At 71.0% G+C, this 86,352-nt stretch carries 70 protein-coding genes; 45 read left to right on the top strand and 25 right to left on the bottom strand.

Going from position 1 to position 86,352, the window contains the following annotated elements; translation table 11 throughout:
* Nucleotides 1-55: 55 nt before the first annotated feature.
* On the bottom strand, nt 56-1,288 hold the full coding sequence (gene glgC / locus ACQ0O7_RS40250; RefSeq protein ID WP_430790836.1) for a glucose-1-phosphate adenylyltransferase: 1,233 nt from the start codon (nt 1,286-1,288) through the stop codon (nt 56-58).
* 87 nt (nt 1,289-1,375) lie between these two features.
* Nucleotides 1,376-3,949: a putative bifunctional diguanylate cyclase/phosphodiesterase gene (locus ACQ0O7_RS40255; protein WP_430790838.1), complete on the bottom strand. Its 2,574-nt coding sequence runs from the start codon at nt 3,947-3,949 to the stop codon at nt 1,376-1,378.
* A 78-nt stretch (nt 3,950-4,027) separates the two neighbouring features.
* On the opposite strand from ACQ0O7_RS40255, the gene glgA reads away from it, so the two are divergent.
* The 3 genes from glgA to ACQ0O7_RS40270 are packed head-to-tail and all read left to right on the top strand — an operon-like array spanning nt 4,028 to nt 7,579.
* Nucleotides 4,028-5,212 (top strand): glycogen synthase, encoded by a 1,185-nt coding sequence (gene glgA / locus ACQ0O7_RS40260; protein WP_430790840.1) that lies wholly within the window; start codon nt 4,028-4,030, stop codon nt 5,210-5,212.
* The gene (locus ACQ0O7_RS40265; RefSeq protein ID WP_430790842.1) at nt 5,209-6,825 is read left to right on the top strand and encodes a glycoside hydrolase family 10 protein; all 1,617 of its coding nucleotides are present in this window, start codon (nt 5,209-5,211) and stop codon (nt 6,823-6,825) included. The genes glgA and ACQ0O7_RS40265 overlap by 4 nt, the downstream gene beginning before the upstream one ends.
* A gap of 46 nt (nt 6,826-6,871) precedes the next feature.
* Nucleotides 6,872-7,579 carry a hypothetical protein gene (locus ACQ0O7_RS40270; RefSeq protein WP_430790844.1) on the top strand — a complete coding sequence of 236 codons (708 nt, stop codon included), beginning with the start codon at nt 6,872-6,874 and terminating at the stop codon, nt 7,577-7,579.
* On the opposite strand, the gene ACQ0O7_RS40275 is transcribed toward ACQ0O7_RS40270, so the two are convergent.
* Nucleotides 7,569-9,191 (bottom strand): ABC-F family ATP-binding cassette domain-containing protein, encoded by a 1,623-nt coding sequence (locus ACQ0O7_RS40275; RefSeq protein WP_430790846.1) that lies wholly within the window; start codon nt 9,189-9,191, stop codon nt 7,569-7,571. The two genes, ACQ0O7_RS40270 and ACQ0O7_RS40275, sit on opposite strands and share 11 nt — an antisense overlap.
* 55 nt (nt 9,192-9,246) lie before the next feature.
* Here ACQ0O7_RS40275 and ACQ0O7_RS40280 point away from each other — a divergent pair, with 55 nt between their 5' ends.
* On the top strand, nt 9,247-11,016 hold the full coding sequence (locus ACQ0O7_RS40280) for a Xaa-Pro dipeptidyl-peptidase (RefSeq protein ID WP_430790848.1): 1,770 nt from the start codon (nt 9,247-9,249) through the stop codon (nt 11,014-11,016).
* Here the strand turns inward: ACQ0O7_RS40280 and ACQ0O7_RS40285 are convergent.
* Nucleotides 11,009-11,824: a PhzF family phenazine biosynthesis protein gene (locus ACQ0O7_RS40285; protein ID WP_430790850.1), complete on the bottom strand. Its 816-nt coding sequence runs from the start codon at nt 11,822-11,824 to the stop codon at nt 11,009-11,011. The two genes, ACQ0O7_RS40280 and ACQ0O7_RS40285, sit on opposite strands and share 8 nt — an antisense overlap.
* 67 nt (nt 11,825-11,891) lie before the next feature.
* Here ACQ0O7_RS40285 and ACQ0O7_RS40290 point away from each other — a divergent pair, with 67 nt between their 5' ends.
* From ACQ0O7_RS40290 to ACQ0O7_RS40350, 13 genes are all read left to right on the top strand, one after another.
* Nucleotides 11,892-13,328 carry a sigma 54-interacting transcriptional regulator gene (locus ACQ0O7_RS40290; protein ID WP_430790852.1) on the top strand — a complete coding sequence of 479 codons (1,437 nt, stop codon included), beginning with the start codon at nt 11,892-11,894 and terminating at the stop codon, nt 13,326-13,328.
* Nucleotides 13,329-13,452: 124 nt separating this feature from the next.
* Nucleotides 13,453-15,402: a VWA domain-containing protein gene (locus ACQ0O7_RS40295; RefSeq protein ID WP_430790854.1), complete on the top strand. Its 1,950-nt coding sequence runs from the start codon at nt 13,453-13,455 to the stop codon at nt 15,400-15,402.
* Between the two features lie 189 nt (nt 15,403-15,591).
* Nucleotides 15,592-16,194 (top strand): CDP-alcohol phosphatidyltransferase family protein, encoded by a 603-nt coding sequence (locus tag ACQ0O7_RS40300; protein ID WP_430790856.1) that lies wholly within the window; start codon nt 15,592-15,594, stop codon nt 16,192-16,194.
* The gene (locus tag ACQ0O7_RS40305; RefSeq protein ID WP_430790858.1) at nt 16,191-17,141 is read left to right on the top strand and encodes a DUF881 domain-containing protein; all 951 of its coding nucleotides are present in this window, start codon (nt 16,191-16,193) and stop codon (nt 17,139-17,141) included. Before ACQ0O7_RS40300 ends, ACQ0O7_RS40305 begins: the two co-directional genes overlap by 4 nt.
* The gene (locus tag ACQ0O7_RS40310) at nt 17,138-17,470 is read left to right on the top strand and encodes a small basic family protein (RefSeq protein ID WP_430790860.1); all 333 of its coding nucleotides are present in this window, start codon (nt 17,138-17,140) and stop codon (nt 17,468-17,470) included. Before ACQ0O7_RS40305 ends, ACQ0O7_RS40310 begins: the two co-directional genes overlap by 4 nt.
* A 7-nt stretch (nt 17,471-17,477) precedes the next feature.
* Complete coding sequence (locus ACQ0O7_RS40315) at nt 17,478-18,686, top strand: DUF881 domain-containing protein (RefSeq protein ID WP_430790862.1); 1,209 nt, start codon at nt 17,478-17,480, stop codon at nt 18,684-18,686.
* Nucleotides 18,687-18,701: 15 nt separating this feature from the next.
* The gene (gcvH, locus tag ACQ0O7_RS40320) at nt 18,702-19,082 is read left to right on the top strand and encodes a glycine cleavage system protein GcvH (RefSeq protein ID WP_430790864.1); all 381 of its coding nucleotides are present in this window, start codon (nt 18,702-18,704) and stop codon (nt 19,080-19,082) included.
* A gap of 208 nt (nt 19,083-19,290) precedes the next feature.
* Complete coding sequence (odhI, locus tag ACQ0O7_RS40325; RefSeq protein WP_430790866.1) at nt 19,291-19,740, top strand: oxoglutarate dehydrogenase inhibitor Odhl; 450 nt, start codon at nt 19,291-19,293, stop codon at nt 19,738-19,740.
* Nucleotides 19,741-19,808: 68 nt separating this feature from the next.
* Complete coding sequence (gene ftsR, locus ACQ0O7_RS40330) at nt 19,809-20,474, top strand: transcriptional regulator FtsR (RefSeq protein ID WP_430790868.1); 666 nt, start codon at nt 19,809-19,811, stop codon at nt 20,472-20,474.
* A gap of 123 nt (nt 20,475-20,597) precedes the next feature.
* On the top strand, nt 20,598-21,062 hold the full coding sequence (locus ACQ0O7_RS40335) for a bifunctional nuclease family protein (RefSeq protein WP_430790870.1): 465 nt from the start codon (nt 20,598-20,600) through the stop codon (nt 21,060-21,062).
* Between the two features lie 162 nt (nt 21,063-21,224).
* Complete coding sequence (locus ACQ0O7_RS40340) at nt 21,225-21,779, top strand: MerR family transcriptional regulator (RefSeq protein ID WP_430790872.1); 555 nt, start codon at nt 21,225-21,227, stop codon at nt 21,777-21,779.
* A gap of 39 nt (nt 21,780-21,818) precedes the next feature.
* Nucleotides 21,819-24,074: an ATP-binding cassette domain-containing protein gene (locus ACQ0O7_RS40345; protein ID WP_430790874.1), complete on the top strand. Its 2,256-nt coding sequence runs from the start codon at nt 21,819-21,821 to the stop codon at nt 24,072-24,074.
* Nucleotides 24,075-24,131: 57 nt separating this feature from the next.
* Nucleotides 24,132-25,262, top strand: coding sequence for a pyridoxal phosphate-dependent aminotransferase (locus tag ACQ0O7_RS40350; RefSeq protein WP_430790970.1), 1,131 nt, complete (start codon nt 24,132-24,134; stop codon nt 25,260-25,262).
* On the opposite strand, the gene ACQ0O7_RS40355 is transcribed toward ACQ0O7_RS40350, so the two are convergent.
* Complete coding sequence (locus tag ACQ0O7_RS40355) at nt 25,224-26,009, bottom strand: alpha/beta fold hydrolase (RefSeq protein WP_430790876.1); 786 nt, start codon at nt 26,007-26,009, stop codon at nt 25,224-25,226. The two genes, ACQ0O7_RS40350 and ACQ0O7_RS40355, sit on opposite strands and share 39 nt — an antisense overlap.
* An 86-nt stretch (nt 26,010-26,095) precedes the next feature.
* Between ACQ0O7_RS40355 and ACQ0O7_RS40360 the strand changes: the two genes are divergently transcribed.
* The gene (locus ACQ0O7_RS40360) at nt 26,096-27,061 is read left to right on the top strand and encodes a sigma-70 family RNA polymerase sigma factor (protein WP_430790878.1); all 966 of its coding nucleotides are present in this window, start codon (nt 26,096-26,098) and stop codon (nt 27,059-27,061) included.
* Between the two features lie 549 nt (nt 27,062-27,610).
* On the opposite strand, the gene ACQ0O7_RS40365 is transcribed toward ACQ0O7_RS40360, so the two are convergent.
* The gene (locus ACQ0O7_RS40365; RefSeq protein WP_430790880.1) at nt 27,611-27,895 is read right to left on the bottom strand and encodes an STAS domain-containing protein; all 285 of its coding nucleotides are present in this window, start codon (nt 27,893-27,895) and stop codon (nt 27,611-27,613) included.
* Nucleotides 27,896-27,983: 88 nt separating this feature from the next.
* On the opposite strand from ACQ0O7_RS40365, the gene ACQ0O7_RS40370 reads away from it, so the two are divergent.
* A complete protein-coding gene (locus ACQ0O7_RS40370; protein ID WP_430790882.1) occupies nt 27,984-28,445 on the top strand; it encodes a group II truncated hemoglobin in 462 nt (153 codons plus the stop codon).
* Nucleotides 28,446-28,568: 123 nt separating this feature from the next.
* On the opposite strand, the gene ACQ0O7_RS40375 is transcribed toward ACQ0O7_RS40370, so the two are convergent.
* Nucleotides 28,569-29,192 carry a hypothetical protein gene (locus tag ACQ0O7_RS40375; protein ID WP_430790884.1) on the bottom strand — a complete coding sequence of 208 codons (624 nt, stop codon included), beginning with the start codon at nt 29,190-29,192 and terminating at the stop codon, nt 28,569-28,571.
* 7 nt (nt 29,193-29,199) lie between these two features.
* The gene (asnB, locus tag ACQ0O7_RS40380) at nt 29,200-31,122 is read right to left on the bottom strand and encodes an asparagine synthase (glutamine-hydrolyzing) (RefSeq protein WP_430790886.1); all 1,923 of its coding nucleotides are present in this window, start codon (nt 31,120-31,122) and stop codon (nt 29,200-29,202) included.
* Nucleotides 31,123-31,278: 156 nt separating this feature from the next.
* Here asnB and ACQ0O7_RS40385 point away from each other — a divergent pair, with 156 nt between their 5' ends.
* Nucleotides 31,279-31,983: a response regulator transcription factor gene (locus tag ACQ0O7_RS40385; protein ID WP_430790888.1), complete on the top strand. Its 705-nt coding sequence runs from the start codon at nt 31,279-31,281 to the stop codon at nt 31,981-31,983.
* The gene (locus tag ACQ0O7_RS40390; RefSeq protein ID WP_430790890.1) at nt 31,980-33,800 is read left to right on the top strand and encodes a sensor histidine kinase; all 1,821 of its coding nucleotides are present in this window, start codon (nt 31,980-31,982) and stop codon (nt 33,798-33,800) included. The genes ACQ0O7_RS40385 and ACQ0O7_RS40390 overlap by 4 nt, the downstream gene beginning before the upstream one ends.
* A 293-nt stretch (nt 33,801-34,093) precedes the next feature.
* Here the strand turns inward: ACQ0O7_RS40390 and ACQ0O7_RS40395 are convergent, their stop codons facing one another.
* Together ACQ0O7_RS40395 and ACQ0O7_RS40400 are read right to left on the bottom strand one after the other, a co-directional pair.
* Complete coding sequence (locus ACQ0O7_RS40395) at nt 34,094-37,033, bottom strand: DEAD/DEAH box helicase (RefSeq protein ID WP_430790892.1); 2,940 nt, start codon at nt 37,031-37,033, stop codon at nt 34,094-34,096.
* A 2-nt stretch (nt 37,034-37,035) separates the two neighbouring features.
* Nucleotides 37,036-39,525: a DEAD/DEAH box helicase gene (locus ACQ0O7_RS40400; RefSeq protein WP_430790894.1), complete on the bottom strand. Its 2,490-nt coding sequence runs from the start codon at nt 39,523-39,525 to the stop codon at nt 37,036-37,038.
* 193 nt (nt 39,526-39,718) lie between these two features.
* On the opposite strand from ACQ0O7_RS40400, the gene ACQ0O7_RS40405 reads away from it, so the two are divergent.
* Entirely contained in the window at nt 39,719-40,312 is a 594-nt protein-coding gene (locus ACQ0O7_RS40405) for a DUF1707 SHOCT-like domain-containing protein (RefSeq protein WP_430790896.1), read from the top strand.
* Nucleotides 40,313-40,334: 22 nt separating this feature from the next.
* Here the strand turns inward: ACQ0O7_RS40405 and ACQ0O7_RS40410 are convergent, their stop codons facing one another.
* Nucleotides 40,335-41,150 (bottom strand): hypothetical protein, encoded by an 816-nt coding sequence (locus ACQ0O7_RS40410; protein ID WP_430790898.1) that lies wholly within the window; start codon nt 41,148-41,150, stop codon nt 40,335-40,337.
* Between the two features lie 160 nt (nt 41,151-41,310).
* Between ACQ0O7_RS40410 and ACQ0O7_RS40415 the strand changes: the two genes are divergently transcribed.
* On the top strand, nt 41,311-42,273 hold the full coding sequence (locus tag ACQ0O7_RS40415; protein ID WP_430790900.1) for an Acg family FMN-binding oxidoreductase: 963 nt from the start codon (nt 41,311-41,313) through the stop codon (nt 42,271-42,273).
* 47 nt (nt 42,274-42,320) lie between these two features.
* Here the strand turns inward: ACQ0O7_RS40415 and ACQ0O7_RS40420 are convergent, their stop codons facing one another.
* Nucleotides 42,321-42,905: a DoxX family membrane protein gene (locus tag ACQ0O7_RS40420; RefSeq protein WP_430790902.1), complete on the bottom strand. Its 585-nt coding sequence runs from the start codon at nt 42,903-42,905 to the stop codon at nt 42,321-42,323.
* A gap of 220 nt (nt 42,906-43,125) precedes the next feature.
* Between ACQ0O7_RS40420 and ACQ0O7_RS40425 the strand changes: the two genes are divergently transcribed.
* Entirely contained in the window at nt 43,126-43,257 is a 132-nt protein-coding gene (locus ACQ0O7_RS40425) for a hypothetical protein (RefSeq protein ID WP_430790904.1), read from the top strand.
* A gap of 243 nt (nt 43,258-43,500) precedes the next feature.
* Here ACQ0O7_RS40425 and ACQ0O7_RS40430 read toward each other — a convergent pair whose 3' ends face one another.
* The gene (locus ACQ0O7_RS40430) at nt 43,501-43,956 is read right to left on the bottom strand and encodes a universal stress protein (protein ID WP_430790906.1); all 456 of its coding nucleotides are present in this window, start codon (nt 43,954-43,956) and stop codon (nt 43,501-43,503) included.
* A 260-nt stretch (nt 43,957-44,216) separates the two neighbouring features.
* A complete protein-coding gene (locus tag ACQ0O7_RS40435) occupies nt 44,217-45,083 on the bottom strand; it encodes a universal stress protein (protein ID WP_430790908.1) in 867 nt (288 codons plus the stop codon).
* 250 nt (nt 45,084-45,333) lie between these two features.
* On the opposite strand from ACQ0O7_RS40435, the gene ACQ0O7_RS40440 reads away from it, so the two are divergent.
* The 3 genes from ACQ0O7_RS40440 to ACQ0O7_RS40450 all read left to right on the top strand — a co-directional run bounded on the left by ACQ0O7_RS40440 (nt 45,334) and on the right by ACQ0O7_RS40450 (nt 46,876).
* Nucleotides 45,334-45,624 (top strand): hypothetical protein, encoded by a 291-nt coding sequence (locus tag ACQ0O7_RS40440; protein WP_430790910.1) that lies wholly within the window; start codon nt 45,334-45,336, stop codon nt 45,622-45,624.
* Between the two features lie 98 nt (nt 45,625-45,722).
* Nucleotides 45,723-46,295: a histidine phosphatase family protein gene (locus tag ACQ0O7_RS40445; RefSeq protein ID WP_430790912.1), complete on the top strand. Its 573-nt coding sequence runs from the start codon at nt 45,723-45,725 to the stop codon at nt 46,293-46,295.
* A gap of 53 nt (nt 46,296-46,348) precedes the next feature.
* Nucleotides 46,349-46,876 carry a hypothetical protein gene (locus ACQ0O7_RS40450; RefSeq protein ID WP_430790914.1) on the top strand — a complete coding sequence of 176 codons (528 nt, stop codon included), beginning with the start codon at nt 46,349-46,351 and terminating at the stop codon, nt 46,874-46,876.
* On the opposite strand, the gene ACQ0O7_RS40455 is transcribed toward ACQ0O7_RS40450, so the two are convergent.
* Together ACQ0O7_RS40455 and ACQ0O7_RS40460 are read right to left on the bottom strand one after the other, a co-directional pair.
* On the bottom strand, nt 46,837-47,541 hold the full coding sequence (locus ACQ0O7_RS40455; RefSeq protein WP_430790916.1) for a hypothetical protein: 705 nt from the start codon (nt 47,539-47,541) through the stop codon (nt 46,837-46,839). The genes ACQ0O7_RS40450 and ACQ0O7_RS40455 overlap by 40 nt on opposite strands.
* Before the next feature lie 157 nt (nt 47,542-47,698).
* Nucleotides 47,699-50,710 carry a LuxR C-terminal-related transcriptional regulator gene (locus ACQ0O7_RS40460; RefSeq protein WP_430790918.1) on the bottom strand — a complete coding sequence of 1,004 codons (3,012 nt, stop codon included), beginning with the start codon at nt 50,708-50,710 and terminating at the stop codon, nt 47,699-47,701.
* A gap of 192 nt (nt 50,711-50,902) precedes the next feature.
* Here ACQ0O7_RS40460 and ACQ0O7_RS40465 point away from each other — a divergent pair, with 192 nt between their 5' ends.
* The gene (locus tag ACQ0O7_RS40465) at nt 50,903-51,835 is read left to right on the top strand and encodes an alpha/beta hydrolase family protein (protein WP_430790920.1); all 933 of its coding nucleotides are present in this window, start codon (nt 50,903-50,905) and stop codon (nt 51,833-51,835) included.
* 136 nt (nt 51,836-51,971) lie between these two features.
* The gene (locus ACQ0O7_RS40470) at nt 51,972-53,258 is read left to right on the top strand and encodes a hypothetical protein (protein WP_430790922.1); all 1,287 of its coding nucleotides are present in this window, start codon (nt 51,972-51,974) and stop codon (nt 53,256-53,258) included.
* A 200-nt stretch (nt 53,259-53,458) separates the two neighbouring features.
* On the opposite strand, the gene ACQ0O7_RS40475 is transcribed toward ACQ0O7_RS40470, so the two are convergent.
* Nucleotides 53,459-54,685: an MFS transporter gene (locus ACQ0O7_RS40475; RefSeq protein ID WP_430790924.1), complete on the bottom strand. Its 1,227-nt coding sequence runs from the start codon at nt 54,683-54,685 to the stop codon at nt 53,459-53,461.
* A gap of 130 nt (nt 54,686-54,815) precedes the next feature.
* The gene (locus ACQ0O7_RS40480; protein ID WP_430790926.1) at nt 54,816-56,078 is read right to left on the bottom strand and encodes an MFS transporter; all 1,263 of its coding nucleotides are present in this window, start codon (nt 56,076-56,078) and stop codon (nt 54,816-54,818) included.
* 73 nt (nt 56,079-56,151) lie between these two features.
* Between ACQ0O7_RS40480 and ACQ0O7_RS40485 the strand changes: the two genes are divergently transcribed.
* Complete coding sequence (locus ACQ0O7_RS40485; RefSeq protein WP_430790928.1) at nt 56,152-57,153, top strand: LacI family DNA-binding transcriptional regulator; 1,002 nt, start codon at nt 56,152-56,154, stop codon at nt 57,151-57,153.
* A 124-nt stretch (nt 57,154-57,277) separates the two neighbouring features.
* Here the strand turns inward: ACQ0O7_RS40485 and ACQ0O7_RS40490 are convergent, their stop codons facing one another.
* Nucleotides 57,278-57,943, bottom strand: a complete 666-nt coding sequence (locus ACQ0O7_RS40490) for a hypothetical protein (RefSeq protein ID WP_430790930.1) — start codon at nt 57,941-57,943, stop codon at nt 57,278-57,280.
* A gap of 161 nt (nt 57,944-58,104) precedes the next feature.
* Here ACQ0O7_RS40490 and ACQ0O7_RS40495 point away from each other — a divergent pair, with 161 nt between their 5' ends.
* The 8 genes from ACQ0O7_RS40495 (at nt 58,105) to ACQ0O7_RS40530 (ending at nt 65,522) form a co-directional block, all read left to right on the top strand.
* Nucleotides 58,105-59,295, top strand: a complete 1,191-nt coding sequence (locus ACQ0O7_RS40495; RefSeq protein WP_430790932.1) for an efflux RND transporter periplasmic adaptor subunit — start codon at nt 58,105-58,107, stop codon at nt 59,293-59,295.
* A 76-nt stretch (nt 59,296-59,371) separates the two neighbouring features.
* Nucleotides 59,372-60,079, top strand: a complete 708-nt coding sequence (locus ACQ0O7_RS40500) for a response regulator transcription factor (RefSeq protein WP_430790934.1) — start codon at nt 59,372-59,374, stop codon at nt 60,077-60,079.
* A complete protein-coding gene (locus ACQ0O7_RS40505) occupies nt 60,076-61,479 on the top strand; it encodes a sensor histidine kinase (protein ID WP_430790936.1) in 1,404 nt (467 codons plus the stop codon). The genes ACQ0O7_RS40500 and ACQ0O7_RS40505 overlap by 4 nt, the downstream gene beginning before the upstream one ends.
* A gap of 66 nt (nt 61,480-61,545) precedes the next feature.
* Nucleotides 61,546-62,685, top strand: coding sequence for an efflux RND transporter periplasmic adaptor subunit (locus ACQ0O7_RS40510; RefSeq protein WP_430790938.1), 1,140 nt, complete (start codon nt 61,546-61,548; stop codon nt 62,683-62,685).
* Nucleotides 62,682-63,407: an ABC transporter ATP-binding protein gene (locus tag ACQ0O7_RS40515; RefSeq protein WP_430790940.1), complete on the top strand. Its 726-nt coding sequence runs from the start codon at nt 62,682-62,684 to the stop codon at nt 63,405-63,407. Before ACQ0O7_RS40510 ends, ACQ0O7_RS40515 begins: the two co-directional genes overlap by 4 nt.
* A complete protein-coding gene (locus ACQ0O7_RS40520) occupies nt 63,404-64,606 on the top strand; it encodes an ABC transporter permease (protein ID WP_430790942.1) in 1,203 nt (400 codons plus the stop codon). Before ACQ0O7_RS40515 ends, ACQ0O7_RS40520 begins: the two co-directional genes overlap by 4 nt.
* 7 nt (nt 64,607-64,613) lie before the next feature.
* Complete coding sequence (locus ACQ0O7_RS40525) at nt 64,614-65,093, top strand: hypothetical protein (protein ID WP_430790944.1); 480 nt, start codon at nt 64,614-64,616, stop codon at nt 65,091-65,093.
* Between the two features lie 192 nt (nt 65,094-65,285).
* Nucleotides 65,286-65,522 carry a hypothetical protein gene (locus ACQ0O7_RS40530; RefSeq protein WP_430790946.1) on the top strand — a complete coding sequence of 79 codons (237 nt, stop codon included), beginning with the start codon at nt 65,286-65,288 and terminating at the stop codon, nt 65,520-65,522.
* Between the two features lie 337 nt (nt 65,523-65,859).
* Here ACQ0O7_RS40530 and ACQ0O7_RS40535 read toward each other — a convergent pair whose 3' ends face one another.
* The gene (locus tag ACQ0O7_RS40535; protein WP_430790948.1) at nt 65,860-67,026 is read right to left on the bottom strand and encodes a dipeptidase; all 1,167 of its coding nucleotides are present in this window, start codon (nt 67,024-67,026) and stop codon (nt 65,860-65,862) included.
* A gap of 170 nt (nt 67,027-67,196) precedes the next feature.
* Between ACQ0O7_RS40535 and ACQ0O7_RS40540 the strand changes: the two genes are divergently transcribed.
* Nucleotides 67,197-68,240 carry a glycoside hydrolase family 26 protein gene (locus ACQ0O7_RS40540; protein WP_430790950.1) on the top strand — a complete coding sequence of 348 codons (1,044 nt, stop codon included), beginning with the start codon at nt 67,197-67,199 and terminating at the stop codon, nt 68,238-68,240.
* Between the two features lie 740 nt (nt 68,241-68,980).
* On the opposite strand, the gene ACQ0O7_RS40545 is transcribed toward ACQ0O7_RS40540, so the two are convergent.
* Nucleotides 68,981-71,668 carry a DUF6493 family protein gene (locus ACQ0O7_RS40545; protein ID WP_430790952.1) on the bottom strand — a complete coding sequence of 896 codons (2,688 nt, stop codon included), beginning with the start codon at nt 71,666-71,668 and terminating at the stop codon, nt 68,981-68,983.
* On the bottom strand, nt 71,665-72,999 hold the full coding sequence (locus ACQ0O7_RS40550) for an SWIM zinc finger family protein (RefSeq protein ID WP_430790954.1): 1,335 nt from the start codon (nt 72,997-72,999) through the stop codon (nt 71,665-71,667). The genes ACQ0O7_RS40545 and ACQ0O7_RS40550 overlap by 4 nt, the downstream gene beginning before the upstream one ends.
* 236 nt (nt 73,000-73,235) lie before the next feature.
* Here ACQ0O7_RS40550 and pgi point away from each other — a divergent pair, with 236 nt between their 5' ends.
* From pgi to ACQ0O7_RS40575, 5 genes are all read left to right on the top strand, one after another.
* Complete coding sequence (gene pgi, locus ACQ0O7_RS40555; protein ID WP_430790956.1) at nt 73,236-74,867, top strand: glucose-6-phosphate isomerase; 1,632 nt, start codon at nt 73,236-73,238, stop codon at nt 74,865-74,867.
* Between the two features lie 63 nt (nt 74,868-74,930).
* Nucleotides 74,931-75,968 (top strand): winged helix DNA-binding domain-containing protein, encoded by a 1,038-nt coding sequence (locus ACQ0O7_RS40560; RefSeq protein WP_430790972.1) that lies wholly within the window; start codon nt 74,931-74,933, stop codon nt 75,966-75,968.
* A gap of 32 nt (nt 75,969-76,000) precedes the next feature.
* Complete coding sequence (locus tag ACQ0O7_RS40565) at nt 76,001-77,287, top strand: carbohydrate-binding protein (protein ID WP_430790958.1); 1,287 nt, start codon at nt 76,001-76,003, stop codon at nt 77,285-77,287.
* A gap of 262 nt (nt 77,288-77,549) precedes the next feature.
* Complete coding sequence (locus tag ACQ0O7_RS40570) at nt 77,550-78,029, top strand: hypothetical protein (protein WP_430790960.1); 480 nt, start codon at nt 77,550-77,552, stop codon at nt 78,027-78,029.
* Nucleotides 78,030-78,145: 116 nt separating this feature from the next.
* Nucleotides 78,146-79,393, top strand: coding sequence for a GAF domain-containing protein (locus ACQ0O7_RS40575; RefSeq protein WP_430790974.1), 1,248 nt, complete (start codon nt 78,146-78,148; stop codon nt 79,391-79,393).
* A 90-nt stretch (nt 79,394-79,483) separates the two neighbouring features.
* On the opposite strand, the gene ACQ0O7_RS40580 is transcribed toward ACQ0O7_RS40575, so the two are convergent.
* Nucleotides 79,484-80,635, bottom strand: a complete 1,152-nt coding sequence (locus ACQ0O7_RS40580) for an acyltransferase family protein (protein WP_430790962.1) — start codon at nt 80,633-80,635, stop codon at nt 79,484-79,486.
* A 26-nt stretch (nt 80,636-80,661) separates the two neighbouring features.
* Between ACQ0O7_RS40580 and ACQ0O7_RS40585 the strand changes: the two genes are divergently transcribed.
* A complete protein-coding gene (locus ACQ0O7_RS40585; RefSeq protein ID WP_430790964.1) occupies nt 80,662-81,696 on the top strand; it encodes an alpha/beta hydrolase in 1,035 nt (344 codons plus the stop codon).
* On the opposite strand, the gene ACQ0O7_RS40590 is transcribed toward ACQ0O7_RS40585, so the two are convergent.
* Together ACQ0O7_RS40590 and ACQ0O7_RS40595 are read right to left on the bottom strand one after the other, a co-directional pair.
* The gene (locus ACQ0O7_RS40590; protein ID WP_430790966.1) at nt 81,677-82,450 is read right to left on the bottom strand and encodes a hypothetical protein; all 774 of its coding nucleotides are present in this window, start codon (nt 82,448-82,450) and stop codon (nt 81,677-81,679) included. The two genes, ACQ0O7_RS40585 and ACQ0O7_RS40590, sit on opposite strands and share 20 nt — an antisense overlap.
* Nucleotides 82,429-85,914 (bottom strand): ATP-binding cassette domain-containing protein, encoded by a 3,486-nt coding sequence (locus ACQ0O7_RS40595; protein ID WP_430790968.1) that lies wholly within the window; start codon nt 85,912-85,914, stop codon nt 82,429-82,431. The genes ACQ0O7_RS40590 and ACQ0O7_RS40595 overlap by 22 nt, the downstream gene beginning before the upstream one ends.
* Nucleotides 85,915-86,352: the final 438 nt, after the last annotated feature.

The raw sequence follows: 86,352 nt of genomic DNA on the forward strand, positions 1-86,352 counted from the left end.
CAGACCGCTCCGGCGGGACAGACCGCTCCGGCCGGGTAGGCGGCCCCGGCCGGAGCTAGAGCTCTACCTTCTGGCCCTTGCCGATCACCACTACGCCGTTGTCGCTCACCGTGTACAGCTTTCGGTCTCGGTCCAGGTCGACGCCGATCTGGGCGCCCTCGGGGATCACCACGTTCTTGTCGATGATGGCGTTTCTGATTACCGCCCGGCGGCCCACCGAGACGCCCTCCATGATGACCGCGCCGTCCACGTGGGCCCAGGAGTTGACCCGGACGTTGGGGGAGATCACCGAGCGTTCCACCAGGGCGCCGGAGACCACCACGCCCGGGGAGATCATCGAGTCGATGGCGCGGCCCTGGCGGTCGTCGTACCCGTGGACGAACTTGGCGGGCGGCCACGAACCGTAGTTGGTGAAGATGGGCCAGTCGTGGTTGTACAGGTTGAAGATGGGCAGGGTGGCGATCAGGTCCATGTGGGCCTCGTAGAACGAGTCCAGCGTGCCCACGTCCCGCCAGTATCCGCGGTCCCGGTCCGTGGAGCCGGGCACGTCGTTGTCGCGGAAGTCGTAGACGTTGGCCTCGCCGCGCTCCACCAGCATCGGGATGATGTTGCCGCCCATGTCGTGCTTGCTGTCCGGGTTCTGCGCGTCGGCCGACACCGCCTCGCACAGGGCCCGGGTGGTGAAGACGTAGTTGCCCATCGACGCGTACACCTCGTCGGGGGAGTCGGGCAGGCCCACCGCGTCCTTCGGCTTCTCGCGGAACGCCTTGATCTTCTTGCCGTCGGGGCCGACGTCGATGACACCGAACTGGTCGGCCTGCGAGAGCGGCTGGCGGATGCCGGCCACGGTCACCGCGGCGCCCGAGGCGATGTGGTCGTTGACCATCTGCTTCGGGTCCATGCGGTAGATGTGGTCGGCGCCGAACACGATGACGTAGTCCGGGGACTCGTCGTTGATCAGGTTGAGGCTCTGGTAGATCGCATCGGCGGAGCCGGCGAACCAGCGCGGGCCCAGACGCTGCTGGGCGGGGACCGGGGTGACGTAGTTGCCGAGCAGTGTCGACATCCGCCACGTCTTGGAGATGTGCCGGTCGAGGGAGTGCGACTTGTACTGCGTCAAGACGACGATCTTGAGGTAACCGGCGTTCGCCAGGTTCGACAGCACGAAATCGATCATGCGATAAATGCCGCCGAAGGGCACGCCGGGTTTGGCCCGGTCCGCCGTCAACGGCATCAGGCGCTTGCCTTCCCCACCAGCCAGAACGATCGCAAGCACCTTGACAGCCATGGGGAGGACGCTAATATTCCGGCCGCCCCCGCGCCACCCGAAAGGGCGGTTCGAAATATCTTGCTGCCGTTGCAATCGTCTTGCCGGTCAGGCGGCCGCGCGAATCGCCGCCTTCCGCAATAGTACGTCGATCGCCTCCGGCGCCGACGGGCGGCCGAAATGATAGCCCTGTACGAGCGGGCAGTGCAGATCCCGCAGCAGCTCCGCCTGCCCGGCCGTCTCCACTCCCTCGGCGACCGCGAGCAGCTGCTGACCGCGGGCCAGTTCCAGGATCGCCCTGGTCAGGCTCACGTCCTGGGGCCGTGGAGGGTCCTGGTGGCGGCGGATGAAGGACTGATCGATCTTGAGGATGTCGACCGGCAGGGTGTGCAGGTAGGCCAGTGACGAGTACCCGGTGCCGAAGTCGTCGATGGCGATCCGGATGCCGTGCGCGCGCAGTTCACCAAGCACCGAGGTGTCCGCGGCGTCGACGAGCACCGATTCGGTGATCTCCAGCACCAGACCGGCGGCGGGCAGCCCGGAGTCGGCCAGGATGCCGAGCACGGTGCTGGTGAAGCCGGGGTCGCGCAGCTGGTGGGTGGAGACGTTGACGGTCAGGTAGAGGCCGTGCTCGTGATGCCAGACCGCGGCCTGCCGGCACGCCGACCCCAGGGCCCGGGCGCCGATCGCCCCGATCAGGCCGGTCTGCTCGGCCACCGGGATGAACACGGCCGGCGGGATCAGCTCGTCGCCGCGCCGCCAGCGCATCAGCGCCTCCACCCCGGCGATCCGGCCGGTCTCGGTGTCCACCACCGGCTGGTAGTGCATGAACAGGCCACCGTCGGTGAGCGCCTGCCGCAGTCCGGCGGCGATCCGGGCGCGTTCGGACTGTTCGGCCCGCAGCGACTCGTCGAACCGGGCGATCCCGCCGCCGGCCTGTTTGGCGGCCCGCAGCGCCAGGTCGGCGTCACTGAGCGCGGTGTCGCTGCCGGGTGCCCCGCCGGCGATCCCGGCCCGCGCGGTCAGCGGGATGAGCCGCTCGTCCACCACGAAGGGTGACGCCCCGATCGCCTCGACGATCCGTCGGGCCAACTGATCCGCCCCACTAAAAGACGATAAAGACGAAAAATCAGGCGATTGTGTACGGGTGGGAGAGGCCGAACCGGAGAGGGGGAAGGAGCCGGCGGAAGAGGACAGCAACGGGGCGGCGGGAGCGGCGAAAGGAGTGGCGGAAGTGGGAGGCATGGAGGAGGCGGTGGCGGAAGAGGACAGCAACGGGGCGGCGGGAGCGGCGAAAGGAGTGCTGGAGGCGGGGGAGGCGGTGGCGGACGAGGAGGGGAAGGGGGCGCCGAGAGAAGTGGAAGTGGGAGGGGCGGTGGTGGACGAGGAGGGGACGGGAGCGCCGAGAGAAGTGGAAGTGGGAGGGGCGGTGGTGGACGAGGAGGCTGAGAAGGGGGAGGAGGCGGATGGGGAAGCGGGGCCGTGGTCGGTGAGGAGGAAGACGAATTCGTCGCCGCCGATGCGTGCCACCAGTTCCACCTCGGGGGCGAACAGCAGCAGCCGCCCCGCCACCTGCCGCAGCACCGCGTCGCCGACCCCGTGCCCGTACGTGTCGTTGACCTCCTTGAACCCGTCCAGCGCGCACAGGATCAGCCCGTACGGCCGATCCCCGGCGACCGCCCGCCCCAGATGCTCGGTGAGCAGGTCCCGGTTGGCCAGCCCGGTGAGCGCGTCGTGCCCGGCCCGGTGCGCCAGCCGCTTCTGCAGCACCCGCTGTTCGTCGAGGGCGGCGCGGGCCTCCCGGGCGCGGCGTTCGGCGAGCCGGGCCAGCATCACGATCCGCAGCAGCAGGAGCGCGCACAGTCCGGACGTGAGCAGCGCCGGCACCACCACGACGGTGCTGGGGTCGGCGAACGCGGGCAGCAGCGGGGCGGCGACCGCCGCGGTGTACATGGCGATCAGCGCGGTCCGCCCGTGGCGGGCGTCGCCGGCCCGGAACCGTCCGGCGTCCGGGTGCACGGAGGCCGCGGCGAGCAGCACCCACCAGAACTGGATGAGCAGGTAGCTGACGCCTCCGGGCCGGAACGCGGCGGTGCCTTCCGCGCCGGTGGCCGCGTAGTACAGGTGGGCGGCGAGCAGCAGGACACCGCCGGCGGCGAGCATCCGGGCCGGGCCGCGGCGCTGGTCGGCGAGGTTGCGCAGCACGGTGACCAGCAGGGCCAGGTCGATGACCGCGTACAGGGTGGCGACGCCGTGGTCGACCTGCAGGTAGCCGGGGTCGCCCAGGTAGGGCAGCACGATGAACGACCAGGCCAGCATCGCCAGCCCGAGCACCACCGCACCGGCTTCGGCCGCCGATCCGGGCCGCCGGAGCCGGCCGAACTGGTAGGCCCCGGCCGCGAACAGCGAGTACTGCACGGCCAGTGACAGCCCGTTGGTGGTGGTGGTCGGTTCCGCGCCGGACAGGGCCCAGCCGGCGGCGACGGCCAGCCCGGCGGCGGCGGACGTGAAGAGCAGCCACCAGCTGCACCGGTGCCGGACCGCGGCGCGCTGGAGCAGCAGCACCCCGGCCGCCTGGAGCAGCAGCCAGACGACGGTGCTGTCCAGCGCGTGGGCGGCGAGCACGGCCAGTCCGCCACCCGCGAGGGTGTACTGCCAGGCCGGGATGCGGGGGATCTGCACGTCCGCCATGGTCGCCCGGGCCGGGTTGCGGCACGGTTGCGCCGGAGGTCGAATCGAGGGGCAGGCTAAGCTTCCCGGGTGTTGCGTGCAGATCTCATCTCCCGTGAGTACCCGCCCGAGGTCTACGGCGGCGCCGGGGTCCACCTCGAATACCTGGCCCGTGACCTGCGCGCGCTCGCCGACGTGCGGGTGCACTGTTTCGGCGCGCCGCGCGACGAGCCGGGGGTGACGGCCTACCCGGAGCCGGCCGAGCTGGCCGGCGCGAACGCGGCGCTGCGCACGATGGGGGTGAACCTGGCGATCGCCCAGGGCTGCGAGGGCGCCGACGTGGTGCACAGCCATACCTGGTACGCGAATTTCGCCGGTCACACCGCGAAACTGCTGCACGGTGTCCCGCACGTGCTGACCACGCACAGCCTGGAGCCGCTGCGCCCGTGGAAGGCCGAGCAGCTGGGCGGTGGTTACGCGCTCTCGTCGTTCTGTGAGAAGACGGCGATCGAGGCGGCCGACGCGATCATCGCGGTGTCCGGCGGGATGCGGCGGGACGTGCTCAAGGCGTACCCGTCGGTGGATCCGGACCGGGTGCACGTGGTCTACAACGGCATCGACACCGAGCTGTACAAGCCGGATCGCGGCACCGACGTGGTGGACCGGCTGGGCATCGACCGGAACCGTCCGAGTGTGGTCTTCGTCGGGCGGATCACCCGGCAGAAGGGTCTGCCGTACCTGGTGCGGGCCTGTCAGGATCTTCCGGCCGACGCGCAGATCGTCCTGCTGGCCGGCGCGCCGGACACTCCGGAGATCGCCGCCGAGGTGGCCGGGCTGGTCGCCGAGCTGCAGCAGACCAGAAGCGGTGTGATCTGGGTGCAGGAGATGCTGCCGAAGCAGCAGGTGATCCAGGTCCTGACGCACGCCACGGTCTTCGTCTGCCCGTCGATCTACGAGCCGATGGGCATCGTCAACCTGGAGGCGATGGCCTGCGAGACCGCTGTGGTGGCCACCGCGACCGGCGGTATCCCCGAGGTGGTGGCGGACGGCGACACCGGCCTGCTGGTGCCGATCCGGCAGCTGGAGGACGGCACCGGCACCCCGGTGGACCCGGACGGGTTCGTCGCCGATCTGGCCGCCACGCTGACCCGGCTGCTGAACGATCCGCAGCTGGCCGAGCGGATGGGTAAGGCCGGCCGGCGCCGCGCGGTGGAGAGGTTCAGCTGGTCGCGGATCGCCGAGGACACTCTCGAGATCTACCGGACGGTGCTGTGATCTCTCTCCGCCGGCCGCCGGTGTGGGCGGCGCTCCTGCTCTGTGCCGGGTTGTTCACGGTGGCCGTGCTCGGGCTGGGCCTGGTCCGGGCCGCGTTCCACGACGAGCCGGAGCCGGCCGCGGGTGAGCGCCTGGTGGTGGCGGACGCGCCGGCCCCGAGCGAGGACGGCGTCTGCGGGACGGTGCCGGTGAAGGCGGCCCGTGAGCTGCGCGGCATGTGGCTCACCACGGTCTACAACATCGACTGGCCGAGCCGGCCGGGGCTGGCGGAGGCGCAGGTCAAGTCGGAGTACCTGAAGTGGCTGGACCTGGCGGTCGCGCAGCGCCACAACGCGATCTTCGTACACGTACGGCCGAGTGGTGACGCTTTCTGGAAGTCCGATTACGCGCCGTGGTCGAACTGGCTGACCGGGAAGTTCGACGACACCGATCCGGGCTGGGACCCGATGCGGTTCATGGTGGACGAGGCGCACGCGCGCAACCTGGAGTTCCACGCCTGGTTCAACCCGTACCGCGGCACCCAGCCGGCTCCGTCCGGCACCGGCACCGACCTGTCCAAGCTGGTGAAGGATCACCCGCTGCTGCAGCACCCGGACTGGCGGATCGCCTACCCGACCGGTAAGACCGGCCGGCTCTACTTCGATCCGGGTGTGCCCGAGGCGCGCAAGTTCGTCGAGGACGCGATGCTGGAGGCGGTGGAGAAGTACGACGTGGACGGTGTGCACTTCGACGACTTCTTCTACCCGTACCCGGAGAAGGGTGAGGATTTCCCGGACGACGCCTCGTTCAAGAAGTACGGCAAGGGGAAGTCGAAGGCCGACTGGCGCCGGGAGAACGTGAACACCCTGGTCCGCGAGATGCAGACCCGGATCGCCGAGATGAAGCCGTGGGTGAAGTTCGGGATCAGCCCGTTCGGCATCTGGCGCAACGGCGGGCAGGGTTCGGACACCGCCGGCCTGGAGAGCTACAGCGCGATCTACGCCGACACCCGTAAATGGGTGCGCGAGGGCTGGCTCGACTACATCGTCCCCCAGCTGTACTGGACGATCGGGTTCGACAAGGCCGACTACGCCAAGACGCTGCCGTGGTGGACCGAGACGGTGAAGGGCACCGGCGTGCAGTTGTGGATCGGGATGGCCGACTACCGGGTCGGGGAGAAGGGCGACTGGAGCGATCCGGGGCAGCTCGACCGGCAGATGGCTCTCAACGACAAGTTCGGTGTGCAGGGCCAGGTGCACTTCAGCGCCAAGCAGCTGCGGCAGAACCGGCTCGGCGCGGTGAGCCGCTACGTGGGCAAGCACTACGCCTCACCGGCGCTGCTGCCGCGGATGGCCCGGTTGCCGTCGGCGCCGCCGGCGGCGCCGCGGATCACCGGGGCGCAGCGCGCGGGGTCCGGGGCGGTCACGCTGACCACCGCGGCTCCGGGCGGCGGCGCCAGCTGGGCTCTTTACCGTACGGGTGACGGCGCGGCGGCCCTGGTGGCGACCGGCCGGGCGGGGAGCGCGGTAGTCGATCCGAAGGCGCCGGCGGGTCCGGCCACCTACTGCCTGAGTGGTCTGGACCGGTCCGGTAACGAGGGGCCGTTGAGCAGCCCGTTCACGATTGCCGGATAGTTACCGTTTGGCCCGAATCGTGCCGGTTGCGGCGTTAGCGTGAGCCATGCCTGGAATCCTCGGCCTCACGGCCACGCTGACGCTCTCCGCCGTCCTCGCGCTGCCGTCCGCCGGCCACGCGACCCCGGACGCCGATCCGATCCGCTCCCTCCGAGAGTTGATCTCCGCTCCGGCGGCCGGGGAGAAACCGGGCCCGGACAGCAGCAAACTGACCGAGGCTCTCCTCAGCGGCGCCGACGACCTCCCGGCCGGCTTCACCCCGCAACTGGACGCCATCGACGACCTGTTCGCCCGGATCCCGGCCGAGATCGCCACCTGTGGCCGCACCTCCGGCGTGCAGAACGGCACCGTCTACCGCGAGTTCGTCCGCGGCCCCAAGGACGAGGAACTACTCGTCGAGACGCTGTCCGCGCCGGGCCCGAAGAAGGCCCGCGCCGCGGTCGCCGCGGTCCGGACGGCGTTGCCGAAGTGCGCGTCGTTCGTCCGGCCGCCGGGTGAACTGCCGATGGAGCTGAAGTTCAGCGTCTCCCCATACGACACCGCCCCCGCGCTGGGTGACTCGTCGGCGGCGGTCGCCTTCGTGATGGACGTGCCGGAGATGAGCCTCACCGTGCACGGCCGGCTGCTGACCGCGGCGGTCCGCGGCGCCACCGTCACCCTGGTGCTGATGACCGAGGACGAGCCGAAGGCCGCCGACCTGGAGGCCGCCGCGCGCGGTGCGGTGGCGAAGGCGGCCTCGGTCCTCAGCCGGTGACCCGGCCGCCGGCCACCTCCAGCCGCCGGTTCGTCGCCACCGCCGCCAGCATCCGGCGGTCGTGGGTGACCAGCAGCAGCGTGCCGGTGTAGGACGACAGCGCCGACTCCAGCTGCTCGATCGCCGGCAGGTCCAGATGGTTGGTCGGCTCGTCGAGCACCAGCAGGTTCACCCCGCGGGCCTGGAGCAGGGCCAGGGCCGCGCGGGTGCGCTCGCCGGGGGAGAGGGTGCCGGCCGGCCGCAGCACGTGGCCGGACTTCAGGCCGAACTTCGCCAGCAGCGTACGCACGTCGGCATCGCTCCAGTCCGGGACCGCCGCGCCGAACGCCCGGGACAGCGGCTCGTCGCCGAGGAACAGCCCGCGCGCCTGGTCCACCTCGCCGACCACCACCCCCGGGCCGAGATGCTGGGAGCCGTCGTCGACGGGCAGCCGGCCGAGCAGCGCGGCCAGCAGCGTCGACTTGCCGGAACCGTTGGCGCCGGTGATCGCCACCCGGTCGGCCCAGTCGATCTGCAGCGTCACCGGCCCGAGCGTGAACGAGCCGCGCCGCACCACCGCGTCGCGCAGGGTGGCCACCACGGCGCCGGCCCGGGGCGCGGTGGCGATCTCCATCCGCAGCTCCCACTCCTTGCGCGGCTCCTCGACCACCTCCAGGCGCTCGATCATCCGCTCGGTCTGCCGGGCCTTGGCCGCCTGCTTCTCGCTGCTCTCGCCCCGCATCGACTTGGCGATCTTGTCGTTGTCCGGGGCCTTGCGGCGGGCGTTGCGCACCCCCTTGTCCATCCAGGCGCGTTGCATCCGGGCGCGTTCGAGCAGGTCGTCCTTCTTGTCGGAGTACTCCTCGTACTGCTCGCGGGCGTGCCGGCGAGCCCGCTCCCGCTCCTCCAGATACGACCCGTAGCCGCCACCGAACAGCTTGACCTGCTGTTGGGCCAGATCAAGTTCAAGGACCTCGGTCACCGTACGGGTGAGGAACTCCCGGTCGTGACTGACCAGCACCACCCCGGCGCGCAAGCCGGCCGTGAACGCCTCCAGCCGGGCCAGCCCGTCCAGGTCCAGGTCGTTGGTCGGCTCGTCGAGCAGGTAGATGTCGTACCGGCTGAGCAGCAGCGACGCCATCCCGGCGCGGGCCGCCTGGCCACCGGAGAGCGCGGTCATCGGCAGGTCGAGGTCGAAACCCAGGTCGGCCTCGGCGATCCGCTCGTCCAGGTCGGCGCCGCCCAGGTCGAGCCAGCGGTCCAGGGCCGCGGCGTACCGGTCGTCGGCACCGGGCGCGCCGCCGGCCAGCTCCTCGGCGGCCTGATCCATCGCGGTCTGCGCGGCGGTCACCCCGGTGCGGCGGCCGAGGAAGTCGCGCACGGTCTCGTCCGCACGCCGCTCCCGTTCCTGCGGCAGGTAGCCGACGTTGGCGGTGGGCGGGCTCAGTGTGACGCTCCCGGCCTCGGTGGGGATCAGCCCCGCGAGGGTGCGCAACAGGGTCGTCTTGCCCGCGCCGTTGACGCCGACCAGGCCGATCACGTCGCCGGGCGCGACGACCAGATCCAGTTCGCTGAAGAGGGTGCGGTCCCCGTGTCCCGCCGCGAGTTGCCGGGCGATCAGTGTGGCGCTCATCAGGGCAGAGTCTAGGCGCACCCCTGATATCGACGTTTGGCGATACGGTGTGCGGATGCGACTGCTGGCCAGGAGCCTCAGCCTCCTCCTCGTACTCGCCGGTTCCGCGGTGATCACCGCGACACCGGCTGCCGCAGCGACCGGGACCCAGCCGGTCCACGACTACGCGAGCGCCATCCGTGAGCGGGTCTGGGTGCAGACCCCGGTGGACAGCGACTCCGACGGCAAGCCCGACCGGGTCGCGGTGCGGATCATCCGGCCGGACACCAGCGCCCGGGTGCCGGTCGTCTTCCAGGCGAGCCCGTACTACGCGGGCCTCAACGACATCCCCAACCACGACGACGTGGACCGGGACGGATCGTTGAAGAAATCGCTGTCCGCGTCCCGGGCCGAGACCATCACCTTCGCCGGATACCTGGACAACTACTTCGTACCGCGCGGCTATGCGGTGATCTTCGCGGACAGCCTCGGCTCCGGCGGCTCGGACGGCTGCCCCACCTCCGGCGGCCGCAACGAGACCCTCGGCATGAAAGCCGTCGTCGACTGGCTGAACGGGCGCGCGCCCGGCTTCGACCCGTCCGGCGCCCCGGTCACCGCGGGCTGGTCGACCGGGCGTACCGGCATGATCGGCGTCTCCTACAACGGCACCCTGCCGAACGCGGTCGCCGCCACCGGAGTCCGCGGCCTGGAGACGATCGTGCCGATCGCGGCGATCTCCAGCTGGTACGGCTACTACCGCGCGAACGGTGGCGTGGTCGCGCCCGGCGGCTTCCAGGGCGAGGACACCGACATCCTCGCCAAAGCGGTGCTGACCAGGGCGAACCCGGAGGTCTGCGCCGATGTGACGGCACATCTGGAACAGGCGCAGGACCGGGAGACCGGCGACTACAACCGGTTCTGGGCCGAACGGGACTATCTGCGCGACGCCCACCAGGTGAAGGCCAGTGTGCTGCTGGTGCACGGCCTGCACGACTTCAACGTCCGCACCGGGCAGGCCGGGCAGTGGTGGGAAGCGCTGGCCCGCAACGGGGTGCCCCGCAAGATCTGGCTGCACCAGGCCGCGCACACCGACCCGTTCCACATCCGCCGCGCCGAGTGGCTGAGCACGCTGCACCGGTGGTTCGACAAGTGGCTGTACCGGATCGACACCGGCATCACCCGGGAGCCGATCGCCGACGTCGAAGTGGCCCCGAACCAGTGGGTGACCTCGGCGAACTGGCCGCTGCCGAAATCCCGTACCGAGGTGCTGAAGATCGGCTCCGGCACCTTCACCGACGACACCTCGCGGACCGCGGCGAGCCTGGCCGCCGCCCCGGACAGCCTCGACGCGAACCGGCTCGTCCAGCTCAGCGCGCCACTCACCCGGGACGTGCGGCTGTCCGGCACCCCACGGGTCACCGTCCGGGCCGCGATCGACGGCCCCTCGCCCTACCTGACCGCGCTGCTCGTCGACTACGGCACCGCCGAACGGTTCGCCGGCACCCGGACCCTCCCCGAACAGGACTGCGTCGGGCCCGGCGTCGACGGCGACCCCGGATGCTTCGCCAGACGGCAGTACGTCACCGCCACCACCGACTACGAGATCGTCACCCGAGGCTGGACCGACGTGCGCAACCGCTTCTCCCCGGCGGTCACCACCCCGATCAGACCCGGGACCGGGTACGGGTTCCGCTGGGATCTGCAGAGCACCGACCACGTGTTCAAGGCCGGGCACCGGATCGGTGTCGTGCTGATCGCCACCGACCGGGACCACACGCTGCGCTACCCCTCCGGAACCGTCGTCGACGTCCGCCCCGGCTCCTCGCTGGAACTGCGGCTCAACTGATCGGCACGGCCGGGCCGCTCACCCGGACCCCCTTGATCGCCGGATCGAGGCGGACCGTGATGCGGCTCGGCCGGCCCTGATCGTCACCCTGCCGCAGCGTCAGTGTGGCCTCGGCCGGGACCAGCCCCAGCTCCCGCAGATAGCCGCCGAACGCCGCGGCCGCCGCACCCGTCGCCGGATCCTCGTAGACGCCACCCACCGGAAACGGATCCCGCACATCGAACGTCTCCGGGCCGTCACGGAACACCAGCTGGATCGTGGTCCACTCACGCTCGGTCATCAGCGCCGTCAACGCCGGCACGTCGTAGTCCAGATCCGCCAGGCGCTCCCGGCTGGTCACCGCGACGATCGGGTGGTACGCCCCACCGAACGCCACCCGGGGCGGCAGCTCCGGGTCCAGCGCGTCCGCCGGCCAGCGCAGCGCCGCCAGCAGAGCCGCCAGATCGGCCGCCGGCAGCTCACTGACATGCGGATCCACGCTCGTCAGAGTGGCCACCCCGGAGTCGTCCACGGTCACCGGCACCTCACCCGCGTTCGTCACGAACAGGTGCTCGCCCGGACCCAGCGCCACCGCCGCCGCCACCGTCGCGTGCCCACAGAACGGCACCTCGGCCAGCGGGCTGAAGTAACGCACCCGGAACCGGCCACCGTCACGCGACGTCACGAACGCCGTCTCCGAGTAGCCTACCTCCGCGGCGATCGCCTGCATCCGCGCGTCGTCCAGTCCCGCCGCGTCCAGCACCACACCCGCCGGATTGCCGCCGGACGGATCCAGCGTGAAGGCCGCGTACCGCGAAATCTCCGTCATGCCGCCGAGCGTGCCGCGCCCCGCCCACCGGCGGCCAGAGCCAATCCGGCGCGGTTGGTCTGTGTGAATGTCATATCCGCGGAGTAGCGTTCCGACGGTGACAGAGGCGCCCGACGCGATCGACATGCCCCGCACCGTGGGCGAACTGCGAGCCAGCGGCCACGAGTTCCGCACCGTCAAGGAGGAGCTGCGCGACAACCTCCTCGCCCGGATGCGCTCCGGCGAGCCGCGATTCCCCGGCATCGTCGGCTACGACGACACCGTGCTGCCCGAGGTCGAGCGGGCCCTGCTCGCCGGCCACGACATGGTGCTGCTCGGCGAGCGCGGCCAGGGCAAGACCCGGCTCATCCGGGCCCTGGGCGGGCTGCTCGACGAGTGGACCCCGGTGATCGCCGGCTCCGAGCTGCACGAACACCCCTACCATCCGCTCACCCCGGCGTCCCGCCGTCTCGCCGCCGAGACCGGCGACCGGCTGCCGGTGGCGTGGCTGCACCGCTCCGAACGCTACGGGGAGAAACTCGCCACCCCCGACACCAGCGTCGGCGACCTGATCGGCGACGTCGACCCGATCAAAGTCGCCGAGGGCCGCGCCCTCGGCGACCCGGAGACCATCCACTTCGGCCTGGTGCCGCGCACCAACCGGGGCATCTTCGCCGTCAACGAGCTGCCCGACCTGGCCGAGCGCATCCAGGTCTCGCTGCTCAACGTGCTGGAGGAACGCGACATCCAGGTCCGCGGCTACCAACTGCGGCTGCCGCTCGACATCCTGCTCGTCGCGTCCGCCAACCCGGAGGACTACACCAACCGGGGCCGGATCATCACCCCGCTCAAGGACCGGTTCGGCGCCGAGATCCGCACCCACTACCCGGTCGACCTGGAGCTGGAGACCGCCCTGATCCGGCAGGAGGCGGCCCTGGTCGCCGCACTGCCCGAGCACCTGGTGGAGGTGCTGGCCCGCTACACCCGCGCGGTCCGGGAGTCCCCGTCGGTGGACGCCCGCTCCGGGGTGTCCGCCCGGTTCGCGATCGCCGCCGCCGAGACCGTCGCCGCGTCCGCGCTGCGCCGGGCCGGCCTGCGCGGCGAACCCGAGGCCGTCGCCCGGATCGGCGACACCGTCTCGGTGACGTCCACCCTGCGCGGCAAGGTGGAGTTCGAGAGCGGCGAGGAGGGCCGGGAGACCGAGATCCTCGGCCACCTGCTGCGGGTCGCCACCGCCGAGACGTTCCGCGCCCACCTGGCCGGCCTGGACCTGTCCGGCTTCACCGCCCTGGTCGCCGAGGGCGCCATCATCGAAACCGGCGACCTGGTCAGCGCCGACGAGCTGCTGTCCCAGATCGGCCCGGTCCCCGGCCTGGCCAAGGTCCTGGACCGCCTGGGCTTCGGTGACGCCCCCAGCCCACCCCAGGCCGCCGCCGGCATCGAATTCGTCCTGGAGGGCCTGCACCTGACCCGCCGCCTGGCAAAGGAACTGACAGACGACGGCCGAACCCTCTACGGCTCATGACCCTCCCCACGCCCCGCCCGGCGCCGCCCACGTCCTCGCGGGCGGCCACCGGCCCGGGCCGGGCGGGCGGTCGCGGGCGCGGATGGACTTCAGCGGGCGGTTCGGTGGGAGCGGGAGGTGCCGGGTGAGTGGGAACGTCTTTCGGTATGGGGCCTGGCGGGACGGGCCCGATCCGCTGGCGCCGCCGTACGACGTGCGGGCCGCCGTGGACGCGATGGGGGAGCGGGTGCTCCGCGGGGACAGTCTGCGGGATGCCCTGCGCGATCTGATCCGGCGCGGGCCGCGGGACGGGCGTGGGCTCGACGCGCTGCGGGAGCGGGCCCGGCGGCTGCGTAAGGACGCGCTGCGGCGGGGCAACCTGGACGGGGCGGTGACCCGGGCCCGGCAGATGTTGGACCAGGCGCTGGCCGCCGAACGGGACGCGCTGGCCGGGCGGGACGACGACGGGGCACGGTTCAGCGAGGCGGTGCTGGACGGGCTGCCCCGCTCGGTGTCGCAGGCGGTCGCCGAACTGTCCGGATACCAGTGGGCGTCGGACGAGGCGCGGCGGATCTACCAGCAGATCCTGGACGGGCTCCGGCAGGAGGTGGTGGAGCAGCGGTTCGCCGGGATGAGACAGGCGCTGCGGCAGGGTGACATGGCCGGTGTGCAGGAGATGCTCGGCGACCTCAACGACCTGCTCGGGCGGCATGCCCGGGGTGAGGACACCGATGACGCCTTCCGGGAGTTCATGGCCCGGCACGGGCGGTTCTTCCCGGACGGCCCGCGCAACGTGGACGAGCTGATCGACTCGCTGGCCCGGCAGGCCGCGGCGGCCGAGCGGCTGATGCGGTCGCTGAGCCCGCAGCAGCGGGCCGAACTGCAGGGGCTGATGGACCAGGCGCTCGGGGACGGGCCGTTGCGTGGGCAGCTCGCCGAACTCACCGACAACCTGCGGTCGTTGCGTCCCAACCTGAACTGGGGCCGGGGCGAGCGGATGCGCGGGCCCGCCGATCTGGGGTACGGCGACGCCGCCGAGGCGCTCGGTGAGATCGCCGACCTGGACGAGCTGATCGACCAGCTGGGTCAGGAGCATCCGGGCGCGACCCTGGACGACGTGGACGTGGAGGCTGTCGAACGGCAGCTCGGCCGGGGTGCCGCCGACGACCTGCGCCGGCTGCGGGAGCTGGAGCGGGAGCTGCGACGGCAGGGCTGGGTGCGGCGCGACGCGGGCGGGCTGACGCTGTCCCCGAAGGCGCTGCGCCGGCTGGGACAGAGCGCCCTGTCCGCGATCTTCCACGATGTCGCCGGGAGACGCGGCGAGCACGACATGCGTGACGCGGGTGCCGCCGGTGATCTGATCGGCTCGTCCCGGCGCTGGGAGTTCGGCGACGACCAGCCGATCGACGTGGTGCGCACGATCGGCAACGCGGTTCGGCGGAGTGCGGCGGGCCGGGCCGTTTCGTTACCCGTACGGCTGGCTCCGGAAGATTTCGAGATCGCCGAGACGGAGCGGCGGGCGTCGGCGGCGGTGGCGCTCTGCGTCGACCTGTCGTATTCGATGTACGCCGACGGGCGCTGGGGGCCGATGAAGGAGACCGCCCTGGCCCTGTCGCATCTGGTGGCCACCAAGTATCCGCAGGACGCGCTGCAGATCATCGGTTTCGGCCTGCACGCCCAGAATCTCAGTCAGGGCGAGCTGGCCGCGATCGAGCCGACCATGGAGAAGGGCACCAACCTGCAGCACGCCCTGAAGCTGGCGGGCCGGCACCTGCGCCGCCATCCGGGCGCCGAACCGGTGATCCTGGTGGTGACCGACGGCGAGCCGACAGCGCATCTGGAGGACGGCGGCGAGGCGGTCTTCTGGTGGCCGCCGCTGGCCGAGACGGTCAGTGCCACCGTGCACGAGGTGGACCTGCTGACCAGGTACGGGGCCACCCTCAACGTGTTCATGCTGGGCGAGGATCCGGGGTTGCGGCGGTTCGTCGGCGGGGTGGCGAAACGCAACGGCGGGCGGGTGTTCAGCCCGGACGCGGCGGAGCTGGGCCGCTACGTGATCGACGATTATGTACGGGCCAGGCGGGGCCGCCGCTGACCGCCGCACCGATGGGGGCTAGCCTCCTAGGATGCACTAGGGAGTGTGGCTGCTGTGACTGCGCGTCAGATGGGGCGACGCGGCTGGTTATAGTTGCTCGGCGAGCGACCGCGGACATCAGCACACAGCCGGCCCCGGTCCACGCACGAGCCGGGCGGGGGCCTCGGCCGAGGGGGAGAGGAAGTCGCGATGTCGCAGCAGCCTGCGCCGTCCATCGAATCCTCCAACCGGATCTGGACCCTTCCCAACGCCATCAGCTTCATCCGCCTGCTCGGCGTCCCGCTCTTCCTCTGGCTGCTGCTCGGTGTCGAGCAGGACGTGGCCGCGGTGATCGTGCTCGCGATCGGCGGCTCCACCGACTGGGTGGACGGCTACATCGCCCGCCGGATGAACTCGGTGAGCCGCCTCGGTGAGCTGCTGGACCCGTTCGCTGACCGGCTGTACATCGTGGCCACCCTGATCGGGTTCACCGTGCGCGAGGTGGTCCCGCTGTGGCTCACCGGCGCGCTGCTGGCCCGCGAGGCGGTGCTCGGAGTGGTGCTGCTGGTGCTGCGGCGCAAGGGCTACGGCCCGCCGCCGGTGCACTACGTCGGCAAGACCGGCACGTTCCTGCTGCTCGCCGCGTTCCCGATCATCCTGCTGGCGAAGGCGGTGCCGTCCATCGACGCGTTCGCCGAGCCGATCGGCTGGGGCCTGGCCTGGTGGGCGCTCGGGCTGTACTGGTGTGCCTGCTTCCTCTACATCGTCCAGGCGTACCGGGTGCTCCGGGCCGACCGCGAGGAGACGTCGTGACCGGTCCGGTGCGGCCGGCGGTGGACGGCCTCGCCGGGGTCGGGACGGTGCAGGACCCGCCGGACCCGGACGGCAAGACCAAAGGCAAGCGGACGTACGGGCCGGACTTCCTGACCGCCCTCTTCCAGAACCCGCTCGACCCGGGATACGCGGACGCCGCGGCCCGTCGGGCGGCCGAGGGCCCGCGCACCGGCGGGCGGCGGGTGCTGGCCGGCGCCTCGGCCGCGCTGACGTGCGCGGTGATCGGTGTCCTGCTGGCGGTGGCGTACCTGCAGACGGTCGCCGAGGAGCCGGCCCGGACACAGGCGCGGGCCACCCTGATCACCCAGGTGCAGAACCGGCGGGCCGAGACCGAGAAGCTGCAACGGCGGGCCGACGTGCTGGCCGACGAGGTGGCGGCGCTGCGGGAGAGCGAGCTGGGCGGTGCGGCGGTGGCCCAGCTGCGCGACCTGGAGGCGGTCACCGGGGTGGCCCGGGTGCGCGGTTCGGGTGCCCGGGTGACGCTGGTGGACGGTCCGACGTCGGTGAACGCGGTGACCGGCGAGCGGCGGACCGAGGCGCGGGTCAAGGACACCGATCTCCAGCTGGCGGCGAACGCGCTGTGGGAGGCGGGCGCCGAAGCCATCATGATCAACGGCCAGCGGCTGACCGCCACCTCGCGGATCCGGCAGGCCGGTGAGGCGATCCTGGTCGACATCCGGCCGGTGGCGTCGCCGTACCAGATCGTCGCGATCGGGCCCGCCGATCTCGCCGACGACTTCCGCAAGGGTTACGCGGGACAGTTCTTCGACATGCTGTCGGCGCGGTTCGGGATCTCGTTCGAGGCGGTACGGGCCAAGGACGTGACCCTGGAGGCGGCGACCGACTTCAAGCTGCGGTCCGCCGAGCCGAGCCTCGCCCCGTCGGCGCCGGAACCGGAAACCTCTGTGACGGAAGGCGGCAAATGATCGCCGTACTCGCCCTGCTCGCCGGTGTCCTGCTGGGCATCGTGTTCGAACCGGCCGTGCCGCCCGAGCTGGTGCCGTACCTGCCGATCGCGGTGGTCGCGGCGCTGGACGCGGTGTTCGGCGGGGTGCGGGCCAAGCTGGACGGGATCTTCGACGACAAGCAGTTCGTGGTGTCGTTCATCTCCAACGTGCTGGTGTCCGCCCTGATCGTGTATGTCGGGGACCAGCTCGGGGTGGGCAATCAGCTGTCGACGGGTGTCGTCGTCGTGCTCGGTGTGCGGATCTTCGGTAATGTCGCGGCCATTCGACGGCACCTGTTCAGGGCGTAGGTAATCGATGACTGACGACACCGGCCGGGGCACGGGCGACGACGAGAGGCCGGCGCCCACGACGGGCGGCCACACCGGCGAGCACCGGATGGTCCCGGGCATCGGCCACACGGGTGAGCATCGGATGGTGCCGGGCATCGGGCACACCGGTGAGCATCGGATGGTCCCGGGCATCGGGCACACCGGGGAGCACCGGATGGTGCCGGGTGTGGGCCACACCGGGGAGCACCGGATCCTGGCGGAGGACGACGAGCCGACTGTGCCGATGGCGGGTGCTTCGGTGGGCGTACCGCAAGGTGGGGGTGATCCGCCGAAGGCGGACGAGACGAACAGCACGTCACCCGATCCGTCGATTTCCGTCACCCCCTCCAAAAGTGATCTTGATCGCCCGGGGAGCCCGGGGAGCCCGGGAAGTCCGGGGGACGCGGGGAGCCCGGGGGACGCGGGGGACGCCGAGGGGCCGGGCACGGAGAGTGCCGCCACGTCGGGGACGAGTCCGAGAAATCCGGCGGGCGAGGCCGGGGCGACACGACGCCGGCCCGCCCCGGCCGGCACCCTGATCTGGGTCCTGCTGGCCCTGCTCGGCTTCACCCTGGTCGTCCAGCTGCGCAGCAACGACGCCGACGACGGCCTGTCCGCGGCCCGCCAGGAGGACCTGGTCCGGATCCTGAGCGATCTGGAGGCCCAGGACAGCCGCCTGCTGGCCGAGATCCAGGCGCTGGAGCAGAGCAAGCAGCAGCTCAACTCGGGTGTCGCCGGCCGGGAGGCGGCGCGGGCCGAGGCCGAGCGCCGCAGCCAGGAGCTGGGCCTGCTGGCGGGCACGGTTCCGGGTCGCGGCCCGGGTCTGGACGTGACGATGCGCGACGTCCGGGCGTCGGACGTGCTGAACGCGGTGCAGGAGCTGCGCGGCGCCGGCGGCGAGGTGATGCAGCTGACCGGTGGGAACGGTGCCGCGGTCCGGGTGGTCGCGTCGAGCTTCTTCGTGGATGCTTCGGGTGGCGGCATCATCGCCGACGGCGAACAACTGACCGGGCCGTTCCATCTTCTGGTGATCGGCCCGGCGGAGACGATGAGTACGGCGCTGCAGATCCCGGGCGGGGTGGTGGCGTCGGCGAAGAACGACGGCGGTAGCGTGACCATGGACTCGCGTTCCACGGTCGAAGTGACGGTGGTCCGCAAGGCTGCGGCCTTGCGATACGCGCGTCCGGTTTCGTGATTAACGGAGGAAGCGTTGATTCCTGAGGATCTGCGGTATACCGCGGAGCACGAGTGGGTCGCCGGTGACGGCAGTGGGCCTGTGCGGGTGGGCATCACCCATTTCGCGCAGGACGCGCTGGGTGACATCGTCTACGTGCAGCTGCCCGACGAGGGCACGGTGGTGCAGGCGGGTGACTCGCTCGGCGAGATCGAGTCGACCAAGAGCGTCTCGGAGATCTACGCACCGATCGCCGGCACGGTGGTGGCGAAGAACGCCACTCTCACGGACGAGCCGGAGATCATCAACGGTGAGCCGTACGCGGCCGGCTGGCTGGTCGAGATCGCTCCGGAGGATCCGGCGTCGGTGTCGGCTCTGCTGGACGCCGCGGCGTACCGGGCGCTGACCGAAAGCTGACCCGGTGGGCATTTCCATGCCCGTCCATTCGTTCTTCCGCGAGTCCGGTTGCTCTGCGATATTGGCGCTGACTAGGCTCGCGGAGCACACGAAGAACTGTTATTCCTTTGAAACCGATAGTCGTGCGTCGGGCCGAATGGCCTCGGCGGGGCTGCAACGTCGCCGCCCGTGCCGGGAGGCGACGACCAACTGATCCGTGAGGTGGTCCATGACGCGCCCAGACGACGAGTTCCCCCCGCTCGACGTCACGTCCACGCTGAACCTTGGCGCCCTTGACGAGGTGCTGGAGGGACCCGAGACGGACGTGGTTCCGAGCCGGATGGCCGGCTCGCTCCCCCCGGGGATGGCTCTGCTGGTGGTGCGCCGCGGCCCGAACGCCGGGGCCCGCTTCCTCCTCGATCACGACGTGACGACCAGTGGCCGGCACCCGGACAGTGACATCTTCCTGGACGACGTGACGGTGTCGCGCCGCCACGCCGAGTTCCACCGGGACAGTGGTGTCTTCACCGTCCGCGACGTCGGCTCGCTCAACGGTACGTATGTGAACCGCGAAAGGGTTGAAGCCGCGACCCTCAGCAATGGTGACGAGGTCCAGATCGGCAAGTTCCGTCTGGTGTTCATCGCCGGTCCGCGGCCGGAGGGCGAGGGCCGGGCGTGACGGCGTCGGGGGCGGCAGCGCGTGATCCGGGGGCCTCGCGCCCTCAGGACGGGCGTGATGGTGCGCTGATGAGCATCGGGGAGGTGCTGGCCCATCTGCGCACCGAGTTCCCCGACACCACGATCTCCAAGTTGCGGTTCCTGGAGGCGGAGGGTCTGGTCGACCCGCAACGTACCGCTTCCGGGTACCGGAAGTATTCGTGGAACGACGTGGCCCGGCTGCGTTTCGTGCTGACCGCGCAGCGGGATCAGTACCTTCCGCTGCGTGTCATCCGGGAGCAGCTGGACCGGATGGAGAAGGAGCCGGTGGTTCCGCAGCGGCCCACGCTGGTGGCGGTGGGCACGCAGCAGGCCAATCCGGCGGATTCCCGGATCCCGAAGGCGGATCTGCTGGAGCGGACCGGGGTGGACGAGGCGATCCTGGCCGATCTGGAGCAGATCGGTCTGGTGGTGGCCCGTCCGCCGGGGTGGTACGACGCGGACCAGGTGATCATCGTGGAGGCCGTGGTCGGTCTCACCCGGTACGGGCTGGAGGTGCGCCACCTGCGTGCGTTCCGTAACGCCGCGGACCGTGAGGTGGGGCTGTTCACACAGTTGCTGGCGCCGCTGGCGCGTCAGCACGACCCGGCGGCCCGGGCCAGGGCCACGGAGACCGCCCGTGACCTGCAGGCGCTCTCGCAGCGCTTGCACGCGGCTCTGGTGCGCTCGGGTCTCCGGGGTGAGTTGGGTCGCTGAACCGGCCGCCGCCCGGATCGGGGACCCGTGGTGTGCGTGTACCGTGCAGGTACGGGCGGCATTGTCAAAACGGTCAAACCGCTTGAAGCTAGACAGCACGAACTGACGACACGGAGGCGGGCGATGCGCGAGCTGAGCGTGGTCGGGGTCCGGGTGGAGCTGCCCAGTAACCAGCCGATCGTGTTGCTGCGGGAGGTTGACGGCGACCGTTACCTGCCGATCTGGATCGGGGCGGTCGAGGCGACCGCCATCGCCTACGAGCAGCAGGGGGTCAAGCCGGCCCGGCCGCTGACCCACGATCTGCTGCGGGACATCCTGGCGGCGCTGAAGGCGCCGCTGAAAGCGGTGGAGATCACCGAGCTGAAGGACAACGTCTTCTACGCCGATCTGCTGATCGGGGACGACCTGCGGGTGTCGGCGCGGCCGAGTGACTCGATCGCGCTCGCGCTGCGGGTGGGCGCGCCGATCCGTTGCGCCGACCAGGTGCTGACCGAGGCCGGTATCGTGATCCCCGACGAGCAGGAGGACGAGGTGGAGAAGTTCCGCGAGTTCCTCGACCAGGTCCGGCCGGAGGACTTCGCGGGCTGACCCCGGCGGAGAGTCCCGGGGCCGGCCTGATATCGACGCCCGGAAGCGGCGTGTCGAGCGGTTACCTCCATGTTCCGGCTGCGATTGAGATATACGCTCGTGAAGTCCAGGTGAACCGGCACACCGCCTAGATTTTGATCATGGGCGCGGGGAGGTAGTCGCGTGCACGAGCAACCTCTTGAAGGCCCTCTCGTCGGCGAGGACGGGGAGCTCGGCTATCGGGGAGTGACCGCCTGTCAGGCGGTCGGGATCAGCTACCGCCAGCTCGACTACTGGGCGCGGACCACACTGGTGGTGCCGAGTGTCCGGGACGCGTCGGGCTCCGGCACGCAGCGGCTCTACTCGTTCCGTGACCTGGTCGTTCTGAAGGTGGTCAAGCGCCTGCTGGACGCGGGGGTGTCGCTGCAGAACATCCGGCGGGCGATCGACACGCTGCGGTCGCGGGGTGTCGACGATCTGGCCGAGATCACTCTGATATCGGACGGGACGACGGTGTATGAGTGCCGTTCCCCGGAGGAGGTCGTGGATCTGCTGCAGGGCGGTCAGGGCGTCTTCGGGATCGCGATCGGCGGGGCGTTCAAGGAGATCCAGGGTTCGCTGTCGCACCTGCCGGCCGAGCCGGCGACGGGTCCGCAGCCGGTCGGTGTGGACGTCCCGCAGCCGGTGACCGAGGGTGACGAGCTGGCGGCCCGCCGGGCCCGCCGTCGCGCGGGGTAACGGACAGATTCTGGCCGCTTCGGCCGATAGTGTTCCCGGGTGACCCACATCGCAGACAGCCACGATGTCATTCAGGTCCGCGGAGCCCGGGAGAACAACCTCCGCGACGTATCGCTGGACATCCCGAAACGGCGGTTGACCGTCTTCACCGGTGTCTCCGGTTCCGGCAAGTCGTCGCTGGTGTTCGGCACCATCGCCGCCGAGTCCCAGCGCATGATCAACGAGACGTACTCGGCGTTCCTCCAGTCGTTCATGGGCAGCCCGGCCCGGCCGGACGTGGACGCCCTGCACAATCTGAGCGCCGCGATCGTGGTGGACCAGGAGCGGATGGGCGCGAACGCGCGCTCGACCCTGGGCACCGCCACGGACGCGTACACACTGCTCCGGATCATTTTCAGTCGGCTCGGTGCGCCGGGTGCGGGCAGCGCGCTGGCCTACTCGTTCAACGCCGAGGGCATGTGCCCGGGGTGCGAGGGCCTCGGCAAGGTGTCCACGCTGGACATCGACGAGCTGGTCGACAGGTCGAAGTCGATCAACGAGGGCGCGATCACGGTGCCGAACTTCGCGGTCGACGGCTGGTATGTGCGCGGCTTCGCCGAGTCCGGGCTGTTCGACCCGGACAAGCCGGTCGGCGCGTTCAGCGAGCAGGAGCTGCACGACTTCCTGCACAAACCGGCGATCAAGATCAAGGTCAACGGCATCAACACGACGTACGAGGGACTCGTGGTCAAGGTGCAGCGCATGTACCTGACCAAGGAGCGTGAGTCGGTGCAGCCGCACATCCGCGCCTTCATCGACCGGGCCGCCACCTTCGCGGCCTGCCCGGACTGCGCCGGCACCCGGCTCAAACCGGCGGTGCTGGCGTCGCGGATCGACGGCCGCAACATCGCCGAATGCTCGGCCATGCAGGTCAGCGATCTGGCCGGGTTCCTGTCCGGGATCACCGAGCCGGCCGTCGGCCCGGTGGTGGCGACGCTGCGGCAGACGCTGGACTCGCTGGTCGAGATCGGTCTGGGCTATTTGTCGCTGGACCGGGAGTCGGCGACCCTGTCCGGTGGCGAGGCGCAGCGGGTCAAGATGGTGCGGCATCTCGGGTCCAGCCTGACCGACATCACCTACGTCTTCGACGAGCCGACGGTGGGCCTGCACCCGCACGACATCCAGCGGATGAACGGGCTGCTGCTGCGGTTGCGGGACAAGGGCAACACGGTGCTGGTGGTGGAGCACAAGCCGGAGACGATCGCGATCGCCGATCATGTGGTGGACATCGGTCCCGGTGCGGGTCCGGCCGGTGGGCGGGTGGGGTTCGAGGGCTCGGTGGCGGCGTTGCGGGAGTCGGGCACGCTGACCGGGCGGTACCTGGGGCACAAGGTGTCGCTGAAGAAGTCGGTGCGACCACATGTCGGAAATATCCCCATTCGGAACGCGGCTACTCACAATCTGCGGGACGTCTCCGTCGACATCCCCACCGGAGTGCTCACCGTGGTCACCGGGGTGGCCGGCTCCGGCAAGAGCTCACTGATCTACGGCGCCCTGCCCCGGCGCGAAGGGGTCGTGGTCGTCGACCAGTCGGCGATCCGCGGCTCCCGGCGCAGCAACCCGGCCACGTACACCGGCCTGCTCGACGCCGTCCGGGCCGCCTTCGCCAAGGCCAACAAGGTCAAACCGGCGCTGTTCAGCGCCAACTCCGAAGGCGCCTGCCCGAACTGCAAAGGCATCGGCCTGGTCTACGTCGACCTGGCGATGATGGCCGGGGTGGCCGGGACCTGCGAGGAGTGCGAGGGCCGCCGGTTCACCGCGCGAGTGCTGGAGTACAAGCTGCGCGGCCGCGACATCAGCGAGGTCCTGGCCATGCCGGTCAGCGAGGCGGTGGAGTTCTTCACCGAGAAGGCGGCCCGCGCCATCCTGGAGCGGCTGTCCGCGGTCGGGCTCGGCTACATCACCCTCGGGCAGCCACTGAACACCCTGTCCGGCGGTGAGCGGCAGCGCCTCAAACTCGCCGTCCACATGGGCAGCGGCACCGCCACCTACCTGCTCGACGAGCCCACCAGCGGCCTGCACCTGGCCGACGTGGACCAGCTGCTGGCCCTGCTGGACCGGCTCGTCGACACCGGCAACACGGTGATCGTCATCGAACACCACCTGGCCGTGATGGCCCACGCCGACTGGATCGTCGACCTGGGCCCGGGCGCCGGCCACGACGGCGGACGTGTGGTGTTCACCGGCACTCCTACCCGACTGGTAGACGAAGCGGATACCGTGACGGCTCAGCACCTCCGCGAATACGTCTCCTAGGGAGAACCGTTGCGCAACGAACGTCTGGCCGAGTTCGGGACGACCATCTTCGCCGAGATGTCGGCGCTCGCGGTCGCCACCGGATCGATCAATCTCGGCCAGGGGTTCCCCGACACCGACGGGCCCGCCAGCCTGCTCCAGTCGGCAGCCGACGCCATCCTGGCCGGGCGGGGCAACCAGTACCCGCCCGGCCCCGGCATCCCCGAACTGCGCGCCGCGGTCGCCGGGCACCGGTCACGGCACTACGGACTGTCGTACGACCCGGACACCGAGGTGCTGATCACCGCGGGCGCCACCGAGGCGATCGCGGCCACCCTGCTCGGGCTGCTCAACCCCGGCGACGAGGTGATCGCCCTGGAGCCGTACTACGACTCGTACGCGGCGGGTATCGCCATGGCCGGCGCCCGCCGGGTGCCGGTGACCCTGCACCCGCCGGGGTTCACCCTCGACGTGGACGCGCTGCGCGCCGCGGTCACCCCGGCCACCCGGGCCCTGCTGATCAACAGCCCGCACAACCCGACCGGCGCGGTACTGTCCCGTGCCGAGCTGACCGCGATCGCCGCGGTGGCGATCGACCACGACCTGGTGGTGATCACCGACGAGGTGTACGAGCATCTGGTCTACGACGACGCCGAGCACATCCCCCTGGCCACCCTGCCGGGCATGCGCGAGCGGACCGTGTCGATCAGCTCGGCCGGCAAGACCTTCTCGGTCACCGGCTGGAAGATCGGCTGGGTGCTGGCCGCCCCGCCGCTGCTGGCCGCGGTCCGCTCCGCCAAACAGTTCCTGACATACGTCAACGGCGGACCCTTCCAGTACGCGGTGGCCGAAGCCCTGGACACCCTCGGCCCCGGCTTCTACACCGGCCTGCGTGACTCCCACCAGGACCGCCGCGACCTGCTGGCGGCCGGGCTGACCGCGGCGGGCTTCCCGGTGTACGTGCCCAAGGGCACCTACTTCATCACCGCCGACGTGTCCCACCTGGGCGTCGACGGCCTGACGTTCTGCCGGTCCCTCCCGCGGCGGTGTGGTGTGGTGGCCATCCCGGCCTCGGTGTTCTACGACAACAAGACGGCCGGCGCGTCCCTGGTCCGCTTCGCGTTCTGTAAACGGACCCCCGTCCTTCAGGACGCCGTCGGCCGCCTCCGGTCAGCGTTTCAGGAAGGCGAGCGCCACCGGGGCGAATAGCGGCGAGTCCAGCAGGTCGTAGTGGGTGGTGCCGGGCAGGATCGCCAGCGCGTGCCCACCCGCCGGCCGGCCCTCGCCACCCCAGCCGCCGTCCCGCAGGCCGCCGCCCAGCAGGTTGAAGATCTCCACGAAGTGGCTCGGCGGAACCATGTCGGCGTCCGCGCCCATGATCAAAGTCGGCACCCGCAGGCCGCGGACCTCCTCGGTCAGGTCGTAGTCACGCCGCATCGTCTGGCCGATCTTGTCGAGCAGCCGCGGGAAGTCCTCCGGCCGGGGCGCCACCCGCTGGTACAGCTCGTACATCGGAGTGTCCTTCATGAACGCGGCCGCCTCGGCGTTCACCTGGGTCTGCTGCTCCAGGATCTCCGGATAGGTGGCGTCCCGCCGGATCCCCGCCGACCCGCACACCAGCCGCCCCACCTTCTCCGGGGCGATGATCGCCAGGTGCAGGCCGACCCCGCCGCCCATCGAGTAGCCGACCACATCCGGCCTCTCCAGCCCGAGATGATCGATCAGCGCCGCCACGTCCCGCGCCATCGTCCGGTAGTCGATCGGGCGATCCACATCGGCGGTACGCCCGTGCCCCTGCAGATCCGGCAGGATCACCTGGTGACCCTCGGTGAAGGCGGCCAGGCTGTCGCCGAACACCTCACCCGAGCCGAGACCGCCGTGCAGCAGGATCAGCGGCCGCCCGGAACCATGGGTCTCGTAGTACATGGTGATGCCGTTGACCTCGGCAAAGCTCATGCCGTCCCCCTCATCGTGTGCTCCTCAGGGGTAGACCAGCACAGCCGGCGCGACTCATCGGTGATTTCTCGATTAGATTGCGTCGGGTGAGCCAAGCCATCGAAATCGAGCTGGAGCGATACCGCCCCGAGCTGATCGGCTACTGCTACCGGATGATGGGCTCGGCGTTCGAGGCCGAAGACGCCGTCCAGGAAACCATGATCCGGGCGTGGCGGGGTCACGCAGCGTTCGAAGGCCGCTCCTCCCTGCGCTCCTGGCTCTACCGGATCGCCACCAACGTGTGCCTGACCATGGCCGACGCCGCCCAGCGCCGCATCCGCCCGATGGACCTCGGACCCGCCGGCGACGGCCACGCCACCCATCCCGGCGCCGGCCACCCCGAACAGATCTGGGTCGGCCCGATACCCGACGAGAAGATCCTGCCGGAAGCCGCCGACCCGGCCCACCTGATCGCCGAACGCGAAACGATCCGGCTCGCCTTCGTCGCCGCGCTCCAGCGCCTGCCCGCCCGCCAGCGCGCGGTGCTCATCCTGCGGGAAGTACTGGCCTGGTCGGCGCAGGAGACCGCCGACCTGCTGGACACCTCGGTCGCCGGCGTGAACAGCGCCCTGCAGCGGGCCCGCGCCACCCTGACCGCCGCCACCCCGTCAGCGGCCGACGCCTACCAGCCACTGGACGCCGGCCAGCGGGAACTGCTGGCCCGCTATGTGACGGCGTTCGAGGCGTACGACCTGGGCGCGCTCACCGCCCTGCTGCACGAGGACGCCACGTTGTCGATGCCGCCGCTGGCCCTGTGGCTGCGCGGCCCGTCCCACATCACCGCGTGGATGACCGGCACCGGCAGCGGCTGCCGAGGCTCCCGCCTGATCCCCACGATCGCCAACGGGCTGCCCGCTTTCGCCCAGTACCGCCCGTCCCCCGACGGCGACGGCCACACCCCGTGGTCCCTGGTCCTCCTGGAGATCACCGACGGCCGCATCGCCGCGATCAACAACTTCCTGGACACCGATCACCTGTTCCCACTGTTCAACCTCCCGGACCGGCTCCGGTAGAAACGAGAACAACCCCATTCAGACCCCTTTCCAGTACGCCGCACGGCTCCACCACGATCGGGTAGTCCCGTCCGGTCCACGCGACGCGGGCGCCACCCCGGACCGCCCCGCGGCCGCCGGGCGAATGCGCCACTCACCGCCCCGGGCCCCGACCACCTGCCACGTTCCGGCGCACTCCACCCCAGGCGGGCCGACCGCGTGCCGCGTTCCGGCGCGCTCCACCCCGAAACGTTCCACGCGGGGTGAGCGGGCCTGCCGCGTGCCGCGTTCCGGCGCGTTCCGCCCCGAAACGTTCCACGCGGGGTGGGTGGGCCTGTCGTGTGCCGTGTTCCGGTGCGTTGCGCCCCGGAATGTTCCACGCGGAGTGATCGGGCCTGTCGTGTGCCGCGTTCCGGTGCGTTGCGCCCCGGAATGTTCCACGCGGAGTGATCGGGCCTGTCGTGTGCCGTTTTCTGGTGCGTTCCGCCCCGGAAAGTTCCACTCGGGGTCGGCGGGTCTGTCGTGTGCCGTTTTCTGGTGCGTTTTGGGCCGGAAAGTTCCACGCGGGGTTCAGGGTGGGGGATCGGCGGTGAGGGGGCCGTCCAGGCCGAGCATGATGATCAGTTCGCGCAGGGCCGGGCCGGCGTGGTGGATCGACAGGCGGCGGCCGTGGCGGCGGGCGGTCAGCCGCAGCCGGGCCAGCGCCTCCACGGTCACGATGTCGGCCGGGGCCGTGCTCACGTCGCAGCTCACCGTCTCGCCGTCCGGGCAGTCGCCGAGCAGGCCGGTGAGCCGCGCGCACAGTTCGGGGATGCCGGCCCGCCGCAGGTCCGGCCCGATCAGGAGTACCGCCATGTGAGGTGAGACCACCGCCGGCCGGAAAACTCATCGCCGGGAAAATTGATTACATGATTACGCCGTATCTTCGTCTATGTTGGACGGCATGAACGAGCCGACACTGTACGAATGGGCCGGCGGCACCGCGGCGTTCGAGCGGCTGACCGCACTGTTCTACGCCAAGGTCGCCGATGATGATCTGGTCGGGCCGCTGTTCGCCGGGATGGATCCGGGGCATCCGCGGTTTGTGGCGATGTGGCTGGCCGAGGTGTTCGGTGGGCCGGAGCGCTACACCGCCGAGCGCGGCGGCTACCCGCACATGCTCGGCCACCATCTGGGTCTGGCGATCACCGAGCCGCAGCGGCGCCGCTGGGTGAGCCTGTTGCTGGATGCCGCCGACGAGGCCGGGCTGCCGGGGGATCCGGAGTTCCGGGCGGCGTTCGTGAGCTACATCGAGTGGGGCACCCGGCTGGCCCTGGCCAACTCCCAGCCGGGGGCGGACCCGCCGGCCGAGGCCCCGGTGCCGCACTGGGGATGGGGCGTGGCCCCACCGTATAAATCCTCATAACTCGGTGCATGGGAGACCGGTCAGGATCCGTGCCGGGCGGCGTGAGATCACCCAACTCTCCGTCGGCGTGAGGCCGTTGCCCGTACCGTAATCCGGACCTTGACCGGTCGTGCGCAGTTTCTATCACAACCCACTGTGCACATCGAAGGTGTCGCCACACGACGGGCAGTCCATCCGGCCGAACAGCAGCGCCACCGACGCCGCCACCTCCGGGAACCCGGCGGCCACCGCCTGCTCGTGCAACCGGGCCGCCAGCGGATGGTCGAGGGCGGCCGTCACCGGCGAGTCGGACGGGTCCAGCGAGACCAGCGTCTCGGTGTCGCAGGCCGGGCAGGTCACGTCCGCCTCGCCGTCGTTGACCAGGTCCAGGGCCCGGCCCCAGGTCTGGTCGCCGTCCAGGCCGAGGACCGCCTGCTGGAGGTAGACGTACATCCGGGCGTCCGAGGCCCCGGCCTCCAGCGACTCGCGGGCGAGCAGGCGCAGTGCGGTGATCTCGTCGGAGCGGTGGATCCGGTCGGTGGCGTCCAGGGCCAGGAATCCGGCCAGCACCAGCGGGCGTTCCCGTTCGGCCGGGGTGAAGTCCGCGCAGACCCGGGCCAGCCAGGGCAGGAGGCGTTCGCTGCCCTCGGTGGCGTACCCCTGGTCGCAGGTGTCGTTCCAGACGACGTCCCAGGCGGGCGACCGCGGGTCGGCGGCCGCCGCGTCCAGGATGTCCCGCGAATCCGGGATGTTCCGCGAACCGGTCACCCGCCGATCATGACGCAACTCCGGCGACGAGCGGGCCGCGGGGTGCCGTCACCGGCGGAGCCACCACGATCGACTTCTCCACCGTGATCGCGTGCCACAGGCAGAACATGGCCACCGTCCACACCTTGCGGGACCGGTCCGGGCCGCCGGCGCGGTGCTCGGCCAGCAGGCCCCGCACATATCCCAGGTCCAGGAACTCGTCGGCCTGGGAGGTGGCCAGCAGGTGGTCCACCCAGTCGCCGATCGGGCCGCGCAGCCACAGCCGGGTCGGGGTGGGGAAGCCCAGCTTGCGGGCGTGCCGTACCGACTCGGGCACGATGCCCTTCATCGCCTCGCGCAGGGCGTGCTTGGTGACCTGCGAGCCGTGCGGCAGTTTCAGTTCGGTGGGCAGCCCGGCGGCGGCCGCGTACACCTGCTGGTCCAGGAACGGCACCCGCAGTTCCAGGCTGTGCGCCATCGACATCCGGTCGGCCTTCACCAGGATGTCGCCGGGCAGCCAGGTGTGCAGGTCGACGTACTGCATCGAGGCCACGTCGTCCACGTCGGCGGTTTCGGCGTACAGGTGCGAAGTGATCGTGGTGTGCGGTTGTGAGGTGAACCGCATCAGCCGGGCCTTCTCGTCCGGCGTGAAGATCCGCGCGTTGCCGTAGTAGCGCTGCTCGATCGGGGTGGTGCCGCGTTCCAGGAACGACCGGCCGCGCACGCCCTCGGGCAGCACCTCGGCCAGGTGTTTGAGGCCGCGTTTCATTCCGGCCGGCAGCTTCTCCACCCCGCCCAGCGACAGCGGCTCCCGGTAGATGGTGTAGCCGCCGAACAGCTCGTCGGAGCCCTCCCCGGACAGCACCACCGTCACGAACTTCGACGCGGTCCCGGCCAGGAAGTACAGCGGGATCAGCGACGGGTCGGCCACCGGGTCGTCCAGCAGCTGGATGATCCGCGGCAGGTGGGTGAGCACGTCCTCGTCGGTGACCACGGTCGGGGTGAGCCGGATGCCGAGCTGGTCGGCGGTGTCCTGGGCGATCTCGATCTCCGAGTAGCCCTGGGCGGCGAACCCGGCGGTGAACGCGTGCAGGTCCGGCTTCTCCCGGGCGGCCAGCGCGGCGATCGCCGACGAGTCGACACCGCTGGACAGGAACGTGCCGACCGGCACCTCGGCGTGCATGTGCTTGCGCACACTGTTGGTCAGCGCGTCCTGGATCGCCTGGTAGGCGGCCTCCGGCTGGACGCGCAACGGCCGCAGCGACGGCTTGAACCAGCGGTGCAGCCGCACCCCGCCGCCGGCGGTCCAGACCAGGCGGTGTCCCGGCGGCAGCCGCCGGATGTGGCGGTGCAGGGTGATCGGGTCCGGCACGAACTGGAACGTCAGGTAGTGCGCGACCGCCTCGGTGTCCAGGCCCGGCCCGGCCGGCGCGGCGAACGGATCCAGGGCCTTGCGCTCGCTGGCCAGGTGCAGGCCGTCGGCGGTCTCCAGCACGTACATCGGCTTGATGCCGAACGCGTCGCGGGCCGCGTGCAGGGTGCCGGTGCGGTGGTCGTACGCGACGAACGCGAACATGCCCCGCAGTCGCGGCAGCGCCGCCTCACCCCAGTAGTGGAACGCGGCGGCGAGGACCTCGCTGTCACCGTCGGTGGCGAACGAGGCGTTGTGCTCGCGGATCAGCGCCGACCGTAGCTCCCGGTAGTTGTAGATCTCGCCGTTGAAGACCACGGTCCAGCGGCCGGCGTACTGGAGCGGCTGCACCGAGTGCTCCCGGTCGATGATCGCGAGCCGTTTGAAACCGAACGCGTACCCGTTGCCGGTCTCGATCTGCGTGTCGTCCGGACCGCGGTGGTGCAGGCTCGCCAGGGCGTCGGAGAAAGCCGACAGGAAAAGGGCGTCCAGCGGTCCGGCGTCGGGCCGGCTGCTGACGAAAGCGCTCAAGCCGCACATCGCAGAACCTCCTTGAAGAAACGAAGGAGGCGACCGTAGACAGCGACCTGTGAAGAACTTGTGCGGAAGCTGACGAGAACCCGCACGGCACGAATCCGGGATCTGATCTTCATCGGTTCCTCGCATTTCTCGACCTGCTGGACACGCTGGGTCAGAATGCGAAACGTGACAGCCCGTATCCTGGTCGCCGACGACGATCCCAAGCACGCCCAGCTGATCCGCCTGTACCTGGAACGCGAAGGTCATCAGGTGCTCACTGTGGGTGACGGGCGGGCGGCGCTGGAGCAGACCCGGGCCCGCCGTCCCGACCTGCTCGTGCTGGACTGGATGATGCCCGAGGTGGACGGCCTGGACGTCTGCCGGATCCTGCGCGCCGACCCCGACGCGGCCCTGGCCGACGTGGCGATCCTGCTGGTCACCGCCCGCTCGGCGGAGAACGACATGCTGCTCGGCCTGGACATCGGCGCCGACGACTACCTGGCCAAACCGGTCAGCCCGCGGGAGCTGACCGCCCGGATCCGCGCCCTGCTGCGCCGGACCCGCGGCAACGAGGCCTCCGACGTGCTGCGGGTCGGCGACATCGAGGTGGACGCACCCCGGTTCGAGGTACGGGTGGGCGGCGCCCCGGTCCGGCTCACCGCCAAGGAGTTCGGCATCCTGGAGTTGCTGGCCCGCGAACCCGGCCGGGTCTTCACCCGCGGGCAGATCCTGGACAAGACGTTCGGTTTCGAGAACGAGGTGTCCGAGCGCACCGTCGACGCCCACGTGGTCAACCTGCGCCGCAAGATCGAGGTCAACCCCGCCGAGCCGCGGTACGTGCAGACCGTCTACGGCCGGGGATACCGGATGGCCGAACAGTGAGCTTCCGGCTGCGGATCTTCCTGCTGGTGCTGGTCGTCGCGATCACCGCGATCGGGGCGACCGCCTGGCTCACCCTCAGCCTCGCCAAACACGAACTGACCCGGGCCGAGGAGGCCCGCGACCGCCACCAGTCCGCGGTCGTCGAGGCGGTCAGCACCTTCGGGCTGCTCAACGGCAAGTGGAACGGCATCGACCGGATCATCGCCGAACAGTCCGAGCGGACCGGCCTGCACATCCGGATCCTCACCCGGGAGGCCGACGAGGTGCTCGCCGACTCCGACAACATGGAGGGCCGCGCCGCCGGGCCGGTCCAGCTGCTGCCCGCCGACATCAACCCGGCCCCGCCGATGGACCAGAAGATCGTGGTCGCCGCCGCCCGGCGCGCCACCGCCCTGCAGCGCAGGACGCCCACCGCCGAACGCTCCGACACCTACATCCGGCCGTCCGGGGAGCGCGGCCGGGGCGCGGTCCGGGGCCGGCCCGACCTGCCCGCCGACCTGTTCGGCACGGCGCTCACCGACAGGCGCACCGGCGGCGACGCGGCCACCATGTCCCTGCTCCAGATCACCCAGTACCGGGCCGCCCTCGCCGCGGTGCGCTGCATGGCCGAGAAGAACACCGGCACCGCGCCGGCCCTGGTGCTCACCACGTCGCCCTACCTGGACGAGACGCGCCGCACCGCGGATCCGCGCTGCGCGGCGGTCAGCCTCGACCGGATCCTGACCGACGACACCTGGCTCGACGAGGTGTGGTTCCAGCTCGCCGCCTGCGACGAGTCCTGGGCCGGCTACGACAAATGCCTGAACCTCGCGTTCGGGCAGGGGCTGGCCAGCACCTCGGCCCTGCCCGTCGAGGTGTACTTCGGCGCCCGGCAGGACACCGAACTCACCCCGCTGCAACGGCCGGCCCTGCTCGGCGCCGCCGCCCTGATACTGGCCGCCGCGATCGGCACCGCCTGGATCGCCCGCCGGGTCAGCCGCCCGGTCCGGCTGCTCACCGGCGCCTCCCTGCAGCTGGCCGCCGGCCGCCTCGACGTGCGGGTGCCCACCAAGGGCCAGGACGAGCTGGCCCGGCTGTCCGGCGCGTTCAACGCCATGGCCGAGGCCCTGCAGCGCAGCGAGGAACGTCAGCGGCGGCTGGTCGCCGACGTGGCCCACGAGCTGCGTACCCCGCTGTCCAACTTGCGCGGCTACCTGGAAGGGCTCGCCGACGGGGTGATCGAGCCCACCCCCGAACTGTTCGCCTCCCTGCACGAGGAGACCCTGCTGCAACGGCGCATCCTCGACGACCTGCAGGTCCTGGCCCTGGCCGAAGCCGGCGAACTGGGCTACGACCCGGTGCCCCTGGACCTGTCCGAACTCACCGGGACCGCGGCCACCGTACACCGTGCGGTAGCCGCGGCGGCCGGCATCGAGGTGATCGTCGACGCCCCGCAGCCGGTCCAGGTGTGCGTCGACCCGGACCGCCTGCGGCAGGTCCTCGGCAACCTGATGAGCAACGCCATCCGCTACACCGACGCCGGCGGCCGCGTCGAACTGCGCGTCACCCGCGACGGCCCCGACGCCGTCCTCACCGTCCGCGACACCGGCGTGGGCATGAACGCCGACGAGGTCTCCCGCGTCTTCGACCGTTTCTGGCGCGCCGACCCGGCCCGCCAGCGCGCCACCGGCGGTTCCGGCCTGGGCCTGACCATCGTCCGCCGGATCATCGCCGACCAGGGCGGCGACATCACCGCCGACAGCGTCCCCGGCATGGGCACCACGTTCACCGTCCGCCTCCCCGCGGTCACCCACATAGGCCGCATCCTGGACAACTGACGCAGGTCCGCGTTCCACCGGGCCGCCGGCTCACTCCGGGCAGGCGGTGATTCTCCACCCCGCGGGGGTACGCTCCACGGCCCCACGGAAATCGGGCCGCCCCGCCTCGTCCCCGCGAGGAGGGCGCCCCACCGGACCGCCCGGCGACCGCCGGGCGAATCCGGCGCCCCAGGCCACCCTCGTAGCCGACTCGCGGCACACCGCGCTCCCGGCCACCCGTCGGAGCCGACTCGCGGCACGCCGTGCTCCCGGCCACCCCGTGTGGTGAGTTCCGGTGCGATCCGCACCGGAACTCACCACGCGGGAGTCGCGTTGACGCTGGCCTTGATCTCCAGGGCGGCCCGGCGCGGATCGCCACCCCAGCGGGACGGGAACGCGTCCACCAGCAGCCAGCCGGCCCGGTGCAGGGCGGACTGCCGGGCCAGATGCGCCGCCGGCCCGTCCGGATGCACCTCACACAGCACACCCACCACCGACTCGGCCGCCCCCACGCACAGGTCGAGCCGCCACGACCCCACCGCGTATCCCGGCCGGACCGGCACCTCGAGGCGTTCCAGCTCGACCGCGAGCCGCCCGGCCCATCCCCGCCCGGACGCCGCAGGTTCGGTGGCACCCGCCGGCGCGGTGGCATAGGCCAGATAGTCGCCGACCAGGCCGTCGGCCGAGGCGAGCGAGGTCAGCAGCACGAGCCGGCGCCGGGCCCGGGTGATCATCACGTTGAAGAGCTGCGGATCCGCGACGAACCGGCGGCGCCCCCGGGGATCGTCGCCGGACAGCGCCAGCGACACCACCACCGCGTCGGCCTCACTGCCCTGGAAGGCGTGCACCGTACCGACCCGCAGCCCCAGCTCCTCGATCCGCTCCGCCGGGAACTCCGCCACCAGGGCCTTCTCCAGCGCCTCGGCCCGCGCCCGGAACGGGGTGAGCACCCCGATGCTCCGGAATCCCGCCGCGGCCAGCTTCTCCACCTCACGCACCGCGGCACCCAGCTCATCGGTCTCCGGCGCGACGGTGACGACCTCGATCGCCGCCGCCGCGTCGGCTTCCGGGGTGCGGGTCATGACGGCGATCCGGTCGTCGTAGAAGCGCTTCGCGGAGAACCCGATCAGATGCGGAACACTGCGGAAATGCTCGGTCAGCCAGGTGGCCGGGGCGGCCGAGGCGGCCAGGTCGAAGGTGCTGACCCGGCGTACGTCCAACCGGTCGTCGGCCCCGTGCCGGGCCAGCACCTCTCCGACTCCCGCATCACTGACGAACGACACGAACCGCAACTGGCGCGGATCCCCGACGATCAGCGCCCGCCGCGCCCGGGCCAGCACCGGAGCCGCCCGGATCTGATCCACGTGCGAGGCCTCGTCGATCACCACCAGGTCGAACAGCCCAGGCGCGGCGGGCAGCAGATCCTCCACGTCGGCGACCGTACCGATCCACAGCGGCAGCGCCCGGACCAGCGGCGGTGCGTCCAGCCGGGCGAGCAGTTCCCGCCGCCGGTTACGCCCCGCCCGCAACGCGGTCGCCAGCGCGGCGGCGGCCCGGCGCCCGTCCCCATCCCAGCGTCTCGCACTGCGCGAGGCGTTCCGCACAGCGGTCCCGGCGACGTCCCGCAACGCGGCCTCAGCCCGGTGCAGCCCGTCCCACAGCCCCGCGAGATCCCCGCCACCGGTGACCGCGAGCCGAGCGGCCGCACGCTGCGCGACGGCCGCGGTGAGAGCTTCGGCAACCCGTTCCCCGGGTACGCCGGGACGAGCCCCCAACATCCGATAGGCCCGCTTCTGGGCGGCCGAGACCCGCCACCGCCGCCACCAGCCGTCACGCCCGCTCGATGTGCCGTCGAGTGGCCCCGACCAGAACGAACGTTCCGTCTCGGGCCGGAGCGGCGCGGACCAGTCGGGCGGCAGGCCGAGCAGCCGGGCCGCCTCGGTGAGATCCGTCGTGTCGTCGAAGGCGCCCGGCACGTCCGCGGCCAGTGCGGCCAGCAGCGGCTCCACGTCGGCGAGGCCGGCGGCCAGGCGTTCGGCGTGCAGGACGTCAGTCAGGGCGGCGCGCTGCGACCGTACCCGGGCGAGGGTCTGCTCGACGGCCTGCCGGTCGGCGCGCAACTGCCGGGACCCGACGCCCTCCTGGGCGCCGGACGCCAGCATGGTGGCCAGGTCGTCGCGGCTGCCGGTGTCGCCGAACAGTACCGGCCGGGGGCCCGGATAGCGGGCCAGCAGCCCGGCGAGCACGTCGGCGGCATGCGGTGACTGGGTGGCGACCAGGACCGAACCGCCGCGCGCGACGACCTCCAGCGCCGCCGCCACCACGGTGTGGCTCTTGCCGTTGCCGGGCGGGCCGGAGACCACGGTGACCGGTTCGGTGCGGGCCCGGGCGACGACCCGTTCCTGCGCCGGGCTCAGCGGCAGCGGCGAGACGACCGGCTCGTGTGCCGCGTAACGGCCCGAATCGGACCGCAGCGCGGCACGGTCGTCGTGGTCCCGGTTGTGTGCCGCGGTGTGGTGCGTTGCGGACCGCAGCGCGGCACGGTCGTCGTGGTCTCGGTGGTGTGCCGCGGTGTGGTGTGTTGCGGACCGCAGCGCGGCACGTTCGCTGGTGGGGGTCGAGTACAGGGCGGCCAGCGCGGTCGCGGACAGGTCGCGGGCGGCCCAGGACAGCAGCGAGTCGCGCAGGCCGCCGCCGAACACGTCGCGGACCACGAACAGGCCGGCCCGGGCGACGAGGACGAGGCGGTCCTTCGGCAGCCGGGCGGTGGCCTCGGTGACCGCGTCGACGGGCAGCCCGGTCGCCTCGGCCACTGAGGTCAGCCAGGCCCGGCTGCCGATCGCGGACAGCCAGCCGGGGGTGGCCAGGCCGGGGGCGGACTCCAGCGCGGCGGCCAGGTCCCGGTCGCCGACCAGCGGGGTGATCGCCACGTCTCCGGCGGCCACCACCCGGTAGCCGGTGAGTGTGCGTTCCAGACGGGCCGGCTGGGTCAGCAGCGGCGCCCGGATCTTGCGGGACGTCCCGTCGACGTCGGTCTGACCGGCCAGGAATCCCCAGCCCCGGTGCAGGATCCGCTCTTCGCGGTGCAGGGCGTCCAGGGCGGCCAGCCGGTCCGTCTCGGCCCGGCGCGGCGCTTTCTCCGCGTCGGTGAGCCAGACCAGCGGCTGCCCGCCCCGGGTGACGTCCAGCCCGCGATCGCCGGTGCCGGCCGGGGCCAGGTCGGCGAGTACCGCCAGGACGTCGGCCGGGCCCAAGGTCAGTGCGGTCCGACGGCTGTCACGGTGATCGCCGCCGATCCGCTCTCGTCCGACGCGGCCAGGTCGATGGTGGCTTCGATGCCCCAGTCGTGGTCGCCGTTCGGGTCCTCGAACACCTGCCGGACGGTCCACGCGGTGGCGCCCTGGTCGATGTGCAGGAACGCCGGGCCACGCGCGGACGGGCCGGTGCCCAGCGTGTCGTACTCCTGGTAGTAGTCCTGGATGGCCTTCTGCCAGCGCTCCGAGGTCCAGCCGGATTCGGCGTCCATCTCGCCGAGCAGGTCCCAGCGGCGCAGCGCGGCCAGCTCGACCCGGCGGAACATGGCGTTGCGGACCAGCACCCGGAAGGCCCGGGTGTTGCGGGTGACGGCGGGCGGCTTGTCGTCGATGCGGACCTCGGCGACCTCCTCGCCCGGGTTCTGCAGGCGCGACCACTCGTCGAGCAGGCTGGAGTCGACCTGCCGGACCAGTTCGCCGAGCCATTCGATCAGGTCGGTGAGCTCTTCGGTACGGGCGTCCTCGGGCACCGTCTGCCGCAGCGCCCGGTAGGCGTCGGCCAGGTACCGCAGCACCAGGCCCTCGGAGCGGGACAGACCGTAGAAGGAGACGTACTCGGTGAAGGTCATCGCGCGTTCGTACATGTCGCGGACCACCGACTTGGGCTTCAGCTCGTAGTCGGCGACCCAGGGATGACCCTGCCGGTACGTCTCGTACGCCGCCTCCAGCAGTTCCTTCAACGGCTGCGGCCAGGTGACGTCCTCCAGGAGCCGCATCCGCTCCTCGTACTCGATGCCCTCGGCCTTCATCGCGTTGACCGCCTCGCCGCGCGCCTTCTTGCGCTGCTCGGAGACGATCTGGCGGGGGTCCTCCAGGGTCGACTCGATCACCGAGACGACGTCCAGGGGGTACTCCGGGGCCTCCCTGTCGAGCAGTTCCAGGCAGGCCAGCGCGAACGGGGACAGCGCCTGGTTCAGGGCGAAGTCCAACTGCAGATCCTCGACCAGTTTGTACGTGCCGGTCTCGGCGCTCTTCTCGATCACGCCACCGGCGATCAGCGCCCGGGCGATGCCGACCGCCCGCCGGATGTGCTTGCGTTGCGCGGGCCGTTCCTCATGGTTCTCGGTGAGCAGGTGTTTCATCGCCGGGAACGGGTCGCCGCCCCGGTTCATCACGTTCAGCAGCATCGCGTGCGACACCTGGAACGACGAGGTCAGCGGCTCCGGGTCGGCCTCGACCAGCCGGTCGTAGGTGGGCCGGCCCCAGCCGATCTGCCCCTCCGGCGGCTTCTTGCGCACCACCTTGCGCCGTTTCTTCGGGTCGTCGCCGGCCTTGGCCAGGGCCCGCTCGTTGTCGATCACGTGTTCCGGGGCCTGCACGATCACCGTGCCGATGGTGTCGAACCCGGCCCGCCCGGCCCGCCCCGCGATCTGGTGGAACTCCCGGGCCTTGAGCAGCCGGGTCTTCACCCCGTCGTATTTCGACAGGCCGGTGAACAGCACGGTGCGGATCGGCACGTTGATGCCGACGCCGAGGGTGTCGGTCCCGCAGATCACCTTCAGCAGGCCGGCCTGGGCCAGGGTCTCCACCAGGCGGCGGTACTTCGGCAGCATGCCCGCGTGGTGCACGCCGATACCGTGCCGGACCAGGCGCGACAGGGTGCGCCCGAAGCCCGCGGTGAACCGGAAGTTGCCGATCGCGGCGGCGATCGCGTCCTTCTCCTGCCGGGTGCACATGTTGATGCTCATCAGCGACTGCGCCCGTTCCAGCGCCGCCATCTGGGTGAAGTGCACGATGTAGACCGGTGACTGCTTCGTCTCCAGCAGTTCCTCGATCGTCTCGTGCAGGGGCGTCACCGCGTACTCGAAGATCAGTGGCACCGGCCGTTCGGCGTTGGCGACGACGGCGGTCTCCCGCCCGGTCCGGCGAGTCAGATCGTCCTTGAACCGGGTGGTGTCACCGAGGGTCGCCGACATCAGGATGAACTGCGCCTGCGGCAGCTCGATCAGCGGCACCTGCCAGGCCCAGCCCCGGTCCGGTTCGGCGTAGAAGTGGAACTCGTCCATCACCACCTGGCCGACGTCGGCGTCCGCGCCCTCCCGCAGCGCCAGGTTCGCCAGGATCTCGGCGGTGCAGCAGATGATCGGGGCGTCCGCGTTGACGCTGGCGTCACCGGTCAGCATGCCCACGTTCTGCGCGCCGAAGACCTGGCACAGGGCGAAGAACTTCTCGCTCACCAGCGCCTTGATCGGCGCGGTGTAGAAGGTGGTCCGGTTGTCGGCCAGGGCCGCGAAGTGCGCGCCGATGGCCACCAGGCTCTTGCCCGAGCCGGTCGGGGTGTTCAGGATGACGTTCGCGCCGGTCGCGATCTCGATCAGCGCCTCCTCCTGATGCGAGTACAGGGTCAGGCCCTGCTCCTCGACCCACGATTGAAAGGCGTCGAAGACGGCATCAGGTTCATTGGAGCCCGGGAGGCGATCGGTCAGCGTCATGATCTGACAAGTGTGTCAGCTCGCCCCGAACGCGGCGTACAGGGGACCGGCGATACCACCGGCCAGACTGACGAGGGCGGCTACCACGGCGACGGTCGCGGCGATGCGTGATCTCATGGCTGTCACTCTTGCCGCGCTCGGTTGCGGGCCGGGTTGCATTCAGGTTGTAGCGCCGGGCGACTAGGGTCACGGCGTGGGATTACCAGTACCGGCGCCGATCTCCGACGGCGACCGCGAGCGAGTGGCAGAGCTGTTGCAGCAGGCGTGCGGCGACGGGCGGATCACGCTGGAGGAGTTCAGCGTCCGGGTGGGAGTGGTGTGGGCGGCCACCAACGAGGCCGAACTGGCCCGGGCCACCGACGGGATCGCGCAGACCGCGGTGGTCGGCGCCGCCCGGACGGTGGAGAAGGTCGTCACCGTCCTCGGCCAGCGCCGGCGGCGCGGACGGTGGCGGTTGCAGTCCGGCCGGCTGGGCATCTTCACCCTGTTCGGGCAGACCCACCTCGATCTGCGGGACGCCCTGACCGGTGAGGACGTCATCGAGATCGAGGGCAACTGCTGGTTCGGCGAGTTCAAGGTGACCGTCCCGGAGGGGGTCGAGGTGGAGCTCTCCGGCACCAGCGCGCTCAGCTCCGAGGAGCTGCGGCTGGCTGCCAAGCCGCGCCTGCCCGGGACCCCGATCGTCCGGGTCCGGGTGAACGCCTGGTTCAGCAACATCGAGGTCCGGTCCAAGGGGCCCAGCGACAACAGCGTCCGCGACTGGATCTCCGACAACCTCGGACTCTGAAGCCCGGCGCTCCCGCTGGGGTTCAGCCGCCGGCCGGGCTTCTCCGGCCGAAACGGCGGTGCCGGATCCGGTCCACGGCGGCCCGGGTGCCGAGTTCGTGCCGGTCGCCCGGATTGTCCAGGTAGTGCCGGAGCGTCTCGTGGACCAGCGTCGGATCGGTGAGCAGCCAGGTGTCGCTGACCACGATGGCCGGCAGCAGCGGGTGCGTGTCCTTCGGCAGGAAGTGCCGGATCCGGTCGTCGTCACCGGGGTCCACGTCGATGACGATGGTGCGTTCCTGACCGGATTCGATCGCGCCGACACCGGCGATCGACGTCCAGGGTGAGAACTGGGTCAGAGCCAGGCCACGATGATGCACCCCGTCCGGGCTGAGCGTCAGCCGGCCCGGCGCCAGGTAGCACATGATCCCCACCGGGACCGCCCCGGCCAGGCAGCACACCAGCACCACACCGGCCAGCAGGACGCTGTCCGACAGCCACCCGAACCAGGCCAGCCCGAGGACGGCCAGGACCACCGGCGTGACATACCAGTAGTAGGCCCACTTCGAGTAGGCGAAACCCGTACCGCAAGGGTCGTTCTCCGGCATCGCCGGGCCGCGCCGCAACGGGATCCACCGCAGGTAGACGCCATATCCGGCGAGATGCCCGCAGAGCGCGGCGAACCCCAGGCACATCCCGGCGCCGGCCCACGAACCGCGCCCCGCGGACTGCCCGGCGAGCGCCAGGGCGGCCACCGTCAGCGCGCCGGTGACGGTGATGAACGGCAGGATCCACCGGGGCGGATAGCGCGTCCCCCAGAGCGGCCCGGCCTGCTCGAGCGGGGAGGTCTGACTCGTCATCTCCGGCTCCGTCCACCGATCGACTGCGGCTGTCCAGGGGTACGCACGTCGATGAACGGCGGTTCGAGATCGGCGCTGCCACGTTAGCACCGGCGCCGGGGACCAACGGCACTGGCGCGGGTCCGGCGGTGCGGCTGTGGTGAAGGGGAGAGGAGGGGCCATGCCCGACATCCGCAAGACCCTGGAGGATTGCGTACGCTCCGCGACCACCGCCCCGTCACTGCACAACAGCCAGCCCTGGCGATTCCGGATCCACGGCGACCGGGTGGACGTGTTCGCGGATCCGGCCCGCAGACTGGCGGTGCTCGACCCGGACGGCCGGGAGATGCTGATCAGCGTCGGCGCCGCGGTGTTCACCCTGCGGCTGAGCCTGATGCGCGCCGGGTTCGTGCCGGTCCCGGAGATCTTCCCCGACGCGGGCTGGACGGCCCCGGTGGCCACCGTGCGGGCCGGCCGCGCGGGCACGCCGACGCCCGCGGTCGAGGCGCTGGCCGCGGCGATCCCGCACCGGCACACCAACCGGCAGCCGTTCGCCCGGGCCGCCGTGCCGGCCACGGTCCTCGACGATCTGATCGCCGCCGCGCACCGGGAGGGCGCCCTGCTCCTGGTGCCGCCGCCGGTGGCCCGCAACGCCGTCCTCGGGCTGTCCCGGGCCGCCGAGCAGCGGTTGCGCGCCCGTGGCGGCTACCGGGCCGAACTGGCCCGGTGGACCACCCACCGCCGGGTCCGCCGGGACGGGGTGCCGCCGTCGGCCTACGGTCCCGGCGACACCCTGGAGACCATGCCGATGCGGGACTTCGGCCTGCTCCAGCCCCAGCTGGCCCGGTCCTCCGGCCGGTTCGAGCCGGACCCCACCCTGCTGATCCTGGCCACCCGGGGAGACCTTCGAGCCGATTGGGTACGGGCGGGGCAGGCACTGCAACGGGTCCTCCTCGCGGCGACCTGGCACAACCTGGCCAGTACGCCGATCAGCCAGCCGGTGGAGATCCCGGCCGTGCGGGAGTACCTGACCGACGTACGGCGGGGGATCTGGGCTCAAATGGTCCTGCGGGTCGGCTACGGGATCCCGGCCGCGGCTACGCCCCGTCGTCCGCTGGTCGAGGTGCTGACCGAATCCGAATAGCGTGCGGCCCGGCCGGGAAGTCCCGGCCGGGCCTTGTGGGGGAGGGTTCAGATCAGCCAGCGGTTCTTCTGGACGATCGGGAGGGAAGCCCACCAGCGGCCCAGTCCCCAGGTGTGGCCGGCGTAGGTGAGGGCGAAGACCACGCCGGCGATGCCGTAGACGATGTGGTAGTCGACCAGCGGGTTGCTGGACCGGGTCGCCTCACCACTGGCGGTCTCCCGGGCGAGCGGCCACTCGGCGATCCACATCAATGCCATCATCAGGGCGGCGGCGCCGGCCGCGACCCGCAGGCCGATGCCGAGGATCAGCGCGACACCGACGCCGAGCAGGCCCAGCATGAACATCCAGTCGGCCCACGGCGCGCCGGCGATGCCGCGGAAGACGTCCTGGAACGGCCCGACCTCGACACCGGAGAGAAAACCCTTGGTCGGCGATCCGCCGTTGATCCAGGCCCGCTCGCCGGGAGTCGAGTAGCCGAGGCCGAACAGCTTGTCGAGGAAAGCCCAGAGAAAGACGGAACCGGTGGTGATCCGCAGCACCGCGAGCACCCGGGCGGCGGTGTGGGTGAGCATCGAGCCCGGAGCTTCGACCTGCTCGAGCGGGGTGACGTGGTGACGGGCGGTGGTGGCCATCTGGTCCTCCTCCAGACGATGTCTTCACCTATGACTATTCGCCTGCCGGAGTGTGACCACCCGTGCCGTAAAGCCTCCCGAGGTCCCGTCCGGGTCCCGGCCGTCGCGGGACTTTGGTCCCGACATGTCGACCCGCGTCGATTCGGGACCTTCGGCCGTGATCGGCGCCGGGTCCGCCGGGCCAGGATGGTCGCGGAGGAGACAACCGGGAGGTGCCGCCATGGCCGTGGTCGTGACTTTGATCGTTCTGATGCTCCTGGTGCTGATCCTGGCCGGGCCGTTGATGGAGAGCCTGTTCGACCGGCTGCGGCCGGCCCGGGATCGGCGCCCGCACGAGACACCCCGGCAGTGAGTTCCCGCCGGCCACCCGGGCGCCCGCGCGGGACCCGCAGGTCCGGTGCGGTCGTCGGGATGCTGCGCCGGCGGCCCGGGGAGGACCCACCGGAGCCGCCGGCCACCGGTTCGCCGGGGGCCGGACCGTGAGTGGCGGGCCCACCGGTGCGGTGGGCCCGCCTTCGCTCGTCCCCGCACCTGTTCGCCTCGTCGCGCTCTTCTTTGTCGCTCCGCGTGCGCTACACCGTTGGCTCCGCGTGCGCTACACCGTTGCCGGCTCGCGGACCCGGGCCGGGATGACCACCACCGGGCAGGTCGCCAGCCGGATGCAGGACTCGCTGACCGAGCCGAGCACGGTGTGCCGGACCCGGCTGTGTCCGTGGCTGCCGAGCACCAGCATGTCCGCGTCCCGGGCGGCCGCGGTGAGCGCCTCGGCCGGGCTGCCCTCGACCACCTCGGCCGAGATCGGCGGCGCCGGCCCGCGATCGGTCCGCACGGCCCGCACCTGCTCGCGGACCACCCGGGAGACCCGCTGCTCCTCCTCCTCGCCGGTGTCGGCCGGGAGAGGCCCGTAGTCCATGCCGTCCCACGACCAGGCGATCACCGCACGGACGGTGCCGCCCCGGGCCGTGGCCTGCCCGGCCGCCCACTCCAGGGCGTGGCGGCCCTCGTCGGAGCCGTCGACGCCCACCACGATCACGTATCCGGTGCTCATCATTGTCCCCTCCTCGGTTGCTGAGGGTTTGCCCGGTTCGCGGCGTTCTACGCGTCGCTGTCCAGGCTTTTCTCCGCTCTTCCCGCGCCCTTTCCACCCCTCCGGCACTCTTCTCGCTTCTCCGGCGGCATTCTCGCCCTTCTCGCCTTCCCCGTGCCTTCCTGCCTTCCGCGTGCCGGGGTCGCGTGGCCTTCAGGGATTCGTCCGCGCGGCTGTTCGCTGCGCCTCTTCCCCCGCCTGTTCGCCTCCCCTCGTGCGCCCGCCTATTCGTGGCGATCCAGGATCACCGGGCAGTCGGCGTGGTGCAGCAGCTGGAGGCCGGTGGAGCCGAGCAGGGTGCCGGCGATCGTGCCGTGCCCGTGGCTGCCGACGACCACCAGCTGCGCGCGATGCGAGACGCCGGACAGGACCGCGGCCGCACTGTCATGGGAGATCAGCGCCTCCACCGGGACGTCCGGGTACTTCTCCCGCCACGGTGCGAGTTGCTCGTACAGGCGCAGTCGTTCGTCCTCGTCCTGCTCCGGAGTGGCGACCGCGACCGCGGAGGCCCCGGCCAGATAGACCGGCAGAAGCGGCAGGTACGTGCGGATCACAGCCAGCCCGGTTCCCCGGGCGGCGGCCTGCTCGAAAGCGGTGAGCAGCGTCTTCTCAGCGGTCGGCGACTCGTCGAAACCGACCGCGACCGGGCCGGTGGTGACATCGCCCCGGCCGCGGATCACCGCGACCGGGCAGTCCGCGTGCATCGCCACCCGCTGGCTCACCGAGCCGAGCATCAGGCTGGCGAACCCGCCCCGTCCCCGGCTGCCCAGCACCAGCAGCTCCACCCCGTCGGTCTCGGCGATCAACCGGGCGGCCGGGTTGCCGACCAGCACGTCGATCTCGGCCGGCAGATCCGGGGCGACCTCCCGGGCCAGAGCCACCCCGCCGCGCGCGATGCCTTCGGCGGTCTTGCGGGCGGAGGCGAACTGTCCGGCGCCGAACTCGAACCGGGCCTCACCCCACTCCCAGTCGATGACGTGGGTGACGCGCAGGGTGGTCCCGCGCCGCTGTGCCTCCCGGGCCGCCCAGCGAACGGCCGCTCTGCTCGATTCGGTGCCGTCGGTGGCGACGACCACGATTCCGGTCCGCATGGCTCCTCCTCGCGTCCGTGTCTCTCCTTCTCATCTGACGCCGGTCGACGGGTGGAAGGCAGGGCGGGAAGTCCCGTGGCGCCGGGACCTTGGCGGGTTTCCGGGCGGGTGCAACTCAGGCGGGGGTTCACGGCGTCTTAGAGGTGACCGACGGCGATCGGGAAGGCCGGTGTGTCGGAACGGATTTTTCGGGCATCGCTTGAAGATCATTGCGGTGAGTGACGAAGATGTCACAGAGGGGGTGGCTTTGATGGTGGTCCTGCTGGTGGCGATCCTGGGACTGATCATCGCCGCGGCGCTGGCGTTCTGGCCGGTCCGCGGCACCGTGCGGGACCGGGGCGGCCCGGAGCCGGCAGCACGCCCGGCCCGCGCCGAGCCGTGGGTGCCATCCAGCCTGGAGGGGGTTCTCGCCGCCCAGCTGATCAGCGGAGGGATCACCCGTGTGCAGTATGTGCGGGCCCTGGAGCAGATCGCCGCCCGCGACGAGCAGCGGGCCCCGTTCGCCCTGCCCCGCGACGAGGCGCCGGGCACGCGCTCCTGACCCGGCGCTCCTGACCCCGCGCGCTGGTTCTCCGGCTCGGTGTCCTCGCGCCTGCTCCGCGGGTGCGGGGAGAAAGCGGGTGCGGGTAGAAAGGGGGCATGGCGGAGATCGTGTTGATTCGGCATGGGCAGACCGAGTGGAGTGCGAACGGGCGGCATACCTCGTACACCAATCTGCCTTTGACCCTGGAGGGTGAACGCCAGGCGCGGGCCATCGGTGCGCGGATCGCCGGGCGTGAGTTCGCCGCCGTCCTGACCAGTCCGCGGCAGCGGGCGCGGCACACCGCCGAACTCGCCGGGCTGACCGTGACCGAGGTGACCGAGGATCTGGCGGAGTGGGACTACGGCGACTACGAGGGCATCACCACCCGGGAGATCCGGGCGGAACGCCCCGGCTGGTCGCTGTGGACCGACGGCTGCCCCGGCGGCGAATCCCCGGAACAGGCCGGCGCCCGCCTCGACCGAGTGCTGTCCCGGGCCCGCACCCTGCTCAGCGGCGGCGATGTGGCCCTGGTCGGGCACGGGCACTGCCTGCGGGTGGCCGGCGCCCGCTGGATCGGCCTGCCCCCGTCCGCCGGCGGCCTGCTGAGACTCGACACGGCGACGCTGTCGGTTCTCGGCTTCGAACACGATATCGACCCGGTCCTGAGCACCTGGAACGCTGACAACTAACACACAGGGTCGGCCCATGGTGGCGCACAGGCCCGGGACGAATCGTGGTCCCCATGATGCTCACCGAGACCTCCCGCACCGCTCCTGCCGCTTCCTCCGCTCCTGCCGTTCCCGCGGCTGCCGCTCCTTCTGTCGCTCCCGCCGCTCCTTCTGTCGCTTCTGACAACGCGGCCGACCTCCCCGGCTCGGCCGATCTCTCCGGCCCGGCTGAGCTCGCGGCCGGGCCGGTGGTCGCCGTTCTCGGCCAGCGCAGCCGGATCGCCGGCCTGCCGCGGCACCTTCCCAGCGGCTGGCACCTGCGGCTCGTCACCGTCCTGGACGACATCCGGCCCGGCGAGCTGGTGGTGCTCAGCGGTGCGACAGTGCCCGACGTGCGGCGGGCCCGGTCGGTGCTGCCACCCGACACCCGGGTCGTCGCGCTCATCGACGACTGGGCCCCCGCCGAACTGGTCTCCGGTGTCCTGACCGCGGGCGCCGACGTGTGCGTGCGCGGCGGACATCCCGGCATCCTCGCCGGTCACCTGGTCGCCTGCCGCCGCCGTCAGTTCGCCCCGGACAACTGGGACCGCCGTTCCGCATAGTCGTCGTCCCGGTAAACCCGCCACCACTCGGCCGCCTCGTCCAGCAGCGTCACCGACTCCGGGTCGGCCCTCAGCTGCTCCCGGGCCAGCCGGTCCCAGTAGCTGTCCGGCTCGTTGCACAGCGCCATCTGGAAGACCATCCACTCCTGGCGGCCGAGCGCCTGATCGAAACTCCGCCGGTCCCAGTACGCCAAGGAGGCCACCGCGGCCCGCCGTTCCGCTTCGGGGCCGTCCTCCCGCGCGGCCAGCCGCTCCAGTGCCGGCCGGCCGATCAGGGCCAGCGCGTCGTCGAGCTGGTGCACGGGTTGGACACCGATCTCCAGCCAGATCCATTCGGCCACACCGATCAGATCCAGCACCACCTCACCGGTGACCTCGTCCACCTCGGCGATCAACGGCAGCGCCGAGTAGAGGCAGGCGTCCATCGTCGTGGCGATCCGCGCCCATCGGGCGGTGCTGTCCGCCGGGTCGGCGCGATGGCATTCCTTCGCGTATTCGTCGACCTTGGACCAGGTGGTGCGCAAATCGGTCCCGGCCCAGAATCCGTCGGTCCGGGGCAGTGCCTCCAGCCGAGCCCACATGTCCCGCTGCGCCTGATTGGCCTTCGCGATCAGCCGGTCGTCCTCGAAGACCCCGCCCGCCCGGCCCAGTTCACCGTGCTGCATCGGGCGTCCCTGTCACACTCATGCCCACCGATCCTAGTTCCGGGGTGTGATTCGCCGCAGACCTCACGTTGCCCCGCCCTCTCACGATCGCCCTTCATCCGCGTCTCTCTTCCTCGTTCACCCCCGCCGTCAGCCGTGAGCGGTTGACCGTCCGTCATCACCCGTCGGTCATCAGCCGGGCCATCTCGGTGCGGGAGCGCACGCCCAGCCGGGTGAAGACGTTGCGCAGGTGGTGATCCACGGTTCGTGGACTGAGGTGTAGTTCCTGTGCCACCTCCCGGTTGGTGGCACCACCGGCCACCAAGGTGGCGATCCGCTCCTGTTGGGCGGTCAGCGCGGAGACCCGTTCCGGTCCGGTGGCCGATCGCGTGGCGCCGGCTGATCCGGTTCGTTCCCCCGCGGCCCGTAGCTCGCGGAGGCTCTGCGCCGCCCACGGCCCGGCGTCCAGCGCCCGGAACGTCTCCGCGGCCCGCCGCAGATGGGCCCGCGCCCGCACATGCCGCCGCTCACGTCGCAGCATCCGCCCGTAGAGCAGTTCGGTGTGCGCCCGGGGGAACCCGGCCTCACCGTCATGCCCGAGCGCCGCCTGGAAATGCCCGGCCGCCTCCTCGTTGTGGTCGGACCGCAGTGCCCGGCACCGATCCCGAAGCGCCAGCCATCCCGGCTGTCCGGTCCACCCGGCCCACACGTCGAACGCCGCCGCGACCCGGGCGATCGTCACCGCCCCGGCGGTTCTCCCGAGCAGGCGACGGCTCACCGGCACTCCGACCGGGAACGTTGTCTCCAGATCGCACGCCGCCGTCATCGCGGCCCGGGTTGCCGCCTCCCGGGCGGAGGCCGTCTTCACTCCGGTCGGGTTCGCTGCTTCCAGCAGGTGGGGGACCACCGCGATCCGCAGCAGCGCCGAACCCGGTCCGGGCGGCCCGGTGACCACCGCCAGCAGACGTTCCGCGGCGGGTGGGTGGCGGCCGTCGACCAGGTCCAGCAGGGCGAGCGCCCACTCGCACAACGGTCGTGCCGGGCCGTCACCGACCAGGGCGATCCGGCGTACCGTGGAGTCCCGATCGCCGACCAGCGCCGCCAGCACGGACAGGACGGCCAAGTGGGTGCCGGCCAGCGCGGGCTGCCCGGTGCTCCGGGCGGCAGCCGCCCCGTCCAGGGCGGCCTCGTTCGCGGCGGCGTAGTCACCCGACGCCAAACCGGCGAGCGCGGCCAACTCCAGGGCCTGCGGGACCAGCACCCCGGCACCCCGCTCCCGGGCCAGGACGGTGGCCCGGCCGGCGAGTGCCGCGGCGCGCCGGCCGTCACCGATCAGGATGCCGGCGACGGCCGCCCGCAGCAGTGGCCCGGGTGCGGCGACCCGGTCGGCCAGCGATACGGCCTCCCGCAACCGGGCGAAGGCGCCCGGCTCGTCCCCGTCGGCGATGGCCGCCAGCCCGGCCACATGATGCGAGATCAGCGCCGTGGCAGCCGACCCGCCTGGACAGGCCGACCCGCCCAACCCGTTCGGACCGCCCGGACCGGATGAGCCCGCTGACCTATGCGGGCCGCCGGAGCCGGCCGCGGCGACCACCCGGCGGGCCAACGCCGCGTACCGCTCCCGTTCTCCGGATAGACCGGCGGACTCACCGGCGAGAGCGAGGGCCTCCAGCGCGGTGCCCGGATCGGATTCGGCGAGTTCGGCGGCCACGTCCAACAGCACGTCCCGGGCACCCGGCCGCCCCTCCGGCAGGCTCATCTCGGCGATGAGCGCGCGGGCTCGGACCCGGGCATACCCGGGCGCCGCCGGAATCCGCCGGATCAGCGGCCCGGCCCGATGTGGCCGTCCCGCCAGCCAGAAGTCCCGCGCCGCCGCGACCAGCAGATCCGCCCGCTCACTCGCGCCGGTGACCAGATCCGCCGCCCGCTGCCGAGCCTCCGCCGCCGTCAGCGGATCCGCGCCCGCCGCCACCTCGGCCAAGTCCCGCGCGAGCCGCGGGTCCGGCCCGGTGGCCGCCGCGGCCCGGTGTGACAGCGCCCGGTCCCGCTCACCGTCGCGGTCCAGGACCGCGGCCAGCGCGAGGTGGACGATCCGGCGCCGGGCGAGACCCATTTGCCGGTACGCCACCCCACGCGCGAGTTCACTCCGAAACACCACCCCGCGCACGGTGACGCTGACGAGCCCGGTCTGTTCAGCCGGTGCGAGATCCCCGAGCCCGCCACCGAACTGCCCGGCCCCGCCACCCGGGTTCTCGGGTTCGCCGCTGGACTCCACGCCCGGCGCGCTTGCGTCGTCCGGTTCTGCTTTCTCCCGTGCCCTCTCCGACAGTGCCCGTCGCGGTGGTGTCCTCGCCGGCTGTGCCGCTGGCGGGATGCGGGCGGCTGCTGCCAGCAGTGTGCTGGGGGAGGTGTCCGGGGCTGCGGCCGCCAGCTGGAGCAGGTGCCGTGTCCGGGCCGGGAGTGCGTCCAGTTCGGCGACCAGGCGGCGGTGCGGCGGGCTGTCCGGCGGCAGGGTTTCCGGTGGGGGAGCGAAGCCGCGGCGCTGTTCCGGGGTCAGCGCCCCGGCCAGGCCGGTGAGCGCGCCGGGGTGGCCCGCGGCGAGTTCGGCCAGGGTCGCCGCCACGTCGCCGGCCAGGTCCGGGCAGCGGGCCGTGAGCAGCGCGAGGGAGGCTTCGGTGGACAGCGGGGCCAGCCGGTGCGCCGGAATGCCCGCGGGCTCGGCGCCGGCCGGGCACGACAGCACCATCGCGACACGGTCGCCGCCGATACGGCGGGCGGTGTGCACGAGGGTCCGCCAAGACTCCCGGTCCAGCAGGTGGGCGTCGTCGACCAGGCAGAGGACCGGGCGGGCGCGGGAGATCGTCCGCAGATGGGCCAGAAACGCGTCGGGACCGTTCGCGCCCGTCGACGTCCGGCACGGCGTTGAGCCCGGGAGGCTGGAGGGATCGCCGATGCCGGCGAGCAGGGTCCGCAGGCCGTCGTGTGGCAGATCCCGCTCGTCCTCGTAGCCGCTGCCCCTGAGCACGGCCCAATCCCGGCGTCGGGCGGCCCATCGCAGCAGGGTGGTCCGGCCGTCCCCGGGGGCGCCGGTGATCACCAGCGCGCCGCCTCGTCCGGCTGCCGCCGCCGAGGTCAGGCGGGTGATCGCGGCCTGGGCGGATTCGCGGCCGACCGGCCAAACTTTTTGCACTACTGGTGCATCAAGCATGCGGCGAGTGTTCCCCGCCCGGGGTGCCGGGCGAAAGGCCGTTTCGGAGAATGAAATTTCCGGGGTGTTGCCGGGTGATGACGGGGCGCAGGCGATTCTGCCGATGCGTACCGGCCTGCACGCTGCTGAGACTGACGCTCGTCGATCTGATTCCCCACGGTAAGGAGAATCGACGTGCACCGGACATCCGAACCCCGCCGGGCCCGCCGCCTGCTGATCACCGCAGCCGCCGCCCTGGCTCTGCTGGCCGGCCCGGGAGCGACCGTCGCCCAGGCCACCGGCTCCTCCGAGCGGGACTCGCCGGCCGCGAACTCCGGCGAGCTGGCCGCGAACCCCTACCAGCGAGGCCCGGCGCCGACGCTCGCCGCACTCCGGGCCTCGCGTGGCCCGTACGCGGTCAGTCAGACCTCGGTCTCCCGCCTGGCGGCGACCGGGTTCGGCGGCGGCGAGATCTACTACCCGACGACGACCGCGGACGGCACGTTCGGCGCGATCGCCATCTCGCCGGGTTTCACCGCCTACTGGTCCAGCATCTCCTGGCTGGGGCCGCGCCTGGCCTCGCACGGCTTCGTGGTGATCGGCATCGAGACGCTCACCACCGCCGACCAGCCGGGCTCCCGTGGTGATCAACTGCTTGCCGCTCTCGATCACCTGACCCAGCGCAGCTCGGTCCGGACCCGGGTCGACGCGTCCCGGCTCGCCGTCGGCGGGCACTCGATGGGTGGCGGCGGCAGCCTGGAGGCGGCCAGTGACCGGCCGTCGTTGCGGGCCGCGCTGCCGCTGGCGCCGTGGAACACCGACAAGACCTGGTCCGAGTTGCGGGTGCCGACCCTGATCGTGGGTGGCGAGGCGGACGCGATCGCACCGGTGGCCAGCCATTCGATTCCCTTCTACACGAGCATTCCGGCGTCGGCGGAGAAGGCGTACCTGGAACTCAACAACGCCAGCCACTTCTTCCCGCAGGCCGTCGACACCGAGACCGCGGTCCAGGCGGTGTCGTGGCTGAAGCGGTTCGTCGACGACGACACCCGCTACGGCCAGTTCCTCTGCCCGGGTCCGGGCGGCTTGGCGATCTCCGACTACCGCAGCAGCTGCCCGATCGGGTAACCGCTGGTCTCAAGGGCCGGGCCGGTGGTTCATTCACTGGTCCGGCTCTATTCATTTGGAACGATCCCGGGGTGCTCCGTAAGGTCTGAATCTCACCGAGGAGGAGAGACTGTCCGGCGACATCACCCGTGAGCGGTTGCGCGGCCTGGCCCGCAATCCCGCCCTCCCGGCCGAGGCGCTGCGGCGCCTGGCCACCACCGGCCCACTGGACCGGTGGGAGTTGACCGCCCGTGCGGTCTGGGACGACGAGGCGTTCGACGTGCTCGCCGGTCATCCCGATCCGGAGGTGCGCGAGGCCCTGGCCCAGAGCCCCGGCGCGACCGGAGCACAGCGGGCCCGGCTCATCGGCGACCTGAGCATCAGGGTGCTGCACGCGGTCCTGGAGGGCCCACCGTCGCGCTGGGCCGACCCGCTGCCGGACTGGGCGTACCACCGCCTGGCCGGCCATCCGGAGCCGGTGGTGCGCGACATGCTGACCTTTCTCCCCGGCGTACCCGGTGACGTGGTCGCCCGGCTCGCCCGCGACCCGCAGCCCGGCATCGCCGCCGCGGCCCAGGCCCTCCTGGACCGCGAATCCGCCAAGCCGGACACGCCGGACCGAGAACACGTCACGCACGCCGAAACCGGTCAGCGGCATGCCGGGCGCGACCGTCTCGGCCCGGATCATGTCGTGCGTGCCGGTCCTGCCCGGGAGCGTGCCGTCGAGATGGCCTCGGGCGCGGCGCCGTGGGATCGGGCGATCGCCGCCGCCGACCCGGAGCTTCCGGACGCGTGGGTGACGGCTCTGGCCGCCGACCCGTCGCCGCAGGTCCGGCTGGCAGTCTCGATGCGTCCCGGACTGACCGAGGAACAGCGGGCCGCAATCGACCACCCGACGCCGGCCGAGACGCCCATCCTGGACTGGGTGCTCGCGGCCGGCCCCACCGAACTGCGCGAATGCGCCGGCTCCCGGCATCCCGCCCTGCGCCGCAGCGCCGCCTGCCACCCGGACCTGCCGGCTGATCTGGTCGCGGCGCTCGCCGAGGACGACGACATCACGGTCCGCCTGCGGCTCTGCGAGCACCGGACCGACCTGCCGGGCGAGCTGCTGGTCCAGGTCCATCTGGCGGTCCCGGACAGCGATCTCCCACGTCACCCCGCATTTCCCGGTACGGGCCTGGCCCGGCACGCCTCCTCCACCGATCCACGGGCGCGTGCCCTGGCCCGGCTCGACCCGGACGCTCCGGAGGCGTTGATCGAGCGGCTCAGCCACGACCCCGACATGTCGGTGCGGGCGTCCGTCGCTGACGATCACCGCCTGCCGGTGCCCCGCCTGCTCCAGCTCTTCGACGACCCGGACACCACCGGCGCGGCGTCGGCCAACCCCCGCCTGCCCGTACACCTGATGGACCGGATCCTGGCCGACGGCGGAATCACTGACTGAGCGCTTGCCCGCCGCGTGGGCGATGCCGGTGTCCAGTGGGGACGGGTCTCGCTCCCTCCGGAACACCAGCGGGCACCAGGGAAGGACCGCACGAACAGTCACCGCGGGACTGGGCCGTCACCATCGAGGGTGGCGCCTGAACTCGCTAACAGAGCCGGCGGTGGACCGGTTGGGGCCGGCGCGGGCTGTGGACGGGTTGGTCAGGCCGTGGCCGGCTCGGGGGTGCGGGTCGTGGTGCGGGTGTCCAGGCGGAAGCTGAACAGGGAGAGGAGCAGGCCGATGATCGTCAGGCCGACGCCCAGCCAGGCGGAGGAGAGGTATCCCCAGCCGGCGGCGATCACGGCTCCGCCCAGGGCCGCGCCGATGGCGTTGGCGATGTTCAGGGAGGACTGGTTGACCGCGGCGCCCATCAACTGGGCGCCGGGGGCCACCGCGATCAGGCGGGCCTGCAGGGCGGGCACGATGAACAGGCTGGCGGCGCCGACCAGGAACGCGCCGATGAACAGGCCGATCGGGTGAGCGGCGGCCAGGCCGAAGAAGACCGCGGCGGTCAGCAGGCCACCGAAGCCCAGCAGGATGGCGCGCTTCAGGTCACGGTCGGCGGCCACCCCGCCGATCGCGATGCCGACCGTCATGCCCAGGCCCATCGCGGCCAGCACCCATGGGACGGTGCTCTCGGACAGGCCGGCGACGTGGGTGGTGATCGGTGCGACGTAGGTGTTCATCGCGAAGAAACCGGCGGTGCCGACGGCCACGGCCAGGGCGACGAGCCAGACCTGGGGCGAGCGGAAGGCCTGGAGTTCGGCGCGGGGCGAGCCGCCCGGCGTGGCCTCACTCGGGGGCACGGTCGTCAGCACCGCGAGCAGGCTGAGCGCGAACACGGCCGCCACCGCGAGGTAGGCCGCGCGCCAGCCCTGGGACTGGCCGAGGACCGTGATCAGGGGGACGCCGGCCAGGTTCGCGGCGGTCAGGCCGCCGATCACGATGGACACGCCCTTGCCGTGGTTGCCCGGACCGAGGATGTCGGCGGCCAGGATGCCGGCCGCGCCGAAGTAGGCGCCGTGTGCCAGGGCCGCCGCGAAACGGGCGGCCAGCACCAGCTCGAACGTCGGCGCCAGCGCGGACGCCGTGGTGCCGACCACGAAGAGAGCGAGGAGACCGAGCACCAGACGGCGGCGCGGCACCCGGGCGCTGAGCACCGCGATCGTGGGAGCGCCGGCCACCACGCCGAGCGCGTAGATCGTGATCATCCAGCCGGTGCGGGCGAGCGCGTCCGGAACCGAGGCGGCGTAGGCCTCGGGCATCAGGTCGCGCGCCATCTCCGGCAGCAGCCCCATGGCGACGAACTCGGTGAGCCCGAGCGCGAAGCCACCCATCGACAGGGCAATCAGTGCCGCCCAACGGCGGCCGGCGGTCAGTGTCTCCACATCCCGAGACTCTAGAACGTTCTAGTCGTCGGCGGAATAGAACGTTCTAGTAATGCGAGACACCTCGCGGATGACGAGGAAAGAGGGCTGGGGCGCGGCGCTGACGGTTCGCTTCGCCCGGCGGCTCGGATCAGGCCAGGGCCGGGGCGGTCGCCGGGATTTCGGGCGAGGGCTCGGTGGCCGGTGCTGCCGGGGTCGGGGTCGGGGTGGTTGAGCGGAAGCTCAGGAGGGCCAAGGCCAGGCCTGTCGCGGCCAGGGCCGCGCCGATCCAGACCGACGAGAGGTAGCCCCAGCCCGCGGCGATGGCGGCTCCGCCCAGGGCGGCGCCCAGGCTGTTCGCCACGTTGGAGGCGGACTGGTTCACCGCGGCGCCCATCAGCTGGGTGCCCGGGGCCGACTCGATCAGGTGGGACTGGAGAGCGGGGCCGATGAATGCGCTCGTCACGCCGACCAGGAAGGCGGCCGGGAACAATGCCCACGTCAGGCCCGCCAGCAGGCCGAAGAGAATCACCGCTGCCACGATGGCGGCGAAGCCGTACAGGATGGTTCGGCGGATGTCCCGGTCGGCTGCGGCGCCGCCCGCTGCGATGCCTACCGTCATGCCGAGGCCCATCAAAGCCATCACGTACGGGACCGCGCTGTCCGGCAGGCCGGTCACCTGTGTGGTCAGCGGGGCGATGTAGCTGTTCACCGCGAAGAAGCCGGCCGTGCCGACCGCCACCACCAGGCTGGCCAGCCACACCTTCGGGGAGCGGAACGCGCGGAGTTCGGCACGCGGGGAACCACCGGGTGCCGCTGCCACGGCCGGGACGGTCCAGGCCACGGCCAGCAGGCTCAGGGCGAAGACCGCGGCCACCACCAGATACGCCACCCGCCAGCCCTGGGCCTGGCCGAGACCGGTGACCAGCGGTACGCCCAGCAGGTTGGACGCGGTCAGGCCGCCCAGCACGATGGCGAAACCCTTGCCCTGGTTGCCGGGGCCCAGGATACGGCCGGCCAGGATGGCGGCGGCACCGAAGTACGCGCCGTGGGCCAGCGCGCCGGCGAAACGGCCGGCCAGCACCAGCTCGAAGGTGGGGGCGGCCACCGAGGCGAGAGTGCCCACCAGGAACGTCGCCAACAGCACCAGGACCAGGCGCTTACGGGCCATCCGGGCGGTCAGCGCGGCGATCGTGGGAGCGCCGGCCACCACGCCCAGCGCGTAGATGATGATCATCCAGCCGGCCTGGGCCAGGCCGTCGGCGGTGGAACGGGCATAGGTGTCGGGCAGCAGGTCGGCGGCCATCTCGGGCAGCAGGCCCATCGCGGCGAACTCGGTCAGGCCCAGGCCGAAGCCGCCGAGCGACAGGGCGAGGAGTGCGGCCCAGCGTCGGCCGGGGGTGAGGGTGTCCACGTGACGCCACCTTAGAACGTTCTAGTCCGGGTGGTGATAGAACGTTCTAGACGTCACACCGTACGATCGCCGGATGCACTCTGCGGAGAGGCGGGTCACCCTCGCCGACGTGGCGGCCGAGGCCGGTGTGTCGGTGGCGCTGGTGTCGATCGTGATGCGGGAGGCGCCCGGTGCGGGCGCGGCCACCCGGGAGCGGGTCCAGGAGGTGGCGCGACGGCTCGGGTATCAGCCGGACGCCCGGGCCCGGCTGCTGCGCAGTGGCCGCAGCCGGCTGCTCGGGGTGGTCTTCGACGTGCGCCACCCCTTCCACCACGATCTGCTGACCGGGCTGTACGACGCGGCCGAGCGGGCCGGCTACCAGCTGACCCTCAGCGCGGTCACCCCCCGGCGCGGCGAGCGTACGGCGGTCGGCGACCTGCTGCAGGACCGGTGCGAGGCGATCGTGCTGTTCGGCGGGGAACTGCGCAGTTCCGAGCTGGCGACCATCGCGGCCCGGCTGCCGGTGGTGGCGATGATGCGCGGTGCCCGCCGCAAGGACGTCGACGTGGTGCACAACGACGACGCGCTCGGCTCGCACCAGGCCGTCGACCACCTGGTGTCGCTCGGGCACCAGCGGATCGCGCACATCGACGGCGGCACCCTGCACGGGTCGGCCGAACGCCGGGCCGGATACCAGGAGGCGATGCGCCGGCACGGGCTGGACCAGCACATCCGGGTGATCCCGGGCGGATCCGGGGAGGAGGACGGGGCCCGGGCCGCCGAACGGCTGCTCGCCGGCCCGCCGACCGCGGTGACCGTCTTCAACGACCTGAGCGCCACCGGGCTGCTGGACGTGCTGCGCCGGGACGGGCTGCGGGTGCCGGGGGATGTGAGCGTGGTCGGCTACGACGACACCAGCCTGAGCCGGCTCGCGCACATCGACCTGACCACCATCGCCCAGGACGTGGACGCGATGGCCACCCGTGCGGTGGAGCGGGCGGTCGAGCGGATCGAGGGCACCCCGGCCGGGCCCCGATCGGTGATCATCTCACCGCGGCTGGTGGTGCGCGGAACGTCGGGGCCGCCGGGCCGGTGAGCGTCCGGTATGGAGGACCGCCGAGCCGGTGAGTCTCGCGTTCGGCCCGGCGGTCGCCGGACGGTCCGGTGTTGCGCTCACGTCGCGGGGACGAGGCGGGACCGTTCTGGTGGGGCGTACTCGATCAGGGTTTGAGAACTTCGCAGGTTTCTGTTGCCTTTTTGACCGTGGCGTCCGAGGTGTCCAGGTCGGTGGTGTCGGTGACGCCGTTTTCCCGCAGGCAGTTCTGGTACGCGGCGGTCGCTCCGTTTCCGTTACCGCCCGTGTCGCCGCTGTCGTCACCGTCGTCGCTGCCGCCGCCGCGCTGACCGCCGCCGCCCGGGCCCATGCTCGGGCGGAGCGAGGCGCACGCTTCCTGGGCCTTCGTCCACGTGGCGTCGTCGACGCCGTCCGGCTTGCTGAAGCCGCCGCCACCGCCGGGGAAGCCGCCGCCACCGCGTTGACCAGCGCTTCCGGAGGGGCGCGGCTGGCCGGAGGGACGGGCGTCGGGTGCTCCGGACGGGCGCGCGCCGGGTTCGCCGTCGGGTGCTCCGGACGGGCGCGTCCCGCCACCGGGACCACCGCCGCCACCGGGGCCGCCGGACGGCATGGTGATGGTGACGCCGTTCTCGTTCAGGCAGCTGATGTAGGCCGCGAACGCGCTGTTACCGCCACCGTTCTGGCCGGTGCCGCCGTTGCTGTCCGTGTTCGTCTCGTCGGAACCGCCGCAGGCCGCCGTGAACAGCATGGCCACGGAGACCGCGAAGACCGCTGCGGCGCGCCGGGGCGCCTTCGAACTGATCACCGGCACTGTCGAGCTCCTTTGAGGATGTGGGGCGGGGACGTGTGAACGAAACAGCCCACACCTGTGCGGGACATCGGACGTTGCTAGGAGTTACCTAAGAGCGCTCCGAGGTAACTCCCAGGCGGGACCGAGCCGGCGGCGAGGACCGGTCACCACACTCGGTGACCATGGGTGTCGTGTTGGCCGGTCGCCGGCGTCAGGTCTGGCTCGCCGTGGTGGCCGTCGTGGTCGTGGTGCTCACCGTCGGTGCGGTGCGGGCGCTGACGGCCGGTGCCGGAGCGGAGGGGCCGGCGGCGGTGGAGACCGTCGCTGTCGACAAGGGTGCGGTCACCACCGAGGTGGCCACCACCGGGACGTTGCAGGCGGCGCAGACGCGGAGTCTGTCGTTCGCGGTGTCGGCCACGGTGGAGTCGGTGAGGGTACGGGCCGGGAACACGGTGACCGCCGGGCAGGTGCTGGCCACCGTCGACGGCACGGCCGCCGCCGAGCGGGTGGACGACGCGGCGGAGGCCCTCGCCGACGCCCGGGAGCGGTTGACGGAAGCGCGCACCACCTCGACCTCGGTGACCGGTTGTGATGTTGCTGCCGGTTACACCACCAGCGTCTCGCCGTCACCGTCGGTGTCGCCGTCGGCGGCCCCGGCCGGCCCGTCCCCGTCGGTGACCACCGCCGCGCCGGCGCCGTCCCGTACCGTGACCACCACTCCGTCCCGGCCGGCCGCGACCAAGACCTGCGGCGCCTCACGAAGCGGCGGCGGCGACGCCGTGCTGAGCGCCGAGCAGCGGGTCAACGCCGCCCAGGTCACCCTGGCGGAGGCCGAGGAGGCGCTGGCCGGCGCCACCATCACCGCCCCGATCGCCGGGAGGATCCTCACCGTGAGCGGCAAGGTCGGCGCCGCCGCCAAGGCCGGCTCCACGTTCATCACCCTGGCCGACGTCTACGACATGCAGATCGGCGCGTCGTTTCCGGAAGCCGACGCGGACCGGCTGGCGGTCGCCCAGAAGGCTGTCGTCACCCTCGCCGACCGGGCCGGTGAGACGTTCGCCGCGACGGTGGTCCAGGTCGACCCGGTCGGTACGAGTGACGGCACGCTGACCCGTTTCGGGGTGCTGCTCTCCTTCGACGAGGCCCCGAAGGAACTGCTCGTCGGGCAGAGCGCCGGCGTCCGGGTGACCACCGGCAGCAAGGAGAACGTGCTGCGTGTGCCCAGTACCGCGGTGCACGGGGTGCGAGGGGAGGACGGCACCGTGCTCAGGGACGGCGCCGAGGTGGCCGTGAAGCTGGGGCTTCGCGGCGACCGGTACACCGAGATCGTCTCGGGTGTCTCCGAGGCGGACTCGGTGGCGAGGTCCTGGTAGTTCATAGCTGATTCAAAGAGAACGCTGATAGTTCTGTACGGTGCTCTCCTCCGAAACGCTCGTCACCCGAAGCCCCGTGACAGCGGCCCCTCGCGTCCTGGTCGTCGACGACGAGCCGAACATCTCCGCGCTGCTCAGCGCGACGCTCCGGCTGGTCGCCTTCGACGTGCGGGTGGCCGAGTCGGGGCACGGCGCGCTGCTGGCGGTGCAGGAGTTCGAGCCGGATCTGATCGTCCTGGACGTGATGCTTCCGGATGTCGACGGGATCGAGGTGGCGCGGCGGCTGCGGGCCGCCGGGCATCGGGTCCCGGTCCTGTTCCTGACCGCCAGGGACGCGGTGGAGGATCGCATCCTGGGACTGTCGGCCGGCGCGGATGACTACGTCACCAAGCCGTTCAGTCTCGAGGAGGTAGTGCTACGGATACGCGCGATTCTGCGCCGCAGCCAGCCGGAGGAGCCGCAGGAGGACACCGGCGTGCTGCGGTACGCGGACCTGGAACTGGACGAGGACGCGCACGAGGTGCGCCGCTCGGGCCGGTTGATCGACCTGTCGCCGACCGAGTTCAACCTGCTGCGGTATCTGATGATCAACGCGGGCCGGGTGGTCAGCAAGGCGCAGATCCTGGACCGGGTGTGGAAATACGACTTCGGGGGCGACGGGCGGATCGTGGAATCCTACGTCTACTACCTGCGGCGGAAGATCGACCGGAGCGGGCCGCCGCTGATCCACACGGTGCGGGGAGTGGGGTACGCCCTTCGTCTGCCGCGTACCGGCGAAGAATGATTCCGCGGACTCTCAAATCCCGGCTCGTCGTAGTAGTAGCGGTGCTATCCGGTTTGGCGCTCCTGGCGGCGAACATCGCCGGGGTCCTGCTGATCAGGAAATATCTGGAAGACCGCATCGACGACCAACTTATCGCGATAAGTCGGCCATTGTCCGATATGCCGCCTAACGGCTTCGGTCCCCGGCCAGGACGCTTCCGCGGCCTCGGCCCCGATCAAATCCTGTACTTCTACAGCACAGACGGCTCCCTGGACCCCACCCGAAGCTCGCCGGTAGACGATACCCGCCCCGCGACGACAGCGATCCGCTCGACGAGAGAGCCCTACACCGTCCCCTCCACAGCAGGCTCCGGCTGGCGGGTCCTGACTGTCGACCTCGGCGACACCGGCGAACGAGCCCTGGTCGGCTACTCCCTGGTGGAGGTCGAGCAGACCACCGAACAACTGATCCTGATCGACGCCGGAGTGATGCTCCTGCTGCTGACCGCCCTCGGTTTCGGCGCCGCCTTCGTGGTCCGGCTGGGCCTGCGCCCGCTGACCGAGATGGAGCGGGTAGCGGCCGACATCTCGGCCGGCAGCCTGTCCGGCCGGGTGCCGGGCACCGACCCGCACACCGAACCGGGCCGTCTGGGCCTGGCCTTGAACGCGATGCTCACCCGCATCGAGGCCGAGGTCGACGCCCGCACCTCCTCCGAGCAGCGGCTGCGCCAGTTCGTCGCGGACGCCTCGCACGAGCTGCGCACCCCGCTGACCTCGATCCGCGGCTGGGCCGAGCTGTACCGCCGCGGTGGCGCCCCGCCCGGCCCGCAGCTGGACGAGACGATAGGCCGGATCGAGTCCGAGTCGGCCCGGATGGCGGTGCTGGTCGAGGACCTGCTGCGGCTGGCCCGGATGGATCAGCAGCGCACTCTGGACCTGCGCCGGGTGGACCTGCTGGAGATCGCCGCGGACACCATCCGGGACGCGCACGCCCGGACGCCGGACCGCCAGGTGCTGCTGGCCGGTCTCTCCGACGACGAGGACACCTTCGAACCGGCCACCGTGCTCGGCGACGACCACGGGCTGCGGCAGGTGGCCACCAACCTGGTGGCCAACGCGCTCAACCACACCCCGACCGGAACCACCATCACGGTACGTGTCGGTCTGGCCGGCGGCAGCGCGGTCCTGGAGGTGTCCGACGACGGCCCGGGGATCCCGCCCGAGCATGCCCACCGTGTCTTCGAGCGCCTCTACCGCGCCGATTCGAGCCGCTCCCGGGCCAGCGGCGGGGGTTCCGGCCTGGGCCTGGCGATCGTCAGCGCGATCGTGCGGGTGCACGCCGGCCGGGTGGAGTTGCGCGAGACCCCGGGCGGTGGCGCGACCTTCCGGGTGACACTCCCCGCTGTCGGTGACTCGCCGTGAGTCTTTGAGCCGGCTCCCAGGTTGTCCCGAAGCTCCTCATAGCCCCGCGCCCCAGAGTGTGCGGTCATGAAGGTACGCCTGAGCCGCCACCCGTCATGGGTGGTCAACGCCGTCATCGGCGTCGTGCTCGTCGCCGGGGCCTGCACGGTGTACGAGACATTTTCCGGATCCGATGACGGGGGGACGGCCGCCGCGGCCTCCGAACGCACGGTCAGCGTCCAGCAGGGCACCGTCACCAGGACCGCCACCGCGGACGGAACCCTGGAGAGCGCCGGCACCGCGAGTGCCACCTTCGAGACCAGCGGCACGGTGACCGCGATCAGCGTGAAGGTCGGTGACAAGGTCAAGAAGGGGCAGGCCCTGGCCGAGGTCGATCCGGCCGCCGCCGAGCGCGCGCTGAACGCCGCCGAGGCCGATCTGGACGCCGCTCAGGACGCCCTGGACCGGGCCGAGGCGGCGAACTCGGACACCACCGAGGCGGAGAACCAGGTCGCGTCGGCCGCCCTGAAGGTCGACGAGGCGGAGGCCGGCGTCGAGGGAACGGTGCTGACCGCCCCGATGGCCGGCACGGTGACGGCGGTCAACGGCACCCTCGGGGGAGGCGCCTCCACCAGCGGCGGCGACGACGCCGGCTTCATCGAGATCGCCGATCTCACCAGGATGCAGGTTTCGGCGGGTTTCGCCGAGGCGGACGCGACGAGCCTCAAGGAGAAGCAGGCCGCCACGGTCACCTGGAACGCGCTCAGCGGCGTCGAGCAGTCCGCCAGGGTCGCCGCGATCGACCCGTCGGCCACCACGGACAACAACGTGGTCACCTACGGCGTCACCCTCACCCTGGACGAGGTGCCGGCCGGTGCGAAGGTGGGCCAGACCGTCTCGGTGTCGGTCACCACCGGCTCCAGGGAGAACGTGGTGCTGGTCAACGCCGCCGCGCTCACCACGGTCGGCAACCGGCACACGGTGACGGTGATCGCGAACGGAACCCAGGAGAACCGCTCGGTGGAGATCGGTCTGGAGGGCGACACGGCCACCGAGATCACCTCCGGCCTGACCGCCGGTGAGCAGGTCGTCGTCAAGGCCACCTCGACCAGTACCAGTGGCTCCCAGCAGGGCGGATTCCCCGGCGGCGGCAGCGGTTTCGGCGGCATGAGCGGCGGTGGCCCGGGCGGCGGCGGCGGTCCCGGCGGCGGCGGAGGCGGTCGGTGAACGCCCGCCCGGTGCTCCAGGTCACCGACCTCAAGAAGATCTACGGTACGGGTGAGGCCACCGTGCACGCCCTGCGCGGCACCACGATGACCGTGCACCGGGGCGACTACGTGGCGATCATGGGCTCGTCCGGCTCCGGCAAGTCGACGCTGATGAACATCCTGGGCGCGCTCGACATCCCCACCTCCGGGCGGTACCTCCTGGACGGTGTCGACGTCAGCCGGCTCTCCGACGGTCAGCTGGCCCTGGCCCGGAACCGGCTCATCGGCTTCATCTTCCAGGCGTTCAACCTCATCCCGCGGACCAGTGCGGTGGCCAACGTCGAGCTGCCCCTGGCGTACGCCGGTGTGAAGCCGAAGGACCGGCGGCGCCGCGCGATGGCCGCCCTGGACGTCGTCGGCCTCGCGGACCGGGCCGGCCACGAGCCGAACCAGCTCTCCGGCGGCCAGCAGCAGCGGGTCGCGGTGGCNCGTGCGCTGGTCACCGAGCCGGCGCTGCTGCTGGCCGACGAGCCCACCGGCAACCTGGACTCCAAGTCCACCGAGGATGTGCTGCGGGTCTTCGACGACCTGAGCGCGGCCGGCCGCACCATCGTGATCATCACGCACGAGGACGAGGTCGGGGCCCGCGCCAAACGGCTGATCCGGCTGGTGGACGGCTCGATCGTCAGTGACGTCCGGCAGTCCCCGATCCACCAGCGCCCGGTGGGTGCCCTCCGATGAACTTCTTCGAGGTCGTACGTTTCTCGCTGCGCGGTCTGAGCGCCAACAGACTGCGGTCCGCGCTGACCATGCTCGGCATCCTGATCGGGGTCGCCGCGGTGATCCTGCTGGTCGCGGTCGGCAACGGCTCGGCCAAGGCGATCAGCGACCGGATCGAGGCGCTCGGCACCAACACCATCACCGTGATGAGCACCGGCCGGGGCGGTTCCAGCAGCACCGCACTGACCCGGGACATGGCCGACGCCCTGCTCGACCCGGAGATGGCGCCGGACGTCCGGTCGGTGTCGCCGGTGGTCAGCTCGTCGTCGGCGACCATGACCTACGAGGGTGCCGACCACTCGGTGGCCACCTTCGTCGGCACCACACCGAGCTGGTTCACCGCCTCCACCACCCCGGTCGGCCGGGGCGCCGGGTTCACCGCCGACGACGTGGACCAGGGCCGGCGGGTGGTGGTGATCGGCCCGACGGTGGCCGAGGAGCTGTTCCCCGGCGTCGACCCGATCGACGAGCAGGTCACCGTCGGCGGGGCGCTGTTCACCATCGTCGGGGTGCTGGCGGAGAAGAGCTCGACCGGGTTCAACGACGCCGACGACACGGCGGTCGCCCCGCTCACCGCGGTCCAGCAGGTGCTCACCGGGTACGGCGCCCTCACCTCGATCATCGTCGAGGCGGCCGATCCGGAGCGGGTCGACGCGGCGCAGTCACAGGTGTCCACGATCCTGAACCAGCGACTGGACGTGGACTCGTCGTCGACCAGTACGCCGTACCGGATCCAGAACGCGTCCTCGCTGCTGGAGACGCAGACCGAGACCGCCGACACGTTCACCACGCTGCTCGGGGCGGTGGCCGCGATCAGCCTGCTCGTCGGCGGTATCGGGATCACCAACATCATGCTGGTCACGGTCACCGAACGGACCCGGGAGATCGGCATCCGCAAAGCCCTCGGTGCGCCCCGCCGGGTGATCCTCACCCAGTTCCTGATCGAGGCGACGCTGCTGAGTGTGCTGGGCGGTGGCCTGGGCGTGGCGGCCGCCCTGATCGGCAGCCGGTTCGAGATCGTCGGTGTCCAGCCGGTGATCGTGCCCAGTTCCATCGGGCTCGCGGTCGGGGTGTCCGTCGCGATCGGCCTGTTCTTCGGCGGCCTGCCCGCCGCCCGTGCCGCCCGGCTGCGTCCGATCGACGCGCTGCGCTACGAGTGAGGAAATCATGAACGACGAGACCGCGATCCTGCCCGCCCTGACGAACGACGGCCTCTCCGCCGAACTCGCCGCGGCGGCACCCAAGAAGTGGTGGAACAAGGGCACCGTGGTGCTCGGGGTGGCCGTCCTGCTGATGGGTGGTTTCCTCGGCGGTGTGCAGGCCCAGAAGCAGTGGGGGACCACCACCACGGCGTCCACCGGCGGATTCCCGACGCGCGGAGGCTTCCCCGGCGGCGCGTCGCGCGGGGAGACGGCCGCACCGGCACAGAACACCACCGGCAAGGTCAAACTCGTCAACGGCAAGACCATTTACGTCGAGACCGCCGACGGTACGGTCGTGACCGTCAAGACCGATGGCGACACCACCGTCAGCACCGCCGCGAAGAGCGAACTGAGCGACGTGAAAGCCGGTCAGTCGGTGACGATCGAGGGCGCGGCGGCCGATGACGGCACCGTCACGGCGAAGTCGGTCACCGCCATCCCGTAACGGACGTCACCAACCCGTCGTGACCAGCGCTTAAGCAACGCAGAGTGACGTGGGTTACCGGATTCCAGTGGTGGCGGTCACTTTCATCTTGAGAGTTTTACCTGGTGGATTTGGGGATGACGGAAACCTGGGAGATTGTTGTACCCGGAAGCGACGAGGCTTTATCCGTCACTATCCGTCGAGGAGTTCGCCATGCAGTTCATCCGCAACGCCCGGACCGCCATCTCTCACCGACTCACCGAGCGCCGGGCCCACCGGCAGCTCAGTGCGGAGCTCGCCGCGTTCCGCACCGCCGCCGAGCGCACCGAACTCGACCTGATGCTGGGCCGGCACACCGCTGAGGAGACCCGCGAGATCCACGCGATCCTCAGCCGGCAGGACGCCGGGCGCCGGGGCGGCGACGCCGTCCACAGCGCCTTCCACCACTGATCACTTCAGGTCAGACCTCGGGCCGCAGGGCCGGCCCGATGGATCCGTACCGGCAGGCTGGGACCGTCCCCCGGCCGCCGGACCGCGATCCGAACGGCAAACCCCCGGCGCGCGGTTCGCACGCCGGGGGTTTCCGCGTTCCGTGGCGATGATCGCACTTTTAACACCCCTGACACATTGGGCCGGCGCCGGCACGTAGGCTCTCGGCGTTCCAGCGGCAACCACCGCTAGGCGACCGGCCGCACCCGCCGTGCCAGCTCAGAAGGCTGGCGGCACCCGGCCTGCGGATCTGCCGGCCACCCCGATCTGGGGGTGACCGGCGGATCCGCGCCCAGCGTCACCGCGGCCACATCGGTTCCTCCGCGTGTTCCTCGGCGTCCCGCAGGGCCCGCAGAATGTTCCGGTTGGCCAGCCGCTCCAGCTCGGCCTCCGACCAGCCCCGGCCGGCCAGCTCGGCGAACAGCCGCGGATAGCCGGACACGTCGGCCAGATCAGCCGGCACCTCCGGGGTGCCGTCGAAGTCGCCACCGATCCCGACGTGATCGATTCCGGCCACCTCCCGGGCATGCTCCACGTGGTCGGCGACCTGCGCCACCGTCGCCACCGGCTTCGGATTCGCCGCCAGCCAGCCCTGGAACGCCGGCTCGGAGGCCTGCTCCCGGACCCGCTGCACCGGCACCGCCGTCTCCGGCTCACCCGGGCGCGGGGCACGAGGCCAGGTGGTGTCCGCCGCGGGCAGGCCCAGCCGTTCCCACTCGGCGTCGGCGGCCCGCTGCCAGTCGTTCAGCTCATCCGACACGAAGTAGCCGACGAACGTCAACTGGATCACGCCACCGTTGTCCGGCAGCCGCTCCAGCACGTCGTCCGGCACGTTACGCGGATGATCGGTGAGCGCGCGCACCCCGGAATGGCTGAAGATCACCGGTGCTTCGGCCACGTCCAGGGCGGCGTGCATGGTGTCCACCGAGACGTGTGACAGGTCCACCAGCACGCCCAGGCGCTGCATCTCGCGTACCACCGCGATCCCCTCGGCCGTCAGGCCGCCGTGCACCGGGTCCGGCAGTGCCGAATCCGCCCACCCGGTGTGATCGTTGTGGGTCAGCGTCACGTAGCGGGCGCCCAGCCGGGCCAGCGACCGCAGCACCCCCAGCGAACCGGCCAGGCTGTGCCCGCCCTCCACGCCGATCAGCGACGCGATCCGGCCGCTCGCCATGGCCCGCTCCACGTCCGCCGAGGTGTAGGCCACCGCGAGGTCGTCCGGGTAGGCCGCCACCATCCGGTACACCAGGTCGATCTGTTCCAGGGTGTGCGCCACCGCCACCCCCTCCGGCAGATCGGAGGGCACGAAGACCGACCAGAACTGGCCGCCCACCCCGCCCGCACGCAGCCGCGGCAGGTCGGTGTGCAGCGGTGGCCGCTCCCGGTCGAGCCCGGCCACCCCGGAACCGTGCCACTCCCGCAGCCTCATGGGCAGATCGTTGTGGCCGTCGATGATCAAACTCATGACCTGTAACTACAGACCGTGGCCCGGCGGCGCAAGCCGATCCCGCTCTTCGGCCCGGAAAACCCGCAACCGGCCGGCACCGGTACGGGCACTGGCCTGGCACCCGCCGCCCTGGAATCTCTTTCACATGCCCGGCCGACAACGAGCCGGACAAACGGGGGAGTTACTGAATGCGACTGGCCAAGCTGCCGAAGTTCCTGACAGCTCTGACCGCCGTGATCGCCGGTGCGGGTGCCGCTCTTGTTCCGTCGGCCGCCGCTCAGGCCGCCGGTAAGACCTGCGTCACCGACGCCAAGCTCGTTCCGTCCTGCAACGTCCTCTGGGGCGGTGCGGCCGGTGGTTTCACCAGCACGCCCCGCGACCAGGCGCTGAAGACCTGGGAGAAGGCCAGCGGCCGCACCGCCACCCTGTTCCACCAGTACCACAAGGGTGACGAGGCGTTCCCGACCAAGGCCGAGATCGCCATGACCAACGACCCGGCGAACCCGCGCGTCCTCCTGCTCAACTGGAAGATCGCCTACGGCTCGAACTGGGCCAAGGTCGCCAAGGGTGAGCAGGACCGTCGCATCGACGCGTTCGCCGCCCGCGCCAAGAAGTTCGGCAAGAAGTTCTTCCTCGTCCTCAACCACGAGCCGGAGAACGACGTCATCGCCAAGAAGGGCTCCGGCATGGAGGCGAAGGACTTCGCCGCCATGTACCGCCACACCATCGAGCGCCTGCGTGCCCAGGGCGTCGACAACGCGATCAACGTGGTCGCCTACATGGGCAACGAGAAGTGGATGGCCCAGAAGTGGTGGGCCGACCTGTACCCCGGCGACGACGTCGTCGACTGGATCGGCCTGGACTCCTACGTGTCGGTCGAGAAGGGCTACTACCACTACGGCAAGTTCGCCGACCTGCTCGACCGCAAGCCCAAGGGCGGCGGCCTCGGCTTCTACGACTGGGCCGTCACCAAGCACGCCGGCAAGCCCGTCATGATCGCCGAGTGGGGCGCCTACCACCGCGTCGGCAAGCTCACCGACAAGAACGCCGTCTACGACAGTGTCATCTCCGAGCTGAAGAAGCGCCCCGCCATCAAGGCGATCGTGCACTTCGACACCAAGAAGGACGACCAGGGCGACCGCGACATCAGCATCGACAGCACCAAGGCCAGCCTGGCCGCCTTCCAGAAGCTCGCCACCAACCCGATCTTCAACGTCAAGATCGGCAGCTGACCCGGGCTCTCCTGGGCAGAACGTTCTGTCTCCCCGCCGGCGTGGCAGAACGTTCTCCCTGAAGGGCCGCCGCCCGCCCCCGGTCCTTCCCCACCCCAGTCTTTCCCCACCCCCGGTATGAAGCGCCGCCCGGTCCCCCGCCGGGCGGCGCTTCTCATTCCCCGATCAAACCCACTTCCCGGTACGACACGGGCCCCCAACCACCGACCCAACAAGCACCCACCGACCGGGCGTGTACACGCGTCGGCATACCAGAACGGGCGCACCCCTCCAACTGCCGGCTCGCGCACCCGCCGGCCGAGCGTGTGCGCGCGGTCGGTGTGCCGGTGTGGTGCGGGGCCCTAACTGCCGGTTCGCGTATACGGCGGCTGAGTGTGTGCTCGTGTCGGCGTGCCGGGTCAGGAAAGGCGACACGGTCCGTGAACCGGGCGACGCCCTGGTCGCCATAGGACCGGCCCGCGCAGACGTCCAGAGAACGTGCGCTCCCGGCGGGCATGGCTCACCGTCCGCAACGGCGATAACCGTAACCGCGACAGCCCCCACAACCGGCACAGTCACGCAACCGCCAAGATCGTCGGCTAGCCGTAGCTCAGAGGTCTTATGGCACCCGGATAACATGTCTGAGGTACGGCTGAGTATGCCGAGCCGTACCTCAGACGTGTTATCGAGCAGCGATTACCTGTCTGAGCGACGGCTAGCCGAAAAAAACGGGGTGGGGCGAGGATTGGGGAGTCGGGGCGTCACGGGGTGGTCAGGATGGTGTGCAGGCGTTTGGACTCCTGGACCAAGCGGCTCGTTCCGGGCTGGGCCGCTGCCTCGGACAGGCCGGGGATCTCCGCGTGGAGGTTGCCGGTCACCGCTATCTGAGTGGCCAGTTCCAGCAGGTCGGGGACTGCTCGGAGTTTGGTGGTCAGCAGCGGTGGCAGGGCGGCTGTCAATACCTCCCAGACGGCCCCGGACGCGCCGGCCCGGTGGGCGTCGGCCAGGACCGGGATGACCCGGCTGAGTTTGATCGTGCTGTCGGCGGCCAGGTCGGCCAGGGCCGCGCCGACCGCCGGCGCGAACGGTTCGGTGCCGGCGGCCAGGGCCAGGAACGCGTCCAGGGCGGAGGCCCGGTCGGTCTCCTGTTTGGCGGCGAGGGTGTAGGCGAGGGCGTATGCCAGGCCGGGGCCGACCGGGCCGGTGCACTCGGCCAGGCAGGGGAGCAGGACGCCGTTGCCGCGGCGGTTCTGGTCGGCCAGGGTGGCCTGGCCGGCGATGGCCCAGGCGGCGGCGACCTCACGATGGTGCGGCAGCACCATGGTGAGCACACTCTCGATGCCGTCGAACTCGTTCGGCCACCACGCCGGATGCTTCTCCGGCTCGTGGGTGAGCAGTTGCCGTTCCAGGCGCAGGCCGCCGTCGCGGGACGGGCGGAGCCGCACCGCCATCCGGCGGCGCACCGGGGCGTCGCTGATCGGGTTGGCGTCCATGAGCTGCAGGAACGGCTCGCTGACCGGGTCGGGCAGGCCGCCGGAGGCCAGCCACTGGGCGAACTGCCGGCCGGCCGGTGAGGTCAGCGCCGCGGCCCCGGCCGTCACCGCCGGGTCCACGCCGGTGCGGGGCAGGCGCAGCAGGGCCTGCTCCAGGTCGAACGGCCACGGCTGCCAGCCCTCCGCCTCGGCCCGGGACAGCCGCTCCAGCAGGACGGCCGGGTCGACGCTGCCGTTCACCCGGGTGGGGGTGGCCACCAGCATCGGCATCATCGCGCCGTTGATGTGCACGGCGATCTCGGCGGTCCGCAGCACCAGCACGCCGAACGGGTCGGTGGGCAGCCGGGAGTCGTCTCCGCCGCGGCGGCCCTCCTGCCAGGCGGCCCGCACCGCCATCTGCAGGCGCAGCAGGTTGTTGTCCCGGGCGGGCAGCGGCACGGTGGCCATGAACATGGCGGTGCCCAGGGCGATGAACGGCGAACACGGGTTCCAGGTGCTGTCGCGGAACCACGCCTCGTGCCGCTCCAGCACCGGGGCCAGCGCGGCGGTCAGCGACTCCCGGTCGCTGTCGGCGTGCAGGCGGACCAGGGCGTCCAGCACCCGCTCCCACCGCAGGCCGGTCTGGTCGTGCAGCAGGACGACCACCTCCTCGGCCAACTCGGCGGCGGAGGTGATGGGCGCCGGCATCGGGGCGGCCTCGACAGCGACCAGCGCCACCGGCCGGTCGGCGACGGCGACGGTGGTGCCGAACAGTTCGGCGGCGCGGGCGGTCAGATCTCCGGCGAGCAGCGTGGACTCCGCAGCGATCCGGGCGACCGTCTCCGGGCCGAGGACGGGCAGGTGTCCGGCGGCCACGGCCAGGGCGCGCTCCTGGATGTCGAGCGCCGGATGGCCGAATCCGCCGGAGATCGCCACGGTCACCTCACCGACCCGTCCGGGGTCGCGCCGGGCGACCTTCTCCAGCCAGGCGATCTGGGCTTTGACCAGGCTCTTCTCTTTACGGATCAGGACCGGGGCGCTGGTGTCGAGCAGGAGGTCCAGATCGAGACGGCCGTGGTCGTCGAGGATGCGCAGGGCGGTCTGGGCCAGCGCGGCGAGCGGGCCGGGACCCTCGGCCAGCATCCGCAGGTAGTCCGGCGCGTACTCGGCGATCTCGTCCACGGTGGGCGCCAGGCAGTCGTGCAGCACGGCGAACGGGCGCAACGCGTTCGGTTTGTCACCACGGGTCAGCCGGTCGACGGTGGCGGCCAGGATCGTCTTGCGGTCCAGCCGGCCCTCGGCGACCAGCGCGGCGGTCGCGCCGGGGAACCGGGCGACGGTCGCCGGGTCGTCGGACCCGTCGGACCACCCCGAGTTGAAGATCACCGCACCCAGGCCGTCGATCTCGAAGAGCGAGGGCAGAATCAGATCGAGGTACGGGTCCTCGCGCATCCGTGTCGTCAACGGCACCGGTCTGCGCCGGCTTGCCCGGGGGCCGATCAGCCCGGCCAGCCAGCCGCGCACCACCCCCTCGATGACCGGCGGTTCGGCCCCACCGGCCCGGATCACGGCCGCGACGAACTCCCACTCGGAGCTCTCCCACACGTCCCGGGTGGGCAGCCGCTGGGCCAGCCGGTGCCCGAGGTCGCCCAGCCAGTCCAGCCCACGGGCGGCGGCGACGGCCAGCAGGTGCGCGGTCGGCATCCAGCGCCAGTGGTCGCGCAGGATCCGGCGGGTGAGCAGGGCTGACGCCCTCTGCGCGGTCGGTGCGGTGCCGAGCACGGCGATGGCGTACCCGCCGGCGGGGTTGGCCTGCAACCGCCACAGCGACGCCGGGTCGACCGCCTTGATCCCGGCCTCGACGGTCTTGAAGAAGGCGCGGCGCTCGGCCTCACCGGCGCTGATCAGCAGCGTGGCGACCCCGGCGTCGTCGCCGGCGCGGGCCAGCCGGTCCACGGTCTCCCAGTCGAGGGTCACGCGGTCACCTCGGCATCCTCGGTCTCCGGCTCGGCGCCGGCCAGCACCAGCCGGACGGCCAGCGCGTGTTTGCACGGGCCGCGCCCGCCGCGATACTCCGCCCACCACGGGCAGGTGCAGGAGGTGGCGTCGCGCACGTGGTAGATCTCGTCGCCGCTGCGCACCACCGACACCTCGGCCCCGGCGGTGACCGCGCCGGCGGCGGCCAGCGCGCGGGCCCCGGCCAGCCGGGGGTTCATCCGCTCCACCACGTCCGGCGAATACGGCAGGGTGCGGTGGAAATAGCCGGCCTCGGCCACGTCGTAGCCGACCCGCCCGGCCGTGCCGAGCTGGGCCAGCGCGTCGCGCACCCGGGCCGCGCCCAGGCCGGAGGCGGTGGCCAGGGCGTCCACGTCGATCGTCGGATCCCAGGAGAGCAAGGCGCTGACCAGGTCGGCGTCGTCGGCTGCCTCGTCGCTGACCAGCGCGTCGAGGACCGCGCCCTCACCGGAGAAGCCCCGGTACGGCTCGGGGGAGAGAGTCAGCGACAGCCGCAGCGACGGTGTGCTCAGCTCCCATGTGCTCGCCACCGGGCCACTGCCGGCCGCCACCGCCGGGCCGTAGACGCGCAGCCTCACGCCGTACCGCAAGAAGGGTTTGAGAGCCACCAGACGGCCCGCGCCCGGCAGGCAGACCGCGCCCGGCACCGGCCGGGAGGTGAAGCGCAGCGAACGACCGGCCGGGACCGCCCACAACACCGATCTGTCGTTGGTGGGCAGCCGGTTGAGCAGCAGCCGGGCCTCGGCCACGCCGATCTCGGCGCGCGCGTCGAACCGGGAGGTCAGCACCTGCGCCTCGGCGAAACCGCGCAGCCAGCGCGACGGCAGCGGCACCTTGCGCTCGACCAGCTCGCCGTCGAACGTGGTGACGGTCAGGTCGTCCGGCCCGACCGCGACGTGCATCGGATCGGCGCGCCCGACCCGGGTCAGCGCCCGCTGCAACGGCAGGTTGACGTCGACGTTGGTGGTGCCGTGGGCGAGGATGTCGCCGTCCAGGCCACCGGGCAGCACGTCCATCCGCGCGTACACCCCGCAGCAGCCGGAGAACGACTCGAACCGCAACCGGTCCGACCCGGCGGTGACGACCGGGTCGAGGCTGGCCGGCGGCAGCGGCCGGAAGTATCTGGTCCGGGCGACCTCGGCCACCGCCAGCAGCCCGGTCGCCGACGCGCCCGGGGCGGTGAGGAACCCGGTGAAGAACCGGGGGTGCGCCGCCGGGCCGCCGGAGGTCTGCAGGGTGAGGCCGTCGTCGAGGGCCGACGAGCCGAGGTACGAGTACGCCGCGGAAACCATGCCCGGAACCGTAGGGAGGGGGTACGACATTTTCGAGGGACGGACGGTCATTTCCGGGTACCGACAGAGTCGAACGGCACAACGGTTCACTGGAGTGAGAAGAAGGACACCGGGGACGTACCGGCGTGATCAGGGGACTAACCTCGCGGACAGGACACGTCCGAGCGGCCGGTTCGCGGGTGCCGGGCACCGGATCGTGCCACGATTTACGCGTCGTCCAGGTTCGGAGTGGAGTTATGAGCGATCACGTTTCCGACAGCGCCGAGTGGCAGACACTTCAGGGGCTCGCCGAGAAGTTCTCCGCGGTGCACCTGCGCGACCTGTTCGGCAGTGACCCGCAGCGGGGCGAGCGGTATGCCGCCGAGGTCGCCGGGCTGTATGTCGACTACAGCAAGAACCTGCTCACCGACGAGGTGCTGAGCGCCCTGTTCGCGCTGGCGCAGCGGGCGAAGCTGAGCGAGAAGATCACCGCGATGTTCGCCGGTGAGCACATCAACATCACCGAGGACCGCGCCGTCCTGCACACCGCCCTGCGCCTGCCGCGCGACGCCGCACTCGTGGTCGACGGGCAGGATGTGGTCGCCGACGTGCACGAGGTGCTCGACAAGATGGGCGCGTTCGCCGGCAAGGTCCGCTCCGGGGAGTGGAAGGGCCACACCGGCGAGCACATCAAGACGATCGTCAACATCGGCATCGGCGGCTCCGACCTGGGCCCGGTGATGGCGTACGAGGCGCTGAAGGACTTCACCCAGCGCGACATCGAGTGCCGGTTCGTGTCGAACATCGACCCCACCGACCTGTTCGAGAAGACCCACGACCTGGACCCGGCCACCACCCTGTTCATCGTGGTGTCCAAGACGTTCACCACCCAGGAGACGCTGACCAACGCCAAGGAGGCGCGCTCCTGGCTGCTGGAGGGCCTCGGCGGGGACGCGTCGGCGGTCGCCAAGCACTTCGTCGCGGTCAGCACCAACGCGGCGAAGGTCGCCGACTTCGGCATCGACACGGCCAACATGTTCGGCTTCTGGGACTGGGTGGGCGGCCGCTACTCGCTGCCGTCCGCGGTCGGCCTGTCCGTGATGATCGCGATCGGCAAGGACCGGTTCGCCGAGATGCTGGCCGGCTACCACGCCGTCGACGAGCACTTCCGCAGCACCCCGATCGAGCGCAACGTGCCAGCCCTGCTCGGCCTGATCAACGTCTGGTACGACACGTTCCTCGGCGCCCAGTCGCACGCCGTCCTGCCGTACGCGCAGTACCTGCACCGGTTCGCCGCCTACCTCCAGCAGCTCACCATGGAGAGCAACGGCAAGTCGGTGCGGCTGAACGGCGAGCCGGTCACCTACCAGACCGGTGAGGTGTTCTGGGGCGAGCCCGGCACCAACGGCCAGCACGCCTTCTACCAGCTGATCCACCAGGGCACCAAGCTGATCCCGGCGGACTTCATCGGCTTCAGCGTGCCGAACCACGACATCGGCGAGATGCACGACCTGTTCATGTCGAACTTCCTGGCCCAGACCGGTGCGCTCGCCTTCGGCCGCACGCTGGAGCAGGTCGAGGCGGAGGGCACCGACCCGAAGGTCGCGCCGCACCGGGTGATGCAGGGCAACCACCCGACCACCACGATCCTCGCCGAGAGCCTCACCCCGGCCACGTTCGGGCAGCTGGTCGCGCTGTACGAGCACATCACGTTCACCCAGGGCGTGATCTGGGAGATCAACTCGTTCGACCAGTGGGGGGTGGAGCTGGGCAAGGTGATGGCCAACCAGCTCGCGCCGAAACTGACCTCGCGGGAGAGCCCGGCCGACGACGCCGACTCGTCGACGAACCTGCTGATCAAGCGGTACCGGGCGCAGCGCGGCCGGTGAAAAACGTCGTACCCCTTCTCTAAGCTCAGGGCCGTGGACTTCGATACGGCCCTGAGCTTGCGGATGACCAGCCTGCTCCTCGGCGATCGCGGCGGCGCGCGTGAGCGACCCGACGTCGCGAGCGTCGTGGAGTGGTTCGGCGCGATGCAGGCGCAGGACCTCAACAGCGTGCTGTGGTCGCTCGGCGCCCGCCTGCCCGGCAGCACCCTGGCCGAGGTGGTGGCGGCCACCGAGCGGCGCGATGTGGTGCGCACCTGGCCGATGCGCGGCACCGTGCACCTGATCCCGTCCGCCGACGCGCACTGGATGCTGGAGCTGACCGGGGTGCGGGCCCTGGCCGGCGCGGCGAAACGGCGCGAGACCCTGGGCCTGAGCGAGAGCGACGCGGACCGGGCCGCCGACGTCCTCGGCACGGCACTGGCCGGCGGCGGGCGGCTGACCCGGTCGGAGTGTGTGGCCGCGATCAGCGCGGGCGGCGTCCCGGTCACCGGGCAGCTGGGCTACCACCTTCTGTGGTACGCGAGTCAGCGCGGCATCACCGCGATCGCCCCGAACCGGGGTGCCGAGCAGACGTTCGTGCTGCTCGACGAGTGGGCCGAGCAGCGCAACACCCCGTCCCGCGACGAGGCCCTGGCGATCCTGGCGTTCCGTTACTTCCGCTCACACGGCCCGACCACGGTGAAAGACTTCGCCGGCTGGACCGGCCTGACCGTCACCGACTGCCGCAGAGCGCTGGCCGCCGCCGGGCTCACACAGTTCGGCGACGACATGTGGGCCGATCCGGAGGTGCTGGACGCCCCGCCGGTGTCGGGCTGGCGCGCGCTGCCAGGCTTCGACGAATACATGCTGGGTTTCAAGGACCGGTCGATGATGGCCACACCGGAGCAGGTGGCCGCGATCATCCCGGGCGGCAACGGCGTCTTCCAGTCCACTCTGGTCCGCGACGGCCGGGTGATGGCCACCTGGAAACGGACGGTGGGGAAGAAGGCGGTGTCGGTGACCGTACACCCGCTGGCTGATTTTGATCTTGACGAGGCGGTCCCGGCGCTGGAGCCGTTCGCCGCCTTCCTGGGTCTCCCGTTAATAGTTAAGAAGCCTTGATAATTAAAGATGTGAACGCCACTATGTGAGGCATGCGACTTCGACGTTCGTTGATGGCGCTCGCCGCTGGTGTGCTGGTGGCGAGCGGTGCCGTGCTGGCGTTCCAGCCGAGTGGGGCGGCGGCCGTGGTCTGCTCCCCGACCACCTGGGCCGAAGGTGCCGCCTACACCGCCGGTCAGCAGGTCACCTATCAGTCCACTCTCTATCAGGCGCTGGTCACGCATACCGCCTACGTCGGCACCGGCTGGAACCCGGCGGCCACCCCGACACTGTGGAGTTCCCGGGGCGCCTGCACCGGCGGAAGCGGCAGCCCATCACCGAGTGCGAGTTCCAGCGCCAGCCCGAGTGTGAGCCCGTCCAGCCCCACCGGTTGCGGCGTCAAGGGCCGGCCGGCCGGCAAGGTCCTCCAGGGCTACTGGGAGAACTGGGACGGCGCGTCCAACGGCGTACACCCGGGGATGGGCTGGATTCCGATCAACGACAGCCGGATCACCCAGCACGGGTACAACGTGCTGATGGCGGCCTTCCCCGTGATCCGCTCGGACGGCACCGTGCTGTGGGAGAACGGCATGGACTCCGGGGTCAAGGTGCCGACCGTGGCCGAGATCTGCGCGGCCAAGGCGCAGGGCGCGACCATCCTGATGTCGATCGGGGGCGCGACCGCCGGCATCGACCTGAGTTCCAGCGCGGTGGCCGACCGTTTCGTGGCCACCATCGTGCCGATCCTGAAGGCGTACCACTTCGACGGCATCGACATCGACATCGAGACTGGCCTGACCGGCAGCGGCAGCATCACCACCCTGTCCACGTCGCAGGCCAACCTGATCCGGATCATCGACGGGGTGCTGGCGGCGATGCCGTCGAACTTCGGCCTGACGATGGCGCCGGAGACGGCGTACGTGACCGGTGGTTCGGTGGTCTACGGCTCGATCTGGGGCTCCTATCTGCCGATCATCAAGAAGTACCTGGACAGCGGCCGGCTGTGGTGGTTGAACATGCAGTACTACAACGGGAGTATGTACGGCTGCTCGGGTGACGCCTACGGCGCCGGGACCGTGCAGGGATTCACCGCACAGACCCGCTGCCTGGCCGACGGGCTCACCATTCAGGGCACCACGATCCGGATTCCGTACGACAAACAGGTCCCGGGTCTGCCCGCCCAGCCCGGTGCCGGCGGGGGATACCTGACGCCGAGTCTGGTGACGCAGGCGTACAACAGTGTCCCGGGCATCAAAGGCCTGATGACGTGGTCCATCAACTGGGACGGTTCGCGCGGATGGACCTTCGGTGACAACGTGAAGGCACTGCAGGGCCGCTAGCGAGGGTGCCGGTCTGCGGCTCGATTCGAGCCGCAGACACCGGCACGCGAACGGAGGTCCTGACGTCGTGCCCGGCGGCATCGAACCCGGTGAAATCCGGGATGGGCGAGCTGCGGAAGTGGCCACAGTGGAGCAGTGGTCACATGATGCGCAATCACCGCCGCTTCGCGTGGACACGGGGTCATGAGCACGGCAAACTCCGTCTGGACAGTCACCACGATGGATCAGTCGGCAGTTTCCCGTGATGCCGGAGGAACGAATCATGTCTTCCCGCCGTAAAGATCGACCATCCGGAAGAGGCAGATCCGAGTCGCCTGATGTGACGGGAAGCCCGCCCGGTGAACTGAAGCGCGCGGTGGAACCCCGCGTGGCCGACCAGCCGCCGGCGGGAAGCGATCAGAAAGAGATTTCGCCGGTGCCGGAGGAATCACCCGCGGAGGAGCCGAGCCGGGGATTTCGGTTCCATGTGATGAGCGATCTCAAAAGCTTGCGGTTCCGGCTCTGGATGTTCTTCGTCCTCTCGGTGCACGTTGCGATCGACTTCCTGTTCATCGTCGGATTCGCGTTATCCCAGCGATACACCGAGATCGTCCTGGATCTACTCGGCGAGCAACCCGGAATGACGGAGGTCAAACGTCAGATCATCGAGTACATGTTCGACGGGTCTACTCTTACGTTGCTGGCGGTATATACGGCACGCGACCTCTACTTGACCGCCGTGCGTATCTGGAGGCATCTGTGAAGATCATTGAGGATTCATCGCGCAGTCGCAATTCCGACAGATTCTTCGGCGATGCGCTACCTCTCGAACTCGGGCTCTCACGTGCCGCGAAGATCTATCTGGCCCGGTTGCTGACGGTGGTGGGCGCCGGTGCGGTGGTGCTGATCATCGGCTTTCTCGGTGCCTGGATGGGCATGGGCGAGGTGCTGACCGCCTGGACCGCGGTCCTGGTCGTGGTGGCGGGGTGGGCGGTCCGCCGGGACTTCGTGCAATCCCAGGGCCGGGCGGCCCGATGGCGGGCGCGGTTCCTCCTGCCGACGATGTTTCTCCTCTTCACCGCCACCGGCGTGGTGTCCGGTGCCTTCGCCGTGGCCAACGCGGGCGCCCGCAGCGGCATGCTCGTCGGGGTGTGCCTGGTCGCCATGGTTTGCACGTTCCTGTTGGGCAAGCTGACTCTCATCCGGGCCGAGGTGGCCGCGGAGAAGTCGTTCGAGCAGGAGCTTCGGGGTGTGGCGCTGACCCGGACCGCCCAGCCGCTGATCACCGCGCTCGGGGACATCGTGGCTGCTGAGACCGAGAGCGAGCGGGAGAAGGCCACCGACGTCCTCGTCCGTCTCACGGTCAGCGTGGCCAAAGCGGTCTGCGGCCAGAACCTGAGCCGGGTGGTGAATACCAGAGCGATCTTCTATCAACTCGAATCCGATTCCGTCGCCACTCGCCGGGCGTATGACGGCACCTACGAAGGTGTTCAGCCCCGATGGGACTTCGATGCCCGGAGATCCCTGAACGACAAGCGGGTGCTGGAATTGGCTAAAGGGGACCGGGTCCTGGTGGTGAACGACATCGACGCTTCTCCGCCGGCCCACTTCGCCGACTATCAGGGTCGGCCGTACAAGTCGTACGTCGCGGTTCCGGTCCGTGCCGGTGATACGGCTTTCGGTGTTCTCGCCATCGATTCCGATACACCTAACAGTCTGACTGACGTCGATGTCGGATATGCGATCCTGGTCGCCGGAATCCTCGGCGCGGGCCTGGCCGCAGCGGATTCCCCGGTCGGTGGGACGGCCGGGACCCGCCCGGCGCACAGCCTGGTCGGGGAGATCGCCCGCAGCCTGGAGGTCGTCTTCGCCCAGGATCTACCGGGCACAGCGGTGTCGTTCAGCCTCAATCCCAGCTCGGACCGGGACGTTCTCGAAGCTCTGCACGGAGAGCACGGGGATCAGTTCGACGCCCTGGAGAAGTACTGGAACGAACTGCAGGAACTCGCGGAACGAAGAGCTGAACGAGGCCTGCGCCGGATGAATCAGGTCTCGGCGCAGATGCTGCTGGGGGAGAGCACGGAGCCGGTCTACCGCGTACCAGGGCGAAGGCGGGTGTCGCGCTGAGAGCCGGCCGTCGGCGTGATACGCCAGGGCCTCCAGGCGGTAGGCGCCCTGCTCCCGCTGGAAGATCGGGCGCTGTCATCCACGACGACCTCACCGTCGACTTCCCGCCAGGTCGGGCTGGTTTCCGGCATGGGCCGACCATAGACGCTGGCCGGGCACCTCGATCCACCGGTGGGTGGCCCACGAGACACTCAGGACCACGGCCAGGTAGCCGGTGGCCAGCAGCGGATCGGGGATCGGTGACCGCAACACCGGGCGGGCCAGTTCGATCACCACGTAGTGGATCAGATAGACCGAATAGCTGAGCACCCCGATCCGGGCCAGCCACGCCGGGACCCGCCGGTGCCGCAGCAGCATGCCCAGGGCGAACCCGCCACCGATGACCAGCAGGGTCAGCACCGAGCGGGTGATGTAGCGCGGGGTCAGTGCGTCCAGGTCGGCCAGCTCCACCAGCCAGACCACCAGCAGCGACGACGCCACCACGCCGATCACCAGGCCGGCCCGCCACCACGGGATCCGGCCGTGGTCGGCGCGGTGGACGACGGTGCCGGTGAACATCACCGCCACGATCAGCAGGCCGTCCCGGGCGTGTGCCGGATCCATGTTGAACACCAGCAGCCCCATCGTGCCGGCGCCCAGCACCAGACCGCCGGTGATCTCCGCCCACCGGCGCCGGGACAGCAGCCCGGCCAGTCCCGCCACCAGGATCACCGCCGACACCAGAGAGACATCACCCCAGTTGAGGGGTACGAGCGGAGTGGTCAGCATGCCGGCGAGCGCGAGCAGGACGGCGGGAATCGAGGCGCTGGTCACCCGTACCGCGAAAAGGCTCGTCACCAGAAGGTAGAAAGCCATCTCGAAGGAGAGCGTCCAGAAGACCGCGGTGATCAACGGCACACCGGTGAGGAACGGCAGCATGGTGGCGTGGCCCACCAGCGTCGACGCGTCGACCGGCGCCCCGGTGACGATCAGGACCGCGATCACGGCCAGATAGAGCGGGAACAGCCGCCGGGCCCGGCTGCGCCAGAACGCTCGCAGATCGCCGTGCCGCTCCAGCGAAGCCGGAATGATGTAGCCGCTGACCAGGAAGAACAGCATCACCCCGGCGGTGCCCGCGTGCAGCCACTCACCGGTCACCGCCCGCAGACCGGTGAACACGAAACGGGTCAGATGGGCGTACACCACCAGGAGGACCGCGACGGCGCGCAGACCGTCGAGCCAAGCCAACCTGGGTGCGGACATCCGGAAAAGATAGTTGACTCGGCCTCATGTCGATATGGACCACCGAACTGACCGGCACCCTGCACCACGACACGATCGACTCGCTGGCGCTGCGCGGCAACCCCCTCGGCGACCCGCACGTCCGGCCGCTGTGGGTCTACACGCCGCCCGGCTACGAGCAGGGTGACCAGCGGTACCCGAGCATCTACGTGATCCAGGGGTACTCCGGCCAGGTCACCATGTGGGGCAACCGGCAGCCGTTCCGGCAGCCGTTCATTGAGACCGCCGACCAGGTCTTCGCATCCGGCCGGGCACCCGGGTGCATCATCGTGTACGTGGACGCGTGGACCGCGTACGGCGGCTCCCAGTTCGTCGACTCGCCCGGCACCGGCAACTATCACACGTACCTCTGCGACGAGGTCGTCCCCCACGTCGACCAGCACTACCGCACCATTCCCGACCGGGAGTCCCGGGCCATCACCGGCAAGTCGTCCGGCGGCTTCGGCGCGATGATCACCCCGATGCTGCGGCCGGACCTGTTCGCCGCCCTCGCCACCCACGCCGGGGACGCCCTCTACGAGTACTGCTATCTCAGCGAGTTCGGCAAGGCCGCCCGGGCTCTGCGCGCCTACGACCACGACATCCTGGCGTACTGGAAGGACTTCCAATCCCGGATCGCGTTCACCAAGGAGGAGGACATGCTCCTCGTCCTGGTGCTCGGCTGCACCGCCGCGTTCTCCGCCGACCCGGACGGCACCCCGCGCCTGCCGTTCGACCCGCGCTCCGGGCAGATCAAACCCGAACTGTGGGAGCGGTGGCTGCACTGGGACCCGATCCGGATGATCGACCGGTACGCCGACGAACTGCGCTCCCTCAACGCCGTCTGGATCGACGCAGGCACCAGCGACGAATGGTTCCTCGACCTCGGCGCCGAGGCGTTCAAGGACGGGCTGCTGCGCATCGGCGTACCGGCGGAGAAGATCGCCTTTGAATTGTTCCCCGGCAAACACGGTGGCATGGACCATCGTTATCCGCTCGCCGTGGCCTGGCTCGCCGACCGGCTCAAACGGGAACAAGACTGACGTTCGCCAGGCCGTGCTCGCGCAGCGCCCGCAGACAGCGGCGCAGTGCGGCACGGCCACCCACCGCGATCGGCGACCCGCCACTGAACCCGGCATGCATCGCCAGCAGCACCGCCCGGCGCGGCTCCACCCCCGGCAGCGCGTGCCACAGCGCGGTCACCGTCGAATCCAGGGTGTGCCGCCGGTCCGGGCCGAGCACGACAACCCCCTTGACCCCGGGATCCAGCTGGTACGGGCCCGGGTCGGCCGGCTCACCCTGGATCAGCGGCCACACCTCGTCCACCAGCGCGGGTACGTCGACATGCGCCCGGAAATCCATGCCCCGCGGCCGGGACGCCGGTTTCGCCGCCGCCTGATCGACACCGGTCAGGTGGTCGCGCTGCCGGGCCAGCTCGGCCGGCAACTCGGCCGCGTGGATCACGTTCGCGAACGGGCCCTCCGCGAACCGGGACCGGACCTCCCGCTTCACCCGCCGGGCAGCCTCGAACGCATCCGGGCCGCTGACCAGCAGCAACCCGGACGGTCCGGTGGTCAGATAGCGGTCCAGGAAACCCAGGGTCAGACCGTGACCGCTGTCGTCGTACTCCGCCCAGAGGGCTCGCACGTCGGCGGGCGAGAGGGTGAGATCGCGGCGGCCGGCCACCGTCAGCCCGGCCGCCGCGACCGTGCGGTCCACCTCGGCACCCAGCCCACGCCGCAGACAATCCGGCTTGAGCAGCAGGAAGGCGTCGTCTAACCGGCCAAGTGACCCCACCGGTCCGCCAGCTCCTCCCAGGTGCCCTGATCCTCAGCCCGGCCACCGATCAGCACCACCACGTGATCGGCCTGGGCCAGCGCCGCCCGCTTCGACGTCGAACCGACCACCGTCACCCCGTGCGAGCGTAGCGCCCGCCACAGCTCCAGCTCCGTCGTCACGTCCAGCGCGGACGAGACGTCGTCGGCGATCAGCAACTCGGTCCTCGGGGCCAGCGCCCGGGCCAGAGCCAGCCGCTGCAACTGGCCGCCGGACAGCCGGGTGCCCTTGTGCCCGATCAGCAGCTGCAGGCCACCACCGGCGGTGGCCAGGTCGTGCTCCAACTGGGCCACCGACACCGCGCCGGCCGCGTCCACCTCGTGCCCGAGCTGGATGTTGTCGGCCACCGTGCCGGACAGCACCCGCGGCAGCTGGGCGACATAGCCCACCTGGTTGGGCCGCAGGAAGTGCTCCGGCTCGTCGATCGGCTCACCGTTCCAGCGCAGCCCGCCGGTGTGGTGCACGATCCCGGCCAGCGCCCGCAACAGCGACGACTTGCCGGACCCGACCGGGCCCAGCACCAGCACCAGCTGCCCGCGCTCGACGGTCAGATCGACGTCGCGGACACCCAGGGCGCCGTTCTCGTGGACCGCGCTGAAACCGGACAACTCCAGCGTACGCAGCGGATTGCGGGGTGCGGTCGGTGGCGCGGGCGCCGTGCCGGCCACCAGGTCCACCCCGGGGATGTCCGCCGAATACTCCGAGGCGCCGGTCATCGCCGCCGTCCGCCGCGTCCACACCTTCGCCGACGGGAAGTGCGACACCAGCGACGCCGTCGTCCAGGCGAACCACCGCGCCGCACCCAGCACCGACACCGCGATCAGGGTGGCCGCCGCGGTCAGGTGCCCGTTCAGATACATCCACCAGGCCGCGATCGGCAGCAGACCGCTCACGATCGACGGCGTGGACCGGGCCCACACCTGGATCGCGATCTCCCGCCGCTGCAGCTCGCTGCGGGCCGCGTCCAGCGTGGCCAGATGTGCCAGCACCGGCTCGGTCGCGCCGGCCAGTTTCACCGTGCGCGCCGCCGACATCGACGACACCAGTGACGTGGCGAACGCGGCCCGCGCCGACACCGTCCGCCGGGCCGCCCGCTCCAGCCGTGGCCCGAACAGCGTCGCCGCCAGCCCCGACAGCAGCATCGTGCCGGCGAAGAACAGGCCCGGCACCAGCGACTGGGAGAACACCGTCATCGACACCATCGCGAAGATCGCCACCGAGTTGTCGATCAGGTTGTCGGCCAGCATCACCACCCGCTCGGTGTCACCACCCTGCGCCACCACCTCGGCCGGGGTGTGCTTGCTGACCCGGCGCGGGCCGATCTGGCCGTGCACCAGGCGCAGGCTGATCCGCAGCATCTGCCGCACCCACCACTCCGGGAACCACACCCCGGTGAAGTAGAGCGACGGGATCAGCGCCAGCAGCGCCACCGAGATGCCGATCGCCGGGTACAGCGGGTTGCCCACGCCGTCGACCACATCCGTCCACAGCAGCGGCAGGATCGCGCCGTCGAAACCGAACAGCACCAGCAGCAGGAAGAACCCGCACGCGGCCAGACCGTACCGCTTGTCGTTCATCGCCAGCCGCAGGATCTCCCGCATCGTCCGGGCCCGCGGTGGCTCCGGCAGCGGCGGTGGCTCCACCGTCGGCAACGGGTTCGACAACGCGTCCGGGCCCAGCTCGTCACGCATCGCCGCGTCCCAGTCGCCGCGCTCGGCCACCAGCACCCCGCCGGCGGCCGCCGGGGATGCCGGCACCGCCAGGTTGCTGCTCGCCATCAACTCGGCGAACCGGCGCGACTCCCGCAACGGCCCCGACTCCAGCACCGCGCCGTCGGCGAGCACCACCACCTCGTCACAGCGCTGCACCGACGACAGCCGGTGCGCCACGATCACACCGATCCGGCCCTCCAGCAGCCGGTCGGTGGCCCGCTGCACCCACGACTCGGTCACCGGGTCCATCCGGGCGGTCGCCTCGTCCAGAATCACCACCTGCGGATCCCGGACCAGGATCCGGGCGAACGCCACCAGCTGCTCCTGACCGGCCGACAACTTGTAGCCGCCGTCACCCAGCCGGGTGTCGATGCCGTCCGGCAGGCCCTCCACCCACGCGGCCAGGCCCAGCTCACGCACCGCGCCGCCGGCTTTCGGCAGCAACTCCGGATCGAACAGCGCGATGTTCTCCGCCAGGGTGCCGGCCAGGATCTCGGTACGCTGCGGGACGATCGCCGTCCACCGGCGCAGCCCCTCCACACCGATGTCGTTGATGTCGACATCACCCAGGAACACCGTGCCATCCGGTACGTCCACCGCCCGGGTCAGCACCTTCGCCAGCGTCGACTTGCCGGAACCGGTCCGGCCGATCAGCGCGTACGACCTGCCCCGCGCGAACGTGACACTCACCTCGCGCAACGCCGGCGGCCGGCCACTGTCCACCTCGCCGTAACGGAACGTCAGATTCCGCACCACCAGGTCACCGTCGGCCGGGGCAACCCCTTCAGACCTCTCTTGCGGTACGTCACTGAGCAGCAGCACACGGCCCCATGCCCCGAGAGCGTTCTGCAGCTCGGGGACCATCCGGGTCAGATGCTCCAGGGTGCCACCGAAACCGAGCGCCAGCAGCCACACCGCGGTCAGCCGGGCCCCGTCGATGTGACCCGCCATCAGCGCCCACGCGCCGAACACCACCAGGAACGCGATCAGCGAACGCGTGATCGCCCCCGCCGCCATGGTGATCCTCGACGACTTGCGCCACACCCGCCGCCCCCGGCGCAGCACCTCGGCGGCCCGCTCCGCGTACAGCTTCCGCACGTACGGCGCGGCGAGACTGGTGCGCACGTCGTCCTGCCCGTGGACGGCCTCCTCCATCACCGCCGCCAGATCCGACCAGGCCTCCTCCTCGGCGATCCGGATCGGGCCGATCCGCTGCACCGGCTTGTTCATCACCACGAACAGCAGCATCCCGACGGCGATCATCGCCAGCGCGGCCGGCCACCACACGAAGAACGTGGTGACGATCGACAGCGAGGCCAGCGCCACCGACTGCGCCAGCCGGATGCCACTGCCCCGCAACTCGGCACCCACCTGGTAGACGTCCGAGTCGATCCGGTCCAGCAGCTCACCGACCGGCGTGTTCTCCAGGGTGGGGATGTCCTGGCCGAACGCGACCCGGTTCAGCCGGCGGCGCACACGGGCCGCCCAGTCGGCGGTCAGCCCCGCGACGACCAGGCCGACCACCACATCACTGAGCACCGCGGCGACCAGAGCCACCGCGAGCACCACGAACAGCGGATACGACCGATTCACCAGCACCGGCCCGGCCAGAGCCAACGCCCCCGCCGACCCGGCCGCGCCGATGACGATCAGAAACGCGACGAGCGCGGAGCGACTTCGGCTTGTGGCCCACAGGTCGCGAAGGAGGCGCATGACAGAGTCCTTGCATGAAGTCGGGGAGCGAGGCGGTATCCCCATCCTGCTCGGCCCCCAGAGCCCGGCTCAACAGGTTTATTTCCGGCATTCCTCTCACTGGGGCACGCCCTTCCCCACCCCCGAAAGATCTCCGTCACACCCACCGACGCCCCCGTGGCTAAACCGGATCGAGCCTCAGCAGCCGGGCCGGGACAACTCCGTCATCCAGGGGCCTCGGCCTCCGCGAAGCGGGCAATCCGGGTATCCGGTTAATCACGGCGAGTACACGGACGCGGGAATGACCGGAGAACCGTGACACCCCACCCGGCCCGGGAGTCCGTGCCCGCGCACAACCGGCCACAGAGTCAGGGCCTTTGCAAGGTAGAGGTTTGACCGTTTCAAGCGATTCCGAGGAGTTGTAGGGATCGGTGCGGCTTTCTGCTGTTGTGGCGGAGA

The sequence above is a fragment of the Actinoplanes sp. G11-F43 genome, from assembly GCF_050589265.1.
GTDB lineage: Bacteria > Actinomycetota > Actinomycetes > Mycobacteriales > Micromonosporaceae > Actinoplanes.

Excerpts from the sequence above, each read along its gene's own strand:
- ACQ0O7_RS40435 (WP_430790908.1), bottom strand. The coding sequence starts at position 45,083 with ATGCGGACCGGAATCGTGGTCGTCGCCACCGACGGCACCGAATCGAGC.
- ACQ0O7_RS40365 (WP_430790880.1), bottom strand. The coding sequence starts at position 27,895 with ATGGCGGTACTCCTGATCGGGCCGGACCTGCGGCGGGCCGGCATCCCC.
- ACQ0O7_RS40400 (WP_430790894.1), bottom strand. The coding sequence starts at position 39,525 with ATGACGCTGACCGATCGCCTCCCGGGCTCCAATGAACCTGATGCCGTC.
- ACQ0O7_RS40285 (WP_430790850.1), bottom strand. The coding sequence starts at position 11,824 with ATGACGGAGATTTCGCGGTACGCGGCCTTCACGCTGGATCCGTCCGGC.
- ACQ0O7_RS40525 (WP_430790944.1), top strand. The coding sequence starts at position 64,614 with ATGAACGACGAGACCGCGATCCTGCCCGCCCTGACGAACGACGGCCTC.
- ACQ0O7_RS40595 (WP_430790968.1), bottom strand. The coding sequence starts at position 85,914 with ATGCGCCTCCTTCGCGACCTGTGGGCCACAAGCCGAAGTCGCTCCGCG.
- ACQ0O7_RS40485 (WP_430790928.1), top strand. The coding sequence starts at position 56,152 with ATGCACTCTGCGGAGAGGCGGGTCACCCTCGCCGACGTGGCGGCCGAG.
- ACQ0O7_RS40385 (WP_430790888.1), top strand. The coding sequence starts at position 31,279 with ATGCGAAACGTGACAGCCCGTATCCTGGTCGCCGACGACGATCCCAAG.
- ACQ0O7_RS40280 (WP_430790848.1), top strand. The coding sequence starts at position 9,247 with ATGCGACTGCTGGCCAGGAGCCTCAGCCTCCTCCTCGTACTCGCCGGT.
- ACQ0O7_RS40520 (WP_430790942.1), top strand. The coding sequence starts at position 63,404 with ATGAACTTCTTCGAGGTCGTACGTTTCTCGCTGCGCGGTCTGAGCGCC.
- ACQ0O7_RS40560 (WP_430790972.1), top strand. The coding sequence starts at position 74,931 with ATGACCAGCCTGCTCCTCGGCGATCGCGGCGGCGCGCGTGAGCGACCC.
- ACQ0O7_RS40570 (WP_430790960.1), top strand. The coding sequence starts at position 77,550 with ATGTCTTCCCGCCGTAAAGATCGACCATCCGGAAGAGGCAGATCCGAG.
- ACQ0O7_RS40275 (WP_430790846.1), bottom strand. The coding sequence starts at position 9,191 with ATGAGCGCCACACTGATCGCCCGGCAACTCGCGGCGGGACACGGGGAC.
- ACQ0O7_RS40540 (WP_430790950.1), top strand. The coding sequence starts at position 67,197 with ATGCGACTGGCCAAGCTGCCGAAGTTCCTGACAGCTCTGACCGCCGTG.
- ACQ0O7_RS40495 (WP_430790932.1), top strand. The coding sequence starts at position 58,105 with ATGGGTGTCGTGTTGGCCGGTCGCCGGCGTCAGGTCTGGCTCGCCGTG.
- ACQ0O7_RS40335 (WP_430790870.1), top strand. The coding sequence starts at position 20,598 with ATGCGCGAGCTGAGCGTGGTCGGGGTCCGGGTGGAGCTGCCCAGTAAC.
- ACQ0O7_RS40315 (WP_430790862.1), top strand. The coding sequence starts at position 17,478 with ATGACTGACGACACCGGCCGGGGCACGGGCGACGACGAGAGGCCGGCG.
- ACQ0O7_RS40290 (WP_430790852.1), top strand. The coding sequence starts at position 11,892 with ATGTCATATCCGCGGAGTAGCGTTCCGACGGTGACAGAGGCGCCCGAC.
- pgi (WP_430790956.1), top strand. The coding sequence starts at position 73,236 with ATGAGCGATCACGTTTCCGACAGCGCCGAGTGGCAGACACTTCAGGGG.
- ACQ0O7_RS40455 (WP_430790916.1), bottom strand. The coding sequence starts at position 47,541 with ATGCAGCACGGTGAACTGGGCCGGGCGGGCGGGGTCTTCGAGGACGAC.
- ACQ0O7_RS40300 (WP_430790856.1), top strand. The coding sequence starts at position 15,592 with ATGTCGCAGCAGCCTGCGCCGTCCATCGAATCCTCCAACCGGATCTGG.
- ACQ0O7_RS40565 (WP_430790958.1), top strand. The coding sequence starts at position 76,001 with ATGCGACTTCGACGTTCGTTGATGGCGCTCGCCGCTGGTGTGCTGGTG.
- ACQ0O7_RS40580 (WP_430790962.1), bottom strand. The coding sequence starts at position 80,635 with ATGTCCGCACCCAGGTTGGCTTGGCTCGACGGTCTGCGCGCCGTCGCG.
- ACQ0O7_RS40450 (WP_430790914.1), top strand. The coding sequence starts at position 46,349 with ATGATGCTCACCGAGACCTCCCGCACCGCTCCTGCCGCTTCCTCCGCT.
- ACQ0O7_RS40425 (WP_430790904.1), top strand. The coding sequence starts at position 43,126 with ATGGCCGTGGTCGTGACTTTGATCGTTCTGATGCTCCTGGTGCTGATC.
- ACQ0O7_RS40270 (WP_430790844.1), top strand. The coding sequence starts at position 6,872 with ATGCCTGGAATCCTCGGCCTCACGGCCACGCTGACGCTCTCCGCCGTC.
- ACQ0O7_RS40530 (WP_430790946.1), top strand. The coding sequence starts at position 65,286 with ATGCAGTTCATCCGCAACGCCCGGACCGCCATCTCTCACCGACTCACC.
- ACQ0O7_RS40550 (WP_430790954.1), bottom strand. The coding sequence starts at position 72,999 with ATGGTTTCCGCGGCGTACTCGTACCTCGGCTCGTCGGCCCTCGACGAC.
- ACQ0O7_RS40585 (WP_430790964.1), top strand. The coding sequence starts at position 80,662 with ATGTCGATATGGACCACCGAACTGACCGGCACCCTGCACCACGACACG.
- odhI (WP_430790866.1), top strand. The coding sequence starts at position 19,291 with ATGACGCGCCCAGACGACGAGTTCCCCCCGCTCGACGTCACGTCCACG.
- ACQ0O7_RS40420 (WP_430790902.1), bottom strand. The coding sequence starts at position 42,905 with ATGGCCACCACCGCCCGTCACCACGTCACCCCGCTCGAGCAGGTCGAA.
- glgC (WP_430790836.1), bottom strand. The coding sequence starts at position 1,288 with ATGGCTGTCAAGGTGCTTGCGATCGTTCTGGCTGGTGGGGAAGGCAAG.
- ACQ0O7_RS40415 (WP_430790900.1), top strand. The coding sequence starts at position 41,311 with ATGCCCGACATCCGCAAGACCCTGGAGGATTGCGTACGCTCCGCGACC.
- ACQ0O7_RS40510 (WP_430790938.1), top strand. The coding sequence starts at position 61,546 with ATGAAGGTACGCCTGAGCCGCCACCCGTCATGGGTGGTCAACGCCGTC.
- ACQ0O7_RS40505 (WP_430790936.1), top strand. The coding sequence starts at position 60,076 with ATGATTCCGCGGACTCTCAAATCCCGGCTCGTCGTAGTAGTAGCGGTG.
- asnB (WP_430790886.1), bottom strand. The coding sequence starts at position 31,122 with ATGTGCGGCTTGAGCGCTTTCGTCAGCAGCCGGCCCGACGCCGGACCG.
- ACQ0O7_RS40410 (WP_430790898.1), bottom strand. The coding sequence starts at position 41,150 with ATGACGAGTCAGACCTCCCCGCTCGAGCAGGCCGGGCCGCTCTGGGGG.
- ACQ0O7_RS40370 (WP_430790882.1), top strand. The coding sequence starts at position 27,984 with ATGAACGAGCCGACACTGTACGAATGGGCCGGCGGCACCGCGGCGTTC.
- ACQ0O7_RS40535 (WP_430790948.1), bottom strand. The coding sequence starts at position 67,026 with ATGAGTTTGATCATCGACGGCCACAACGATCTGCCCATGAGGCTGCGG.
- ACQ0O7_RS40310 (WP_430790860.1), top strand. The coding sequence starts at position 17,138 with ATGATCGCCGTACTCGCCCTGCTCGCCGGTGTCCTGCTGGGCATCGTG.
- ACQ0O7_RS40445 (WP_430790912.1), top strand. The coding sequence starts at position 45,723 with ATGGCGGAGATCGTGTTGATTCGGCATGGGCAGACCGAGTGGAGTGCG.
- ACQ0O7_RS40430 (WP_430790906.1), bottom strand. The coding sequence starts at position 43,956 with ATGATGAGCACCGGATACGTGATCGTGGTGGGCGTCGACGGCTCCGAC.
- ACQ0O7_RS40440 (WP_430790910.1), top strand. The coding sequence starts at position 45,334 with ATGGTGGTCCTGCTGGTGGCGATCCTGGGACTGATCATCGCCGCGGCG.
- ftsR (WP_430790868.1), top strand. The coding sequence starts at position 19,809 with ATGAGCATCGGGGAGGTGCTGGCCCATCTGCGCACCGAGTTCCCCGAC.
- ACQ0O7_RS40355 (WP_430790876.1), bottom strand. The coding sequence starts at position 26,009 with ATGAGCTTTGCCGAGGTCAACGGCATCACCATGTACTACGAGACCCAT.
- ACQ0O7_RS40350 (WP_430790970.1), top strand. The coding sequence starts at position 24,132 with ATGTCGGCGCTCGCGGTCGCCACCGGATCGATCAATCTCGGCCAGGGG.